The sequence below is a fragment of the Pseudoxanthomonas sp. 3HH-4 genome, assembly GCF_006716465.1.
Taxonomy (GTDB): domain Bacteria; phylum Pseudomonadota; class Gammaproteobacteria; order Xanthomonadales; family Xanthomonadaceae; genus Pseudoxanthomonas_A.
In genome coordinates, this window is record NZ_VFPB01000005.1 from 53,751 (window position 1) to 165,975 (window position 112,225).

Here is a 112,225-nt window from a genome sequence, read left to right on the forward strand (position 1 = left end):
AACGGTTTGTCCACCACCACGTGCTTGCCCAGGCCCAGCGCCGTGATGGCCAGCGGCGCGTGCGAGTCGTTCGGCGAGGCGATGACCACCAGGTCCACGGCGGGATCCGCGAAGGCAGCGTGTGCATCGGCAGTGACATGCGTGCGGGGCCAGTCGCCGTGCACCTTGCCGGCGTCGCGCGAAACCACCGTATGCAGTGCGAGGCCGGGCGTGGCCTGGATCAGGGGCGCGTGGAACACCTTGCCCACGAAGCCATAGCCGACCAGTGCGACGTTGAGTGTGTCAGTCATGCAGGTAGTTCCAGGAGCCAATGGACATGGTAGGTGCAACGCGCGCGTTGATCACGCGTCCACCTGCATGAACGTCACTCAACGCTTAACTGAACGGCACGGATTCTCTTCACGTGCGCTGTACCTCCACGCCCCGACACTCCGAACGCACTACGAAAGGAGAAAGAACCATGAACCCTGTACGCACACGTTCGATGTTGACCGCCGCTCTGTCGACGGCCCTGTTGTTCTCCAGCGCCCACGTGCTGGCCGACAATCCCCCCAACGAGCCCGAGGAGAACACGCAGAACGACTCCTCGCAGCCCGTCAACGACACCTGGATCACCACCAAGGTGAAAGCCGACTTGCTGGCCACGGAAAACGTGTCCGGCCTCGACATCAAGGTCGAGACCGTCAATGGCGTGGTGACGCTCACTGGCGCCGTTTCCAACCAGGCGCAGAAGGACAAGGCCATCGCGGTGGCCAAGCAGATCAAGGGCGTTTCCAAGGTCGACGCCAGTGGCCTGACACTCGCCGCGAAGTAAGCCGCGGTTCCGAGGTGTGGCACGGAGCGGATGTACTCCAGCGTAGGGTGCATCCGCTCCTCTGTTTCTGGCGTAAGCCTTGCACTTTTCTCATCCATCCAGGGAGTGACCGATGAACCGCCGATACCTGGGCCCGATCGCCGTTGCGGCGCTGCTGGCGTGCAGCATGTTCTCCGTACAGGCCGCCGCGCCCGTCACCTCGGTGCCACAGCTGGACATCTCGCGCTATGCCGGCCAATGGCATGAGATCGCGCACCTGCCGATGACGTTCCAGAAGCAGTGCGTGGGCGACATCACCGCGCGCTATTCGCTGGATGCGCCGGGGAAGATCGGTGTGCTCAATGCGTGCAGGACGAAGGACGGCAGCATCGACCAGGCCCAGGGCGTGGCGCGTCCGGTGGAAGGTCATCCGGGTCGGCTGGAGGTCCGCTTCGCCCCCGAATGGCTGTCATGGCTGCCCTGGGTATGGGCGGACTACTGGGTGATCGCGCTCGACCCGGAGTACCAGTGGGCGATGGTGGGCGAACCCGGCCGCGACTACCTGTGGATCCTGTCGCGCGAACCATCGATGGAGCGTACCCAATTCGAGGCGCTGAAGGCGAAGGCCGAGGCGATGGGTTATGACTTGGCGCCGTTGATCATGGCGGCGCCGCTGAAATAGAGAATGCATGTTGCCGTTGTAGGAGCGACGTAAGTCGCAACCGCACGGTGTGATGGTCCTTGCAGCGCCAGTATCCGCCGCGCTTGCAGCGGGTTCCCTGGAGACTCAGTTCTCGCGGTCGCGATTCACGTCGCTCCTACGGAAGCCGAAACGTCAACGCCGGTGCGTATAGCGGAACTGCAGGAAGTTCTCGCCCGGGTTCGGCTTCTCGATGCGTGCGTTGGAGAAATGCTGGAAGCGCAGCGACCATTCGTGCTGGCGATCCGCGCCGAAGGCCTTGCCCACGGCGATGTGGTCGCCGAAGTTGAAGGTGGTGCCGAACTCTTTCTTCCGCGTGTTGTACTTGGGGAAGATCACGTTCACGCCGATGCCGCCTTCGACGAACCAGCCTTCGCTCCAGCCATTCGGGCGCCAGCGCAGGGCGGGCGTGAAGCCGACCTGCGTGCTGTTGTCGCTGTCGCTGTGCCAGCGGCCGACCTCGCCCTGCCACTGGCCGGTGACATGGCCGTAGCGGTACTGCTTTTCCCAGCGCCAGTCGCGGCTCGCGCCGACGGTCAGCGCGTGCGCGTCTTCGGCGACGCCGCCCTGCACGAACCAGGCCGCGCGCGGCTCGGCGGCGGTGGCCGTACCGGTGGCAAGCGCCAGCAGGCCGGCCAGGGACCAGCGGCTCAGCAAGGGAAGGGAGGAAGGGCGACGGGTGCGGGGTGGGGTGACGGCAAGGTTCTGGTTGGACACGGACACACTCGATCAAGGGGAACAAGCCGCGCCCGTGGGCGCGGCGGTACAGTTTCCGGATTGGGTCAGGGCGAGCGAGGGCGACGCGGCAGGCTCAGGGCTGCGCCGCCAACGCGGGGGCAACGTCCTGTTCGCCCCAGCCGCCCAGCGATTTGTAGATCGCCACCACCCCGACATTCACGCCTGCCTCTGCCTGTGCCAGCGCGTCATCGGCGGCCAGCTGGGTACGCTGCGCGTCAAGCAGGGTGAGGAAGTCGGACGAGCCGGCACGATACCGGACTTCGGCCAGTTCTGCTGCACGGCGTGCGGCAACTGATTGTTCCAGCCGGAATTTCAGCTGTGCCTGTTGCTTGGCATAGGACAGCAGTGCGTTTTCCGTTTCCTCCAGGGCACCCAGCACGGTCTTTTCGTACTGCGCCGCCACGCCATCGGCCTGGGCTTCGCTGGCACGCAGGCGAGCGCGCACGCTGCCCATGTCGAACGCGGCCCAGCTGATCGAGGGCGTGACCTGCCAGGCCCGGTTGTCGCCGCTCACCAGGTTGCCCCAGCCGCCGGACAGGAAGCCGATGAAGCCACGCAGGCTGACCCGCGGGAACAGGTCGGCCGTTGCCACGCCGACGCGTGCCGTGGCCGCCGCCAGGCGACGTTCGGCCGCGCGCACGTCGGGGCGCTGGCGCAGCAATTCGGTGGTGTCGCCGATCGGCAGGGCCTTGGCGAACGCCGGCGCCTCGCGTGGGGCGAGCAATGCGTCCAGTTCACCGGGGCGCTTGCCCACCAGCACGGCGAGGCGATGCCGCGATTGGCCTTCGCTCGCTTCCAGTGCGGGCACGTCGGCTTCCACCGCACGCACGCGCGCGAGGCTGCTTTGTACTTCCAGCTGGCTGCCGGCGCCCAGGTCGAAGCGCGATTCGGTCAGGCGCTGGGTGTCGCCCAGCGTCTGCAGGATCCGGCGCGCCACCTCCAGCCGCTTCTGCGTGCCGCGCAGTTCGAAGTAGTTGCGCGCCACCTCCGCAGCCACGCTCACCTGCGCGGCCTGCAGGTCATTGCGCTGCGCCTGCAGGTCCGCGTGCGCGGCTTCGGTATTGCGACGCACGCGACCGAACAGGTCCAGCTCCCACGCGGCGTCGAAGCCGGCGGAGTAGCTATCGGTCTCCACGCGGCCCTGTCCTTCCACAGGCTGCTTGGTGCGCGTGCCTTCCACGCCGGCAGTGACATGCGGAGCCAGGTCCAGGCGGCGTTCGGAGAATACCGCGCGCGCTTCGTTGACGCGCGATATCGCGATGCGTACGTCGGGATTGGCCAGCAGCGAATCGCGCACCAGCTGGTCCAGCACCGGGTCGTCGAACTGGCCCCACCACGTGGCGACCGGATGGTCCGCCACGTAGCCGGCCGATGCCGCATGCTGCAGTGCCGCCGGTGCGGTCTGCGGTGCGGTGTAGTCGGGCCCCACGGTGACGCAGCCGGCGAGCAGCGCGGCTGCTAAGCCGAGCGTGAGGGAACGGATCACCATGGCAGCACCTGGTCGAAGTAGTAATAGCCGCCGGTCGGGCCGTCGTTGCCGATCAGGGCCAGCTGCACGCTGGTGCGCGCGCCTTCCGGCACGGACAGCTCACCGTTCTGCTGGTCGCCCGACTTGTTCATGTCGGTCTGCACGTAGCCCGGGTGGATGGTGTTGACCTTGATGCCGGTGTCCTTCAGCTCGTGCGCCAGGTGGATGGTCCACGCGTTGACCGCGCTCTTGGACACGTTGTACGCCGGGATGCCCTTGAACCCGTAGATGAAGGACTCCGGGTTCTGGTGCTCGGACAGCGAGCCCAGCAGGCTGGACACGTTGACGATGCGGCCGGCGTCGGACTTGCGCAGCAGCGGCAGGAAGGCCTGGGTGGTTTCGATCAGACCGAACACGTTGGTGTCGAACGTGGTGCGCCAAGTGTCGAGCGACTGGCCGGACACGCCCTTGGTCATGTCGTCGATCATGATGCCGGCGTTGTTGACCAGGATGTCGAGCTTGCCGTGGCGCTGTTCGATTTCCTTCACGGCCGCGGCGATGCTGGCCGCGTCGGTGACGTCCAGCGCGATGGCTTCCACCGGCAGACCCTGGGCCTGCAGGTCGAGCGTGGCTTCGACGGCCTTGTCGCGGTTGCGGCCGGCGAGGATGGTATGCACGCCGGCTTCGGCCAGCTGGCGGACGGTTTCACGGCCGATGCCGCGGGTGGCGCCGGTGACCAGCGCGATCTTGGATGACGTGTTCATGGCTTTGCCTCGTGATGGGGGGAAGGATCAGGAATGGGCATGTGCATCGGCGTTGGCCGGCGCATGGGAAACGAGCGGACGGTTGGCCAGCTTGCGCAGGGCGACGTAGAACACCGGCGTCAGGAACAGGCCGAACAGGGTGACGCCCAGCATGCCGGCGAACACCGTGATGCCGGTGATCGAGCGGACTTCGGCGCCGGCACCGCTGGACAGCACCAGCGGCACGGTGCCGGCGATGAAGGCCACCGACGTCATGATGATCGGACGCAGGCGCAGGCGACAGGATTCCAGTGCTGATTCCACGATGCCCTTGCCCTGCAGCTCCAGCTCGCGGGCGAACTCGACGATCAGGATGGCGTTCTTGCACGCCAGGCCCATCAGCACCACCAGGCCCACCTGCACGAACACGTTGTTGTCGCCACCGGCCAGCCACACGCCGAACAGGGCGGACAGCAATGTCATGGGCACGATCAGGATCACCGCCAGCGGCAGCGTCCAGCTTTCGTACAGCGCGGCCAGCACCAGGAACGCCAGCAGCACGGCCAGCGGGAACACCACCAGCGCCGCGCCGCCCTGCGTCATCTGCTGGTAGCTCAGATCGCTCCAGCCGATGCCCATGCCGGTCGGCAGCACCTGCTGCGCCAGCTCGGTGACCTTGGCCATGGCTTCGCCGGAGGACAGCACGCGCGGATCGGCGTCGCCCAGCAGGTCCGCGGCGGGATACCCGTTGAAGCGGATCACCGGGTCCGGGCCGTAGGTCTGCTTGACGCTGACCATGCTGCCGATCGGCACCATCTCGCCGTTGCCGTTGCGGGTACGCAGGTTGGCGATGTCCTCGACGTTGTCGCGGAACGGACCGTCGGCCTGGGCGATCACCTGCCAGGTACGGCCGAACATGTTGAAGTCGTTGACGTACGCCGAACCGAGATAGGTCTGCAGCGTGTCGAACAGCTCGGTCAGCGGCACGCCCTGCGCCTTCGCCTTCACCCGGTCGACCTCGGCATCCAGCTGCGGCACGTTGGCCTGATAGCTGCTGATCGGGAAGCCCAGGCCCGGCGTCTGCGACGCCGCACCCTGGAAGGCCTGCACGGCGTTCTGCAATTCGCCATAGCCCAGCCGCGTGCGGTCCTCGATGAAGAGCGACCAGCCGGAGCCATTGCCCAGGCCCTGGATGGGCGGCGGCATGAAGGCGAAAGTGAAGCCTTCCTCGATGGTGGAGAACTTCTGGTTGAGTTCGGCGGTGATCTCCTCAGCCGAACGCGAGCGCTCACCGAAGGGGTCGAGGGTGAAGAAGATCACACCGTTGTTGGGTGTGTTGGTGAACTGCAGCGGGTTGAGGCCCGGGAACGCGATCTCGCTGGCGACGCCGTCGACTTCGTTGGCGAGTGCCGCCATCTTCTTGAGCACGGTGTCGGTACGTTCGATCGAGGCGCCTTCCGGCATCTTCACGCCGGCGATCACGTACAGCTTGTCCTGCACGGGAATGAAGCCCGCCGGCACCGCCTTGAACATGAGGCCCGCGCCGAGCAGCAGCACCATGTAGACCGCGAACACCGCACCGCGCTTGCCGAGCGCGCGCGACACCGCGCCTTCGTAGCCCTGCGAGCTGCGGTTGAAGAAGCGGTTGAACGGACGGAACAGCCAGCCGAACAGGCGGTCGATCAGCCGCGACGGCCCGTCCTTCGGCGCATGGTGCGATTTCAGCAGCTTGGCGGCCAGCGCCGGCGACAGGGTCAGCGAGTTGATCGCCGAGATGACCGTGGAGATGGCGATGGTGACGGCGAACTGCTTGTAGAACTGGCCGGTCACGCCGGTCAGGAAGGCCATCGGCACGAACACCGCACAGAGCACCAGCGCGATGGCGATGATCGGGCCGGAGACTTCCTTCATCGCCAGGTGGGCCGCTTCCAGCGGCGTGGCGCCGAGTTCGATGTGGCGCTCGACGTTCTCCACCACCACGATGGCGTCGTCCACCACGATGCCGATGGCCAGCACCAGACCGAACAGGGTCAAGGTATTGATCGAGTAGCCCAGCAGGTACAGCACGGCGAACGTACCGACCACCGAGACCGGCACCGCCAGCAACGGGATGATGGAGGCGCGCCAGGTCTGCAGGAACAGGATCACCACCAGCACCACCAGCAGGGTGGCCTCCAGCAGGGTCATGACGACGGACTTGATGGAGTCGCGGACGAAGATGGTGGTGTCGTAGATCGACTGGATCTCCACGCCCGGCGGCAGCGTGGGGCGGATCTCGTCCATCTTGGCGACCACCGCGTCGCGGATCTCCAGCGCGTTGGCGCCGGGGGCCTGGAAGATGCCGATTGCCGAGGCGTTCTTGCCGTCTAGACGGGCGCGCAGGGTGTAGTCGCCGGCCGCCAGTTCGATGCGGGCCACGTCGGCCAGCCGGACGATCTCGCCGTCGGTGCCGCTCTTCAGCACGATGTTGCCGAATTCCTCGGTGGTCTCCAGCCGGCCCTTGGCATTGATCGGCAGCAGGAAGTCGCTGCCGTTCGGCATCGGCTCGGCACCGAGCTGGCCGGCCGAGACCTGCACGTTCTGTTCGCGCACGGCGCGCAGTACGTCGCCGGCGGTCATGCCGCGGGCGGCCACCTTGTCGGGGTCGAGCCACAGGCGCATCGCGTAGTCGCCGCCGCCGAACTGCTGCGCATCGCCGACGCCCTGGATGCGTGCCAGCTCATCCTTGACGTGCAGGCGCATGTAGTTGCGCAGGTACAGCGAATCGTACTTGCCGTCCTTCGAGGTCAGGTGCACGACCATCAGGAACACGGGCGACTGCTTCTGGGTGGTGACGCCCTGCCGGCGCACGTCCTCGGGCAGGCGCGCCTGCGCCTGCGCCACGCGGTTCTGCACGCGTACGGCGGCTTCGTCGGGATCGGTGCCCGGCTTGAAGGTCACCGTCAGCGACAGCACGCCATCGGAGCCGGCGACGGACTTGACGTACATCATGTCCTCGACGCCGTTGATGGCTTCTTCCAGCGGTGTGGCGACGGTTTCGGCGATCACCTTGGGGTTGGCGCCCGGATACACGGTGCGGACAACGACCGACGGCGGTACCACTTCGGGGTATTCGCCGATCGGCAGCAATGGGATCGAAATCAGGCCGGCGGCGAAGATCACGATCGACAACACAGCGGCAAAGATTGGCCGGTCGATGAAGAATCTTGAGAAGTCCATGGGTGGATTTCCTGGAAAGAAGAAAGAGCGTCCCCGTCGCCTGCCAGGGGAGTGGCAGGCGTGGGGTCAATCAGGGCGGTGCGCGGAACGTCAGTTCTTGGCGACGGCCTGGGTCGGCGGCGCTTCGGCCGCGCCCATCACCACGGCCTTGGCCTGCACCGGCATGCCGGGGAAGAACACCTTCTGCACGCCGCTGACGATCACGCGGTCGCCGGCCGACAGGCCCTTCTCTACGATGCGCAGACCATCGGCCATGCGGCCGACCTGCACGTCGCGGCGCTGGGCCTTGCCTTCCTTGTCCACCACGTAGACGTACTTGCGGTCCTGATCGGTCAGTACCGCCTTGTCGTCCACCAGCGCGGCCTTGAATTCACCGCTGCCCAGCAGGCGTACGCGGGCATACAGGCCGGGGGTGAAGACGCGATCGGCGTTGTCCAGCAGCGCGCGGGCGCGGATGGTGCCGGTGCTGCGGTCGACCTGGTTGTCGAGGAAGTCGACCACGCCCGCATGCGGGAAGTCGGTTTCGTCGGCCAGCGCCACCTGCACCGGCACCTTGCCGTCGCGTTCGCTCGGGCGTTCGCCCTTGCGCGCCATCTCGGCGTAGCGCAGGAAGGCGCGTTCGTCGGCATCGAAGTGCACGTGCACCTTGTCCAGCGAGACGACGGTCGTCAGTACGCTGGCGGCATCGCCGGCGCTGACCAGGTTGCCCGCGGTGACCAGCGCACGACCGGCGCGACCATTGATGGGTGCGCGCACCTGGGTCCATTCCAGGTTCAGGCGCGCGCTTTCCAGCGCGGCCTGCGCGGCGGCGACATTCGCCTGTGCCTGGTCGGCGTTGGCGCGGCGCTGCTCGTACTCCTCGGTGGATAGCGCCTGCAGGTCGGACAGGCGCTTGGCGCGCGAAGCCTCGCTGCGGCCGAGTTCGGCCAGCGTGCGTGCACGTGCCAGCTCAGCCTGCGCGCGCGCCAGCTCAGCACGGTAGCTGCGCGCGTCGATGGTGAAGAGGACGTCGCCCTTCTTCACTTCCTGGCCTTCGGTGTAGTTGACGCGATCGATGTAGCCCGACACGCGCGGACGCAGGTCGACATGCTCGATGGCCTCGACGCGGCCACTGAATTCGTCCCATTGGCTGACCGACTTCACGGGTACGGCTGCGACGCTGACCTGCGGCGGAGGCGGTGCGCCGTGCTCGGCGGCCTGCCCGCTGCAACCGGCCAGCACGGCGAGGGCGAGCGCACTGAGCGCGCCCAGCGCCAACAGGCGACGGGGGCGCGGGGAAGTGGAGAGATTCGTGTTCATGGGTGGTGGTCTCTTGGGGGAGAGGAGGAAACGGGGGCCAAGACTGCTACCTGAAGTCAGGTTGAGGTCAAGCGGCGGATCGGGTCGATGCAGGTGGAGACGGGGCGATGCGGTGTGGCGTGACAGTCAGGCGGAAGCGCGGCCATTGCGTCGGGCACCGGCGACGGCCCACAACGCATCCTCGAAGTCGCAGGCCACGGTCTGCTCCGGCGGCTTGGCGTCGCGTGCGGACCAGGTGACGATGGATTGCGAAGAGCGGCCAGTACGCGTCAGCAGCGACACTGCGCTGCGTCCCACGGCCAGCGCATCGGGCCATTCCGCGCAGGCGTTGATCGCGTTCTCCGGCGTACATACCGGCTTGTCCACGGAAAGCAGTTGTACGCGCACGCCGAGTGCATGTGCTTCTTCGTGCAGCACTTGCGCCAGCATGCGTATCGCCGCGCCGGTGACCGAGGCATGGCCATAGCCCGACCAGCCGCGCTCCGCATACGGCCCGCCGATAAGCACGTAGTTGGCAGCGGTCTGGCTTTCGGCCAGCACCGGCAGCAGGTGGCGGGCGGCGGCAAGGTGCGGGATCAGGTCGGCTTCCAGCTTTTCCAGCAGGAACGACGCCGGGCGATCCAGCAGGCGTCCGCTCTGCAGCGGCGTGCCCATGCTGGCGAACACCGCACGCAGCGGGCGACCACGTTCGCGTACCTGCTCGGCCAAGCGTGCGGCATCGCGGTCGTCGTGGATGCAGGGGGAATGGATCAGCTCCAGCCCGGGTTCGTCCTCGAAGTGCTCCGCCAGCGCGCTCATGCGCGGGCCGTCACGACCGACCGCCAGCACCGGGCTGCCGGCTTCCAGCAGCGCACCGACCACGCCGAATCCAACGTTGCCGCCTGCGCCCAGCACCAGTGCGCCCGGGGTGAGGCTGTCCTTCATCGTGTTCACTGCTTGCTCCGCAGCGAAAGCGGCGCGATGCGCGCGCTGGCACCGGCCGCTTTCACCCGCAGGCGCAGACGGCCGCCATCCGCCAGATGGCGGGGCAGCGTGAACTCGCGGAAGCCGGTGGCCTTGCTTGCGAACGGCAGGCGCACGGCGGACCGACCCGTCGCGGGGGAGGATGACGACGGGCCGGTCGGCCTGCGGAAGCGTTCGGCCAGCGCGCGCGCAACGGCACGGAGCCAGCGCGCGGCGGCACTCGGTAGGGAAAAGGGCATGGGCGACAGTCTGGCGACCGGTGCGGTGATCGCGATATCCGGATCCTGTTGCGCGATTGCCTGATCCTGCACGCCCTCGATGGCGGTGGCCACGAAGGCCTTGCAGGTGCCAAGGCGCAGGGCGGGCGCGCTGCGGCCATCGGCATTGGCGGCGATGCCGTTTGTCGGAAGGCAACGGGCAAGTGTCCCGCTCATGGGATGAATCCTCCCGCGACTGGGATAATCCCACTCAGCATGCCAAGCCCACCCATGCGCCGACCACCGCCCAGGACGCCCCCGCGCTGCGAACGTGGCGCGGCGACGTGACCGGAGAGGTCTTGTAACAGTAAGCTTTTGCCGCGACGGAAAGCGCGTGGTGCCGCGGCTTCCTGTGGTTCCTGGGGGTGTTCCAGGGATTGGAAAAGGCGGGTGAACAGCATGGGGGCGGTACCCGGTGGAGGACGATGGACGCCACGTTACGCCCCCAATGAGGACTTGATTAGTCCTGATTTAGGGGAATAATCATCCCGTCAGCGGGCCAATGCGCCCTTCGTTCCCCTGGAGTCATACGATGAGCCACGATCTCAACGACACCCTGATCTTCGTGAAAGTGGTGGAGCAGGGCAGCTTCATCGCCGCCGCCAACCTACTGCGCCTGCCCAAGACCACGGTCAGCCGCAAGGTGCAGGAGCTGGAGACGCGCCTCGGCGCGCAACTGTTGCACCGGACCACGCGCAAGCTGGGCCTCACCGAAGCCGGCAACGTCTACTACGAACATTGCCAGCGCATCGCGCGCGAGTTGAACGAAGCGGCGAGCGCGGTCAGCCAGTTGCATGCCGGCCCGCGCGGCTGGCTGCGTTTCACCGCGCCGTACTCGATCGGCATCGACAAGATCTCGCCGCTGCTCGGCGAGTTCCATGCGCAGTACCCCGAGATCCGGGTGGAGATGCTGCTGGCCAACGACACGCTCGACCTGATTTCCGGCGAGATCGACGTGGCGCTGCGCATCGGCAGCCTGCCGGATTCCAACCTCGTGGCGCGCCGGCTCAGCACCCTGCGCACGCAGGTGTATGCCAGCCCGAAGTACCTGGCGCGGTATGGCGAGCCCCTGCATCCGGATGACCTGCAGCACCATCGCGTGCTGGCCATGCAGAAGCACCGCCGCGGTAACGGGTGGGCGATGACGCTCAGTGATGCGAGCGGCGAGCGCGACTACCCGATCAATCCCATCCTGGTCGCGAACGACCCGGCCGCGCTCAAGGGCGCATTGCTGTGCGGGGAAGGATTGATGCTGGGCGCCGATGTCATGGTGAAGTCGTACCTGGAGCAGGGCCACCTGCAGCGTGTCCTGGCCGGCTGGACCGGGCAGGAGTACGAGTTCAACGCGGTCTTCCCGCGCGGCCACGTGCAGTCGCCGAAGGTGCGCGCGTTCGTCGATTTCCTGGTCGAGCGGATGAAGTTCGACGTGGACTACATGATGGAACACTGCCCGGTCTACCTGAAGCAGCAGGCCGAAGCGCGCGCCGCCGCCGGGACGGCGCCCGAGGCCGAAGCCGCGGCAGCGGTGGGACGCAAGGTGTTGGCCGACGTGTTGAGTTGACGACGGTCGATGCGGCCGGGCGCCGGCTAACGATTCCCGAACGCAAGCCGGCGTGCGGCTGGCTAGGATGGAGGCGCATCGCCGGAGCTGGGTTGTCGCGCCATGGATGGACCACCGCACCGCGTCTGTCACCCGACCAGGAATCCGAACGATGAAGAAGCTGATGACAGCATCGATGATGCTGTGCCTTGCGGCCTGCGCGCCCTCCGCGCCCGAGGCGGATAACAAGGCCATTCCTGCAGCGCCCGCGCAGGCGGCGGTGGTCAAGACGGCGACACCTACCCCTGAGGTTGCGGACGATCCCGCAGCAGTCAACCAGGCGATCGACGAAGTGCTGGGCGACCACGCGCGCTATGAAGCCGTAATCCGCCAATTGCAGCAGGCGGTCGCGGCGAACGATGCGGTCGCCGTTGCCGCGCTGGTTGACTATCCATTCTCCACCGTGCGGGAAGGGCAGCCGCTGGAAGTGGCCGATGCCGACGCGTTCGTGCGCGACTACGACCGGATCATGCTGCCGGCCATTGCCGAGGCCATCACGCGGCAGAAGTACTCGCAGTTGATGGTCAACTACAAGGGCGTGATGTTCGGCAACGGCGAAGCCTGGGTGAACGGCATCTGCAAGGATGACGCGTGCAAGGATGTCGACGTGCGCGTGGTGGCGCTGCAGCCGACGTCCTGATCTTCCTGCTGTAGGAGCGACGTGAGTCGCGACCGCACGGCGTGCATGCTCGGAAGCGTCGTGCGAATGGAGAGCGTCGGGTGGGCCTCTTTCTGCTTGTCTCTGGAAATCCCCTTTCAGTAAACGGATAGCATGCGGTCGCGACTCACGTCGCTCCTACAACAAGCAAAGAAAAGGGCGGCCCATGGCCGCCCTTTTCGCAGTGCATCCCGCAGGACTGACTACTCCACCATCACATCCACGCGCCGCGCCTGGTCCGCATCGCCGCTGCCGATGGTCTGCACGGGCTTGTCCAGCGAAATGCGCTCCACCGCCACGCCGTTGACCACCAGCCATTGCTGGATGGCCTCGGCACGCTGCTTCGCCAGCGCTTCATTCGCGGCGGCATCGCCGCTGGCATCGTGGAAGCCGGAGACGCGGACGCGCTTGCCCTGATCGGCGCCCAGCGTGCCCAGCACGCCGGACAGGCGCGCGCTGGTGTCGGCCGGCACCACGGCCGAGCCGCTGTCGAACAGGATGCGTGCCTGGCGTCCATCCACTACGTCGCCGGCCGCCATCGGGGCGACGTGCGCGGCGGCCTCGACCGATGTCGCACTGCCCAGCCAGCCGTTCACCGGCAGCACCGGTACCAGCAGCAGCGCGACGATGTTGATGATCTTGATCAGCGGGTTGATCGCCGGGCCGGCAGTGTCCTTGTAGGGATCGCCGACGGTGTCGCCGGTCACCGCGGCCTTGTGCGCCTCGCTGCCCTTGCCGCCGTGGTGGCCGTCCTCGATGTACTTCTTGGCGTTGTCCCACGCGCCGCCGCCGGTGGTCATCGAGATGGCCACGAACAGGCCGGTGACGATGGTACCTATCAGCAAGCCACCCAGCGCCTGCGGGCCAAGCAGCAGCCCGACGATGATCGGCACGACCACCGGCAGCAGCGAAGGCACGATCATTTCCTTGATCGCCGACTTGGTCAGCATGTCGACAGCGCGGCTGTAATCCGGCTTGGCGGTGCCCGCCATGATCCCGGGGATCTCACGGAACTGCCGGCGCACTTCCTCCACCACGCTGCCCGCGGCGCGGCCGACGGCTTCCATCGCCATCGCGCCGAACAGGTAGGGAATCAGGCCGCCGATCAGCAGGCCGACGATCACCAGATGGTTGGACAGGTCGAAGGTGAACACCGTGTCCGGATGCGCGGTCTGCAGGTTGTGGGTGTAGTCAGCGAACAGCACCAGCGCGGCCAACGCGGCCGAACCGATGGCGTAGCCCTTGGTCACCGCCTTGGTGGTGTTGCCCACCGCGTCCAGCGGGTCGGTGATGTTGCGGATCTCCGGCGGCAGTTCCGCCATTTCCGCGATACCGCCGGCGTTGTCGGTGATCGGACCGTAGGCGTCGAGCGCCACGATCATGCCGGCCATCGACAGCATGGCCGTGGCGGCGATGGCGATGCCGTACAGGCCGCCCAGCGCGTAGGCACCGAGGATCGCGATGCATACCGCGACGACGGGCCATGCGGTGGAGCGCATCGACACGCCCAGACCGGCGATGATGTTGGTGCCGTGGCCGGTCGTCGATGCAGCCGCGACGTGCTTGACTGGTGCGTACTGGGTGCCGGTGTAGTACTCGGTGATCCACACGATCACGCCGGTCAGCACCAGGCCGACCAGCGCGCAGAAGTACAGGTTAAGCGCACCATACGACGAGTCCGCCATCAGCTGCGTGGTGATCGGATAGAACGCGATCGCCGCCAGCACCGCCGACACGATCACGCCCTTGTACAGCGCGCCCATGATGGAGCCGCCCGCCTTTACCTTGACGAACATCGCACCGATGATCGACGCGATGATCGACACGCCGCCGAGCACCAGCGGGTACAGCACCGCGTGCTCGCCCGCCTGCGCGACCATCAGGCTGCCCAGCAGCATGGTCGCGATGATGGTGACCGCATAGGTTTCGAACAGGTCGGCTGCCATGCCGGCGCAGTCGCCGACGTTGTCGCCCACGTTGTCGGCGATGACCGCCGGATTGCGCGGATCATCCTCGGGAATGCCAGCTTCGACCTTGCCCACCAGGTCAGCGCCGACGTCGGCGCCCTTGGTGAAGATGCCGCCGCCCAGGCGCGCGAAGATCGAGATCAACGAAGAGCCGAACGCTAGGCCGACCAGCGCGTGCAGCGCGTCGGCTTCGGTATAGCCCATGTGCAGGTGGAGCACGGCGAAGTAGCCGGCCACGCCCAGCAGACCCAGGCCGACGACCAGCATGCCGGTGATGGCGCCACCCTTGAAGGCCACGTCCATCGCCGCGCTCATCCCTTTGCTGGCGGCTTCGGCGGTGCGCACGTTGGCGCGCACCGAGACGTTCATGCCGATGTAGCCGGCGGCGCCCGACAGCACCGCGCCGATCAGGAAACCGATGGCGCTGGCCCACGAAACGAAGAAGCCGATCAGCACGAGCAGCACGATGCCGGCAATGCCGATGGTGGTGTATTGGCGGTTGAGATAGGCGCTGGCGCCTTCCTGCACGGCCGCCGCGATTTCCTGCATGCGGGCATTGCCCGCGGGCTGTTTCATGATCCAGCGCGCAGCCACCACGCCGTAGATGATCGCCACGCCGGCGCAGATCAGCGCCAGCGTCAAACCGTATTGTTCCAGCATGACCCCTCCCAAGGTTGATGGATGTCGTCCAGCGAAACGCATGAACACGCAACCCAATCCTGATGGAGCCTGTTGAACGATTGAGCGCACTCGACCGCTGCGATGGACTGCAGCACGAAACCCTTGTTCAGACATCCCTGGAGCTGGCCCGAGTATGACCGGATGCGAACCATGCCGCCAGCGGTGACGGGCCGGTTCAGGCATTCCATGCCAGCCTTTCGCCCCCGATCCTGTTTTCGCATCCGTTTCAAGGAGTTGCCATGCGCCAGACCGTCGCACTACCGCTGTTTGCCGCATGCCTGGTGATGGCGTTGCCCGCGTGGGCGGCCGATCCGGCGCCCGAGATCCAACGGCCCGCAGGTGCACCGCAGGCTGTCGGCGCGGTGCACAGCCTGCGCCAGATCCCCGAGGCCTGCGCTCGGCTGGAAGGCGCCTTCACCGGCGACGCGGCGCAGCCTTATCGCTATGCCCCGGTGCGTACCAGCCCGCAGTGTCAGCCGCGCGCACGTTTCGTGGATTTCGACAAGGCAAAGCCATCCGTCGCGGCCGGCTGGAAACTCAACGACGTGATCCGCGTGCCGAACGCGACGTGTCCTTCGCAACAGGCGGTCGTGCGCGTGTGGCGCAAGCCCGGCAGCGCCACGCCGCCCCCGCTGGACGGCCAGGGCCAGTCACGCATCTACCTGCAGGACGCGAAGCAGCAGGCCGCGGGAGCCGCGCAAGCACCATCGCTGACCCTGTTCGCGGCGAAACTCGATATCGAAGGCAAAGCCTGCGAATGAAGGCAGCGACGGCTTCGCTCCGGAAGTCGCCGCCGCCAAGCCTGTTTGCCCGGGCTTACTTCTTCGCGGGTTTGAGTTCTTTCGCCATGCCGTTGAAGGCGGCCTCGTCGGAAGGCGACAGGTTCGGGCGTCCTGCCATGAAACCCATCGTGATCGAGCCGAGCACGTAGTACGTCTCGCCCGCTTCTACTTCGAGCGTCAGCACATCCTTGGCTTCGGAGTGCACGGTGTACTGATGCGTGCCCGGCGTGACGGAGGCGACGAAGTACGTGCCGCTGCTGAGTTTGCCGAGTTCGGTTTCGCCTTCGCGGACCTTGTACTTAACGGCGGCGCCGGCGAATTTCTTCTCGCGGAAGAACACGATCTGGCCCATGCCTTCGGACGGTGTGCCGATCAGGCTGTCGCCCGCTCCCGGTGCAGGCGCGGTCGCTGCCTCGAGTGCTTCCGTGGCGGCAGGCGCAGCGGCCTCCTGGGACTGGGCATGGCCGGTCGCCATCGGCAGCAGCAGGGCGAGGCAGAGCAGCGAACGGTTCAGTGAATGACGCATGGGTTACTCCTGTGTGTCGGGTGGTTTCGGGGTGGATGGGATGTCGGGCGTAGAGAACGTTGGAGCCTCCGCGTCTGGCGCGATGCCGCTCGTGGTGGCTTCCGTGGAAAAGGAGCCGGCCAGCTTGGCTGTCGCGGTCGTCAGCGCGGGTATTTCGATTTCCTTGCCGTGGATGAAGTGCGCGAAGGGTCCGATGCCAAGCGACGCGCCCAGTGCGGCGCCGCTGGTGTCGCGTCCGGCACCTCCCAGCTTGAAGCCGCGCAGCCGGATGGTTTGGTCGCCGATCTGGAGGCGACGCGCCGCGAGGATGAGTTCGCCGGGTTTGCCTCCACCGCGCGAGGGCTCGGCGTGCACGATCTCGCCGGTGCCTTCGATGCCGGCGGGGAGCACGATCGCATCGTCCACGACCACCGGTTCCTTCAGGCGCAGACGGAAGGCGTCGCCGCGGTGGGCGTGCGCGGAACTGATGGGGTCGAGTATCTCGATGACGAGAAGCATGCCATCGGGCAGTACGCAGCACGCAGGCTGCCCAGGCGGGGCTGTTTCACCGCTAACGGGAGCAGGCGGCACCAGCGCGTCCTGCGCGCCGCACGGCAAGGCGCACAGTACCGCGAGCAGGCCCGCGCCCACGCATGTCCATTGTCTTTGCATGTTCCCCCCTGGTGGCAACGCTAGCGCAACAGAAGGGGGGCGCCAAGCGGGGGAAGCGGCCATTCCGTGGCCGGGGCCCGGTGCCGGAGGCGTCCGCTACGAAGCGGCAGGGGTACCCTGGTGATAGGACAGCTGCCAGCCGAGCGCGGTACGTCGCCACACCGACATGCGCAGCGCGGCACTGTGCCGTGTGCCGTCGCCAGCGATTCCGTGCGAGGCGAAGTGCAACAACGCCACACCATCCGCGAGCCGCTCGATGCGGTGATCGTAGGCGACGACGCGGGGCGGAGACGGGTGATCGGCGAGAAAGTCGATGACGGTCTGCCGCGTGTAGCGCGTGCCCGAACGGCCGACCTCATGGAAGTCGGCGTGCAACAGGCGCTCCAGCCGTTCGCGCGTGCAGGTCACGCCGGGATGATGGAGTTCGGATTCGAGGGCCGACAGTTCGGCGAGCAGATCATCCATCGGGCCATGCTAGCGCGAGAGGACGGCGGTCAGGACGTTGCGCGCTGGGTGGAGCTTGCCGCGTCCTTGTGCGCGAGGTATTGCCCGAAACGGTAGCCGGCGCCTGCTACAGCGAGCCCGATGGCGACGGCAAGCAGTCCGAAGAGCACTTTGCGGAACATGGGAGCATCCGGTGGCTTGGCGATGAGCCCACGCTAGCACCGCCGCGCATGCCGCGACGGTGCCTGAAGTCATCCTGCCTTGATGATGGCGCCGCGTTCGGCCAGCAGCGCGCGCAGCACCGACCGGTGGCAGTGTGCTTCGTCCTCGCAGTAGCAGCCGACCGAGAAGTCGCTGCCGTGCGACAGCGCAGCGAGCAGGTCCAGCGTGCGGGCATTGTCGGGCGCGGCCATCTCGGCGCGATACTTCCTGGCGAAGGCAGCCCAGTCCTTGGGTGTCGTCGCCTCCTGCGCTTGCTTCACCAGCTCCGTGCTGGGCGCGAGATTGGGATACCAGACGTCGTACCAGTCCTGCGCCGCGAACTCCGCCTTCGGCACGCCACGTGGCGGCCTGCGCACCGTGCCGATGCGCAGGCCTTCGTCCTTCGCGCGCGGACTGCCGAGCCGGACGATGCGGAGCGTCACGCGCGCGTCAGCCTTCCCAGGCCGGCAGTTTCTTCTTCACCGCCACGTTCTTCAGTGCGACGTACTTGGGCAGGCCGTCGGTGCCATAGGGCGGATAGGCTTCGCCGCGGATCAGCGGCTGCAGGTACTTCCGCGCGGCCGGGGTGATGCCGTAGCCATCCTTGCGGATGAAACCGGGCGGAAATTTCTTCTCGTGGTTGGCCACCTTCGACAGCGGTGCGGCCTCGATCTTCCAGCGGAATGGCGCATCGGAGGTGCGCACGATCACCGGCATCACCGCGTTCTGTCCCTTCAGCGCGAACTGCACGGCCGCCTTGCCGACGGCCTGCGCCTGCTCCCAGTCGGTCTTAGAGGCGATGTGGCGCGCGGAGCGCTGCAGGTAGTCGGGCAGGGTCCAGTGCACTTTCAGGCCCAGCTGGTCCTTCACCCGGCCGGCCAGATACGAGGCCACGCCACCCAGCTGGGTGTGGCCGAACGAGTCCTTGCCGCCGCCGGCATCGGCGACGAAGCGGCCATCGGCATGCTGGATGCCTTCGCTGGCCACCACCACGCACCAGCCCACGCGGTCGACGACCTTCTTCACCTGCGCGAGGAACTGCGTCTCGTCGTAGGCGCGCTCAGGGAACAGGATGATGTGCGGCGCCTCGTCGGGCGTCTGCCCGGCCATGCCCGCCGCCGCGGCCAGCCAGCCGGCGTGCCGGCCCATGGCCTCGTAGACGAAGACCTTGGTGGAGGTTTCCGCCATGGCCGCCACGTCCAGCGCGGCTTCGCGCACGGAGACCGCCGTGTACTTGGCCGCCGAGCCGAAGCCGGGGCAGGTGTCGGTGACGGCCAGGTCGTTGTCGACCGTCTTCGGCACGCCGATGCAGGTCAGCGGGTAGTCGAAGGCCTGCGCCAGTTGCGAGACCTTCCACGCGGTGTCGGCCGAATCGTTGCCGCCGTTGTAGAGGAAGTAACGCACGTCGTGCGCCTTCAGCACCGCCAGCAGGCGCTCGTACTTCGCGCGGTCGGCCTCCAGCGATTTCAGTTTCACGCGGCAGCTGCCGAAGGCGCCGCCCGGGGTGTGGGCCAGGGCGCGGATGGCGGCTGCCGACTCCTTGCTGGTGTCGATCAGGTCTTCGCGAAGCGCGCCGAGGATGCCGTTGCGCGCCGCCAAGACCTTGATTTTCCGGACCCGCGCTTCGGTGATGACCGCCGATGCGGAGGCGTTGATGACGGCGGTGACACCGCCGGACTGCGCATAAAGTAGGGTGCCAGATGCCATGTGGGGTTCGTTCCGGGTTGCCGGGATGCGGTAAGCTTCACACAGATGACGCGGTGCAGCGCGGCGCCCGGCGCCCGGCGCGATCCACCGCCCGCAGTATTCCAGTTTGGGAGTTACAGCATGCGATTGGTTCTACTGGGCCCACCCGGGTCGGGCAAGGGCACTCAGGCAGCGCGCCTGAAGGACTACCTGCAGGTACCGCACATCTCCACCGGCGACCTGCTGCGCGCCGAAGTGGCCGCCGGCAGCCCGCTGGGCCTGCAGGCCAAGGAAATCATGGCGCGCGGCGACTTCGTCAGCGACGACATCCTGCTCGGCATGCTGGAAGACCGCTTCGCCCGCCCCGACACCGCCAACGGTTTCATCCTGGACGGCTATCCGCGCAACCAGGCCCAGGCCGATGCACTGGGCACGTTGCTGGCCCGGCTTGGCCAGCCCATGGACTATGCGGTGCAACTGGAAGTGCCGGCCGACCTGCTGGTCGAGCGCATCGCCGGCCGTGCCGCCGCGGAAGGCCGCGACGATGACACGCCCGAGGTGGTACGCAACCGACTGGACAAGTACACCACCCAGACCGCTCCGGTGATCGATTACTACCGCCAGCACGGCCAGCTGACCGTGGTGGACGGCGTGGGTTCGCTGGACGAGGTGTTCACCCGCATCACCGAGGCGCTGGCGCCGGCCAAGGAAGTGGGCTGACGTCCCTGCGCCTCAGCGCATGACGCCGCGAAGCCCCGCCCAGTGCGGGGCTTCCTCGTTGAGGGCCGTAATGGCGGGCATCGCGGGCTGTGGGGGCCGGCTGTTATGGTCCGGGTCCCGAGGGGTCGCCCGGAGTCGTCGATGAAGCGCATCGCCAGCCTGCTGCTTGCCAGCCTGCTCGCCGTATCCGCCGCCGAAGCCAGGGACTTCCTGCGCACGCAGGGCACGCAGATCGTCGACGAAGCGGGCAAGCCGGTGATCCTGCGCGGCATGGGCTTGGGCGGCTGGATGCTGCAGGAAGGCTACATGCTCGACATCGACGGCGTAGGCACCCAACGCAGCATCCACGCGCGCATCGCCGAGCTGATCGGGCCGGAGAAGGCGGATGCCTTCTATCAGGCCTGGCGCGACAACCACACCACCAAGGCCGACATCGACGCGATGGCGCGCTGGGGTTTCAACTCCGTGCGCCTGCCGATGCACTACGCCCTGTACACGCTGCCGGTGGAGCAGGAGCCGGTCGCCAGCCGGCAGACCTGGGTGGAAGAAGGCTTCCGCCGTACCGACGAACTGCTGGCCTGGGCCAAGGCCAATGATCTGTACCTGATCCTCGACCTGCACGCCGCGCCAGGCGGGCAGGGCAACGACAACAACATCGCCGACCGCGATCCCTCGCAGCCCTCGCTTTGGGACGACCCGCGCCACCAAGACAAGATGGTGGCGCTGTGGAAGAAGCTGGCGCAGCGCTACAGGGACGAGCCGTACATCGCCGCGTACGACATCATCAACGAGCCCAACTGGGGCTTCGCCGACAAGGCCGACAGCAACGGCTGCAAGGAAGACGGCAACGCGCCGTTGAAGGACCTGCTGGTGCGTACGACGCGCGCGATCCGCGAAGTGGACACACGGCACATCATCGTCATCGAGGGCAACTGCTGGGGCAACAACTACCGCGGCGTGCTCGACGACGGTCCGTGGGACGACAATCTGGTGATCAGCTTCCACAAGTACTGGAACGTCACCACGCGCGACAGCATCGCCGACCTGCTGGCGCTGCGCGACAGGCACCGCATGCCGCTGTGGCTGGGCGAGACCGGCGAGAACTCCAACGACTGGTTCGCCCGCACCGTGGCCCTTGTCGAAGGCGAGGGCATTGGCTGGGCGTGGTGGCCGCTGAAGAAGATCCGCTACAACAACCCGCTGCAGGTGGTGCCGAACGACGGTTATCGCCGGGTGCTTGCGTACTGGAAGGGCGAGGGTCCGCGTCCGTCCTCGGAAGAGGCAGAAGCGGCGCTGATGCGCCTCGCCCGCGAGGACGTGCGCTACGAAAACAACGTGCAGCATCCGGACGTGATCGATGCGTTGTTCCGCGCGCCGCATTCGGACCAGTCGGTGCCGTTCAAGGCGCACGCGATCGGTGCGCAGGGCGGCATCATCGCGGCGGTCGATTTCGACATGGGCCGCAACGGCGTGGCCTACCACGATCTCACGCCGGCCAATCACCATATCTCCGACGGTGGCGAGCGCGTGGTGTGGAACCCGGCCATGACCTACCGCAACGACGGTGTCGACCTGGGCAAGGGCGACGACGGTGCACTCCGTGTCGCGGGCATGCGACGCGGCGAGTGGCTCAAGTACACCCTCGATGCCGGTGCCGGCGGCCGTTATCGGCTGGCGCTGGACGGGCGCGGCACGGGGCGTGTCTCGCTGGTGCTCAACGGGGTACCGGTGAAGGCCGCCGAACGCGCCCGCGGATTCCGTGCGCTGCGACTCGCGCCCGGGCGCAACACGCTGGTAGTGAAGGCCGAGAGCGACGGTCTGGATCTGCAGGCCCTGCATTTTTCCCGCTGAACCCTCGTCACGCCCACGCCTTGCAGGACGTGCCGAACCCGGCGCGCTCGGCTAAAGTTCGCGGACTCATCCCGGAACTGCAGTCTTGAAGATCCACATCCTCGGCATCGCCGGCACCTTCATGGGCGGCGTGGCCGCCCTGGCCCGCGAACTCGGCCACACCGTCGAAGGCAGCGACCAGGCCATCTACCCGCCCATGTCGACCCAGCTCGAGCAGCTCGGCATCGCGCTGGCGCAGGGCTACCAGCCGCAGAACATCGCGCCGGACTGCGACGAGATCGTGATCGGCAACGCGCTGTCGCGCGGGAATCCCGCGGTCGAGGCGGTGCTGGACCAGGGCCGGCGCTACATCTCCGGCGCGCAATGGCTGTCCGAACGCGTGCTGCCCGGCCGCGACACGCTGGCCGTCGCCGGCACGCATGGCAAGACCACCACGACGACCATCCTGACCTACCTGCTGGACGCGGCCGGGCGTTCGCCGGGCTTCCTGATCGGCGGCGTGGCCGAGGACTTCGGCGTGTCGGCGCGCATCGGCGGCGGCCGCGAGTTCGTGGTCGAGGCCGACGAGTACGACACCGCCTTCTTCGACAAGCGCAGCAAGTTCGTCCACTACCGCCCGCTGGTCGCCATCCTCAACAACCTGGAATACGACCACGCCGACATCTTCCCGGACGTGGCCGCGATCCAGCGCCAGTTCCACCATCTCGTGCGCACGGTGCCGCGCCGCGGCCGCCTGATCGTCAACGGCGAGGATGCGCGCCTGGCGGAAGTGCTGGCGATGGGCTGCTGGACACCGGTCGAGCGCTTCGGCTTCGACGCCTCGCTGGAGTGGAGCGCGCGCCTGATCCGCGAGGACGGCAGCGCGTTCGCGGTGCGCCACAACGGCGCGGAGATCGGCGAGGTGCACTGGCCGATGCTCGGCCGCCACAACGTGCTCAATGGCCTGGCCGCACTGGCCGCGTGCCATGCGGTGGGCGTCGACATCGCCACCGTGCTGCCGGCGCTGGCGGCGTTCCGCAGCGTGAAGCGGCGGCTGGAAGTGATCGGCCAGCATGACGGCATCACCGTCTACGACGATTTCGCGCACCATCCGACTGCCATCCACACCACCCTGGAAGGTCTGCGTGCGCGTGTCGGCGATGCGCGCATCCTGGTGGCGATGGAGCCGCGCAGCAATTCGATGCGGTCCGGTGCGCATGCCGGGGCGCTCGCGCCGTCGCTCGACATCGCTGATGCGGTCGTCTTCCTGCACCGGCCGGAACTCGCATGGGACGCCGGCAAGATCGTCGCTGCCATCCGTGGCGACGCGCGCACCGTGCCTGACGCCGATACGCTGATCGCGGCGTTGAAGACGCAGGTTCGGTCCGGCGACCACGTGGTGTTCATGTCCAACGGCGGTTTCGACGGTGCGCCGCGACGCTTCCTGGCGTCACTGCAAGGCTGAGGTGGCCGGCATGGCGCACGAGTCGCTGCCGCTGTTTCCGCTGCACAAGGTGCTGCTGCCCGGTGCTGCAATGGATCTGCGCATCTTCGAGCGGCGCTACCTGGATCTGGTCCGTGACTGCGGGCGTTCCGGTGGCGGATTCGGGGTCTGCCTGATCCTGGAGGGCAGCGAAGCGGGGGCGCCTGCGACGCCGGCGGCCTACGGCGTCGAAGCGCGCATCGAGAACTTCGACATGGGCGAGGACGGACTGCTGTCGCTGCGTGTGCGCGGGCACCGGCGCTTCCACGCGGTCCGCACGCGTGTTCGCGACAACGGGCTGGTGATGGCGGATGTGGAATGGCTGTGCGCCGACGAGGACTGGGAGATCCGTCCCGAGCACGCACTGCTCGGCACCTTGCTGCAGACCATGATGGAAAAGGTGGGTACCGATCTGAACGGCTTGCCGCCGCGCATCTTCGAGCACGCCGCCTGGGTGGGATGGCGATTGGCGCAGGTGCTGCCGATCACGCCGGAGCAGCGCGTGTCGATCCTGCAGGAAGACGACGTGCACGCGCGCCTGCAGCGCCTGCTGGAGTGGATCGACTGACACCGGCCCGGTAGGAGGGGCTTCGGCCCCGATCGCGCGTTTCAAGTTCCGGGATGCCCGAGGGGAGGGCATCGGGGCTGGCTTTCAACAGCCGCACGGCGGGTCAGCCCCTCCTGCAGGAACCTTTCCGGTGAGTCAGGGCGAGACCGCTTCGTCATCGGTGCGCAGGCGCAGTACCGGCAGCCCGGAGTCCGGATGCGGTGCGATCACGTGAGCGAGATCCGGCGTGGCCTGTGTCACCGCGTCGAGCGCCGTGCGCGCTTCGCGCAGTGGCCGCCACAGGCGCACCAGATTGAAGGCGCGCTGCTGCTGCAGCACCTGCGCACTGCCGATCCATAGTGGTACGTCGCTGGGCTGCAGCCGCGTGTCCGCCGGCCACAGGCGCAGTACGAACACTTCGCCAGGCTGGTCGCCCTTGCGCAGCATCAGCAGGCTTTCAGCACGCGTGTCGAGCGTGGCGGGGAGCACGGGTTGCTCGTCGTCGGGCAGGTCGCTGTCGAGCAGATTCAGCGCTTCCTCCCATCCGGCCTGCGGCTGTTCGCGCCAACCGGCGGCTGTCAGGCTGGCCTTCAGCGGCGCGAGCGGACCGGCGACCTGCACGTCCAGCGGCCAGCGCTGTTCGTCGTCGAACTCGTTGCGGCGCGCCGGCAATGCCTGCCAGTCGCGCTGCCACCAGTCCTGCAGCGCGACCGTCCGTTCGATCACCGGTGTCTGGAACTGCGCCAGCATGTGCTCCACGTTGCGCGGCGCATGCCACAGTCCGGCCAGCACGAAGCTGCCGTAGAACAGCCACGCGATCGGCTTGATCCAGAACGAGCGCACCATGCGGCGGCGATAGGCGATGCCCAGCACCAGCAGCCAGACCAGGCCGAACAACATGCCGCCGATGATGTCGCTGAGCCAGTGCGCACCCAGGTAGATGCGCGCGAAGCCGATGAGCGCCACCACGATGCCCGACACCAGGTAGGGCCACACGCGCGTGCGGCCCGGCAGTTCGCGTGCGATCAGCACGGCGAAGAAGCCGAAGGTGATCGTCGACATCGTCACCGCGATGGACGGGAAGCCGAACCCGCTGCTGACGCTGGGTGGCTTGGGGATGTCCACCGATGCACCGAGCCATGCCGTCAAGGCGAGGCCGAAGGCGATGGCGGCCAGCCAGTGTGCGGCCGCCATCCAACGCTTGCGCCAGCACAGGTAGCCAAGGACCAGCAGCGATGCCGGGGCCAGCACCTGCTCGTCGCCGAGCGAGGCGATCGCGGCGAGGGGATGGTCCGCCAGCGGGTTGCGCAGCGCACGCATCAGTTCGTACACCCACAGGTCCGCCGCCAGCGGTTCGCCGTGGCCGATCACGATGACGAGGAAGGCGAACCAGACCCATACGATCGCCAGCAACAGGATGGCCAGCAGGGCCAGGGGCACGGATTCGCGCCGCGCAGGCTCGAAGACCGCCGCGGTGTAGCGCCCCAGTACCGGATGCGCGTGCGACCACGCCAGTGCACGCGCCAGCAGGGCATCGGCGTGGGCGGCAAACCAACGATAGGTGTACAGCACCATGGCCCATGCCAGCGCGATCACCAGCACCAGCAGTCCCAGGACCAGCGCCAGTCGGCCGGCCACGGCGGCCACGGCATCGTACGCGTGGCCCAGCACCCAGCCGGGCAGCAGGAATGCGGCCGCCCATGCGATGCACGCCGCCCCGCTGGCCACGGCGTAGCGCCGCAGCGGCATGCGCGAGATGCCGGCGACCGCCGGCACGAACGGCCGGATGGGACCGACGAAGCGCGCGATGAAGAGGCTCTTCCACGCGTTGCGGCGGAACAGCAGTTCGCCGCGGTCGAGCAACTGCGGATACTTGCGGAACGGCCACACCGTGCGCAGCTGCTGACCCCAGCGATGACCGACCCAGTAACTCGTCGCGTCGCCCAGAAGCGCGCCCAGCGTGGCGCAGAGGACGGCGTACGGACCCGAGATTTCGCCCAGGCCGATCAGCACGCCGACCGCGAACAGCAACGGCAGGGCCGGCACGATGGCGCCCATGATGATCACCGCATCGCAGAAGGCGATGGCGAAGATCACCAGCCCCGCGGCCATGGGATGCGCGCTGATCCAGGCCAGCAGGTTGTCGAACCAGGAGGACTCCATCGCCGGATTATAGGCGGCGGCACATGACCGGCGTCTGCGACCTATGGACGATAGAATGACGTCGTGGACTTGCGCTCGCCCTCCGAAATCGCTGCACTCAAGGCCGACAGCTTCGGCCGCATCTCGTTGATGCGGGGCGGCGGCGGGGCATTCGTACGCCGTGACCTTGCACACGTCCCGCTGTGGCTGCGGTTGCCGGCCTGGTGGCTGGCGCGGCGCGAGGCGCTTGCATTGCGCAAGGTCGCCGGCATGGCCGATGTCCCCCAGCTGCTCGACTGGACCGGTCGCCGGCTCGACCGCAGCTACATGGAGGGCGCAGCGATGTACCAGCGGCCGCCGCGTGGCGACCTGGCCTACTTCCGCGCCGCGCGCCGGTTGCTGCAGCAATTGCACCGCCGGGGCATCGCCCACAACGATCTCGCCAAGGAGGCGAACTGGCTGGTGCTGGAAGACGGCCGCCCGGCGATCATCGATTTCCAGCTCGCCACCCGAGGCGATCCGCGCTCGCGCTGGATGCGCCTGCTGGCGCGGCAGGACCTGCGGCATCTGCTCAAGCACAAGCGCATGTACTGCGGCGCCTCGCTGACGCCGGTCGAGAAACGCGTGCTCAAGCGCACGTCGTGGCTGCGCGATCTGTGGTTCCGCACCGGCAAGCCGGTCTATCGTTTCATCACGCGTCGGCTGTTGAAGTGGGAAGACAACGAAGGGCAGGGGCCGAAGCCGTGATGCCCGGAGTTGCAGCTTCCGGACCTGCAGGAGCGCCCCACGGGCGCTCCTGCAATGACGGTTTTTAGAGACCAGGAAACGACATGAACCTCGCAGGCAAAACCCTGTTCATCACCGGCGCCTCGCGCGGCATCGGCCTGGCCATCGCCCTGCGTGCGGCGCGCGATGGCGCCAACGTGGCGATCGCGGCCAAATCATCGGTGCCCAATCCGAAACTGCCCGGCACCATCCACACGGCCGCGCAGGCGGTCAACGACGCCGGGGGGCGCGGACTGGCGCTGAAGTGCGACATCCGCGAAGAGGACGACGTGAAGGCCGCGATGGCGGCCACCGCCGATACCTTTGGCGGCATCGACATCCTGGTCAACAATGCCAGCGCCATCTGGCTGGCCGGTGTGCTGGACACGCCGATGAAGCGCTTCGACCTGATGCAGCAGGTCAATGCGCGTGGCAGCTTCCTGTGCGCGCAGGCCGCGCTTCCCTACCTGAAGCAGGCCGCCAATCCGCACATCCTGACGCTCGCGCCGCCACCCACGCTGGACCCGAAGTGGTGGGCGCCACACACCGGTTACACGTTGGCGAAGATGGGCATGAGCTTCGTGACCCTGGGGTTGGCCGGCGAGTTCGGTCCGCAGGGCATCGCAGTGAATGCCCTGTGGCCGCGCACCATCATCGCCACCGATGCGTTGAACATGATTCCCGGCGTGGAGATCCCGCGCTGCCGCACGCCCCAGATCGTGGCGGACGCCGCGCACGCCGTGCTCGCCCGCGATGCGCGCGGTTTCCACGGCCAGTTCCTGATCGATGAGGATGTGCTGCGCGAAGCGGGCGTCACGGATTTCGCGCCGTATGCCGTTGATCCGTCGCAATCGCCGTTGCCGGATCTGTTCCTGTAGTAGCAGGCAGGTGCGGCCCCGCGTGCCGCGCAACCTGCCTTCGATGCCAGTCATGAAGAGGAGCCACGACGATGTCGCCATCTGAAACCGCGGGACGCCAGGCGCTGGCGTTCATCCGCATGGCCCTGGCCACGCTGCTTTTCGTCCATGGCATCGCGCGCGTGCTGGCCGATGGCGTGACTCCCTTCGGTGTATTCCTGGAGTCGCGCGGATTTCCGTTCGGACTGGGGATCGCATGGTTCGTGACGGTGTTCGAACTGGTCGCGGCACCGGTGTTCGCGGTGGGCCGATGGATCACGCCGATCGCGCTGGTGTTCAGCGCCATCTATGCCTGCGGCATCTGGCTGGTGCACGCGCCGGCGGGCTGGTTCGTGGTGGGGCTTGGCCGCAATGGCGCCGAGTACAGCGTGCTGATCATCGCCTGCCTGCTGGCCCATGCGTGGGCGCACTGTCCCCGTTCTTCCGTTCCTGCATGAGGCTGTCATGAAATACCTGCACGCGATGATCCGCGTCCACGATCTCGAGGCCACCGGCCGCTTCCTCACCGAAGGCCTGGGCCTGGTGGAAACCCGGCGCATGGAGAGCCCGCAGGGGCGTTTCACCCTGGTCTATTTCGGCGCGCCGGCCAATCCGGAGGCGGAGATCGAACTGACCTACAACTGGCCGCCGGAAGACGGATCGCCCGCCGAGGACTATGGCAGCGCGCGCAACTTCGGCCATCTCGCATTCGAGGTCGATGACATCCATGCGACCTGCGCGCACTTGCAGTCGCTGGGCGTCACCATCAACCGCCCGCCGCGCGATGGCCGCATGGCATTCGTCCGGACGCCGGACCTGATCTCGATCGAATTGTTGCAGAAGGGTGCCGCGCTGCCGCCGCAGGAGCCTTGGCTTTCGATGCCGAATACGGGAAGCTGGTGACGCATCCGCAAGAAGGAGCCCGACAGATGAACCTTGCCCTGGTCGTGATCGATGTGCAGCGTGGCCTGTTCGAGCCGGAGCCGTCGCCGGTCGATGCCGATGGCGTGATCGAGCGCATCAATGCGCTGTCGGCGAAAGCCCGCGATGCCGGCATGCCCGTGGTTTTCGTGCAGCATGAACGCACGGGTGACCTGGAGCCCCAATCCACGGGCTGGGCGCTGCATCCCGCGTTGTCGGTGGCCGAGGGTGACCATCGCATCCGCAAGAGCACGCCGGACTCGTTCCTGCGCACCGGACTGGACGAGGTGCTGTCGTTCTGCGGGGTGGAAGGCGTGGTGCTGTGCGGCTACGCGACGGAGTTCTGCGTGGACACCACCACGCGCAGTGCGGCGGCGCACGGGTACCACGTGGTGCTGGCCGCCGACGCGCACACCACCCACGACAAGGCGCACGCGACGGCCGACCAGATCCGCACGCACCACAATGCCACGCTGCCGGCGATCCGCAGCTTCGGCGTTGGCATCCGTGCATTGCCGGCGGCGGAGATCGCGTTCGCGGGCTGAGCCGCGACCGCCATCGTCAGTTCATCGGCTCCGGCAGCCGGCAGCCGCAGCCCCGGCAATGCAGGGCGCCCGCATCGTGGCCTTCCAGTCCGCACTCCGGGCAACCGCGGCGGTCCAGCGGCCCCCGGTCATGCGAGGCGTCGCGCAGGCTGGTGGCCAGTTCCGCCGTGTAGATGCCGGTGGGCACGGCGATGATGCTGTAGCCGATCAGGATGAGCACCGAGGTGATGGCACGGCCCAGCGGGGTCTGCGGCGCGATGTCCCCGAAGCCCACGGTCGCCATGGTGACGATGGCCCAGTACATGCTGGTGGGAATGCTGGCGAAGCCGTGCTCGGGACCTTCGACGACGTACATCAGCGCACCGAAGATGACGACCAGCGTCATGACGCTGCTGAAGAACAGCAGGATCTTGCGACGGCTGCGCCACAGGGCACCCAGCAGGATGCCGCTCTCTTCCACGTAGCGGGTCAGCTTGAGGATGCGGAACAGCCGCAGGATGCGCAGGATGCGCACCACGAGCAGGCTCTGGCTGCCGGGCACCAGCAGTGAAAGATAGGTCGGCAGGATCGACAGCAGGTCGATCATCCCCCAGATGCTCAGCGCGTAGCGCAGTGGCCGCCGCACGGTGGCCAGGCGCAGCAGGTACTCCAGCGTGAACAGTACGGTGAAACCCCATTCCAGCGCGTACAGCGTGCGGGCGTGGCGCGCATGGAAGGCCGCCACGCTGTCCAGCATGATCACGCCCACGCTGGCGAGGATGGCGACCACCAGCACCAGATCGAAGTTGCGCGCGGGTGGGGTGTCGTGCCGATAAATGATGTCGAACCAGCGCCGCCGCCAGCCGTGTTCCGCCGCCGGGTTGAGTTGAGGATCGGAGAACAGGCGCATCGTGGATCCCGTAGCCCCTCGCCACGGCCGGCAGCGCGAGGGGCGTGAGCGTCGTTGCCGCGGTGCGGGCTGTCCTGCCGCCGCACATGCGCCACAATAACCGACTGTACCGTCGTTCCGGATCACGCCCATGAGCAGCACGCCCACCGCCGACCTGCTGGCCAATGGCCAGCGTTACTACGTCCCGGTCTATCGCCCGCGCGAACTCGTGCTGGAGCGCGGCCAGGGCGCGCGCGTCTGGGACAGCGAGGGGCGCGAATTCATCGACCTGTCCGCCGGCATCGCCGTCTGCGGGCTGGGCCACAACGATCCCGACCTGGTCGCGGCCCTGACCGAGCAGGCGGGCAGGCTGTGGCATACCAGTAATGTCTTCTACAGCGAGCCACCGCTGCGCCTGGCCGAGGAACTGGTCACCGCGTCGCGTTTCGCCGAGCGCGTGTTCCTGTGCAACTCCGGCGCGGAAGCCAATGAAGCGGCGATCAAGCTGGTGCGCAAGTGGGCCGCCTCGCAGGGCCGCGCGCCGGACCAGCGTGTGATCGTGACGTTCCGTGGCAGCTTCCATGGCCGCACGCTGGCTGCCGTGACGGCGACGGCGCAACCGAAATACCAGGAGGGCTACGAGCCACTGCCCGCTGGTTTCCGCTACGTCGATTTCAACGACCTGACCCAACTGGAAATCGCCATGTCCTGCGGCGACGTAGCTGCCGTGATGCTGGAGCCGGTACAGGGTGAGGGTGGCGTGATGCCGGCCGCGCCCGGCTTCCTGGCTGGCGTGCGCGCGCTGTGCGATCACCATGGTGCGCTGCTCGTGCTGGACGAAATCCAGGCGGGCATGGGGCGCACGGGCACGCTGTTCGCACACTGGCAGGACGGCGTGGTGCCGGACATCGTGACGCTGGCCAAGGCGCTGGGCGGAGGCTTCCCGATCGGCGCGATGCTGGCCGGCCCCAAGGTGGCCGAGGTGATGCAGTTCGGTGCGCACGGCACCACCTTCGGCGGCAATCCGCTGGCGGCCGCGGTGGCGCGCGTGGCGCTGCGCAAGCTGGCTTCGCCGCAGATCGCCAACAATGTCGCCCGTCAGGCGGCCGCGTTGCGCAAGGGACTGGACGCGATGAATGCGGAACTCGGCCTGTTCTCGCAGGTGCGCGGTCGTGGCCTGATGCTGGGCGCGGTGCTCAATGCGAAGTACGCGGGGCGCGCCGGTGAGGTGCTCGACCTGGCCGCCGCGCAGGGCCTGCTGATGCTGCAGGCCGGCCCCGACGTGCTGCGTTTCGTGCCTTCGCTCAACATCACCGATGCGGAAGTGGCCGATGGCCTGCAGCGCCTGCATGCCGCGCTGCGCGCGTTCGCGGGCCGAAGAGTGGCGTGATCAGCCCGCAGGCAGTATGAGCCGCGCGATCGTCTGGCCCGCTCTGCTATCGATCCGCAGCACGATGCCGTGGCGCTCGCAGAGCCGCTGCACGATCGACAGTCCAAGGCCGAAGCCGCTGCTGTCGTGGCCTTTCACGAACGGTTCGAAGTCGACATCGCGCACGTCGCCACCGGGATTGGCGATGCGCAACGCGCTGTCTTGCATGTCGATGACGATGTGACCGGCGCGGGTGTGCGCGAAGGCGTTGCCGACGAGATTCGACAGCAGGATGTTCAGCACGGTCGCCGGCAGTGTCGTGAAGACGTGGGTTGCGACATCGACCTGCACCTCGACCGGCTTGTGCTCCAGCAGCGGAGACTGCTCGACGATGACGCGTTCCAGCAGCGGCAGCACCGGCGTCCTGATCTCCGATTCGGGCGATGCCTGCTCCCGCGCCAGCGAAAGCAGCAGCGCGACGGTCTGTTCGAGCTGGCGCGATGATTGCGCGATGTGGTCCAGATGGCGTCGTGCCGCGTCGGACAAACCGGCTTCCAGGTCCAACCGTTCAGTCGCGGTCCGGATCACCGTCAACGGCGTGCGCAATTCGTGGCTGGCGTCACGGGTGAACTCCCGTTCGCGCTCGACGAAGTCCCGGACGCGCGCGATCAGGTCGTCCAGCCGGCGGGCGACCACGCCCACTTCATCGTCCGGGAAACCGGCGGCGAAACCGGGCGGCAGCCGTTCCGGTGTCGCATCGCCCACGGCATCCGCCAGTCGCGATAGCGGTGCAGTGATGCGCCCCGCCAGCCAGCCGCCCAGCAGCAGGGCGAGCGCCACCATGGCGACCCCGGACCACACCAGCAATCGCACGATCTGCGCACGCATCGGCCGCACGACAAGCAGGGAGCTGACTTCGGCGACCAGCCACGCGGCGGGTTCGCCCGCATCGCGTGATGGCAGCGTGCGCAGGTGGTAGTGGCGGCCCTCCGCGCCGGCGAATTCGCGTCGTCGCGGCTCCTCGCGCAATACGTCGGCGATGCCGTCGGGCAGGGCCGACGCCGTTGTCGCGATCGACATGAAGCCGTCGCGTGGCGTGGTCCAGTCCCCATGTTCCTCGTGGTGTGCCTGCTGCGCGGCAGCCTCGCGGTCCAGCATCGTCTCGAAGAGCTGGTCTTCCACCGCATACACGAACAGCACGACGTACAGCGCGAACACGGCAGCGACCAGCGCGGTGAAGCCGGCGAATGCCAGCATCAGGCGGTTGCGCAGGCGTCGGCGCGGCGGGCTGTAAGGCATCATGCGTCGGCCTCCAGCCGGAAACCGACACCATGCACGGTCTTCAGCATCGGCGTGGCGAACGGTTTGTCCAGCGCCTGCCGCAGCAGGTAAAGATGCGTGCGGAGGGGATCGGACTCGGGCGGAGCGTCATCCCACAGTCGCTGGACCAGGTCGCTGCGCGTCAGCGTGCGCGGCCAAGCCTCGGCCAGCGCCAGCAGGATCTGGTAGCTGGTGGCGTGGAGGTCCAACTCGCGGCCCTCGCGGCGCGCATGGCCGTGGCGGCGGTCGACCTCCAGTGTGCCGATCCGCAGCACGTGTGTCTTCCCGGTGCGATGGCGTTGCGACAGGGCGATGCAGCGCGCCAGCAGTTCCGCGCCTGCGAACGGCTTCACAAGGTAGTCGTCGGCGCCGGCGCGGAAGCCGTGCAGCTTGTCCTCCAGCGCATCGCGCGCGGTCAGCATCAGCACGGGGACATGCCGGTCGGCCTCCGCCCGCAGGCGCTCGCAGAGACGGACGCCATCAAGCCCGGGCAGACCCAGGTCCAGTACCAGCACGTCCGGCGGCGAAGCCAGCGCCATCTGCAGTCCGCTCAGTCCGTCGCCGGCGAATTCGGCATGGATGCCTTCCGCCGTGAACAGGCCATCGAGTTGCGCGCGCAGCAACGGGTTGTCCTCGATCACCAGGATGCGGAGCGCGGTGGCCTTCATCGGTTCAACCGTCGATGCGTTGCAGGAGGGCCCTAGCTTCTTCCATGTCGGGCTTGCCTTCCAGCACACGCTGCACCAGTGCCCTGGCTTGCGCATGTTCGCCCAGCCGCAGGTGCGCTTCGGCGGCACCGAGTTTCAGCTCCGGTTGCGCCATGTACGGCATCGCCAGCTGCATCAGCTGCAGCGCGTGGCGGATGTCGTCATCGCGGGAGGCGGCCTGCGCCTGGTAGTAGCCGAGCAGGCCGAGCAGGTCGACGTGGTAGCGCGCGGTCTCGGCGGCCAGGGCGGCCGCAGCGCTCTTGGTGTCGCCTTCGCGTGCCTGTGCTGCAAGTGCCATCGTCAGTTCGTCGCGCCACGCCGTGCGCGCGACCGGCGTACGGCCCGTGGCGCGTACGATGGCCTCGGCGACACCTGGGGTTGAGTAGGGGTTCTGCCCCGTGACGAGACGGCCATCGACGACGACCTTCGGCATCATCAGCGGCGCCTCTTCCCAGCGTGCGCCGCGCTCGCGCAGCCTGTCTTCCAGCAACCAGGGAAACTCCTTCGCCCAGCGCTTGCCGAACAGGGCTTCCTCCTCGTTGGTGAAGCCGGTCAGGGTCTTGCCGTCCACGAGCGACGCGCCATTGCGCAGGCGGACGTCGACGAGCGCGGCCGGTCCGTGGCAGACCGCGCCGATCACGGCGCCGTGTTCGTACGCATCTGCCAGCAGCGATGCCAGCGCAGCATCGCGCGGCAGGTCGAACATCGCGCCCTTGCCGCCGACCACGTAGATGGCGGCGTAATCACTCGCCTTCACGTCCCGGGTTTTCCGTGTGTCGGCGAGCACGCGTGTGGCATCCGCATCGGCGAGCAGGGCCGCATTGAACGACTCCTGCGGGTTGTACTTGTCGGCTTCCACGGCACCCCCTTGCGGACTGGCGACCTCGATGGCGAAGCCGTTCGCCTTGAAGATCAGCCACGCCTGCGACAGCTCGTCGAACTCGTAGCCCGGGCGGGTCTTGCCCTGGTCACGGCCTTCGCCGCTGACGACGATCAGGATCCTGCCTGCATCCGTCGCGTGCAGCGGTGCGGCGAGGGTGGCCAGCAGGAGTGCGCAGGCCAAGTGGAACGTAAGGGGAATGAAGCGCATGAGGACGATTCTCCGGTGGGTGGGCACCAGTGTCCTGTCGCCGGATCAATCAAGGTTCAAACCAGGCCGGTCACCAGCCGGTCTGGGGGCCGAAGGCGTAGCGTTTCAGCGCCTTGCCGAGCGTGCGCCCGTCGGTCACGGTCTCCGCGTGCAGGCCGGCTTCGCGCGCGCCCTGCACGTTGGTGAACTTGTCGTCGACGAACAGTGTGCTGGTGGCGTCCCAGCCGAGCAGCTCCAGCGCATGCGTGAAGGTGGCAGGTGCCGGCTTGCGGCGCTGCAGGCCACCACTGGTCAGTACGCGGCCCTCGATCCGCGCCGCCAGCGGCGCGACGATACGCGGGATGGCCTGCGTCATCATCGCGCCGTTGTTGGTCAGCACGCCCATCGCCACGTCCGCGTGCAGCGCAGTGACACGGGTCAGCACGTCGTCCATGGCCGTGCTGCCGGCCAGCCGCGACGCGATCCATGCGTCCTCGTCAACGGCAGCGCCGATCCCTTCGCCGAGCCGCTGCAGGTAAGTGTCCGTGTCGACACTGCCGCTGTCGTACTCGGTTTCCAGCCCCGATACGAACAGCACCTCGCGCACGCGCTCGTGTTCGCAGCCGGCATGCGCGGCGAGGTGAGCGATCCGGACTTCGTGGCGGTAGTGCGCCAGGACGCCGTCGAAATCGAACAGCACCTGATGGATGCGCGGCTTCATCCAGCCGCGACTACCTTGAAGGCCTCGCGCGCGGCGACGAGCGTCGCCTCGATCACCTCGGGCGTGTGCGCGCTGGACATGAAGCCGGCCTCGAACGCCGACGGCGCCAGGTACACGCCGCGCTCCAGCATGGCGTGGAAGAAGCGGTTGAACGCCGCGGTGTCGCAGGCCACGGCCTGTGCGTAGGTATCCACCTGCTGATCCGTGAAGAACAGGCCGAACATCGCGCCGACGCGGGTCGTCGTGAGCGGCACGCCGGCAGCACGCGCGGCGGCTTCCATCCCTTCGCACAGCGCTACCGTCGCGGCAGCAAGCCCGTCGTGGAAACCCGGGGCCTGGATCAGCTCCAGCATCGCCAGACCCGCGGCCATCGCTACCGGATTGCCGCTCAGCGTGCCGGCCTGGTAGATCGGGCCGGCCGGCGCGATCTGCTGCATCAGGTCGCGCCGGCCACCGTAGGCCCCCACCGGCATGCCGCCGCCGATGATCTTGCCGAACGTGGTGAGGTCGGGCGTGATGCCGTAATGCGCCTGCGCGCCGCCGAGGGCCACGCGGAAGCCGGTCATCACTTCGTCGAAGATCAGCAGCGCGCCGTGCTGCGTGCACAACGCGCGCAGGTGCTGCAGGTAGCCTTCGCGCGGCGGCAGGCAGTTGGCGTTGCCGACCACGGGTTCGATGATCAGGCAGGCGATCTCGCCGCCGTACTGCTCGAACATGGCGGTGGCGCCTTCGAAATCGTTGTAGCTCAGCGTCAGCGTAAGCTCGCTCAGTCCCGCCGGCACGCCCGGCGAGGTCGGCACGCCCAGCGTCAGCATGCCGCTGCCGGCTTTCACCAGGAACGAGTCGCCGTGGCCGTGGTAGCAGCCTTCGAACTTGACGATGCGGTTGCGCCCGGTGGCGCCGCGCGCCAGCCGGATCGCCGACAGCGTGGCCTCGGTGCCGGAGTTGACCATGCGCACCATCTCGCACGACGGCACCAGGCGGGTGATGGTCTCCGCCATCGTCACTTCGGCCGGGCAGGGCGCGCCGTACGACAGGCCGTTCTGGATGGCCGCCTGCACCGCCTCGCGAACGGCCGGATGGTTGTGGCCGACGATCATCGGGCCCCAGGAGCCGACGTAGTCGATGTAGCGGTTGCCATCCACGTCATGCAACCAGGCGCCGTCCGCACGCTGCACGAAGAACGGTTCACCGCCCACGGACTTGAACGCGCGCACTGGCGAATTGACGCCACCGGGAAGAAGTTCCTGGGCGCGGGCGAACAGGGCGTGGGAGGTGTCGTGGTTCATGGAATGGTCCGGAAGAGAGGAAGTCGTCTGTGGGAGCGACGTCAGTCGCGATGGAATGGCCATGACGCCTCATCGCGACTGACGTCGCTCCCACAGGAGCATCAGGCGCCGCCAAAACCCTTCCGGTAAGCCCGCGCGGCGGCAACGGGATCGGCGGCCTCGAACACGCCGCCGATGACGGCGACCAGATCCGCACCGGCCGCCACCAGCGGCCCCATATTGTCCGGGGTAATGCCGCCTATCGCCACCCGCGGGACGCCCAGCGCTGCGGCGCCGGCCAGCAAGGCCGGCGTGGCGCGTCGCGTTGTCACTTTGCTGGCGGTGGGAAAGAAGGCCCCGAACGCGACGTAGCTGGCGCCCGCGGCCACCGCGCGCTTGGCCAGCGCGGCATCGTCGTAGCACGAGGCGCCGACGATGGCGTGCACGCCCAGGCGGCTGCGTGCGGCGGCGAGATCGCCGTCGTCTTCCCCCAGATGGACGCCGGCGGCGCCAACGGCCTCCGCCAGCGCGACGTCATCGTTGATGATCAGCGGCACGTTCGCCTGCGTGCAAAGCGCTTGCAGGGCCACGGCGTGCATGTGGCGAAGGCCGGCATCGGCGCCCTTCTGCCGGTATTGCAGCCACGTGGCATAGGGAAGTACCGCAGCCACGCGCGCCAGCAGGCGCGCAGTGTCGGGTTCTTCCGGCGTGATCAGGTACAGCCCGCGGGCAGTGCGGACGGGCGGCGGCGGGGCTGTCATGGGTGAACTTCCGGTGCACGGGCGGCAGTGGGACAATGGCCGCTCCTTCCAGTGTGCATTATCCGATGACCGACGCCACCGCCACCATCTTCCGCACTTGGATGTGCGTGGTCTGCGGCTTCATCTATGCCGAGGCCGACGGCCTGCCGGAAGAAGGCATCGCCCCGGGCACGCGCTGGGAAGACATCCCGGACGACTGGACCTGTCCCGACTGCGGCGTGGGCAAGGACGATTTCGAGATGGTGGAATTGGACTGACGTGCTGCCTGCACCCCTTGTAGGAGCGACGTGAGTCGCGACCGGAGGCGTCGGATGTCCGTAATGCGACCCCGGCAGGGGATGGTTGTTTACGGCGAAACAGCGTGAGGCAACGCGCGCGAAGCCGAGACGATGGAGTTCAAATTGTGCGGTCGCGACTCACGTCGCTCCTACAGGGGACGCAGGAAGTGGCCTGCTCCTGACGCTCAATGCATCCGCGACGAACGCACCGCGTTTAGCTCCACCAGCTGCTCGCGGATCGCGGACGTGTCGTTCGCCTCCGGCGCCAGCTGCAGGTAGCGCGTCAGGTCGCGCTGGGCGCCATGGCGGTGGTCCATCTTGAGGTACGCCAGGCCGCGGTCGCGCAGGGCATCGGGCTGGTCGGGCGTCAGTTTGAGCACGCGATCGACGCTGCGCGCGGCGCGGTCCCACTCCTCGCGCTCGGCGTACACGCCGTGCAGGTTGCGCAGCGTGCGCACCAGGATCGCGCGCGGTGAGGCAGGGTTGAGGATGTGCAGCAGCGCCGCATCATCGGGGACATCGCCGCCGAGGTGCGGCTTGGCGCGTTCGCGCAGTTCGTCCACGCCCAGCGGGCGGCCACCGTTGAAGGGGTCCATCACCAGCAGGCCGTCGTCCACCGGCAGGCGCACCAGGAAATGGCCGGGGAAGGACACGCCGTCCAGCGGCACGCCCAGCCGGTGGGCCACTTCGATCTGCACCATCGCCAGCGATACCGGGTTGCCCAGCCGGCGCTCGAAGACCTGGTTGAGGTAGCTGTTGCGCGGGTCGTAGTACTCGTCGTGGTTGCCGGTATAGCCCAGTTCGTCGAACAGGTGCCGGTTGATGGCGGCCATCTTCAGCGGCCACGGTTCGATGGTGTCGATCTCGTGGCGCAGGTGCTCGGCGTGGCTCTGGACAAGCGTGTCGTACAGATCGGCATCCAGGTCGGGGTACTCGTCGCGCGCGATCAGCAGCGCGGTTTCCAGCAGCGGCACGGTTTCATCCGCCTGGCTGGCCAACGCATTCCATTCCGGCAATGTCAGTCGATCCCCCATGGGCACAGATTGGGGCCGTTCGCGCCGACAATCAAGCCTCAGCGGACGGGTGGAATGCCATCGCCGAGGCCCAGTTCCGCGCCGTCCTGGAGCTTCAGCCGCTCCGCTTCGCCTGCATTGAGTTCAAGCACGTAACGGGCCGGCCGGGCGCTGGGGTAGGACGGGCAGGCATTGCCGCCGGAACAGGGCGGCACGTTGCGCTGCTGCGACACCAGCTTGCGGCCGTTGTCGAAGTAGAGGATATCCAGTGCGATGCGGGTGTTCTTCATCCAGTACGCCTGCGGCTCTTCGGCGTCGTGGATGAAGAGCATGCCGGTGCCGGTGGCCAGTTCGTCGCGGAACATCAACCCGCGCGCACGCTCGGCATCGTCATCGGCGATCTCCACCGTGAAGCGCTCGCCGCCCACTTCGACCCATGGCCCGCCGTTGGCGCAGCCGCTGAGGAAAAGGGCAAAAGCGAGCACGGTCAGCTGGGGAAGGCGCATGTCGAAGTCCGCTGTTCGAGGAGGGCCGTAGTGTAGCGCCGTGCCCGGAGCCTGTCGGTCTGCGGTGATGCGCGCGCGCCGCAGCGGGTTCAGTCCGTGCGCAGCTTCGCGGCGATCTTCTCCGCCGCGAGCCGGTTGTCGCGATAGTAGGCGGCGTTCTCCGCCAGCGCGTGCCAGCGCTGCTGGTCTTCCACGTGATGGCGCAGCTGGCGGACGACGCTGGGCATCAGCTGGCGATGGCTTGCGCTGTCCGCACGCTGCGCGACCTGCAGCAGGTCGAGCAGCAGCAGGATGCCGTCATGGTTGCGTTCGGCCTGCCTGCGTGCCGCAAGGAACAGCCTGTCGAGCCCCGCCGGCGGCAGCCTGGCGAGGCCCGGGTCTGCCAGGCTGTGTCCAGGATCGGCCTGCAGCACGTGCAATGCGTCATCCAGCGGAATGTGGGACGGCGCGGACATCGCCATATCACACGTATCAGTGGCGGGCGCTTCGGGCCCATTGGCGTCCATCAGTGGCATCGACATCTCCTTGTGTCTGTGGGAGTGCTCGCGATGGCCCGGCTTTCCGTTGGCAGGAACGTCGCCACGCGATCGGGATCGACTTTATGAACTCGATAAGTTCACGTCAATTAACTTAACTGGTTAATAAGTGTGATTCGCCGCCGCTAACGTTCCCCGCATGGGCAACGAGCGGGAAAAATTCTCACAGCGACTGGCGCATGCCATGCAGCAGGCCGGCTATGAGCCACGCCCAACGGTTTTGTTCCATCTGTTCAACACCCGCTATCGCGGCCGCTCTGTCACTTTCCAGACCACATCGCGCTGGCTCGGTGGCCGCGCGATTCCCGCGCAGGACAAGCTGCAGGTGCTGGCGGACCTGCTGGGAGCGGATCCGCATACTCTGCGCTTCGGCACGAGCCCTCGTTCACGCGTGGCCGAAACGCGGGCCACGTGGCCTGTGGGTGCCGGCAGCCGCGAACGCCAGGTGATCGATGCCTTCCTGCGGTTGCCTCCCAAGAAGCGCGAACTCGTGGGCGAACTGGTGAAGGCGCTGGCGGACGAGGCGTAGAAGCGCTCGGCCGCCCCGTGTCCGTCGCCTAGCGCAGCACGACCGGCGGTTCGCCGCCGACGATGACGATATCCGCAGGACGGCGGGCGAACAGGCCCACGCTGACCACCCCGGGGATCTGGTTGATCTCGCGCTCCATCGCCACCGGGTCGGTGATCGACAGGTTGTGGATGTCCAGCACCACGTTGCCGTTGTCGGTGGTCACGCCGTCGCGCCACACCGGCTGGCCGCCGGTCAGGGCGAGGATCTCGCGCGCCACCAGGCTGCGCGCCATCGGAATCACCTCCACCGGCAGCGGGAACCTGCCCAGCACCGGCACCTGCTTGCTGGGGTCGACGATGCAGACGAACTGCTTGCTGGCCTCGGCGATGATCTTCTCGCGCGTCAGCGCCGCGCCGCCACCCTTGATCAGGCGCTTGTGCGGATCGCATTCATCGGCGCCGTCCACGTACAGCGACAGCGTGCCGGTGTGGTTGAGGTCGAGCACTTCGATGCCGTGCTGCCTCAGCCGCGCGGTGCTCTGCTCGGAGCTGGACACCGCGCCCTTGATGCGGTCCTTGATGCCGCCTAGTGCGTCGATGAAGAAAGCGACGGTGGAACCGGTGCCCACGCCGACGATCATGCCGTCCTCGACGAATTCGATGGCCTTCTCGCCGGCCAGGCGCTTTGCTTCGCTCATGGGTTCAACACTCGTGTAAAGGAGGAGGGGCGTTGTAGGAGCGACGTCAGTCGCGACCGGGAAGCTGGAGCATCGGGGAAACCCGGTGCGACAGGGAGGAGAAGTTCACCGTGCTGCGGCTTTCCGGTCTTCCAAGGCACACGGTCGCGACTGACGTCGCTCCTACAGGGACTGCGGTTATTCCAGCGCCAGCAGGTATTTCCACTGTGCGGCCGTCACCGGCGATACGGAAAGGCGGCTGCCGCGCTGGGTCAGCGCGAAGCCTTCCCCCAGCGCATCGGCATGCTGCTTGACCTCGTCCAGCGTGATGGTGCGCGTAAGCTTGCGTTCGAACGTCACGTCCACCAGCGACCAGCGCGGATCTTCGCGCGTGCTTTTGGGGTCGTGGTAGTCGGACTTCGGATCGAATTGCGTTTCGTCCGGATACGCGGTGCTGGACACGGTGGCGGTGCCGACGATGCCCGGCTCCTTGCAGTTGGAGTGGTAGAACAGCACGCCATCGCCTACCTGCATGCTGCGCATGAAGTTGCGCGCCTGGTAGTTGCGCACGCCGTTCCACGGCTCGGTGCCGACCTTTTTCAGGTCATCGATGGAGAAAGCATCCGGTTCCGACTTCATCAGCCAGTAGCGCTTGCGGGCGGTCATGGTGGGGCGTCCGGCAAAGAGGAGGAAGGAAGCAGCGTGTCGCGCTCGGTGCAGATGGCATCCAGCGGTACGTCCCAGGCCTGCGCACCGACCGTGTCGATGCGCTGCGCCTCGAAGCCGACCCCGACCAGCCACGGCGGCGCGGGGCGTTGCAGGCGTGGCGCCAGCGTGCGGTCGTACCAGCCACCCCCCATGCCGAGACGGTGGCCCGCGGCGTCGAACCCAACCAGCGGCACGACGATCAAGGCCATCTCGGTGGCGGTCAGGCCGGTGCGTGGATCGACATCCGGTTCGGGAATGCCGTAGCGGTTGGTCACCAGCTCATCGCCGGGTCGCCAAGGGGCGAAGCGCAGCGTCTCGTCATCGGCCAATACGGGCAGGCAATAGACCAGGCCGGGCGGCAGGCGCAGCTGCCAGCTGTGCAGGCCGATTTCGCCGTCCATCGCCCAATAGCCGGCGACATAACCGGTGGCAGGGAAAAAGGGCAGGGCGAACAGGCGCGTGGCGAGTGCATCGGCGCCGGCAATGCGCTCGGCGGCGGGCAGGGCGCGGCGGCGCACGCGAAGCTCACGGCGCAGCGCATTGCGCTCGGCGGCCATGGCGAAAGACGGGGAGTCGGGCATGCGCGAATTTTACGGCATGCGCACCGGCGTTGCCGGTGGATCCGCGGGAGCGGCGTCAGTCACGGCCCTGGGCGTCGGATCCCTAGTGCAATCGGCTTCGTTTCGAAGTCATCCCGCTCAAGGGCGGGTGCAACAGGACCGGCCGGGTCGCGGCTGATGCCGCTGCCGCGGGAAAAATACGTCCTCCGCCATGCACGATGTTCGCGAAACGACCTTGAACCCGGGGTTCAAGTGGGAAGGTTGGGCAACCATCGGGCTTTCCGCTGCGAGGCAGACCTGCACTCCCGGTAACCGTCACCATCCCGTGGTCGTAATTAAGGGACAAGGCGAATGTTTGCGCTCACTGTCGAGTACAGCAGAGGACGCTTGGCCAGTATAGCGATTGAAGACTTTTTGCCTAGCCCGTTCGTCGGCCGATTCAGTGCGCGGTCGGCGACATGCACACGCTGTTACGGCGTACCCAGCACGCCGTCGAGCTTGCGGTGCAGGTCCTGCAGCGTGCGTTCGACATCGCGGTTGCGTGCGTGCTGTTCATCGCGCAACTGTTGCAATTCGTGTGCCAGGTTCAGCGCGGCCAGCACGGCGATGCGGTCGACCGCGGCCATGCGGTTGCTGCCGCGCACTTCGCGCATGCGGCTGTCGAGCAGCTTGGCGGCGGCCATCAGGCTGGAGCGTTCGTCAGGCGCGACGCCGACGGTGTACTCGCGGTCCAGGAGGTGGACGCTGACCGGTTCGTTGGCGCTCACGTGTGCTGCTCCAGGGATTTCAGGCGGCTGATCATCGCTTCCACCCGTGAACGCGCCTGTTCGTTCTTGGCCAGCAGCTGCGAGCGTTCGCCGACGAGCTGTTCCTGCTGCTGGCGCAGGCTGCGGTTCTCGTCCGCCAGGCGATGGCAGCGGTCCGCCAGGTCCTGGATGCGCGTGCTGAGTGCGCGAAGCTGGTCGAGCAGGTCGGCGTTGTCCATGGCGGGCACATTAGGCATGCGCTTGGCGGGCGGTCAAGGGCGACCGGGGTTGTGGGAGCGAGGTCAGTCTCGACACCCGACCCCTGATCGCCACTGGCGCCGCCCCCAAAAGGGAACTCAGGAGGCGACGCGCATGCCCGAGCCGGGGTAGTAGTCGCGGATGAAGCGCAGGCACTGGTCCGGGCTCAGCGCCTGCGAGACCCAGTGGCCCTGGACTTCGTCGCAGCCGTGGTTGCGCAGGAACTCGTACTGGTCCCACGTTTCCACGCCCTCGGCCACCACCTTCAGCGCCAGCGACTGGCCCATGGTGATGATGGTGCTGGTGATCGCTTCGTCGTCGGTATCGTGGGTGAGGTCGCTGATGAACTCGCGGTCGATCTTCAGCGTCGTCAATGGCAGGCGCTTCAGGTACGCCAGCGACGAGTAGCCGGTGCCGAAATCATCGATCGCCAGCGAAATGCCCAGCCGGCGGCAGGCGCGCAGCGTGTCCGCGTTCTGTTCGGGGCTGGCCATCACCACGCTTTCGGTCAGTTCGAGCTCCAGCCTGCTGGCGGGAACGCCCGTCTCCTGGAGCGTGCGCGCCACCACCGCCTGCAGGTCGCCGCGCTGGAGCTGGGTGGCGGACACGTTCACCGCCATCGAAAGTTCTTCCATGCCTTCGTCGTGCCAGTTGCGCAGGGTCAGGCACGCTTCGCGCAACGCCCAGGCGCCGATCTCCAGGATCATCCCGGATTCTTCGGCCAGGGGAATGAACTGTGCCGGCGAGACCATGCCGAATTCCTTGCTGTCCCAGCGCAGCAGCGCCTCCACGCCGGTGATGCGCTGGCGCGAGATCGACAGGCGCGGCTGGAACACCAGCGACAACTCGTTGCGGTCGATCGCGCGGCGCAGTGCGCTGGCGAGGATCGCGCGGTGCCGGTTCTTCTCGTCCATCGACTCGGAGTACATCTCGTACGTATGCCGGCCCATCGCCTTGGCCTGGTACATGGCGGTATCGGCATGCTTCAGCAGCTCGGTCGGCACCTGCGCATGTTCGGGATACAGGCTGATGCCAATCGACGGCGACACCGCCAGCTCCAGCCGCTCGCCGAAATTCAGCGGGGCACGGAACGCCTGGATGATGCGCTGTGCCACGGCCTCCGCGTCGGGCATGCCGTTGATGTCTTCCAGCACCACGGTGAACTCGTCGCCGCTCAGGCGCGCCACCGTGTGCTGGGTGCCCACCGTCTGCTGCACGCGCGCGGCGGCGGCGCGCAGGATGCGGTCGCCGGTGGCGTGGCCCAGCGAGTCGTTGATGTCCTTGAACCGGTCCAGGTCGATGAACAGCACCGCCACGTGCCCGTGCTCGCGACGCGCCCGCACGATGGCACGCGACAGGCGCTCGGACAGCAGCGAACGGTTCGGCAGGCTGGTCAGGGTGTCGTAGTTGGCCAGGTAGCGCAGTTCCTGCTCGGCCCGCTTCTGTTCGGTGATATCGGTGAGCACCTGCACGTACAGCGGGCGTTCGCCGCTGGCATCGGGCACCACGTTGGTCTCGATGCGGCAGAGGATCTCCTCGCCGTCCTTGCGCACCTTCCAGATCTCACCGGACCAGCGCCCGGTGAGCCGCAGCTCGCGGTTCATCCGTTCGAAGAACGCGTCCTCGTGCTGGTCGCTGTCCAGCATGGTCATCGGCTGGCCGATGATTTCTTCTTCGGCGTAGCCGGTGATGCGGGTGAACGCCGGGTTGATGGTGATGAACTGGTGCGCCCAGTCCAGCACCGCGACGGCCTCGTTCATGCTGCGCATCACCTCGCCGGCGATGCGGTGCTCGTATTCGGCATTCCGGCTGGCGGTGATGTCGCGCGCGGTGCCGGCGATGCGGATCGGCTGGCCCTCGGTGTCGCGATCGACCACCCGGCCGCGTGCGCGCACCCACACCCACGTCCCGTTGCCATGCATGTCCATGCGGTGTTCGGACGTGAAGATCGGCGCCTTGCCCTGCAGGTGCAGGCGCAGGCGCTCCATCACCAAGGGCAGGTCTTCCTCGTGGATGGTCGGCACCTCGCCCTGCCGCGTGAGCACGGTGATGTCGCCCGTCTGCACGGCGGTCTCGTCGGCGCGCATCCGGTACAGCCTGCGCTGCACCAGGTCGTAGTCCCAGAACTGTTCGCCGGACGCCCATAGCGCCAGCTTCAGGCGCTCGTCGCGGTTGCGCAGGGATTCGCTGCGCAAGGGTTCCTGCGGCAATCGCCGGGCTGCCAGCCAGGCCTGCCACCAGCGGCGCGTGCCGATCGCCACCACGCCCGCCAGCACCACGCCGGCAAGCAGCATGACCGGCACCCGGGACGACAGCGGGGACGCCGTTGCGAGGAGTGCGACGACAGAGGGGGCGTGCATGCGGGTGGACGAACCGTGCCGAGCCTGAGCGATGCTGGAGTGTAGGCATGCGTACACACGCACAACAAGCCGGTGCGCGGGTTTTCGTTGCTACACTTGCGAGGTTGTCCGAAACCCTTGGCGGATTGCGTTCCTCTATGCCCGACCTTCCCGATATCGCCGACGTGACTGCCGCTTCCCGCCAGTTGGGACTGGCCATGGAGGCGCCGGAACTGCATGGCGCACTGTGCGGCTGGCTGGCCGGTGGCGGTGCCGCCGATGGCACCTGGCTGGCCCGCGCGCTGGCCGACGATCAACTGCCTGCCCCGGCCGCTGGCAGTGCCCTGGACCAGCTGCGCGAGACCGCCGTGGCGCAGCTCGAAGACCGCAGCTTCGCCTTCGACCTGCTGTTGCCGGCCGCCGACCGTCCGCTGGACGAGCGTGCCGAAGCGCTGTTCTCGTGGTGCCAGGGTTTCCTGGGCGCGTTCGGGCTGGCGACGGGCGCCTCGCCGCCCCTCTCCGAAGAAGGACAGGAAGCGCTGCAGGACCTCGCGCGGCTGGCCCAGGCGTCGGCCGAAAGCAGTGACGATGATGAAGATGAAGATGCCCTGGCCGAACTGGAAGAGTTCGTCCGCGTCGCCGTCCTGTTGCTGCATGGCGATTGCGTGCTCGGGCCCCGGCATCGCCGGAGCCTGAACTGATGAAGGCACTGGCCGGGATCAGCGCGGCCGAGTTCGCCCGCCGCCGCAGGCAGTTGATGCGGCTGGCCGGCAACGACGCCATCCTCGTCCTGCCCGCCGCGCCGGAGCGCGTCCGCAGCCACGACACGCACTATCCGTACCGGCAGGATTCGGACTTCTGGTACCTGTGCGGGTTTCCCGAGCCGGATGCCGTGCTGGTGCTGGTGCCGGGCCGCAAGCACGGCGAGACCATCCTGTTCTGCCGCGAACGCGACCCCGAGCGCGAAGGCTGGGATGGCCCGCGCGCCGGCCAGGAGGGCGCGGTCAACGACTACGGCATGGACGATGCCTATCCCATCGACGACCTGGACGAGATCCTGCCCGGCCTGCTGGAAGGGCGCTCGCGCGTCTACTACCACTTCGGCCGCGATGCCGATTTCGACCTCAAGCTGATCGGCTGGGTGCGCCACGTGCGCGCGCACGTCAAGCAGGGCGCGCAGCCGCCGCACGAATTCCTCGAGCTCGGCCACTTGCTGCACGACCTGCGGCTGTTCAAGTCCAAGGAAGAAATCAAGCTGATGCAGCGCGCCGCCGACGTCAGCGTGCTGGCGCACCAGGCCGCCTATCGCGCCGCGAAACCCGGCATCCGCGAGTACGAACTGCAGGCCGACGTGGAGCGCGTGTTCCGTGCCCACGACGCCTGGCCGGCCTACAACAGCATCGTGGGCGCCGGCCGCAATGCGTGCGTGCTGCATTACCGCGCCAATACCGCACAGGCGCGCGACGGCGAGCTGGTGCTGATCGATGCCGGCGCCGAATACCGTGGCTATGCCGCCGACATCACCCGCACGTTTCCGGTCAACGGCCGCTTCACCGCCGCGCAACGCGCGCTGCACGACCTGGTCGGCGATGCCCAGCGCGCCGCGTTGTCGTGCGCACGCGTTGGCGTGCCCTACGAGGCCGGGCACGTCGCGGCCGTGGAAACCCTCACTGAAGGCCTGCTCAGGCTGGGCCTGCTGAAAGGCAAACTGGAAAAGAACCTCGCCGAAGGGACCTATCGCCGCTTCTACCGCCACAAGACCGGCCACTGGCTGGGCCTGGACGTGCACGACGTGGGCGACTACCGCATCGAGGGCGAATCGCGCCTGCTGGAGCCGGGCATGGTGTTCACCATCGAGCCCGGCCTGTACGTCGGCCATGACGACGAGACCGTCGACCCGAAGTGGCGCGGCATCGGCATCCGCACCGAGGACGACGTGCTGGTCACCGACGGCGAGCCCGTCGTGCTGACCGACGCGCTGGCACGCAGTGCCGATGAGATCGAGGCGGCGATGGCGGGGTGAGGGGCACGGGGTGGCCAAGGACATTTGGCCTCGCTGCCGAGCCGTTGAACCTCGCGCCCGCACCTCAATGGTTCAAGGCCAAGGCAAAGAGCAACTTGCCCGAACCGGAACGGGGCGACGGTAAGGCGAATTGCCTCGCCGCCTCACCTGAAAGCATCTCGATGCCGAGGCAAATTTCCTTGTCATCCCACCTTCGAGGTTCGCGGCCGAGGAAAAAAGCCTCGTCATCGAGGCTCCATGCTCTGCGTGCGTGCCATTTTGGGTCGAATTCTCACTGTGCTGCGCTCACCCCGGCCTATGGTTCTGGGGATGACTTGCCCGGCAGGCACCTGCACGCTAGCGTTGCCATCTTCAGGGAGGACTCGCATGCGCATCCGGAAGGGAATCGTTGTCTTCGCGGCCTTTATGTGGGCTGCCTTGGCGCAGGCCACTCCGTTGCCGCCCTCGCCGGCCAGCATCGAGCCAGAAGTCGTGGAAGCCCTGCTCGACCGCGATGCCCCGCCTGCGACACGCGACCGCGCCATGCAGCAACTCGTCGCCAGCGCGCAGGCGGGCGACGGGTATGCGGCGTTCTACCTGGGCGCGCTGTACCGGCACGGCATGGACCATCCCGCGAGGCGCGTCGAGCGCGACGTGGAGACCGCGCGATTCTGGCTGGAAAAGTGCGTGGCCTCTCCCCGCTGTCCACTGGTGGCGCTGGCCTCGCTGGCGGAACTGGAACTCGCCGCCGGCAATGCCAAACCCGCCATGCAGTGGGGACAGGCATGGGTGGTGCTTGACCGGGAGTTGGAAAAGCGCACGCGCGGTCCGCGGCCGCACGACAACACCATCGACATTCCGTTCCGCCATACCGCGTACCACGCCTATCTGCTCGACCGCTGCTACAAGGCGATGGCGCCGGCGCGCGATGCCGAATCGCTGGGCCGCACCTGGTTCGACGAACTGGCGCGCACGCACGGGCCGCAACTCGACCGCATGCTGTTCACCGCGCTGGACGAACAATCACCCGGCGGCAGCGAGGGCGAGGGCCGTCCGCACTTGCAGATAGCGACCGAGGCGCAGCGAACGAAGACCATGGGCGGCGACGTGCGGATTCCCATAGGCCCGTCGCTGGGCTACTTCCTCTACCGCGGCAGTCCAGCCGGCGGCCGAGCCGAAGGCGTATGGATGATCGAGGCGCTGCCCAATCCCGCTGGCGCGCGTGGGTTGGAAGCGCAAGCGCGCGGAGTGCGGACGCGGCCTTATATCCCCGACGCGGAGGGCCGACGCGCGTATGCTTATCTTCCGCTGACATTCAACGATGGCGCCTACTCGCTGACGCCACAGCGTTAGACCCGTATGCACGACTGCCGGACCGTGAGCGCGACGCTGCCGAGCGGACAGGCTTGCTGGACTCAGCCCAGCAACCGGACATCGCCGACCCATAGCTGACGCCAGCGGGCCGTCTTTTCATCCGCAGACAGGGTCTGCGGTGATGCGGGAACGGATGCGGCGAACGCGTCGCGTGCGTCCAGGCAGGCGGTGTTCACAGCCGCATATCCGCGTTCACCGTCCTCATGCAGCACGCCCACCAGCACGCCGCACTCGCCACACAGCAGGAACTGCGCAGCCAGGGAGCCCTGCCGGTACCGGCGAAGGCGATCGGCCTGCGCGCGAATGACCAGCTGCCCGGCGGGATCGGATATCCATGCGGCGCCGTGTGCGCGGCAGAAGCCGCAGTCGCACGCGCGCGGCGATGTCGTCTCCGGTGTCAGGGCGGTGGAGAAGGCGAGAGTGATCGCGCCGCAATGACAGCCGCCTTCAAGCGTGGGATGTCCCGCGATCATGGGCGTGGATCAGCCTTCGTCCGGACGCCAGGCCGGGGGCGTCTCGTTGGTCACATCCTGCGCGCGGGCACGTACGGCCTCCAGCGGCCGGATCTCCAGCGTCAGGCCGTAGACGAGGCAGGGATTTTCCGCCGCGATCCTTGCGGCGTGGTCCAGAGAATCGGCGACGATGAACCAGTAGCCGCCCACGAGTTCTTTCGCCTCAGCGAACGGTCCGTCGGTGACTCCATCGCGCGATACCAGTTTGCCGCGGTTTTCCAACCGGCTGCCGGGCTTGAGCACGCCCTCCGCCACGCCACGCTCATACCACGCGTAGAAACGGTCGATGGCGTCCTGCACGTCTTCTTTCGATGCGGTTTCGTCCCACTGGCCGCGGGAGATGAGGAGGTAGTCGGACTGGGGCATGGTCGATGAACTCTGTCGGGTGCGAGATGGAGTGGAATGCGTGGCATACGCCGGGAGAAGACGGTGCGGCAACACGGACCTAGTCGCTTGGATGCATGTCCCTCAGCAGCGCCACTTTCTGCTTGCGGACGTCCGGACCCTTTTCGTCGAAAACATCGCGTCAGCGATCATGGACGTTGAGCGACATGCTTTGCCTGTCCTGTAGCGAAGGCAGCGCGGGGGCGGGTTGATGGCAGAGCCACCAGGCGAAGAACGGTCCGACCAGCGGAACGACGGCCAGCACCGTGAGCGCCGTCTTCTCGAACCCGGGGAGCCGAGTACGCGAGATCCTCACCAACAGGACCACGGCGACCCGTTCCGAGATGACGATCAACCAGGTGGTGCCTGTCATGTCATCCCGCCTCCCGATAGATCCACACACCCAACGCGATCATCGCGACCCAGAACAGCAGGCCGGTCAGCGCCGCTGCGGCCTCGCCAGGCGCATGTCTTGGGCGAAGCATGCGCAGGATCAGCGCCCCGGTGCCGCGCAGCAGCCATTCGACCACGATTTCGAACACGATCCGTGCGATGAGGCGGAACACGCCGCCCAACGCCTCGCCTGCGATATCCCCCAACGGCATGAACGAACTCCTCTCCGGTAGCGGAATCAGGCGTGTTGCCGCGCTGCCTGCAGCACGAACGCCCACAGGCCAAGTACGGCGAGAAAGTTCAACGTGAACACGACGCCGCGCAGGCGGACGTTCGCTGTCAGTATCTGCACGCCACTGTGCAGCAGGCGGCCACCGACGAAGAGCCAGGCCAGCGCGACAGCGGTGCGGCTGGTGCCGAGCAGCATCAGCAGCACGCACGCCACGTGGAAGAACTGCGACCACTCGAACTGGTTGGAGAGGTTGGCGCTGATGCGGGGTTCCATCGTCGCGAAGGGATTGCCGCCGTCGGCGCGCCGGCCGATGCCCCAGATCGCGGGTGCACGCGCGACCGTCAGCAGCCCGTACAGCAACGCCGCGAGCGTGACGTGCGCCGTCATCGGCAGCAGCAGGGTCGTGTCCATGGCCATGGTCCCTTACACCGGCATGGTGGACAGGTACGCCGCGCCGAGGGCGGCGCACAGTCCCAGCAGGATGATGAAGCCGAAGCGCAGCCGGAACGGGATGGATGGCTTCCCATACCGTTGTTCGGCTTGCCGCCGGTCCAATCGCCAGCCGTGGTTGCACGCCGGACAAGCGAGCTGGTAGCGCCTGCCATAGACGAAGCCGAACAGCAGGTCGAACTGGCCGTACTTGTACGCGAGCTGCGGCTCGAAATCGCGCATCTCATCGCAGTGGGGACAGTGCTGCGGTTCCGGCTCGCCCACCGACACGGTGCGCTCACCCTGGCCGATCATGAACATCATGCGTGCGGTTCCCTTGCGGCATGCCCATTCCCCATGGACAGCGCGATTCTGTGACCGCGCCGTAGCGCCGTCAAACAGCTGCCTGTCCGCAGGCTCAGCCCGCCTCCGCGAACGCCGGCCGGGTCAGGTTGTCGGCGTCGCCCCCGGTGCACAGCACTTCGTCCTCGATGCGGATGCCGCCATAGGGGCGGAAGGCATCCACGCGCGCCCAGTCCACGCTGCGGGCATGGCCGTTCTTCTTCACCTCGTCCAGCAGCAGGTCGATGAAGTAGAGGCCCGGTTCGATGGTCACCACCATGCCCGGCTCCAGTACGCGGGTCATGCGCAGGTAGGGATGGCCGGCGGGGCGTTCGATGCGGCCACCGCGGTCGCTGGCGGCGAAGCCGGCCACGTCGTGCACCTGCAGGCCGATGGGATGGCCCAGGCCGTGCGGGAAGAACGCCGCGCTCACGCCGGTGGCCACGGCGGCTTCCGGTGACACGGTGATCACGCCGAAGTCCTTCAGGATGCCCATCAGGGTGAGGTGCGCATCCACGTGCAGGTGTTTGTAGTCCACGCCGCTGCGCACGCCGGCGCACATCGCCTGCTGCGCGGCGTCCACCGCATCGATCATCGCCTGGAACTCGATGCCGGTGTCGTAGGCGTAGGTGCGGGTGATGTCGCTGGCATAGCCGTGGAAACTTGCGCCGGCATCGATCAGGAAGCTGCGCAACGGGTCGGGCGCGACGCGCTGCAGTTCGGTGTAGTGCAGCACGGCCGCATGTTCGTTCAGGCCGATGATGTTGCCGTAGGGCAGGTCGTTCGCGTCCTGGCCCACTGCGGTGCAGTAGGCCATATGGATGCCGAACTCGCTCTGGCCCGCGCGGAACGCCGCCTCGGCGGCGCGATGGCCGCGCACGGCCAGGCGCTGCGCCTGGCGCATCAGGGTGATCTCGTACGGCGTCTTGTAGGAGCGCTGGTACTCCAGGTACTGGATGACCGGCTCGGGATTGTTCGGTGCGTAATGCGGGCCAGGCGCTGCGCCCAGCGCGCTCTGCGGCTCGCCAAGGATCGCGCTGCGCGCGGCGGGCGGCAGCAGGGCGAGCGCTTCGTCCGGCTTGCGGATGATGTGGATGTTGAAGTGGTCTACCCACCAGCCGCTAGGTGCGTCCGGTACCACATGCCAGTAGTCGAACGGCTGGTAGAAGATCACCTTCGGGCGTTCACCCGGCGTGTACACCAGCCAGCTGTAAGGCAGGCGCGTCAACGGCAGCCAGGCCTTGAACTGCGGGTTGACCGCGTACGGATAGTCGCGGTCGTCGAAGACCTGCCAGTGCTGCGTGCCGCTGGGCACGACCAAGTGGTCGAAGCCGCCCCGCGCCAGCGCCTCGTCGGCACGCCGCTTCATCGTCGCCAGGTGGTCGGCGTACAGCGGGACGAGGTCGGTGTCGAAGGAGGCGGGGGCGTTCATGGCGGCGGCTCGTACGGAAGAGCCGCCATTTTGCCGTATCCGGCCCGCGCAGGCCGTGGCGTGGGTCCTTACTCGGCCTCGGGCCCGGCATTGACCCAGTGGCGCAGGCGCTCCAATGGCTCGCGGTCGATGGTCAGGAAGCGCAGGCCGGCGAAGGCCTGCCCGGGCGTATTGGCCTGCGCGGACCACAGCAGGTGTGCGCCCACGTCGATCGGCACGTCCTGGCCACGTTCATCGCGCAGGTGGAAGCGCAACTGGTACAGCGCATCGTCCACCACCGGTTCGGTGGCGACCAGCAGCATGCCCGACTCGGAGAGGTTGCCCAGGCGGCCGATGACCTGTTCGGTCATCAGGTCGAACACGGGAACGGACTTGGGCACGCTGCGTCGGCGGGCACGGCGGAACTCGCGCATCATGCGGCGTCTCCTGCGGCTTCGGTTTCGCCGCGGCGGCCAGTGAGGCTGCGCAGCGCGCTGAGGGTGGCGTTCCATGCACGGTCGATCAGGCGGCCGCGGTCTTCGGTGACCACCTGCGCCTGGCCCTTGGCCATCAGGTGCGCGAGCGTGTCCAGCGAGTGCTCGCCCACGCGCTGGCCACGCTGGTTGACGAACAGCGCATTGCCGGTGACCGGGCTGAACCACGACAGGCGCTGCCGCTGCAGGTCGCCCTGCTGGTTGCGGGTGAACTCGAACCACGTGCCGAACGGCAGCGTGCGCAGGTAGTCGTAGCACTCCTGTTCCTGCGGCGTGCGCGGCTGCGCCGGCTTCTTCTTGACCTCGCCCTGGCCACCCAGCCGCGCACGTGCCTTGAGGCGCGCGGTCAGCTCGGTGCGCGACGTGGTTTCATCCTCCTCGGCACTCGACAGGCGGCGCGCGATCGCGGCCGCTTCGTCTTCGTGGTAGCCCACCTGCACCAGCGATTTCTCGATCTTGTCGGCCAGCGCGGGGCTCGGTTCCTGCGAGGTGGTGGTGGCGGCGACGATCTCCAGCGTGGTCTGCAGCTGGTCGGTCCACTCGGTGGACGATTCGCCGTTGCGCAGCTGCGTGAGCGTGAGCACGTCGGCCCAGGCCTGGCTGAGCAGAGCCTGCACGAACTTCTGTGGCTTGGCCTCGGCCATCGCGGATTCGATGGTCTCCGCGGCACGCTGCTTGGCGACTTCCAGCCGGTCCTTGCCGCGTGCGGCCTCGATCTGCCGGCGCTCGGCCAGTTCGGCCTTGCGCGCGGCGGCCTGCAGGTGCTGCTGGACATCGCGGTTGGCGTCCTCGAAGACGGCTTCGTCGCCTTCGTAGGTCTCGACCACCGCCTCGACCGCGCGATGCAGTTTCTGCACCAACTGCGGATCCACGTCCTCGTCGCCCAGCCAAGTGGCGCCGGATTCGGCCACCGTGTTGAGCAGGTCGCGCGCCGGGTGCTGTGCGCGCAGGAAGAAGTTGCGGTCGCGCAAGGCGGCCTGCACGACCGGAACCTGCAGCCGTACCAGCATGTCGGCGGCGGGTGCATCGTGCTGCACCTCGCGCTCGATCTCGTTGTAGAGCAGGTCCAGCAGCTCGAAGGTGTCCGAATCCGCGCTGGCCAGGGTGGCGTTGGGGCCGTGCTTGGCACGCACTTCGGCCAGCATGGCCTGCTGCAGGTCGGCCACGGTGCGGCGCGGCTGGTCGGGCGTACGCGGTGGAAGCGGTGCCGTCTGTAGAGCCTGCAACGTGCTCAACACATCGGGCGTGGGCAGCAGCCGGTGGGTCGGTGTGGTCGCGCCGGTAGCATCGCCCGTCGGGGCGCTGCCCTGGCCGCCGCCCTGGTCACTGCCTTCTCCGGTGCCAGTGCCCCCTCCCGGGCCAGCCTGTCCTTCGTGGCCACCCAGGCCGCCGAGGCCACCACCGCTTCCGTATCCGCCGGAGGTGGCGAGGGCATGGGCATCGGCCTGCAGGCCGCCGCGCCGGATGGCGAGCAGCTTCTGCAGCACTTCGAACGAACCTGCGGTGTTGTCCGCCGCCGGTGTTTCCGCTGCGGCCGGTGTTGCGGCGGCGCTCGACGGTGCCGGCGGCGATGACCCGCCGTGGCCCGGTTCGGGAGCTTTGCCGTCGGTCATGGCACCGGCGACAGCCTGCAGCTGGTCCGGCGTCAACGTGGCCCAGTGCGAAGCACCGGCCTGGCTCTGCCAGGCGGTCATCGGGCGTGGTTCAGCGCTGCCCTCGTCGAGCGGGTGCCGCCGGATCGTGTCCTGCACGCGGCCCCGGCGCGGCATGTAGACCAGCCCCGGCAGGATGCCCTCGCGCGACAGGAACTGGTTCACCGTGCCGGCCCACTCGCTGTAGTTCAGCATCACCTTGTTGTCGAAGGTGCGGTAAAGCACCAGCTGCGCATCCAGCGACAGCTCCAGGCACGTCGCGGCGTCCTTCAGCACGTGGCAGAGGCGGTTCGGCCCGAGCGGCAGAGTGTCCGCTTCGTAGGCGGGAGAGCGGGCGAGGACGCCGAAACGCTGGCCCAGCATCAGGATCTGCGCGTTGCCACGCTGCTCATGCCGCCGCGCGACTTCGCGCAGCACGATCTCCTGGTCCATCACCGCATCTTCCACCAGCGTCAGTGTCTGGTAGTCAAGGCGGGGCGCCGTCGACGCATTCGCTTCGGCGCGCGGCGCGCGGAGGCCCGCCAGTTCGCCTTCCAGGCCGAACATGTAATGCGGGACCAGTTCGGTGCGGTGCTTCTGCAGGGCGCGCAGGTCGACGAAGATCTGTGTCTGCAGGTGGTTGCTGCGGGCATGCTCCGCCTGCTTGAACAGCTGCTGCTCGAACTCCACCAGCATTGCATTCAACGCGGTGATGAAGTCCGGCGAAATATGGTCGAACAGGTTCTGCAGCACGCGGCGCACGCGCGGCGGCAGCGCGGCCGATGCGATGGTGGTCGGCGCGGCGGCAGGCGAAGGAGATCGTGGCGCGGTCATCGGTGCAGTGGACTCCCCTGTAGCCCCATCATTATCACACCCGGCGTTGCCTGCGCATCCATCCGTCGCCACGCGGAGAGGACGTGGGCTTCAGGCGTCGAGGAACAGTTCGATCACGTCGTTGGTGAACCGGCGGCCCAGGGCCGTGGGCCGCACGTGGGTGTCGGACAGGTCGAGCCAGCCATTCCGCCGGGCCTGTTCCAGCGCCGCCTCGATCGTTGCCACGGGCAGTCCGGTGGTGGCGGTGAAATCCGCCAGCGCAAAGCCTTCCTGCAGTCGCAGCGCATTGAGCATGAACTCGAACGGGCGGCGCTCCGGCGTGATGTCGTCATCGCCGCCGATGGCCTGCGGCGTGCCAGCGGTCCCCAGGTAGCTCGTGGGGTGCTTCACCTTCCAGCGGCGCAGGATCTGCGCGGTGGCGCCCACGGTGATCTTGCCGTGTGCGCCGGCGCCGACGCCGATGTAATCGCCGTAACGCCAGTAATTCATGTTGTGCGCGCAACGGCGGCCGGGCTGCGCGTAGGCGCTGACTTCGTAGTGGCCATAGCCGGCAGCGGCAAGCAGTGCCTGGCAGTGTTCCTGCATGTCCCAGGCGTCGTCGTCGTCGGGTATGCCCTGGGGCGGCCGCGAGAAGAACACCGTGTTCGGCTCCAGCGTCAGCTGGTAGTGGGAGATGTGCGCGGGTCGCAGCGCGAAGGCGCGTTGCAGGTCATGTTCGGCCATGGCCAGGGTCTGGCCGGGCAGGGCGTACATCAGGTCGAGGTTGATATTGTCGAAGCCGGCATCCTGCGCCAGCTTCACGGCCTGCTCGGCCTCGCGGCTGTCGTGGATGCGGCCGAGCTTCTCCAGGCTCCCGTCGTCGAAGCTCTGGATGCCGAAGCTGATGCGGTTCACGCCGGCCGCGCGGTAGCTCTCGAAACGGCCATGCTCGGCGGTGCCCGGATTGGTCTCCAGCGTCACTTCCAGCCCCGGTGCGAAGCGCAACCGGCTGCTGGCGGCCTGCAGGAAGCGGTCGATGGCCTCCGGCGGGAACAGGCTGGGCGTGCCGCCACCGAAAAAGACGCTGTGCACCGTGCGCCCCCAGACCAGCGGCAGGTCGTGGTCCAGATCGCGCAGCAGTGCGTCGACATAGGCGTCGAACGGCAGCTCGCCCTTGCCCTGGTGCGAGTTGAAATCGCAGTAAGGGCACTTGCGCACGCACCACGGCATGTGGACGTACAGCGACAGGGGAGGCGGGATCAGCATGGGTCTATTGTAGGAGCGGGCTTCATGCCCCGCATGGGGTACATGCCCGAGACGTTTCGTGCATGGACGCAGGGGAGCACATCGCGCCCATTTGCCCCGATGGCGCATGAATACGCCGATGGGGCAAAAAGGGTGCGCCTACAGGATCGTCCGCAGCCGCTGCTTCAATCCGGCCAGCGCCTTGCCGCGATGGCTGATGTGATTCTTCTCGTCCAGCGGCATTTCGGCTGCCGACTGGCCGAAATGGGGGTCGAAGAACACCGGGTCATAGCCATGTCCGCCGGTGCCGCGGCGCTCATGCAGGATGCGGCCCTGCCACTCGCCTTCGACGATCAGCGGTTGCGGATCGTGCGCATGGCGCAGCAGCACCAGGACGCAATAGAAGTGCGCGCCACGCTGTTCGCCGGGCGTGTCCTTCAATGCGTCCAGCAACTTGTCGATGTTGCGGTCGGCATGGCCGTGCTCGCCGGCGTAGCGTGCCGAATACAGGCCGGGCGCACCGTTCAGCGCGTCCACGCAGATGCCGGAATCATCGGCCAGTGCGGGCAGCCCGGTCTGCAGGCTGGCATGGCGCGCCTTGATCAGTGCGTTCTCGATGAACGTGGCGCCGGTTTCGTCGGCATCCTCCACGCCCAGGTCGGACTGTGCGATCAGTTCGATGCCGGTGTCGGCCAGCAGGCTGCGCAGTTCTTCCAGCTTGCCGTGGTTGGAGGAGGCGAGAACGAGCTTCATGTCGGATCAGTCCTTGGGTTGCAGCAGGTCCCAGCGGTTGCCGTACGCATCGCGGAACACGGCGACGGTGGCGTAACTTTCCTCGCGCGGGGTTTCGAGGAACTCGATGCCGGCGGCCACCATGCGCGTGTGATCGCGCCAGAAGTCGTCGGTCTGCAGGAAGAAACCCACGCGCCCGCCGGTCTGGTCGCCGATGCGCGCGCGCTGTTCGTCGGTGCTGGCCAACGCCAGCAGCAGGCCGGTTTCGGTGCTGCCCGGCGGGGCGACATGCACCCAGCGCTTGCGGCCCTGATCCGTGTCCTCACGCAGTTCGAAGCCCAGCGCGCCACAGTAGTGCGCGATGGCACGGTCGTAGTCGTCGACCAGCAGGGTGATCAGGCTGAGGATCTGTGGCATATCGGCATTCGAGTGAGGCGGTTGTGGGAGCGACGCAAGTCGCGATTGGCCTACCGGTAAAGCTTCATCGCGACTGACGTCGCTCCCACAGCGGACCTCAGCCCGCCAGCGCCGCCCGCTGCGCGGCGAACAGCTCGCCGATGCCCTTCTCGCCCAAGGCGAGCAGCGCATCCAATTCATCGCGACGGAACGCATGGCCTTCGGCCGTGCCCTGCAGCTCGATGAAGCCGCCGCCGTCGTTCATCACCAGGTTCATGTCGGTGTCGCAGTCGCTGTCCTCGGCATAATCCAGGTCCAGCACCGGCACGCCGCGGTAGATGCCCACCGAAACCGCGGCGACCGCGCCATGGATCGGGTCGCGCGCGCCTTTGATCTCATTGCGCGCCTTCAGCCAGTTCACCGCGTCCACCAATGCCACGTACGCGCCGGTGATGGCGGCGGTGCGGGTGCCGCCGTCGGCTTGCAGGACGTCGCAATCCAGGGTGATGGTGCGTTCACCCAATGCGCCACGGTCAACGCAGGCGCGCAGGGTGCGGCCGATCAGGCGCTGGATTTCCAGCGTGCGCCCGCCCTGCTTGCCGCGCGAGGCCTCGCGGTCGCTGCGGGTGTGGGTGGAGCGCGGCAGCATGCCGTATTCGGCGGTCACCCAGCCTTCGCCCTTGCCGCGCAGGAAGCCCGGCACCTTGTTTTCCACCGTCGCGGTGCACAGCACGCGGGTGTGGCCGAAGCTGACCAGTACCGAACCTTCCGCATGACGGGTGTAGTTGCGCAGGATGCTGACGTCACGCATCTGGTCGGGGAGGCGGGTGCTGGGACGGGAGAAGGACATGGGGGCATCCGCGATGAGGGGGGCGAAGTCTAGCAGTCCGTGCCATTCGGGCAGGTTGGACCCGCCGCGCCCGGTCCGCGCCACGCGGGCTGCTAAGATGCGCCGCTCACTGGTCCGATGGGCACCTGCATGATCCGCAGCATGACGGCGTTCGCCACTGCCGAGCGCGCCACCGAGGGCGGCTCGCTCGCCGCCGAACTGCGCGCGGTCAACCACCGTTTCCTGGAACTGGGTGTCCGCCTGCCGGACGAACTGCGCGTGCTCGAACCGGCGCTGCGCGAACGGGTGGCCTCGCGCGTCTCGCGCGGCAAGCTGGACCTGACGCTGCGCCTGCGGGCGCCGGAGGGCGGGGGTGCCCTGCAGATCAATCCCGGCGTCATCGCACAGCTGTCAGAGCTCGCGCTGGAACTGTCCTCGCGCCTGCCCAACCTGCGCACCGATCTGACCGACCTGCTGCAGTTCCCCGGCGTGCTGCAGAGCAAGGGCGTGGACATGGACGTGCTGCAGGCCGAGGCCCTGACCTTGCTGGACGCCGTGCTGGACCAGTTCGTCGCGGCGCGCGAACGCGAGGGCGGCAAGCTGGTGGCGGCGATCCTGGAGCGCGTGGATGGCATTGCCGCGCTGGCGGCCGAGGTACGGACCCTGATCCCGCAGATCCGCGCCGGCCAGCGGCAGAAGCTGGAACTGCGCCTGGCCGACGTGGCTCAGAACATGGAGCAGGGCCGGCTGGAGCAGGAACTTGTGCTGTGGTTGCAGAAGCTCGACGTGGACGAGGAACTCGACCGCCTCGACAGCCACATCAAGGAGATCCGCCGCGTCTTCACCCAGAAGGAACCGCAGGGGCGGCGGCTGGACTTCCTGTTGCAGGAATTCAACCGTGAAGCGAACACCCTCGGCTCCAAGTCGGTCGACGTCCGCACCACCAACATCGCCGTGGAGTTGAAGGTGCTGATCGACCAGATCCGCGAACAGGCGCAGAACATCGAATGAAGCGCGGAACCCTCTACATCGTCGCGGCCCCCTCCGGGGCGGGCAAGAGCAGCATCGTCAACGCCGTGCTGGCGCGGGACGAGGATATCGCGCTGTCGATCTCGTTCACTTCGCGTGGCGCGCGTCCAGGCGAACGGCATGCGCAGCACTACCACTTCATCAGCGCCGACGAGTTCAAGGCGATGATCCGCGCAGGCGACTTCTTCGAGTACGCCGAGGTGCATGGCGACTGGAAGGGCACCGCGCGCCAGTCGGTGGAGCCGCAGCTCGCGGCAGGCAAGGACGTGCTGCTGGAAATCGACTGGCAGGGCGCCCGCCAGGTGCGCGAGAAGGTGCCGGACGCGGTCAGTGTGTTCATCCTGCCGCCATCGCGCGACGCGCTGGAACAGCGCATGCGTGCGCGCGGACAGGACAGCGAGGAGGTCATCCGGCGCCGGCTGGCTGCCGCCCGCGAGGAGATGTCGCACTACGCGGAATTCGACTACGTGATCGTCAATGATGTGTTCGAGACCGCCGTCGAGCAGATGCACGCCATCTTCACCGCCAGCCGGCTGCGCCGGGAGGCCCAGGATGTTCGGCACGCCGGCCTGATTGCCACCCTTCTGGCCGAATAGCGGTCCAGCTGCAGGAGGGGCTTCAGCCCCGACTGCAAGGCAATGGTGTTCGTTGGCCGCTGGTCCGAGCGGAAGTCCTTGTACAGGGGTTGGCTTCTAACTAGCTGATTTTCAAGGAAAGGCTTGCATTGCCAGGGCCGCCCGCCTACAATCGCCGCCCTTTCCCCATTCACTGGGCGGCCAACAGGCTGCCGGGAGCCCGCATGGCCCGCATCACCGTTGAAGATTGCCTGGAAGTCGTCGATAACCGTTTCGACCTGGTCACGATGGCGGCCAAGCGCGCCCGCCAGTTGGCGAACGGTGTCGAGCCGACCATCGACAACAGCGAACACCAGGACAAACCGACCGTGCTGGCGCTGCGTGAGATCGCCGCCCGCAGGATCGACAACGACCTGATCGACCGCGTCGAGAAGGCAGAGCGCGAGCGCGCCGAGCGCGAAGCGCTGGAATGGGCCGCCGCCGAAGTGGTCGCCGACGACGACCTGTCCAAGGGCGACGACTGAGATCGATCCCGCCCCGGATTTCCATCGAAACCGGCGATGACCAGAAAGCCCGCGCAAGCGGGCTTTCTGCGTTCCTGGCAGGCGTGCATCAGGCAGGCGCGTGCGTTGCCGTTGCGACGTGACTGGCATAGGCTGGCGGCATGAGTTCAGGTCGCATCGCCAAGGCAGTCCGTAACCCCGCTTCGCCGCGCGACGAAACGGTGCCGGAGTACGTCACGCAGTTCGAGAAGACCGCGCATTACCTGCCCAAGGACCAGCTGCCGTTGCTGCGACGCGCATGGGAAGTCGGCGCCGCCGCGCATGTCGGGCAGACCCGCAAGTCGGGCGAGCCCTACATCACCCATCCGGTGGCGGTGGCAGGCGTGCTGGCCGAACTGGGCATGGACGCGGAAACGCTGATCGCGGCCATCCTGCACGACACCATCGAGGACACGCCGCTGACCGGTGCGGAGATCGCGGCCGAGTTCGGCGAGTCGGTCGCCGAGCTGGTGGAAGGCGTCACCAAGCTGGACAAGCTGAAGTTCCGCGACCGTCAGGAAGCGGCGGCCGAGAGCTTCCGCAAGATGCTGCTGGCCATGTCGCGCGACCTTCGCGTGATCATGATCAAGCTGGCCGACCGCCTGCACAACATGCGGACCCTCGGCGCGCAGAGTGCCGAGGCGCGTGGCCGCATCGCGCGCGAGACCCTGGAGATCTACGCGCCCATCGCCCAGCGGCTGGGCATGAACCTGGTCAAGTCCGAACTGCAGGACCTCGGGTTCCGCGCGCTGCATCCGTGGCGGCACGCCGTGATCGAGAAGCACATCCGCAGCCAGCCGGTGATGCGCCGCGAATCGATGGCCCAGATCGAGGCGCATCTGTCGCAGCGGCTGGCGAAGGAAGGCCTCGAGCATCGTCTTGTCAGCCGGGTCAAGACGCCTTGGAGCATCTACAACAAGATGCAGGGCGAAGGAAAAAGCTTCGACCAGGTGATGGACGTGTTCGGGTTCCGCGTCGTGGTCGATTCGGTGCCGTCGTGCTATCACGCGCTTGGCGCGGTGCATGCGCAGTACAAGCCGTTGGATGGACGCTTCCGCGACTTCATCGCCATCCCCAAGGCCAACGGATACCAGTCGCTGCACACGGTGCTGTTCGGACCCTACGGCTCGCCGATCGAAGTGCAGATCCGCACCACCGAGATGGACCTGATCGCCGAGCGCGGCATCGCGGCGCACTGGACCTACAAGTTCGGCACCGACACGCCCAACAGCGCGCAGAACCGCGCGCATGCGTGGATCGTCGAGCTGATCGACAACCAGCATGCGGCCGGCTCGTCACTGGAGTTCCTGGAGAACGTCAAGGTCGACCTGTTCCCGGACGAGGTCTACCTGTTCACGCCGAAGGGCAAGATCCTGTCGCTGCCGCGCAATTCCACCGCGCTGGATTTCGCCTATGCCGTGCACACGGACGTGGGCAACCAGGCCGTGGCCTCGCGCGTGGACAAGAAGCTGGTGCCGCTGCGCACCAAGCTTGCCAGCGGGCAGAGCGTGGAGATCATCACCGCCAAGTCCGCCGCACCCAAGCCGCAGTGGCTGGAGTTCGTGGTCACCAGCAAGGCGCGGACCGCAATCCGGCATCAGCTCAAGCAACTGGAGCACGAGGATGCCGTGCAACTGGGCCACCGCATGCTGGACCGTGCGCTGGAGGACCTGGACAGTTCGCTCGAGCGGCTGCCGCAGCAGCGTCTTGAAGCCTTCCTCACCGAGCACAAGTATCCGCGCCTGGAAGCCTTCCTGGCGGACGTGGCACTCGGCAACTGGATGCCGGCGCAGGCGGCGCAGGCGCTGACCGCGTTCGCCGAGCTGCGCGCCGGCGGCCACTCCAAGCACTCGCAGGAAAAGATACTGATCACCGGCGGCGAGCGCGGCGTGGTCAGCTTCGCGCAGTGCTGCCAACCCATCCCGGGCGACGAGATCATGGGGTACCACACGGCCGGCAAGGGCATCGTGGTGCACCGGCTGGATTGCCCCAATGTCACCGAGTTCCGCAAGTCGCCGGAACGCTGGGTGCCGATCGCCTGGGATGCGCGCGTCACCGGCGACTACGACGCCGCCCTGCTGATCGACGTGGAGAATCGTCCCGGCGTGCTGGCGCAGGTCGCCGCGGCGGTCGCCAAGAGCCAGTCGAACATCGAGCGCGTGGAATACCTGGAGCGCGACATCAACGTCGCCGTGCTGCGCTTCTCGATCCAGGTCCGCGACCGCAACCACCTCGCGGAAGTGATGCGGCGGCTGCGGCGCCTCAACGTCGTGCACGGCGTGCGCCGGCAGTGATGTAGGGCGGGCCCAGGCCCGCCGTCGTGACGCCCATGTTCGCAATGGCGGCGATCTGCTTGGGTTGTCTGTTTCCATCAATGCGAAGGTGATCGGGTCGCGCGCGATGGCGGGCCTGGGCCCGCCCTACGTAGAATCGGCTATCCACTGAGGAGTCGCCCATGACCAAACAGATCATCCACACCGATCACGCCCCCGCTGCCATCGGTCCGTATTCGCAGGCCGTGCGCGCGGGCAGTACCGTGTACTTCTCCGGGCAGATTCCGCTGGATCCGGCCACCGGCAACCTGGTGGAAGGCGACATCGGCGCGCAGGCCCGCCGTGCTTTCGACAACCTCAAGGCGGTCGCCGAAGCGGCGGGCGGCTCGCTGGACCGCATCGTGCGGCTTGGCCTGTACCTGACCGACCTGTCGCAGTTCGCGGCGGTCAATGCGGCAATGCAGGAGTATTTCGCCGCGCCTTACCCCGCGCGCTCGACGATCGAAGTCTCCGGCCTGCCGAAGGGCGCCGCTTTCGAAGTCGATGCGGTGATGGTGCTGGAGTGAGCGTGGAGACCCCGTAGCGCCGCGCTTGCCCGGCACCGGATGCCATCTGACAGGGGGTAGCGCGAGAGCGAAAGGCGGCGGAGCAAGCCCCCCTCTATGTGGGGCGTCGTCGCGTGTCGCTGGGTGTGTGCCCGGTCCAGCGCTTGAACGCGCGGCGGAACTCCCGCACGTCGTTGAATCCTATCTGGCTGCCGACGGTGGCGATGGTCGTTTCTTCGTCATGCAGCAGCTCCAGCGCGCGTTCCGTGCGCACGCGGTCGTGCACCGCGCTGAAGCTGGTGCCTTCCTCGGCGAGCTGGCGGCGCAGCGTGCGTTCGCTCAGGTGCAGCGCAGTGGCCACGTCGGTCATCTGCGGGTTCTCGCGCAGGCGCGGGCGCAACTGCCGCTCCACCGCCGCCGTGGTCTCGCCACGCAACGACATCGCCGTCAGCTGTGCCTGGCACAACGCGAGCGCCTGTCGTGACGTCACCGGGTTGTAGCTGGCGAACGGCAGTTCCAGCCAGCGACGGTCCACCACCATGGCGTGCCGCGGCTGGTTGAAACGGACTTCGCAGCCGAACAGGTCGTCGTAGCGGGCAGCGTAGCGCGGTGCCGGATAGCCCAGTTCCAACCGCAGCGGACGGAATTCCGGGCCCGCCAGCTCGCGTGCCAGCATCAGCGTGCTGGCGAACATTTCCTCGCAAAGGAACGGCAGCAGATCGGTGGCCTCCTCCGGCGCCGTCGCGATCACGGCCAATGCACCTTCATCGCGATCTTCCAGTTCCAGGTCCATCAGCGGCCCCAGGTTGCGCTGGTACTCGAGGCCGATCTGTACCGCATCGCCGAACGTGGGCGCGGTCTTCATCGCCAGCCCGAGCAGGCCGAAGTTGCCGCCGTTCTGCTTTCCACCCATGGCCAGGCCGACTCCATCGATGGGCAAGGTGGGCAAGGCGCGGCGGATGATCTCGCTGGCCTGGCGGTAGGACACGCGCGCCTGCGGGTCGTGGATCTCCTGCACGTTCAAGCGCATGCCGGCGAACCAACTCTCGGCATTCACGCCGAATTCGCCGGCCAGCAGCACCAGCCCGCAAAGCATGTTGGTGGGCAGATTGGCGATCGACAGGGGATTGCCCAGTCCGGTTTTCCAGCGCATCGAAGCCCCTCCAGCTTGTCCGCTTTCCCCCCCTTAGTATGCCGCTCCCGCCCTCCGTGTCACACATGTTCGCCCACCAGACTGGCCTGCACTACGCAGGCGTATGGGAGGGGAGACTCATGCAACGCAACATTTCCTTGGCGATGGCCGGCGCATTGGCGTTGCTGGCCGTGGGCTGCCAGCCCCCGACATCCGGGACCGACACGGTCGCGGCCGCCGATGCAGGTTTCGCCTCCACCCTGCAGGAGCGCCTGCTGGATGCCAAGCCGGGCGATGTCATCGAGATTCCGGCCGGCCGCCACAGCTTCGACCGCAGCCTCAGCCTGCGTGCCGATGGTGTGACGATCCGGGGCGCCGGCATGGACAAGAGCGTGCTGAGCTTCAAGGGGCAGAAGGCGGGCGCGGAAGGCCTGCTGGTGAACGGCAACGACTTCACCATAGAGAACCTCACCATCGAGGATTCCAAAGGCGACGGCTTGAAGATCAGCGAGTCCGCGAACATCACCATCCGGGGCGTTAAAGTGCAGTGGACCGGTGGGCCGAGCACCAAGAACGGCGCCTACGGCATCTACCCGGTGCTGACGAAGAACGTGCTGATCGAGGACACGGTGTCCATCGGCGCGTCCGATGCGGGGATCTACGTGGGCCAGTCCGACGGAGTGATCGTACGCAGAAGCCGCGCCGAACAGAACGTCGCCGGCATCGAGGTCGAGAACACGATCAACGCGGACGTCTACGAGAACGTGGCCACTGGCAACACCGGCGGCATCCTGGTGTTCAACATGCCGGGCCTGTCCCAGCAGGGCGGCAACATCCGCGTGTACAACAACAAGGTTATCGCCAACAACCACGAGAACTTCGGCGCCAAGGGCACGCCGGTCGCCAGCGTGCCGGCGGGCTCGGGCATCGTCATCAACTCCAACGACGACATCGAAGTCTTCGCCAACGAGATCCGCGACAACGCGACGGCCAACATCATCGTGTCCAGCGTGTATTCCACCGGATACAAGGACAGCAGCGCCTCGCCGAACTTCGATCCTTATCCCGAGCGCATCTTCATCCATGGCAACACGCTGTCCGGCGGCGGGGATTCGCCCGACGGCTTCGACCTCAAGGCGCTGAAGGTGGCGGTCTACGGCCTGCGCGGCAGCTTTCCCGACGTACTCTGGGACGGCTACTTCAACAAGGATCGCCTGGTGGACGGCAAGAAGATCGGTCCGCAGATCTGCCTGCGCGATGTCAGCGGCGTGGTGAATGCCGACGGGCCCGGTGGTTACAAGAGCCCCGGCAAGGACATGAAGGCGCACGATTGCGAACTGCCGCGGCTGCCGGCGGTCGATCTGAAGCGCGGTTGAGGACGACGCATGCGGCATTGGTGCACGGCGTTCCTCCTGCTGCTGGCAGTGAGCCTGGTGCTGGTGGCCTGCCAGCCTGCATCCCGTGTGCATTTCATTGCCGAAGGGCAGCCGGCAACCCTGGCGGAGTGGGGCGTATTGCGGGTGGAAGACGGTTGGTTGCGGCTCAATGAGGGCGTGGTGCCCTATGACCTCAACACGCCGTTGTTCAGCGACTACGCGCACAAGCTGCGCACCGTCTGGATGCCGGTAGGCACGGTGGCCACCTATCAGCCGGACCGGAGTTTCGACTTTCCGGTGGGCACGATCCTCAGCAAGACCTTCTACTACCCGCTGCCCGCGGGCAAGGCATGGGATGGGAAATCAGTTGCGCGTACGCCGCCGTCATCGTCTTTGCTCGAAGGCGAAGCGCTGGACCTGGCGAAGGTCCGCCTGATCGAAACGCGCCTGCTGGTGCACCGTGCGGAAGGCTGGGTCGCGCTCCCCTACGTGTGGAACGACGCCCAGACCGAGGCCACGCTGAAGCGCACAGGCGAACTGGTCACGCTTGACCTGGTCGATGCACAGGGCGCCCGCGAAGCCGCGAACTACCAGGTGCCCGACCAGAACCAGTGCGGCGGCTGCCACATCACCGACAACAAGTCGCGCAAACTGCTGCCGATCGGGCTGAAGGCGCGCCACCTCAATCGCGACTTCGAGTATGCGGCCGGTCGCGACAACCAGTTGGCGCACCTCGCGCGCGTCGGCTATCTGAGTGGCGTGCCCGCGCAACCGCCGCGGCTGGCGGATGCGGCCGATGCCCGTGCTTCCCTCGACGCGCGTGCACGCGCCTATCTCGACATCAACTGCGGGCATTGCCACAGCGCCACCGGTCCGGCCATCACTTCCGGCCTGTGGCTGGATGCGGGCACGCAGGACCGCCTGAAGCTGGGCTTCTGCAAGCAGCCCATCGCCGCGGGCAAGGGCACCGGCGACCGGATGCACGACATCGTGCCGGGTCGCGCGGAAGCGTCCATCTTCGATTTCCGCATGGACAGCAAGGATCCCGCGATCATGATGCCGGAGCTGGGCCGGTCGGTCGTCCATCGCGAGGGTGTCGAACTGATCCGCGCGTGGATCAATGCGCAGCCGGGAAGCTGCGATGCAGCGAATGAAACAGACATACAACCGCCGCCGGCCGTCTGAAGCCGGTATCCGCACAACGCTTCTCGGGAGGGAGTGATGAAAGTGATGCAACGGAATCTGGTCGTGGGGCTGCGTCGCGCGCTGTTCGGCGGTTGCGTGGTGCTGGGTACGGGCGGCACGGCCTGGGCGCAGGCCACGCCCCAGGGTGAGCAGCAGGCGACCGACCTGGACACCATCACCGTGACCGCGCAGAGCCGTTCGCAGGAGCTCCAGGACGTGCCGATCGCACTGCAGGTAGTGGATCAGCAACTGCTCGACGACGTGGCGGCCGAGAACCTCGGCGACATCGATGCGTTCGTGCCTGGCCTGGTGGTGGATGCCGTGCAGCCCACTCAACCATCGTTCCGCCTGCGTGGCGTGGAGACCAGCGACTTCGGCATCGGGACCGATCCGGCGGTCGGGATATTCGTGGATGGCGTGTACGGCGGCCGCGGCGGTGGCGTGCTGCTGCCGTTCCTCGATGTCGAGCGCATCGAGGTATTGAAAGGCCCGCAAGGCACGCTGTTCGGCCGCAACACGGCGGCGGGTGCGATTTCGCTGGTGACGCGCCGGCCGCAGGACGAAACCGAGGCGCGCCTGCGGTTGCGGTTGGGGAACTACGGCAAGCAGTACGCCGATGCGATGTGGAACATCCCCACCAGCGAGACCTCCGCGCTGCGCGTCAACGCGTTGTTCAACCATAGCGATGGCTGGTTCCAGGACGGCGCCACCGGTAAGGACCTCGGGGGAGAGAATGTGTGGGCGGCGCGCGCAGCCTGGCAGGTCCGCATGGGCGAGAACACCACCGCGCTGGTCAGCTGGGACCACGAGAGCCTGGACCAGAACGGCCGGGTGACCACCGGGATCGTGCCGTTGCCGGCCTACCCGCAGCGCCCCCCGGTACCCGTGGATCCGGACGACTACCTCGATCCGCGCGAGGTTCCGACCTACAGCGATGCGGAGAACGCCGAGTGGCGCACGTTCGACGGCGTCACCCTGATCGTCGACCACGCGTTCACCTGGGGCAACCTGACCTCGACCTCGTCTTGGCGGCAGTACGATTCGCTGAACCAGACCGAGGAGGACGGCACCAACCGGGCCGACCTGTACATCGATTCGGTCAACACCGAAAGCAACGAGACGTTCTACCAGGAGTTCAAGTTCGCCGGCAGCAACGCGCGCCTGGATTGGGTGGCCGGTGCCAGCTTCTTCAAGGAGGATGCCGACCAGACCAGCGAGGTCAATACGAATACCGAGGCGGTGGACAATATCGTGCGAAACCTTGGCATCGCGCCGACGCCGGATGGCAGCCTGTTCGGATTCACCTCGTTCCTGGCGCAGAGCGTGGGTATCCCGGTCTCGCTGGTGGGCGACCGCTGGAACGAGCGTTTCACCAATACGTTGTCGACCACCGCATACGCGGCCTTCGGTGACGTGATCTGGCGCGCCTCCGACAAGCTCAACCTGACTTTCGGCCTGCGCTACACGCGCGACGAGAAGGACTTCACCTGGCTCAACACGCCGCGCAATGCACCCGAGCTGGAAGGCAAGCTGGATCTGCTGGAGTCGCTCGGGTTCTTCGCTGCGCTGGAGCAGATGGGAATTCCGATCACGCGTGAACTGCTGACCTTCGACATGGCTTTCATCGATCCGCCGGCCATGGTGAACAAGGGCGTGCTGGTGCGCGACAAGCGCAGCTGGAGCGATGTCAGTCCGCGCTTCGTCGTGGACTACCACGTCAATGACAGGACGATGGTGTTCGGTTCGCTGGCCAAGGGCTACAAGGCCGGCGGCTTCAATGCGCTGCAGATCGGTCCTGCGTTCGAGAACGAGGATGTATGGAACCTGGAGGCCGGCATCAAGCAGTCCTTCGGCCGCTTTTCGTACAACGCATCGCTGTTCCATTATCGCTACGACAACCGCCAGTCGATCCGGTTGATCGATCCCGATCCGAACAACCCGGTCGACATCCCGCGCTTCGTGTTCGATACGGGCGACCTCGAGGCGACCGGCATCGACTTCGACATGCGCTGGAAGGTAACGGATGCATTCTCGCTGGATGCGCAGGCCGAATGGATCGATTCCAAGTACAAGGACTACGTGACGCCCGAAGGCATCGACCTGGATGGCGAACCGACCGGTGAGCCGCGGTTTACTGCCTCGATCGGCGCGGCGTACCGCGTGGAACTTGCCGGACACGGCGATCTGCGCTTCTCCGCACGCCATGCCTACCGCGGGCGCAGCCGCTGCAATGCCGGGTCGGACCTGCAGGGCGACTGCGGCGTCAATGCGCTGCTCGACATCGGCGAGGCGCGCGACCGCACCGACATGCGGATCGGCTGGACGGCTCCGAACGGCCATTGGAGCTGGGCGATCTATGGCAACAACGTGTTCGACAACCAGTACGTGAAAGGCTTGAACACCTACGGGCGCGGACCGCTGGGCGTGGTGGGTGCCACCATCAGCGAACCGCGCACCTACGGCATGGAAGTGGTCGTGAAGTTCTGAGCCGCGCGGAGACGCGCTGGACGTGGGCCCCGGCATCGCGAGGTGCCGGGGTTTTTGTTTCGGGCCGTTCCCGGCATCCTTGTGCGATGCCTGCACGTCGCGACACGCCGCCCATCGAACTTTCCGCCGAACCGCTGAGTCGCCTGCCAGGCGTAGGTCCGCGCGTGGCGGAGAAGCTCGCCGCCCGCGGCCTGCTGACCATGCAGGACCTGTGGCTGCACCTGCCGCTGCGCTACGAAGACCGCACCGCGCTCACGCCGATCAGGCAACTGCAGCCTGGCGTGCCTGCACAGGTCGAAGGGCGGGTCGAGGCCGTCGAGCGCGGTTTCCGGTACCGGCCCGTGCTGCGCGTGGCCGTGGGCGATGAATCGCATGGCACGCTGGTGTTGCGTTTCTTCCATTTCCGCGCCGCCCAGGTCGCACAGTTCACCGTGGGTACGCGCATCCGCTGCTACGGCACGCCGAAGCCGGGGCAGCATGGGCTGGAGATCGTCCATCCCAGTTACCGCATGTTGGGCGACGATGATGAAGCGGCCCTGGGCGAGGCGCTGGATCCGGTCTATCCCGCGATCGAGGGGCTGGGGCCTGCGAGCATCCGCAAGCTGGTCGGCCAGGCGCTGGAGCGGCTACCGGAAGATGACCGCCTGGAACTGCTGCCGGCCTCCCTGCTGGACGGGTTGGGCCTGCCTTCGCTGCGGCAGGCTCTGCTGACCATGCATCGTCCGCCCCGCGATGCGGATGTCGCTGCACTCGCACTGGGCACGCACCCCGCGCAGCGCCGGCTGGCGATCGAAGAACTGCTGGCCCACCACCTGAGCCTGCGTCGGCAACGACTCGCGTTGCAGCAGCACCGCGCGCCCGCGCTGAAGGGGAAGGGGGCCCTGGTGAAGGCGCTGGTCAAGGCGTTGCCGTTCACGTTGACAGGGGCGCAGCAACGCGTGTTCGCGCAGATCCGCGAGGACATCGCCAAGCCGTCGCCGATGCTGCGGCTGGTGCAGGGTGATGTCGGCAGCGGCAAGACGGTGGTGGCCGCGCTGGCGGGCATGCTCGCAGTCGAAGCCGGCAAGCAGGTGGCGCTGGCGGCCCCGACCGAGTTGTTGGCCGAGCAGCACCTCGTCAACCTGCGCGCGTGGCTCGAGCCCCTGGGCGTGCGCGTGGCGTGGCTGGCCGGCAAGGTCACCGGCAAGGCGCGCGCGACCGTACTGGCACAGGTGGCGTCGGGCGAAGCGCAGGTGGTGGTCGGTACCCACGCGCTGATGCAGGAGGCGGTGACGTTCCACGATCTCGGCCTTGCCATCGTCGACGAGCAACATCGTTTCGGTGTGCACCAGCGATTGGCACTGCGCGACAAGGGGGCGGGGAGCGAACGCGTGCCGCACCAGTTGGTCATGACCGCCACGCCGATTCCACGCACGCTGGCGATGGCGGCCTATGCGGACCTGGACGTGTCGGCCATCGACGAGCTGCCGCCGGGTCGCACGCCCGTGCAGACGGTCGCGCTGAGCGCGGAGCGCCGGCCGGATCTGGTCGAACGCATCCGCACCGCCTGTGCGGAAGGGCGGCAGGCGTACTGGGTCTGCACCTTGATCGACGACAGCGACGAGGTGGTCGCGCAGGCGGCGCAGACGACGTTCGAAGCCCTCTCCGCATCATTGTCGGAAGCCCGTGTGGCACTGGTGCACGGGCGCATGAAGGCGGCCGACAAGCAGGGCACGATGCGCCGCTTCAAACAGGGTGAGGTCGACCTGCTGGTGGCGACCACGGTGATCGAAGTCGGTGTGGACGTGCCCAATGCCTCGCTGATGATCATCGAGAACGCGGAGCGGTTGGGGCTGGCCCAGTTGCACCAGCTGCGTGGGCGGGTCGGCCGTGGCGCCACCGCGTCGACCTGCGTGCTGATGTACCAGCCTCCGCTGTCGATGATGGCCAAGCATCGGCTGGCGACGATGCGGGAAACCAATGATGGCTTCGTCATCGCCGAGAAGGATCTGGAGCTGCGTGGCCCGGGCGAACTGCTCGGTACGCGACAGACGGGACTGGCGGCCTTCCGAGTCGCCGACCTGGCGCGGGATGCGGCCCTGCTGCCACAGGTACATGCGCTGGCTGAGCGATTGCTCGCGGACGATCCTGTGGCCGCGGATTGCGTGATCCAGCGCTGGGTCGGCGGCGCGGCGCGGTACGCGTCCGCGTAGGTCGTCTCTTGTAGGAGGGGCTTCAGCCCCGATGCCTTTCGATCAGGCTTCAATTGGCTGACCGAAGAACCTCGGGCTGAAGCCCCTCCTACATGACACGCATGCTTCCATGGCACCGCCTGCGGTGCGAGACTCGGCGGCCGAGAAGACGAAGAGAAGAAGATGACGGACAGGATTCCCTTGTTGATCGACACCGATCCCGGCGTCGACGATGCGTTGGCATTGCTGATGGCGTTCAACGATGCGCGCCACGACATCGTCGGCTTGACCATCGCGGCCGGCAACGTGGGCCTGCAGCACACCGTGCGCAATGCGCTGAAGCTGTGCGAAGTCGCGGGTCGCGATGACATTCCCGTGTTCGCCGGCGCGCCCGCGCCGCTGCTGCATCCATCGCCGGATGCGGGCTATGTGCACGGGCAGGATGGCTTCGGCGATGTCGGCTACCCGTCGGCCGCGCGCCAGGCGGAAGCCGAACACGCGGCGCTGGCGATCCTGCGCCTGTCGCACGAGCACGCCGGCCGGCTGGTGCTGGTCGCACTGGGGCCGCTGACCAACATCGCGCTCGCGCTCAAGCTGGACCCGACGCTGCCCCGGCGGATCGCACGCTTCGTGGTGATGGGGGGCGCGGTGACCTGCCACGGCAACATCACGCCGGCTGCCGAGTTCAATTTCTACTTCGATCCGGAGGCGGCGCACTTGGTGCTCGAGGCGTTCGAGCGCTACGACCTGGCCGACTGGGAGGCGACCATCGCCCACGGTCTCCATCATGAGCGGGTGGCGGACTGGCTGCGGGCCGATGCCGACCGCGCCCGCTTCTACGACCGCATCTCCGAGAAGACCCGCCTGTGGTCCGCCGATCGCCGTGGCGACCACTGGTACGCGGCCGACGCCCTGGCCATGGCCTTTGTGCTCGCGCCCGAAGGTGCGCTGGAACTGGCCGAACGACCGCTGGCCATCGAGCTGACGGGTGCCCACGCCCGTGGCGCATCCATCGTGGACTGGCGCCGGGAAGGCGGCCGGCCGGACAGCGCCAACATCCTGCTGCGCTACGACCAGGATCGGTTCGAGGCGTTGATCCAGGCCGCGCTGGCGGCGGCCTGACGCGCGGGTTGCGCCGGACCGGGAGGGCGGTCTACAATGCCGCTCTTCCATTCCCGCTACACGGTGTGCCCGCCATGAAGGCCGACATCCATCCCAATTACCGCGAAGTCGTCTTCCACGACGTGACCTCCGATTTCAAGTTCCTGACCCGCTCCACGCTGGGCAGCAAGGAAACGACGAAGTGGGAAGACGGCAACGACTACCCGCTGATCAAGGTCGAAATCTCCTCGGCTTCGCACCCGTTCTACACGGGCAAGCACAAGGTCATCGACACCAGCGGCCGCATCGACAAGTTCCAGAAGCGCTACGCGCGCTGATCGAATCGTTGTTCGCCTGATCCGCCTGCGGCCGCGCCTAGTGCGCGGCCGTTCGCGTTTGCGCGCCACCAGTGTGGGCCTCGCCGGAACAATGGGTTGCGCTCGCGACCTTATTCTTTGGTCTGACTTTGGTGCGCTATCGAGCGACGGCTCCAAATGCACTGTGCGATAATTCAGCTCATCCAAGGTTCATTCCCTGGACTCCCGTCACGCGCCGACCGGACCTCCGGCGGCGTTACCCCACGAAGGAGCGCACACTGTGTCCGAACTTGACCAGGTCACGCTGAATGCCGGCGACAAATCCGTCGTCCTGCCAGTCCTGAAGCCCACGCTTGGCAACGACTGCGTCGATGTGTCCAAGCTGACCAAGGAAACGGGTCTTTTCACCTACGACTCCGGTTTCACCGCCACCGCCAGTTGCAAGTCGGCCATCACCTACATCGATGGCGACAATGGCGTGCTGCTGTACCGCGGCTACCCCATCGAGCAACTGGCGCAGCATTCCAGCTTCCTGGAAGTGTCGTACCTGCTGATGAACGGTGAACTGCCGACCAAGGAAGAGTTCGCCGGTTTCGAGCACGAAGTCACGCATCACACGATGATGCATGAGTCGCTGAAGAACTTCCTGCACGGTTTCCACTACGACGCGCACCCGATGGCCATGCTGGCCGGCACGGTCGCCTCGCTGTCGGCGTTCTACCACGACACCCTGGACCTGGAAGATCCCGAGCAGCGCCGCCTTGCCGCCATCCGCCTGCTGGCGAAGATGCCGACCCTGGCCGCCGCGGCCTACCGCTATTCGATCGGCTGGCCGATCCGCTATCCGCGCAACAACCTCGAGTACGTCGACCGCTTCCTGCACATGATGTTCGAAGTGCCGAGCGAGCCGCTGGAACTCAATCCGGTGGTCGCCAAGGCGCTGGACCTGTTGTTCATCCTGCACGCGGACCACGAGCAGAATGCATCGACCTCGACCGTGCGCCTGGTCGGTTCGACCGGTGCGAATCCGTACGCCTCGGTTGCCGCCGGCATCACGGCGTTGTGGGGCCCCGCGCATGGCGGCGCCAACGAGGCCGTGCTGAAGATGCTGGAGGAGATCGGCGATGCGAAGAACGTCGCTTCCGCCGTCGCCAAGGCCAAGGACAAGGAATCGGGTTTCCGCCTGATGGGCTTCGGCCACCGGGTGTACAAGAACTTCGATCCGCGCGCCAAGATCATTCGCGAGATGACCCACAAGGTGCTGGGCGAACTGGGCGTGGACGATCCGCTGCTGGAAGTGGCGATGAGGCTGGAAGAGGCGGCGCTGAAGGACGAGTACTTCATCCAGCGCAAGCTGTACCCCAACGTCGATTTCTACAGCGGCATCATCTACAAGGCGCTGAAGATCCCGACCGAGATGTTCACCGTCATGTTCGCCATCGGCCGCACCGCTGGCTGGGTGTCGCACTGGCTGGAACAGCAGGTCGATCCGGAAGCCAAGATCGGCCGTCCGCGCCAGATCTACACCGGCTACGCGCCGCGCGACTACGTGTCGCCCGACAAGCGCTGAGGGCCTGCAAGTCGAATGACAAGAAAAAGAATCCCCGCCACTGCGGGGATTCTTCTATCCGCCATATTCAGTACGGGCGATGGCGCTCAGGTGCCCACGTCCTCTGAGTAGGTACGTTCTGCATACTGAATCTCGATACCCGGCTTCAACGCACAGGTGAAATTCGGATTGCGCATCCTTCCGCCTGCAGTTGTCGAGTTCCAACTGAATGACTGAAAGCCGCCCGGCTGGATGGTCAGGGTCAGGGGCATGGAAAGCTGGTTGTTTGTTGCGCCGTAGGCGTAGCCGGGGCGCGCAGTGCAGCTTACGGATTGCGGTGCCGTCGCGGTGTTGCGAACCTTCAGGCTGATGTAGCTGGCGCCCCCGTTTTCACTGTCCGCATACCAAGTGCCGGCCAACGAGCAGATTGCGTACACGGTGCTGGTACCTGCATTGCGCATGCCTGTGGCCGAGTAGCGTATTTCATTGGTTGGAACGAACGGTTGGCAGAGGCCCGCGGCCATCTGTACTTCGCCCCGAGTGGAAGTGGCGGCTGTTGCGTTCAACGCGAGAAGAAGAGGACTGCAGAACGTCAGAGCGATGGTCGTGCGGAGGAAGAAACGCATCTTCATGATCATTTTTCCCTTGTGGTTGCTGTGCATTGCGATGGTTGAGTGACAGTCGGTGCAGCTGCGCTCAAGCAACAAGCTTTCAGCGGCCCGAATCGAACCGCCGGCTGTCCATGTGCGTGGAGTGTCCCGTCCACATTCCGCTTCTACGCAGATTTTGAAGGCGGCCGGACAGTCTTCGAGGAAATCCTCTGCATGGGAAACGAAGGAGGCCTTTTTTTGGGGGCCTGGATCCGTCTCACCCAAATAACAGCGCCATCAGTGACGAGATGAAGATATGGTGGACTCACTGAGCAGGTTTTCGGAGCCCTTACGCGTCCCGTAAAGAATCAATTCCGTTCGTCCGTCATGCCGCGTGAACGTTATGCTGCGCACCATGGTCACCGCGTCCGCCATTCCCAAGACGTAGATTTCCGACCAGTCATTTGCCTGCGCGACGTCGTTGAATGCCATCTGTACTTTGCACAATCGGCGTACGCACCGTGCGTTGAACTCCGAGGGAACTCCAAAAGCCACCAGCGGCTCCTCCGTCGCGGCCTCGACCAGTGAACGCTCGGCGGGTTCTGCCCATGACAGGTCTACGCGTGTCTCGGCCAGGAAGAGAGATTCGTAGTTGCTGAATTCCCGGGCCTGTGTATCGTGGCCGTTGGCTTCAGAGGCGGAGGCGCGCGGAACGGGTTCACTCACCGGCGTCGTCCTCGGCGGCGTGAGGAAGGCGGATGGGGGAGGGGCGCTCGCGCGTTGTGCTGGAGGTGTCGCAGTCGCTGCGTTCGCCGACGTCGAATCCGCTCTACGTTTCATCACAAGTGCGGTAGTAGCCATCCCCAATCCGAAAGCCAGACCGGTCACGACTGCAAGCGGCCAGAGCAGAGACCGAGGCGGGCGGGAATGAGTCGACATACGACTGGCCTTTTGGATGGGGTCCTTATCCCGATACGCACAAGGCAAGGAAGAAAGGACAGGCATGGCCAGCCAGAAGCTATGAAAGGGCAGTCGCAATCGGGGGTACCGGTTGCCTTAGTAGCGCGGTCGCTTGCTCAGGGGGCATAAATCTCTGTCTGGTTCGACGGATACTTGACTGGACAGTGCATGGATGGCGAATCGGTCGTTGCTCTCATCGGGCGTGGCGCAGCAGTCCGGCAAAACGTTCATCCAGTAGGATTCGGCCTCTTCTGACAGGGCGCTAAAGACCACGCAGTTCTGCGTCGTCGTCCCGATGATCCGAAAGCGGGTGGCACCGAGACCTGCCAGCAAGTGGGAGAGTTTGGTCTGGTGAAAGCTGTCCGCCTGGTGTTTCACTATGACGGCCGCACCGGCGGCGGCCAGGATGCGGATATCAATACCGGTATTGTCCGTGCCCCATTTGAACAGGCGGTTGTCTGTGGGGTGGCGACATGCTGGACCAGGGCCACGGGTTCGTGGCGTGAGCGGGTTTGGTAGATGGCGTCGAGGGTGGTCTTGGCAATCCAGAGCGGGAAATCCGCCCTTGGCAAAGTGGTTGTTCTGGACGTCGGTGATGAGCAGGGCGGTGGTCATGCGTTACCTTGGAAGGGAGGGTCGGCGCCAGCCAATTGACGGGCCGCGCCTGCAGTAATTGCGACCCGCAAGAAGCCGCGTCGCTCTCCTTAGGATCGAAAGACATTTCCCTTGATAGATGGATCGGACCATACCCACGGCCCTGGCGCACGATGGGCGTATGACCTGGCAGGCCGTGGGTCGTCAAGGGCACCTGATGGACAGACGGTCGCGACGCCCGTGCAGCAAATGGTGGATGAGGGCGTAATCCGGGGTTCAAGGTGCTGCGCGGCGACCTGCGGCGCTACTTTCATCACCGTGGTCAGGGACACGCCGCAGTTCGACGCGCTCGAGGCGTTCCTGCAGTCGCATGCGGACGTGGATAGCGTCAGGAAGATCACCAGCGAAGCTGCTGCCACGTGATCCTGTCCCTCGGGCGACGCGCGGACCTAGATGCGTGCATGCAGGCGCTGCTGCGCTATGGCTGCCACGAGGTCGCCAGCGAGATGCGGAGGGTGAAGCCGTAAGCGCCCGCCTCAGCGGCTCGCGGCTTCCAGTTCGTAGCTCGCGATCTCGTCATCCGCCAGCAACTGCCGCAACTGCGTAGCGGAGGCCCGCTTCATCGGCTTCTCGTCCACGCTGGAGAGGGGCGCCTGGCGCAATGCATCGTGCGGTAGCACGGTGAGGTCGAAGCTCAGCTCCTCGGCGCTGAAAATCCACACCGGCAGGTCCGCCACGCGCTCGCGGTCGATGCGCAGACGGCGTTCGCGCGGTTCCGCTGGAATGCGATGCTCTTCGAGGAAGCGGGTGACTGCATCCGGGTCGTCGCTATGCACGTGCAGGTGGACGGGCGTGTTCGCATCGGCCGTGCCTTCCAGCACCGGGCCCACCAGGCGTGGCGAGAAGCCCGACAGGAACTCCATCGCGCGCAGCGCGGCTTCGCGCCGCTGCCTCAGGCCCACCGCATGCGCCTCGCCGACGAACAGGCGCTGGTACTCGCGTAGCGCGTCCTCGATCTCGCGGTTGCGGGGCAACGACGCGTCATCGTGGATGCCGAGCCGGTTGGCTGCCTTGAGCTTGGCCTGGTGGAAGTCACGAATGCCGCCTTCGGCCATCAGCCGGGCGGCCTCGTGGGCGAGCCGCTGGCGGCGTTCGCGGGTGCGTGTTTCGGCGTGCTGACGAGCGTGGTGCATGGAGTGCCTCCGCGTCGAAACTGACCGCGAATGTACACCATGCACCCGACGTGTCCATGACGGCGCCGATGCGCCGTCATGCCGTCTTCATCGACCCGGCGGGCCGTCAGAAGATGTCGAACGCTTCCTCGTCCGGCACCGCGTCTTCGGGGCCGTACAGGTCGTAGTCCTGGATGCGATCCATGTCTTCGACCTTCACCCATTCGGTCACGCCGTTCAGCGTGGCCTGCACCATGCCGTCGGGCGGATCGTTGAGCGCGACCGGCTTGTCCTTCAATGCCGCGCGCATGTAGTCGATCCAGATCGGCAGGGCGGCCTTGCCGCCGTATTCGCGGTAGCCCAGCGACTGGAAGTTGTCGCGCCCCACCCAGACCACGGTGGCGTAGGTGCCGCCGAACCCGCCGAACCATGCGTCCCGGTGGTCATTGGTGGACCCGGTCTTTCCGCCCACGTCCTCGCGTCCCAGTACCTTTGCTGCAGTGCCGGTGCCGCGCTGGACCACATCGCGCATCATCGATACCAACTGGTACGCGGTGCGCTCGTCGATGGCGCGCGGCGCGGTGACGGCATTCGGGTCGGCCGGCTTTGCTTCTTCCCTGGGCTTCTGCGCGCTGGCGGCAGCGACAGGCTTGGCGGCATCGGCAGGACCGAAGTTGAAGCCATCCACCACCTGGCTGGCCGGCGTACTGCCGCCGTGCTGACCCTGGCCGCAACTGCGGCAGGCGACGGCGGGGTTCTCCTTGAACACCACGTTGCCTTCGCGGTCCTTCACTTCATCGATGAACCACGGTGTCACCCGCGAACCGCCATTGGCGAACACGGCGTACCCGCGAGCTACGGAGAGCGGGGTCAGCGAGGCGGTACCCAGCGACATCGACAGGTTAGGCGGCAGTTCGGCTTCCTCGAAGCCGAACTGGCTGATATAGCTGCGCGCGAACGGCACTCCCATGCCGTCCAGCAGGCGCACCGACACCAGGTTGCGCGACTGCACGAGCGCTTCGCGCAGCCGCATCGGGCCACGGAAGCCGCCGCCGTCGTTCTGCGGGCGCCACATGTGGCCGCGGCGGTCGCGGAACACGACCGGTGCGTCCAGCACGATGGACGCGGGATTGAAGCCCTTCTCGAACGCTGCCGCATACACGAACGGCTTGAAGCTGGAGCCCGGCTGGCGCCGCGCCTGGGTGGCACGGTTGAACTTGTTGCCAGCGAAGCTGTAGCCACCGACGAGCGCGCGCAGGGCGCCGTTGTTCGCGTCCAGCGATACCAGCGCGGCCTGCGCGCGCGGGATCTGGTCGACCACATACGCGCCTTCTTCCTTGCCGGCCTTGATGCGGGCCATGTCGCCGCGTTTGAACAGTTTGGCGGGCGTGCGACCGGTCCACTTGCTGGCGGCGGCAGGCAGGATGAGTTCCTTGCCATCGGCCATCACCACCGTCGCACTGCCGTCAGCGGCGGTACCCGCCACCACCACGGGGATCATGCCGTTCTGCGCGGGCACGCCCCGCAGGTGCGCGGCCAGCGCGGTCGCATCCGCGTCGGCGCCCACGTCGAAATGCTGTTCAATTCCGTTCCAGCCATGGCGGTGGTCGTACAGGCCCAGGCCGTCCCGTACCGCGTCGTTGGCGGCGGTCTGCAGTGCGGCGTCCAGCGTGGTGGTCACGTGGTAGCCCTTGGTCAGCGCCTCGGGCCCGAAGCGCGCAATCATCTCCTGGCGCACCATCTCGGTCACATAGGGCGCATGCACCTCGATCGGGCGCTCATGCGGTTTGGCGTGCATGGGCTCGGCCTTGGCCTGGGCGGCATCGGCTGCAGTGACGTAACCATCCTCGCGCATGCGCTCTACGACATAGGCGCTGCGCTGCTGATTGCGGCCGGGATTGCTGATGGGATTGCCGCTGGAAGGGAATTTCAGCGCACTGACCAGGGTAGCGGTCTCGGCCAGGGTCAGCTGGTCCAGCGTCTTGCCGTAGTAATACTCGGCGGCGGCCGCCACGCCATAGGAGCGGTTCCCGAAGAAGCTCTTGTTGAGGTACAGCTCCAGGATCTCGTCCTTGGTCAGCATCTTCTCGATGCGGATGGCCAGCATCATCTCCACCAGCTTGCGGGTGTAGCTGTACTCGGAGCTGAGGAACCACTGCCGGGCCACCTGCTGGGTGATGGTGCTGCCGCCGGCCACGCGGCCTTCCTTGCGGCTGACGATCTGCCAGACGGCTCGGGCGATACCCGTGGGGTCGATGCCGTTGTGTTCGTAGAACTTGCTGTCCTCGGCCGCGACGAAGGCCTGCTTGACCCGGGCCGGGACCTTCTCGATCTGGACGGGATAGCGCCGGATCTCGCCGTAGAGCCCCATCAGCCGGCCGTCGCTGGCGTAGATATAGAGGGGTTCCTGTAGTTCCACGCTCCGCAGGGACTGGACGTCCGGGACTTTGGACGAAACCGTGTAGTACAGCACCCCCAAGCCGACCAGGCCGGCGAGGGCAAGTATCAGGAACGTGATGAGGGTCCAACGGAGAAGACGACGGAAACGGGACATCCAGTGCTTTCCGATTGCAGAATTCGTAACGGCAGAGTATAGATGACCGCCGGGATCACCACAGGTGATCCCAAGGGGAACAGGGACTTGGGGAACAACCCTCGTGAAACGTGACAAGCCGCACAGCCACGTCAACGTCGGTTGCCAAGAGTAAAAACTTGGTTATTAATGTCGGCGCGTGTCGTGCGCCCAGTGCCCGTCGGAAGGGGAAAGACCGTGGGGCTAATCCCAAAAAGCCAGTCGTCGCTGATCGGCGTCGATATCAGTTCGACTGCGGTGAAGCTGCTGCAGCTCTCGCGTGTGGGCAACCGTTACCGGGTTGAGCACTACGCCGTCGAGCCGCTGCCGCCCAATGCCGTGGTCGAGAAGAACATCGTCGAGGTGGAAGCCGTCGGCGAGGCCATCCGTCGCGCGGTGAACCGTGCCGGCAGCAAGGCCAAGCACGCCGCCGCCGCGGTGGCCGGATCGGCGGTGATCACCAAGATCATCCCGATGCCTGCCGACCTGGACGAGAACGATCTGGAGGCCCAGGTCGAGCTAGAGGCCGTCAATTACATCCCGTATCCCATCGAGGAAGTGAACATCGACTTCGAGGTGCTGGGCCCGATGCCCAACAACCCGGAGATGGTGCAGGTGCTCCTGGCTGCCTCGCGCTCGGAGAACGTGGAACTGCGGCAGTCCGCACTCGAGCTCGGCGGCCTGACCGCCAAGGTCATGGACGTGGAAGCCTTTGCCGTGGAGAACGCCTTCGCGCTGATGGCCAACGATCTGCCCGTCCCGCAGGACGGCGTGGTGGCGCTGGTCGATATCGGCGCCACGATGACCACGCTGAACGTCCTGCGCCGTGGCCGCAGCCTCTACAGCCGCGAACAGGTGTTCGGCGGCAAGCAGCTGACCGACGAAGTGATGCGGCGGTACGGACTGACTTATGAAGAGGCCGGTCTGGCCAAGCGTCAGGGCGGCTTGCCGGAAAGCTACGAAGTCGAAGTGCTGGAGCCTTTCAAAGAGGCGACGGTCCAGCAGATCAGCCGCCTGCTGCAGTTCTTCTACGCGGGCAGTGAATTCAACCGCGTCGACCAGATCGTCCTGGCGGGCGGATGCGCCGCGCTGGCCGGCTTGCCGGAAATGGTGGAAGAGCAGCTGGGCGTGCCCACCGTGGTCGCCAACCCGCTGGCGCAGATGACCCTCGGCCCGCGCGTGCAGGCGCATGCGCTGGCACAGGACGCTCCCGCGCTGATGATCGCCACCGGCCTGGCTTTGAGGAGCTTCGACTGATGGCAAGAATCAACCTACTCCCGTGGCGTGCCGAGCGCCGCGTCCAGCGACAGCGCGAGTTCTACGTGATGCTGGGTGCAGCGGCGATCGCGGGTCTGCTGCTGTCCTTCCTGCTGTGGTTCCACTATGACGGCCAGGTGTCCGGCCAGACCGAGCGCAACGACTTCCTCAAGGATGAAATCGCCAAGGTCCAGGCGCAGAACAAGGAAATCGAGCGCCTCGACGAGCAGAAGCGCCGCTTGCTGGCCCGCAAGGACGTGATCGAGAAACTGCAAGCCAACCGTTCGCAAATGGTGCACCTGTTCGACTCGCTGGTGCGGACCATTCCGGACGGCGTGATGCTGGCCAACATCAAGCAGGAAGGCGAAGTGCTGACGCTGCAGGGGCGCGCGCAATCCAACGCCCGTGTCAGTACCTACATGCGCAACCTGGAAACGTCCGGGTGGATGACCAAGCCAGAGCTGTCGATCATCGAAGCCAAGCCGGAAGAGGTCAAAACGCTGACCAACACCGGTGCAGGCAGCGCGCTGCCCTACGTGTTCACGCTCCAGGTACGGCTGGCGAATCCCACCGCGGAACAGGAAGCGGAAACGGCCGCTGCAGGCGCCACGCCCGCCGATCCGAACGCCCCGGCCACCACGCCTGTCCCGGCAGCGCCGCTGGAAGGGCAGCCTTCGGCACCCGCACCCGCACCCGCCACACCTGCGCCCACCACCCCGACACCGACGGCGCCCGCAGGCAGTTCGCCCCAGGCTTCCGGGAGCAACACATGAGCCAGAAGACGTCGCTCAAGAACCTGGACATCAACAACATCGGCGCGTGGCCGCAGAACGCCAAGATCGGATTCTGCGCCGTGCTCGCCGTGTTCATTCTGGTCCTGTCCTACTTCCTCTTCGTCAAGGGGAAGGTGGAGACACTGGATTCGCTCGAGCAGGAAGAGGTGCGCCTGCGCCAGGACTTCGAGAAGGAACAGGCCAAGGCCGCCAACCTCGAACCCCTGAAGCAGCAGCTCGCCCAGATGGAGCAGGTGCTCCAGCAGATGCTGCGCCAGTTGCCTAGCAAGACGGAAATGCCCGACCTGATCATCGACATCTCGCAGACCGCGTTGTCCAGCGGCCTGACCAACGAGTTGTTCCAGCCGGAGCCCGAAACGCTGAAGGAGTTCTACGCCGAGAAGCCGATCCAGCTGCGCATGGTGGGCAACTACCACCAGTTCGGTGCTTTCGTCAGTGGCGTTGCATCCCTGCCGCGGGTGGTGATCCTGACCATGCACGACATCTCGCTGCAGCCGAAGGAAGGCAAGGGCGGCATCAACCGCGGCGCCCTGGAGCTCTCAGGCACGGTCAAGACGTATCGCTACCTGGACGAGACCGAGGTTGCGGAGCAGGAGGCCGCGGCGGCTGAAGCTGCCAAGGCGAGCGGCAAGGGCAAGGCGCCCGCGTCGGGAGGGAAGCAATGATGCGCAGCAATTGGCACCTTATGATCCTGGCGGCGGCCGTGCTGACGTCCGGTTGCGCCCGCGGCATCACCAGCACGCCCGGGGATGCGCCGAACCTGCGCGCCTGGGTGGAAGACGTGCGTGCGCGCCCAGCGCCACCACTCGAACCGCTGCCGGTGATGCAGCAGTTCGAAACGTTCGAATATGCGGCACAGACGCTCCGGGATCCGTTCAGCAACGCCTGGAGCAATACCGACGGGGGCGGGCTGCGGCCGGATCCTGACCGGCGCAAGGAAACACTGGAGCAGTACCCGCTGGACAGCCTGGACATGGTCGGCACGCTCGGCAAGGGGGCAGGTCTGGTGGCACTGGTGATGGGACCCGACAAGGTCACCTACCGGGTACGTCCGGGGAACTACCTGGGGCAGAGCGATGGCCGTGTCACCTCGGTCCGCGAAGATGGCTTGGAACTTGTCGAACTAGTGCCGGATGGCGCAGGCGGATGGCTGGAACGGCCGGCGTCGATTGCGCTTGAAGATCAATGATTGGGGGATACACGATGACCGCTACGAATGCCCACCGCCCGCGGCCGTCCCGGCGCCTGGCTACTTTCCGGGTCTGCTCTCTTGGGCTGGCCATCGGCCTGCTTGCGGCGGCCAATGCCGCAGGCGCCGCCTCGCCAACGCCACCGGCCTCGTCCCCCGTAACCGTCGCGACGCCTGCGTCCGCGGTCTCGGTGTCGAACATCGACTTCCGTCGCGGTGAGGATGGTTCGGGACGGCTGATCGTCAAGTTCGACGGGCAGGGCGCTGCTCCGGACCTGCGCAACCAGGGCGACAGCGTGGTGGTGAGTGTCGGCAATGCGACGTTGCCCGCCTCGCTGCAGCGTCCGCTCAATGTGGTCGATTTCGCCACGCCCGTGCAGCGTGTCGAGGCACAGAGCAAGGGCGGCGGAACCCAGCTGGTGCTCAGCACCCGTGGCGATTTCGAATCGCTGGCATACCAGTCGGGCAACGAATACGTGGTGGAGATCGTGCCGCGCGCCGGACAGAAGGCGATGGGCGGAGCAAATGCCACCTCCGGTACCAGTGCCTCCGCCGTGGTGGCGGCAGCGCAGAAGGTGGCCACCGAGGCCCGCCGCTACAGTGGCCGCCCGGTGACCTTCAACTTCCAGGACGTGCCGGTACGCACGGTGCTGCAGCTGATCGCGGAAGAGTCGAATCTCAACATCGTCGCGTCGGATACGGTGCAGGGCAACGTCACGTTGCGTCTGGTCAACGTGCCGTGGGACCAGGCGCTCGACATCGTCCTGCGCGCCAAGGGCCTGGACAAACGCCGCGATGGCGCGGTGGTCTGGGTCGCCCCGCAGCCCGAACTGGCCAAGTTCGAGCAGGACAAGGAAGACGCGCGCATCGCGATCGAGAACCGCGAGGACATGGTCACCGACTACGTCCAGATCAACTATCACAGCGCCGCCGCTATCTTCAAGGCACTGACCGAGGCCAAGGGCATCGGCAACCAGAACAGTGGCGGTGGTGGTGGTGGTGGCAGGGAGCAGGAGAACGGATTCCTCTCCCCGCGCGGACGCTTGGTTGCGGACGAGCGCACCAACATGCTGATGATCAGCGACATCCCGAAGAAGGTCGCGCAGATGCGCGAACTGATCTCGATGATCGACCGGCCCGTCGACCAGGTGCTGATCGAAGGCCGCATCGTGATCGCCAGCGATACCTTCGCGCGCGACCTGGGTGCCCGTTTCGGCATCCAGGGGCGTCGTATCGGGGACCGTAGCCAGGGCATCGGCGGTTCGCTGGGCGGCAACGCCGGCAACATCAGCAACCCGACCCAGCCGATCACCCCGGGTGGCCTGAATGTCAACCTGCCTGCAGACGGGTTCACTGACGCAGCGGCGGGCGCTCTTGCCTATACGCTGCTGGGCCGCAATTTCGCCATCGACCTCGAACTTTCCGCCATGCAGGAAGAAGGTCGTGGCGAAGTGATCTCGAATCCGCGCATCGTCACCGCCAACCAGCGTGAAGGCGTCATCCGTCAGGGCAAGGAAGTCGGTTACGTCACCATTACTGCAGGCCAGGGCGGTGTTGCGACGCCCAACGTGCAGTTCAAGGAAGCCCTGCTGGAACTGAAGGTGATGCCCACAATCACCAATGACAACCGGGTGTTCCTGAACCTGAATGTCAAGAAGGACGAAGTGGCGGAGTTCATCACGCTGGAAGGCTATGGCAGCGTGCCGACCATCGACAAGCGTGAAATCAATACCGCGGTGCTGGTCGATGACGGTCAGACCGTCGTGATCGGCGGCGTGTACGAGTTCGCCGATCGCAGCAGTGTGGCCAAGGTGCCTTTCCTCGGCGACATCCCCTTCCTGGGCAACCTGTTCAAGAAGAAGGGACGCAGCAAGGAAAAGGCCGAACTGCTGATCTTCATCACGCCGAAGGTGCTGTCGGTCTCCAAGCGCTGAGGTGTAGCGCTCAGCGCATCATCGAACGGGCCGCGATAGCGGCCCGTTTCGTTTCTTTCGCCTGGGGCTGAATCCGGCTCCGATTCGTCGTTCCCTGCGGGAACCGCCATGGCAAACTGCGGTCACAGGCACGCCACGCCTTCCGGAGCGCCCATGGATTCCACGCCACTGAACACACGAACGCTGTTTGACCGCTTCAGTGCGCTGCGTGACGACCTTTCCCGGACCATCGTCGGCCAGTCCGCGCTGGTCGAAAGGCTGCTGATCGCATTGCTTGCCGATGGCCATCTTCTGGTGGAAGGCGCGCCCGGGCTGGCGAAGACCACGGCGATCCGTGCGCTGGCGTCGCGGCTGCAGGCGGAGTTCGCACGCGTGCAGTTCACGCCGGACCTGCTGCCTGCCGACCTTACCGGCACCGAGGTCTGGCGGCCACAGGATGGCCGGTTCGAATTTCAGCCCGGGCCGGTGTTCCATCCGTTGTTGCTGGCCGATGAAATCAATCGGGCGCCGGCCAAGGTGCAATCGGCGTTGCTGGAAGCGATGGGCGAACGCCAGGTGACGGTGGGCCGGCATACGTATCCATTGCCGGCCTTGTTCCTGGTGATGGCCACGCAGAATCCGATCGAACAGGAAGGCACCTTCCCGTTGCCGGAGGCGCAGTTGGACCGGTTCCTCATGCACGTGAAGATCGGATACCCCGAGGCAGCCGCGGAAGCCAACATCCTGCGGCTGGCGCGTGATCGTGCCCGCGAACAGATGCAGTCCGTCCCGGCGGCGGTCGAGCGCATGCCATTGGAGGATGTCTTCAGTGCGCGCACACAGGTGCTGGACCTGCATCTCGCGCCGGCGCTGGAACGCTATCTGATCGAGCTGGTCCTCGCTTCGCGCGACGCTGCACGCTACGACGCGACGCTGGCGCGGCGGATCGCCTGGGGCGCGAGCCCACGCGGTTCCATTGCCCTGGAGCGCTGCGCACGTGCGCGCGCCTGGCTGGCAGGTCGCGACTATGTGACGCCCGACGACATCCGCGCCATCGCCCCCGACGTGTTGCGCCACCGCGTGCTGCCCAGCTACGAGGCCACGGCCGAGGGCTGGGATGGCGATCGTCTGGTGAAAGCGTTGCTCGACGTGGTCCCGCTGCCCTGAGCGCCTGCGCGAACGTCCGCACGGCATGCCCATGAGCGAAGGCATCGTACCCACCCTCACCGAGCTGATCGCCTTGCGGGCGAGCGCCCAGCGGCGCCCACCCGCGCGACGCGGCCGGCATTCCGTCACGGGGCCGTCCTCCTCGCCCTTGCGAGGGCGCGGCATGGAATATGCGGAATCCCGCGAGTACGTGGCGGGCGACGATGTCCGCCACATCGACTGGCGACTGACGGCGCGCAGCGGGCGCACGCATACCAAGCTGTTCCAGGCCGAGCGTGAACGGCTGACGTTGCTGGTCGCCGACACGTCGCCATTGCTGTACTTCGGTACGCGCGTGAGGTTCAAGTCGGTGCAGGCCGCGCGTGCCGGCGCGGTGGCGGCTTGGCAGGCCGTGCGTGAAGGCGATCGCCTGGCGATCCTGCGTGGCAGCATGACGGAAGCGCCTGTTCCGCCCGCATCGGGTACCCGCGGGGTACTGCGTGTTCTCGATGCGCTGGTGCGCTGGTATACGGCGCCACCACCGGAGGATCTGGGGTTGGCGTTCGCGCTCGATCACGCAGCACGCCTGCTGCGCCCCGGGTCGCGTCTGCTGGTGCTGGCCGATCCCCACAGCCTGGCCACCATTCCGGAGACGCGGTGGCCGGCACTCGCCGCGCATCATGATGTGGTCGTGCTCTTGCTGACGGATCCGCTGGAGACGGATCCTCCAACGCAGCGACTTCCCTTCTCCGTTGGAAGCCAGCGCGTGGAACTTGATCTCGCCAGCCCCGCGCAACGCGAGGCGTGGCGTGCCGAGTTCCAGCAACCCCTGGATCGCGCGCTTGATCGGCTGCCTGCACGCGGCGTGGAAGTCCGCACCTTGTCCACGGATGCGGACAGCGACGCGTGGCTCGTCGCGCTGGGCCGCGCGCAGCCGCAGGTGGCCTGAGCATGACCATGGCGACGCTGGTGCTGCGCGACGTGCATGTTCCGCCATCGCCATCCTGGTGGCCGCTGGCGCCGGGCTGGTGGTTGTTGATCGCCGCCATCGTCCTGGTCATTGTCGGCGTGACCGCATGGCGACTGCATCGCCATCGGCGCCGCCAGGCATGGCAACGCTGGTTCGATGCGACGAGCGAAGAAAACACACCGGCCGCGCGGGTGGCCGCGATGTCGGAACTGCTGCGCCGTGCTGCGCGACAGCGGGATGCCTCCGCCGACCGGCTGGAAGGCGAAGCGTGGCTGCGATTCCTCGATGGTGGGAAAGGCCATGCGTTCACGCAAGGGCCCGGCCGACTGCTGTTGGATGGCGGATATCGTCGCGAGGTGGATGCAGTCGAGTTGGCCGCAGCGCGCGTCGTCGCGCGCGCGCGCTTCCTCGAACTGATGGCGGGTTCGCGATGAGTGGGTCACTGCCCATGCTGCAGCTGCTGCAGGATGGCTATGCCGGCTTCGCATGGCCATGGTTCTGGCTGGCGTTTCCCTTGCCTTGGCTGGTGCGCTGGCTACTGCCCGCGCGCCGTACCCAAGCCGATGCGCTGAGGGTGCCCTACGGTCGTTCGGTGCAATCCATCGCGCAGCGCGGTGGGCGCGGCATGCCGGGGCGGGGCGCCGCGCTGGCGTGGCTCGTGTGGTTCCTGCTCTGCGCCGCCGCCGCGCGTCCGCAACAGTTTGGCGATGCCGTCACGCCGCCGGTGAGCGGGCGCGACCTGATGCTCGCGGTCGACCTGTCCGGCAGCATGACCGAGCCCGATATGGAGCTGGGCGGTGCCGTCGTCGATCGCCTGACCGCAGCGAAAGCCGTGCTCGCCGACTTCCTCGACCGCCGCGACGGTGATCGCGTCGGCCTGCTGGTATTCGGTCAGCGCGCCTATGCGATGACGCCACTGACGCGCGACCTGCAGACCGTACGCGAGCAGTTGCGCGATGCCGTGGCCGGGCTCGCCGGCCGCGAAACCGCGATCGGTGATGCCATCGCGCTCGCGGTGCGTCGGCTGCGCACGCAGGAGGAGGGCCAGCGCGTCCTGATCCTGCTGACCGATGGCGTGAACTCTGCCGGTGTACTGACGCCGCAGAAGGCAGCGGAACTGGCGAAGGAGGAGCGCGTGCGCATCCATACCATCGCCTTCGGCAGCGATGGGGGGATGAGCTTGTTCGGCATTCCGTTGCCGATGCCGGCCAGTTCGCCGGAAGACATCGACGAGGCGACCCTGCGCGATGTCGCCGCGCAGACCGGCGGACGGTTCTACCGCGCGCGCGATACCAACGAACTGGCCGGCATCTACGCCGAGCTGGATCGCCTCGAACCGGTGCAGCAGGCGGGCAAGGCCGTGCGCCCGCGCATCGAGCGCTATCACTGGCCCTTGGCCGCGGCGCTGGGCTTCGCGCTGTTGAGTTTCGTGTGGCCGCGGAGGCGCGCATGAGTGCCTTCTGGAGCGCACTGCATTTCCTGCGCCCGCACTGGTTGTGGGCCTTGCTGGTGCTGCCGCTGCTGGCGTGGTGGTGGCGCGTGCAGCGGCACCGCCTGAATGCCTGGCAGGGCCATGTGGACGCGCATCTGCTGCGGCATCTGCTGGTGCGGGGCGGTGGCGCGGCGCGCGCGGGCATGATCGTGGCCGCGTTGGCGTACGCGCTCGCGGTGCTCGCGCTCGCAGGGCCGAGCTGGCGGCAGGGCGACCAGCCGTTGTGGCAAGCCCAGCGTCCGCTGGTGGTGGTGCTGGATCTTTCCAGCCGTATCATGACGACTGACCTGCCGCCTTCGCGACTGCTGCAGGCGCGGGCGAAGCTGGCGCGCCTGCTCGACGCACGCGCCGGCAGTCCGGTCGCGTTGGTCGCCTTCGCGGACGACGCGTTCACGGTCGCGCCGATGACCGACGACACGGCCAACATCCGGTTGTACCTCGATGAGCTGGCGCCGGAGATCATGCCGGTGGACGGGCAGCGCACCGATCGCGGTATCGCTTGGGCGGCGCGTCTATTGGCTCAGGCGGATTTCCGTAACGGCGACATCCTGGTGCTCACGGATCACGCAGGCGGTGGCGCAGCGAAAGCCGCCGCCGACGCGCGCGCGCAAGGCTACCTGGTCTCGGTGCTCGGTCTGGGCACAGCCGCAGGTGCGGCGTATCGCGGCAACGACGGGACGATCGGCCATGCGGCGCTGGACGCTTCATCGCTGCGCGCATTGGCCACAGCCGGCGGCGGACGTTACGAGTCGGCCACGGCCGACAACGGCGATCTTGCAGCGCTCGGCGTGGCTTCGTCGGGACTGGAGACCGTGGGCACGTCGACGATGCCCGGCGGCGGCAAAGCGTGGCGTGACGAAGGCTATTGGTTGTTGATTCCGATTCTGCTGCTGGCATTGCTGTGGTTCCGCCGTGGGGCGGCGCTGGTACTGGCGGGGGCGCTCTGGTTCCCGCTCGCGCAGCCCGCGCATGCGGCTGGCATCGAGTGGTGGCAGCGCCCGGACCAAGCCGAACACGCGCGCATCGCCGAAGGCGCCGATGCGTACCGGCAGGGCGACTTCGCTGCCGCCGAGCAGGCGTTCACCGGCATCGATACCGCCGAGGGCTGGTACAACCTCGGCAACGCGCTGGCGAAGCAGCAACGTTATGACGATGCCATCGCGGCGTACGACCGCGCGCTGCGCGCACAGCCGGGCATGGCCGATGCACTGGCGAACCGCGCGGCCGTGGATGCGGCACGCAAGCGCCCGCCGTCGCCGGGAGAGGGGCAAGGCAAGCCAGGACAGCAGGGCGACGGCAGCAATGCATCCGGAGCGTCGCAGGACCAGTCCAAGCCCGATCCAGGGGCACAGAAGAGTGCATCGCCATCGACTGCTGACCAGCCTTCCGCCTCATCGGCATCGCGCGATGCGCGCAAGCCGTCGCCCGATGCGGATCCATCGCGCACCGGCGCGCCACCATCATCCACGCCGGATGCCGCCGCGCAGGCAGCTGCCGATGCGGCACAGCGTGAACGCATGCGCGCGGCGATGGCACGCGAATCCGGAGATGGGAAGGATGCAGCCGGGAACACGCCTGCTGTCCAGGCCGAAACCGCGGAGCAGCGCGAACGGCGCCAGGCGGTCGATGCGTGGCTGAAGCGCGTGCCGGACGAGCCCGGTTCGCTGCTAAAGGCAAAGTTCCGGCTCGAACACGAACGCCGGCAGAGGGAAGGGCGATGAAACATCGGGTGTTGATCCTGTTGTGCCTGCTGGTGGCATGGCCGGTCTCGTTGATGGCCGCCACCCGCGCGTGGCTGGAACAACCCACCGTCGCGCTCGGACAGGCAGTCACGCTGAATGTGGAAACCGATGCGGTGTCCGCCACGCCCGACCTCACCCCGCTGATGCGCGATTTCGAGGTGGAAGGGCAGTCCGACAGCCGCAGCGTCGGACTGGTGAACGGGCGCGTGCGCAGCAGCACGACGTTCGCGCTGACGCTGCGTCCGCGACGCGCAGGCACGCTGGCGATCCCGGCGTTGCAGGTCGGCGGCGAACGCACCGCCCCGCTGATGCTCGAGGTGACCGCGACCCCGACCGCCAGCGCGGCATCGAACGGTCTCGTATTCGTGGAAACCGAGATCGACGACCCAAGCCCTTACGTGCAGCAGTCGGTAGGCGTCACCGTACGGCTCTATTACGCCACGCCGCTGGTCTCCGGCCAGCTCGACCTGGATCCGCCGGATGGCGCGCTGCTGCAGCGCGTCGGCGACATAGTGCAGTCCAGCCGCGAGATCGACGGACGGCGTTACAGCACGGCCGAGCGCCGCTTCCTGCTGGTGCCGGAGCGCAGCGGCGCATTGACGTTGCCTGGCCCCCGTTTCAGCGGCCGTGGTGCAGGTGGCTGGATGGACGACCTGCTCGGCGGCAACAGTCGCGAAGTGAACATCACCGGCGCGCCGCGCACGCTGCAGGTGCGCGCGCAGCCGGCGAACGCACCCCAGCCCTGGTTGCCGGTACGCGACCTTCGCCTGCGCTATACCGCAGTGCCAGACCAGCTGCGTACGGGTGAAGCGGCCACGCTTGCCATCGAGACCACCGTCATCGGCGCCACGCAGGCACAGCTGCCCGAACTGCCCGTGCCCTCGATACCGGGCGCGCAGGTGTTCGCGGAACCACCGCAATACGATGAGACGTTCAATGGCGGCACGCCGCAGGTGAAGTTGACGCGTCGCTACTCCGTCGTACCCTCGCAGCCGGGCTCGCTGGCGGTGCCCGGCGTGGCGATGGCGTGGTGGGACGTGCGTACCGGCACGGCGAAGCGCGCGACGCTGCAGGACCTGGCCATCCCGGTCGTGCAGGGGAATGGGCAGGCGGCGCATCCGCCGGCACGGGATGCCGCAGTGCCGATGGCGCCGGCCGCCACGGACGATGGCGTCATGGCGCTGTCCGGCGACCGACGCCTGCCGGCCCACCTGTGGCCGTGGCTGGCCGCCGGTTTTGCGTTGTTGTGGTTGGCCACGCTGGTGTGGGGGTTGTCGCGTCGGCCGGGTGGCGCGAACGTGGCCCGGATCCGCGGACATGCGACGGAGCCCACCCACCCGACGATATCCTCCGCGACCCATACGGCGGCCGACCTGAAACGCGTGCTCGATGCTGGCGATCTCGACGATATGGAAGCCGTGCTCTGCGGTATGGCGCGCCCCGCGGTCATCGACCTGGACGACCTGCAGCGTCGCCTCGTCATGCCGGCGCAGCGTGCCGCAGTGGACCTGCTGCGCCGCGCCCGCTGGGCAGGCGGCGATCCGGCACAGGCCCGCCTTGCGCTGCGCGAAGCCTTCCGTGGAGGGCCGCAGTGGCAGGCAGGAGACGTCGGCGTGGCGGACGAACCGCTGCCGCCGTTGTATCCCCGGTAGGGGAAACCGGACCGATGTTCGTCATCCCTCTGCCGTAAGTGATGCCCTTCTGGCGGCACCCACGCGCTCAGCCATGCGTGGACGGGCCACCATGCCGGGTTTGCTAAGCTCCCGACTTTGTCGCTGCAGGACCCGCCGATGACCGACGCCACGCCCGCCAACCGCGCCAAGCTCCCGTTGCACTGGAAGATGGCCATCGGCTTCGGCATCGGTCTGGTCATCGGGCTCATCGTGCATGCCTCCGGTCAGGGCGATGCAGGCTGGGTGCAGGACGTCACCAAGTACGTCACCACACCTTTCAGCAAGATCTTCCTCAACCTGATTTTCATGCTGATCGTGCCGCTGCTGTTTTCGGCGCTGGTCTGCGGCATTGCCGAGATGGGCGACATCCGCGCGCTCGGCCGCATCGGCTGGAAGACGCTGGCCTACACCGTGCTGCTGTCGGCGGTGGCGGTGCTTCTGGGTCTGGTGCTGGTCAACCTGTTCAAGCCTGGCGTGGGCGTGGAGCCCGCGCTGGCGCAGCAGCTGATCGCGGAGAATGCCGAGCGCACGAAGGAAATCGTCGCCAGTGTCGGCAGCCAGCCGACCGGCATGGACATGCTGCTGTCCATCGTGCCGGACAACGTGATCGGTGCGGCGTCGAGCAATGCCGCCATCCTGTCGCTGATGTTCTTCGCAGTGATGTTCGGCGTCGGCCTGGTGCTGACGCCGTCGGAGAACACCGGCATCCTCAAGCGCGGGATCGAAGGCGTGTTCGAGATCTCGATGACGCTGATCGGCCTGGTGATCCGCCTGGCGCCGTACGCGGTGGCCTGCTTCATGTTCAACCTGGCCGCGATCTTCGGTTTCGACCTGCTCGTGCGTCTCGGCGCCTACGTGGGCGTGGTGGTGCTGGCGCTCGCGCTGCACCTGCTGGTCAGCTACTCGGTGGCGTTGAAGCTGGCCGGGTACTCGCCCCTGACGTTCTTCCGCGGCGCGCAGGAAGCGATGGTGATGGCGTTCTCCACCGCGTCCAGCAACGCGACCCTGCCCACCGCACTGCGCGTGGCCGACGAAAAGCTGGGCCTGCCGCGCACGGTGTCGCGCTTCGTGCTGACGGTGGGCGCCACCGCCAACCAGAACGGCACCGCGCTGTTCGAGGGCGTGACGGTGATCTTTCTGGCCCAGTTCTTCGGCGTGGACCTGTCGCTGGGCCAGCAGTTCATGGTGATGCTGGTCTGTATCCTGGGCGGCATCGGCACGGCCGGCGTACCATCCGGCTCGCTGCCGGTGGTGGCGCTGATCTGCGCCATGGTCGGTGTGAACCCCATCGGCATCGGCCTGATCCTGGGCGTGAACCACTTCCTCGACATGTGCCGCACCACCCTCAACGTCACCGGTGACCTGACCCTCGCGTCGCTGGTGGCCAAGGGTGAACGCGTCGACGTGAAGCTGCCGGGCCAGCCGGGCTAACACCCCGCGCAGGCCCTCGCAACCGCGACAGGGCGGGCGGGGGGTGGGACAATGGGCGGCCCGCAGCCCGCCGGGCGCCGCCCCCTCCGTACCGACCCCATGACGACGCCCACCCGCCGCCAGCTCGCCAACGCCATCCGTTTCCTCGCCGCCGACGCGGTGCAGGCCGCCAATTCCGGCCATCCCGGCATGCCCATGGGCATGGCCGACATCGCCGAAGTGCTGTGGAACGACTACTACCGTCACAGCCCGTCGAACCCGCACTGGTTCAACCGCGACCGTTTCATCCTCTCCAACGGCCATGGCTCGATGCTGCAGTACGCGCTGCTGCACCTGGCCGGCTACGACCTGCCACTGCAGGAGCTGAAGAACTTCCGCCAGCTGCACAGCAAGACCGCCGGCCACCCGGAGCGCCATGAGACGCCGGGCGTGGAAACGACCACCGGTCCGCTCGGCCAGGGTTTCGCCAACGCGGTCGGCTTCGCGCTGGCCGAGAAGTTGCTGGCACAGCGCTTCAACCGCGAAGGCCACGCCATCGTCGACCATCGCACCTTCGTGTTCATGGGCGACGGCTGCCTGATGGAAGGCGTGTCGCACGAAGCCGCCTCGCTCGCCGGCACCTGGGGCCTGGGCAAGCTGGTCTGCTTCTGGGACGACAACAAGATATCCATCGATGGCAACACCGACGGCTGGTTCACCGACGACACGCCGGCGCGCTTCGAAGCCTACGGCTGGCAGGTGGTGCGCAACGTCAACGGCCATGACCCGGTCGAGATCAAGACCGCCATCGACACCGCGTTGAAGGCCGCCGACAAGCCCACGTTGATCTGCTGCCGCACCACGATCGGCTTCGGTTCCCCGAACAAGGCCGGCAAGGAATCCAGCCACGGCGCGCCGCTGGGCAAGGACGAGCTGGAGGCCACGCGTGCTGCGCTGGAATGGCCGTACGGTCCGTTCGAGATTCCCGCCGACATCTACGCCGGTTGGAACAAGGTCGAGACCGGCAAGGCGCTGGAAGCCGACTGGAATGCGCTGTTCGACGCCTATGCCACGCAGTACCCGGAACAGGCCGCCGAGCTGAAGCGCCGCGCGTCCGGTGAACTGCCCGCCGACTTCGTCGCGCAGGCCGATGCGTACATCGCCAAGGTGCAGGCCGAAGGCCCGGTCATCGCCTCGCGCAAAGCCTCGCAGAACACCATCGAGGCCTTCGCGCCGCTGCTGCCGGAGCTGGTGGGCGGCTCGGCCGACCTGGCGCACTCCAATCTCACGCTGTGGAAGGCCAGCAAGTCGGTGTCCACCACCGACCCGAATGCCAACTACGTGTACTACGGCGTGCGCGAGTTCGGCATGACCGCGATTGCGAACGGCCTGGCGCTGCACGGCGGCTTCGTGCCGTTCGACGCCACCTTCCTGGTATTCAGCGACTACGCGCGCAACGGCGTACGCATGAGCGCGCTGATCCCGGCGCATGCGATCCACGTGTACACGCACGACTCCATCGGCCTGGGCGAAGACGGTCCCACGCACCAGCCGGTCGAGCATCTGGCATCGCTGCGCTACATCCCCAACAACGACGTATGGCGCCCCTGCGACGCGGTGGAATCGGCGGTGGCGTGGAAGCAGGCCATCGTCCGCCAGGACGGCCCGAGCTGCCTCGTGTTCTCGCGCCAGAACCTGCCGCACCAGCCGCGCAGCGATGCGCAGGTGAGCGACATCGCGCGCGGCGGCTACGTGCTGGCCGATGCCGACGGCACGCCGAACGTCATCCTGATCGCCACCGGTTCGGAAGTGGGCCTGGCCACGCAAGCCAAGGCGACGCTGGAGGCGCAGGGCATCAAGACGCGCGTGGTATCGATGCCGTCGACCGATGTGTTCGACCGCCAGGATGCGGCTTACCGCGAGACTGTGCTGCCGAAGGCCGTGCGCAAGCGCGTGGCGGTAGAAGCGGCCATCAGCGATTTCTGGCGCAAGTACGTGGGCCTGGACGGGGCGGTGATCGGCATGACCACGTTCGGTGCCTCCGCGCCGGCGGACGCGCTGTACAAGCACTTCGGCATCACCGTTGACGCGGTGGTCGAGGCTGCGAAGTCGCTCTGAGCGGGCCGTAACGCGGAAGCGAGAAAAGCCGGGCGACGCCCGGCTTTTTTCTTGTCAACGGTCAGCGCGTCTCGCGCAGTCCGTGTGCCAACAGCTTCGCTTCGATGCGTTCGCCGAATGTCGCCGGCTGCGACAACGCCATGCGCGCCATCGCAGCTTCGTCGTCCGGCCGCGCCGCCAGTGATTTCGCTACCGTCGCGATCTTCTTCCAAGGCGTGGCGGTATTCGCTTTCAGCCAGCTGAGCGCCTTGACGATCCGCTGTTCGACTTCGGTGAAATCACTGCCCAGCGGGTAGTCCGGCAGCGTGCCGTCATGGCGGAAGGCGCGCAGGCGCGCCGACAGGTGCACCGGCGTGTTGTCGATCCAGTGCGCAGGCGGGTGGAAGCCACCGCGCAACTTGCCCGCGCGCTGCGCCTGTTCCATCAGTCCCCGCTGGAAACGCGTGTCGGTGATGCCGCCCATGGCGATGATGCAGTCCTCGTCGTTCTTTCCGCGCAGGTCGGCGATGCCGTACTCGTTGACGTACAGGTCGCGCAGGTGGCGCGGGATGGTCGTGTGGCCGTAGTTCCAGCGCACGTTCGATCCGGCGCTGCCGGCATCCTCGCGTACCGCGCGGAACATCAGCACGCTGCGCGCGCCGTCCAGGGCGTTCGACATGTCGACGAAGTTGTATTGCCCGCCCACGCCGGACACCACCCGTCCGTCGTCGAGGCCGTCGGAGACGGCCGCGCCCAGTACCGTCGCCATCATGCAGGAATTGAAGAAGCGCGCATCGCGGCGCTGCAGGCGTGCGAGGGTTTCCTGCCCGTGCTGCAGTTCGTTGATCATACTTATCCGGCGCATGCCGATGGCGCGTCGCTGGTCGTCCGGCAGTTCGCGCAGCCAGTCGTAGAATGCGGGCGAGCCAAGGTAGAAGGCGCCGTGCAGGTATTCGCCATCGCGCTCCAGTCGCGCATGGTCGCCCAGGTTAGCGCTGCCGTCGGCGATGCGCTGCATCAGTGCCTCGTCGTCCGCGACCTTGCGCCGGATCACGCCGGTTTCCACCAGCCGCTTGAAGCCTTCGTTGACCATCTCGCTGCAGCCATACAGGCCGATGGCGAACGGGTCGAGCCCGCCGCTGGCGAGGACGGCGGGATGCCGCTCCAGTTCCGGATCCAGGGCCGCCAGCACACGCCGGTACGTGGCGTTGTCGGTATGGCGCAGCACCAGGGCATGGCTCAGTGCGTCGGCCAGCGCACCGATGCCGATCTGCAGCGTGCCGCCGTCGCGCACCAGCGTGCTGGCATACAGCCCGATGGCGTAATCCACATCCGACACCGGCTGGCGCGGCAGGCCGAACAGCATCGGATAGGGCCCCGGTGGCGTGACCACGATGTCGAAGTACGCTTCGTCCACCGCCGCCGTTCCGCCGATCCAGGGCAGCTGCGGATCGATTTCGGCCACCAGCAAGGGGCGGGGCAGGCCGCGGGCCATGACAGCGTCCACGGTGTCCTGGGTCAGGTCGTTGTTGCACGACATCGAAAGTCGCGTGCCACCGGGTTCGCGCGCGACCTTCTGCACGATCACGTTGAGCGCGCGGTCGGCCAGTGCCCGCGCGACGTGGGTGTAGTTGAGGCTGGCGTAATGGCGTTGCGCGGTGCTCGAACGCAGCAGGGCGCCGCCCTGCATGTAGAACTCTTCCACCTCGATGTTCGGCGGCAGCGCGTCGCGTTTCATCGCCTGCACGTAGTCCAGGCGCGGGAAGTCCCCGCCGAAGTGGCGCGCGGCGAACGGCGCCACGAAGCGGCCCTCCAGGCCCTTGCCGCCGGCGGGCGGGTCCAGCGACAGCGCGGTGTAGAGCGACCACGAGCGTGCCGGATCGCGTGCGATGCGCGCGTACAGGGCATTCAACAGGCGATGCGGCTTGCCGATGCCCAGCGGGGCGCCCATGCGCAACGGGCTCGGCGTCCGGGACAGGATCAGGTCGACGGCTTCGTCGAGCGTAGTGAGGTGCTGTGTCATGGTGCCAGCGTAACGAGCCGCGCGTTGATCGGCCATGGCCTCATTGCTCCAGCATGTCCGGACGGAACAGGCGCCGCCGCGATACCTCGCGGCCCGACACCGTGAAACGGCCGTCGCCGCGGTAGTGCAGGGTGCGGGGGATGCGCGGCGAGGCGGCGACGCGCGCATGCATCACGCGCCACACGAACAACGGGTAGTCGGCGGTGATGCGGGTCTCGTGCAATCGGCATTCGAACTGCGCGTGGCATTCGGCGATCCGCGGCGCATCCACCTCGCGCGAGGGCAGGGCGGTGAGGCCGAAGCGGTCGAACTTGTCCTGCTCGGCGCTGCTGCAGTTGCCGATGCGCACGACGGTGTCCAGCAGGTCTTCGGTCGGCAGGTTGATCACGCACTCGCGGCTGGCGCGTGCCAGCGCGTGGCTGCGGTTGGCGTCCCAGATGTAGGTGCCCACCAGGTCGTAGCCCAGCATCATGTGCCAGCCCAGCGTCATGATGGCGCGTTCGCTCTTGTGTGCCGTGCTGAGCAGCACGACGGGACCGGGTTCCAGGTAGCGTCGTACCTGGTCCACCGGCAACTCCTTCCAGCGCTTCTGCCTGGTCATGGTGCCGCTCCAGTATCGTGGCGGCAGGATACGCGCCGCTCAGTCGAGAACGTGTACAGAATCGGCGACGCGCCGCACTTCGTCCGGATGGTGGCTGACGTAGACGATGGGCAGGCGGATCTCGTCGCGCACGCGCTGCAGGTAGGGGATCAGTTCCTCGCGCCGGGCCTGGTCCAGTGCGGACAGCGGCTCGTCGAACAGCAGCAGCGACGGTTGCGAGAGCAGGGCACGGCCAATCGCCACCCGCTGCGCTTCGCCGCCCGACAGGTTGCGCGTACGGCGGGCGAGCAGGGGTGCGATGCCGAGCAGGTCCACGACGGTGTCGAAACCGAACTGCGGCGCGCCCTGTCCGCCGTGACGGCCGTATTGCAGGTTCCGGCGCACATCGAGATGGGGGAACAGGCGCGCATCCTGGAAAACGTAGCCCACGCGACGGCGATGCACGGGCACGTCGACGTGGCGCGCGCTGTCGAACAGGCAATGGCCATCCACGTCGATGCGGCCGGCCACCGGCGTCAGCAGTCCCGCGATGGCGTTGAGCACCGAGGTCTTGCCCGCGCCCGACGGGCCGACCAGCGCGATCACGCGAGCATCGTCGTCGATATGGATGCGACGTTGGAAATTGCCGCGACGCAGTTCGATGTCCAGCCTCAGCATCAGCTGTCCTCTCCCTGCCGTGTGTGGTGGCGCCGCACCAGCCATTCGGAGAACAGCAGCGCAGCCAGCGAGATCACCACGGCCACGGCCGCCAAGCGCCAGATGCCGGCTTCGCCGCCGGGTACCTGCATCAGGCCGTAGATCGCCGACGACAGCGTCTGTGTTTCGCCGGGAATGTTCGACACGAAGGTGATGGTGGCGCCGAACTCCCCCAGCGCCTTGGCGAAGGCCAGCACGCTGCCGGCGACCAGCCCGGGCCAGGCCAGCGGGAGGGTAATGGTGAAGAACACGCGCCACGGGCCGGCGCCGAGTGTGGAGGCTGCCTGCTCCAGCCGGCGGTCGGTGGCTTCCAGCGAGAGCCGGATCGAACGCACCATCAATGGAAATCCCATCACGGCGCACGCCAGTGCCGCGCCGGTCCACCGGAACGCGAACACGACGCCGAGCTGTTCCTGCAGAAAGCGGCCGAGAGTTCCCTGCGTGCCCAGCGTCACCAGCAACGCGTAACCCATCACCACCGGCGGCAACACCAGCGGCAGGTGCACGACGGCGTCCAGGAGTGCCTTGCCGGGAAAGCGCGTGCGCGCCAGCAGCCAGCCGACGAGGACGCCGAAGGGCAGGCTCGCGAGTGATGCCACCAGCGCCACCTTCAGGCTGAGCTGGATCGCGGTGAGTTCTTCCGGACTGAAGGCGTCGAACACGTCGGCGTCAGTCCTTCACCGTGAAGCCATGCCGCGCGAAGATGGTGTCGGCAGCGGGTGACGCCAGCCAGTGCACGAATGGCGTCGCCCGTGCCGTGCGCGGCCCCCGCAGCGCAGCCACGGGATACACGATGCGGGGATGCGAATCCGCCGGAAATGTCGCGAGCACGCGCACGGCCGGCTCGGCCTTCGCATCGGAGGCATACACGATGCCGAGCGGTGTCTCGCCGCGCGCCACCAGCATCAATGCCGCGCGCACGCTTTCCGATTCGGCCAGGCGCGCCTTGACGCCGTTCCACAGTGACAGCGACTCCAGTGATGCGCGGGCGTATTTGCCTGCCGGGACCGTCGCGGTCTGCCCCACGGCGAGGCGGCCCTGGCCCAGTGCGGCCAGCAGTGTCACCGGTCGTTTCAGGTCCACGCTTGCCTGGCGGGCTCTCGGTGCGACCAGCACCAGCTGGTTGCCCAGCAGGTCCCGTCGCGTCGCGACCTGCAGCTTGCCGCGCTGCTGCAGATAGTCCATCCATTCCAGATCGGCGGAGAGGAACACGTCTGCCGGCGCACCCTGTTCGATCTGGCGCGCGAGCGCGGAACTGGCAGCGTAGGACACGCGGACCGATACCCCCGTCTGCCTCTGGTAAGCCGCTGCGGCTTCGTCCAGCGATTCCTTCAGGCTGGCGGCGGCGAAGACAGTGAGCGGCGCGTCGTCGTCCGCCGGCGCGGCAGGGGCGGCGAAGGAGACCGCGAGCATGGCCAGTGCGGTGAACACTCGACGGAGCGGCGTGGGCAGGTTCATGCGAACGACTCCTGGTGGAACGGGCGATTCGATGATCTTTGGCGCGGAGCGGGAATGCGGGTACCGGCAGGTCAGTGGCGATCAAGCGCCTCGTTCAATACGGCCGCCAATGCCGCGCCCCCCGCCCTGAGCTGGCGCTCGGCCACCGGCAGGTGCCTGTCGACGTAGCGCTGCTCGAGCTTCGCGCGACGTGGATAGAAGTCCGGCTGGGTGGCCACGCGACACGATTGCTCGGCCCAGGCGGACGAGGGAGGGGGCAGCGTGATGGCGCCGACGGAGGGCTTCGGCAACGCGCGAAGATGGCGCAGGTAGTCGGCTTCGCTGCGACCCGTAGACACCAGCATGCGACTGTCCCAGAGGGTGTGCAGGTTGGTGCCGCGTCCGTTCCAGTTCACCTGCACATCGTTGCCGCCCTTGTCATGTGCATAGCCGGCATGCAGCGGCTGGTGCACGTCGCCCACGAAATGCACCACGAACTTCAGCGCCTGGACGCGTTCGGCGCGCGTGCGCCGGGTGTCGGCGAGGATCGCAGTCTGCGCCCTGATGGCGTCCACCACGCAGTTGCCGCCCGGGCAGTCGCGCGACTGCACGTAGACGCAGTCGTGTTCGCCGAGGTTGACGAAGTGCCAGCGTGCGGTTTTGCGGCCGAGGACAGGATCGTTCTCGCGCAGGTCGTCGGCCCAGCTGGCGACGCCGGCCAGCGTCGGGTCCGGTTCGCCCTGCAGAAGGGCTTCGACCTGGCGTCGCGTATCCGGCGCCAGTTCATCCCATGCCAGCAGCGCCACCAGCCGATGGCCTAGGGGCCCCCACGCATGCGCAGGCATGGGAAGCAGCGCGAGAGCAAAGGAGAGGGCGAGGGAGACGACAAGAAAGAGAGGACGGACCATGCCGGTACTTTAACCGACACGGGCCGTCCCCATTTGACCTCGTCAGGCGATGCGGCTATCTGCTCAGAACTTCACGACATACGCCACGCCGTAGACCAGCGGGTCGATGTTGGCGGTGCCGAGCTTGGCGCCATCGACCTTGACGTCGGTGTCGATGTCGATCCAGCGCGCATCCACGCGCACGGCGCCGCGCTCGCTGACCTTGATGTCGATGCCCGCATGCGCGGCCAGGCCCCAGGAGTCGTCCAGCTTCAGGTCGGTGCCTGCCAGCGCGCCCTTGGTGTCCTCGCTGAAGAACGTGGTGTAGTTCAGGCCGGCGCCGAGGAACGGCGAGACCTTGCCCTTGCTGTTGAAGTGGTACTGCAGCGAAACGGTCGGCGGCAGATGCTTGGTGCTGCCCACCGTGCCGACGCCGTCGACGGCGATGTCGTGCTTGAACGGCAGCGCGGCCAGCACTTCCAGGCCCAGGTTGTCGCGCAGGAAGTATTCGAAGGTGATGGTCGGCTTGACGTCACTGTCGATGTCCAGCGGCAGCGTGCCGCCGGCCAGCGAGCCATTGTCGGACTTGGGGTTTACCTGGTGCGCGCCCACGCCCAGCGTCCACTCGCCCTTGGACTGGGCAAAGGCGGGAGCAGCGGCGCCCAGTGCGAGGGCGATGGCAATCGGGATCAGGGTCTTCTTCATGATGGTGACGCTCGTTGGAATGTGGTGCCAGTCTCCGCCCGCGTATCCGGCACCGCCTTGATCCTGATCAATGCCCGTGAGGCGGCGTCACGGGGGCGGCCTGTTAGAATGGCGGCCCCCGTCAACCCCGCCGCGCCGCGCGCGTGGCCGCAGGAGTCCTGAGCAATGTCGATCAAGGTGGGTATCAACGGCTTCGGCCGCATCGGGCGCAACGTGCTGCGTTCCGCCGTGCAGAACTTCGGCAACGACATCGAGATCGTCGCCATCAACGATCTGCTGGAGCCGGACTACCTGGCGTACATGCTGCAGTACGACTCCGTGCATGGCCGCTTCGACGGCGACGTGAAGGTCGAGGGCAACACGCTGGTGATCAACGGCAAGCCGATCCGCCTGACCCAGGAACGCGACCCCGCCAACCTGAAATGGGACGAAGTGGGTGCCGAGGTCGTCATCGAATCCACCGGCCTCTTCCTCGACAAGGCCACCGCGCAGAAGCACCTGGATGCCGGCGCGAAGAAGGTGATCCTGTCGGCACCGTCGAAGGACGACACGCCGATGTTCGTCTACGGTGTGAACGACAAGACCTACAACGGCGAGGCGATCATCTCCAACGCCTCGTGCACGACCAACTGCCTGGCGCCGATCGCCAAGGTGCTGCACGACAAGTGGGGCATCAAGCGCGGCCTGATGACCACCGTGCACGCGGCGACCGCCACCCAGAAGACCGTCGACGGCCCGAGCAACAAGGACTGGCGCGGCGGCCGCGGCATCCTGGAGAACATCATTCCGTCGTCCACCGGCGCGGCGAAGGCCGTCGGCGTGGTGATCCCCTCGCTCAACAAGAAGCTGACCGGCATGTCGTTCCGCGTGCCGACCAGCGACGTGTCCGTGGTCGACCTGACCGCCGAACTCGAGAACCCGGCCACGTACGAAGAGATCAAGGCCGAGATGAAGGCGCAGAGTCAGGGCGCGTTGAAGGGCATCCTGGGCTACACCGAGGACAAGGTGGTCGCCACCGACTTCCGCGGCGATACCCGCACCTCGATCTTCGACGCCGAAGCCGGCATCGCGCTGGACCCGACCTTCGTCAAGATCGTCAGCTGGTACGACAACGAGTGGGGCTACTCCAACAAGTGCCTGGAAATGGTCCGCGTGGTCGCCGGCAAGTAAGCCGCGCCGCTTCTGCTGTACCGCACGGGCGTCCCACGGGGCGCCCGTGTCGTTTCCAGGTATCGCGAAGTGATACGGGGCGGCCGGGATCACGCCACCTGCGCATCGAATCTTGCAAATCCTGCCGCCTTGCCCGAGGCTGCCCCGAGGCTGAATGGACGGCCGGGGAACGGACCAGTCCGTTCCTGCACCGAATACGCAAAGGCGGGTTGGGCGATGGATGATCTGGCGGGAGTGTTGGTGTTGCTCGGCCTGGCGGTGCTGGCCGTGCCGGTGTTGCTGATCGTGGCGCTGGTCGCGATCAGCGGACTGAAGCGCCGGGTGGGCGAGCTGGAGCGGCAGGTGGGCCAGTTGCGCAGCCCGCAAGCGGCGCCTGCGGCATCCGCGACGCCGCGGGCGCAGGCCGATGCCCCTGCATCCAAGCCGGCCGATGCCGAGCGCACGCTGGCGGAACTCGTGCGATCGCCGCCGTCCCGCGTCGAGACACCGCCGCCTGAGCATGCGGCCATGCCGCCGCCTATCCCCCCGCCGCGTGTTGCGCCGACGCCCGCGCAGCTGGAGCCCGCGCCCGCGCTGCCGCCGCGTCCGCCGCGCCCCGAAACACCGTCGCGACCCGTTACGCCCGATGTCTTCACCGTTGCAGTCCGCGCGGTGCAACGCTGGTTCACGGTCGGCAACGTGCCGGTCAAGATCGGCGTACTGGTGCTGTTCGCCGGCGTCGCGGCGCTGTTGAAGTACGGTGCCGACCAGGGCTGGTTCTCGCTGCCACCGGAACTGCGCTTGGCCGGTATCGCGGCGGCGGCGCTGGGTGCACTTGTGTTCGCGTGGCGCAAGCGCGAAAGCAACCGCACTTTCGCGCTGAGCCTGCAAGGGGGTGCCATCGGCATATTGCTGCTGGTGGTGTTCGCCGCGTTCAAGGTCTTCACCGTGATGCCGGCCGGTGCGGCCTTCGCGCTGAGCATCGCGCTGGTCGCTGGTGCGGGCATGCTCGCGGTCCTGCAGGACGCGAAGTCGCTCGCCGTCTTCGCGCTGCTGGCGGGCTTCCTCGCGCCGATCTGGCTTTCGACCGGCAGTGGCAACCACGTCGCGCTGTTCTCGTATTACGCGGTGCTCAATGCCGCCATCGTCGGCATCGCCTGGTACAAGTCGTGGCGCGTGCTGAACCTGCTCGGGTTCGTCTTCACCTTCGGCATTGGCACCGCATGGGGACTGTTCGACTACGCGCCGGAGAAGTATGCGACCACGCAGCCGTTCCTGGTGCTGTTCTTCGCCTTCTACCTGCTGATCCCGCTGTTGTTCGCGCGTCGCCAGCCGGCCAGCCGCCGCGACTTCATCGATGGCTGCCTCGTGTTCGGCATGCCGCTGGTGGCGTTCTCGCTGCAGGCGGGCCTGATGCAGGGCGGAACGTTCGAAGACAGCCGCCTGCCGCTGGCCTTCTGCGCGCTGGGACTCGGCGTCCTTTATGCCGCGCTGTCGTGGACCTTGCGCCGCCGTACGAACTACGACGCGCTCGCGCAATCGTACGCGCTGCTCGCGGTCGGCTTCGCCACGCTGTCAGTGCCGCTGGCGCTGTCGGCGCAGGCCACGGCCTGCGTGTTCGCGCTGGAAGGTGCGGCGCTGGCCTGGCTGGGCCTGCGGCAGTCGCGGCTTCTGCCGCAGCTGACGGGCGCAGGCCTGCAACTCGCGGCAGCAGCTGCATTCTTCATCTCGCGCGCCGATGCAGCGTCGTGGCATGGAACGACGGCGGTCGTGCCGATGTTCGCCAATGCGGCGTTCATGAGTGCATTGCTGATCGCCGTCGCTGGCTTCGCCAGTGCCTGGGCTTATCGAATGAGCGGTCGTGGCGTGGCGCTGGTGTACTACCTGTGGGCGCTCGCCTGGTGGCTCGGCAACGGCATGGTCGAGATCGATGCCTACCTTGGCCGACGCGATGAACCCGACGCGATGCTGGCCTTTGCCGCGCTGACCGGCTGGCTGGCGGCGGAGGTCCATCGCCGGCGTCCGGCTACTGCGCTGGCGTGGACCACGCTGGTCGCCCTGGCCTCGGCCGTCCCCCTGGCGCTGTGGCAAACCGATGCGCACCAGCAGCCGTTCGCCGGTCATGGCGCATGGGCGTGGCTCGCCTATGCGGTACTGGGCGTCCGCAGCCTGATGTGCCTGCGCGACAGCGAGCATCGACTCGCCGGTGCGGCCCAGTTCGTGTGGTGGCTGGTGTGGCCGCTGGTCGCCAGCCTGCTGCTGGCGTGGCTGCCGGGCCATGTCGAAGGCATGGGCGACGGCTGGCAAGCGGGTCTCATCGCGTTGCCGTGGCTTGTCGTCGTGGCGTTGGCGCTGTTCCACTGGCGTTGGCTGGCGGCACCGCTCGGCGAGCGCTTCGATGGCTGGCGCACGCCCCTTCTGGGCGTCCTGTTTACCGCGCTGGGTCTGTGGTGGCTCGTTTCGTTGTTCCTGGCAGGTCATGCCAGGCCGCTGCCCTGGCTCCCCGTGCTGAACCCGCTGGAATTGGCGCAGCTCGCCACGCTGGTCCTGCTGCTTCGCTGGTGGATGCCGGATACGCGCGTGCTGCCACCGGCGCGCATCGTGCTGCTTTCGTCGCTGGCCTTCGTGTGGATCACCTCCGTCGTGCTGCACGCCGTGCATCATTGGGGTGGCGTGCCGTGGAACGACAGTCTGCTGTCCGGCAGCCTGGCGCAGACCAGCCTGACCATCACCTGGAGCGTACTGGGCGTGCTCGGCTGGGTGATCGGGTCGCGCCGTGGCCAGCGCATGCTGTGGCTGGGGGGCGCGGTGCTGATGGGCGTGGTGCTGGCCAAGCTGGTGTTCGTCGATCGCCAGCACCTGGGCAACCTGCTCGGCATCGGCTCGTTCATCGGCTACGGCCTGCTGTGCACCGTGGTGGGCTATCTGGCGCCGGCACCACCGCGTCGCATCGAAAACGAGGAGGCACCCGCATGAAGAAGTGGCTGATGGTCCTGTGCCTGCTGCCCGCGCTTGCCGGCGCGCAGGCGCCCGCACCGTATGCGAAGCGCTGGCCGCTGGTGTTGTCGGCCGAACAGGCGGGCGCGTACCGCGTGGTGCTCGATCGCGAGATCTACACCACCACGGCGTGGCCCGACCTGCGCGACATCGACGTGCTGGATGCGCACGGCAAGCCGGTGGCCGCCGCGCTGTTCGGCCCGGAGCAGCCGACGGCCCTGCCGGCGCGGCGCATCGTGGTGCCGTGGTTCCCGCTGCCCACCCAGCAGCCCGATGCAGCGGGTCCGTCGCGCGTGTCGGCGCAGTTCGGTGAGAACGGTCGCATCGTCCGCATCGAGGCGGATGGGGGCAGCGCGGGTGCATCGGGCCCTGCGCGTGCCTTCCTGGTCGACCTGAGCCGCATCCGTGACAACGCCGAAGCGCTGGAATTCACTTGGGACACCGGCACGCCGCGAGAATCGCGCTACCGGGTCGACGGCAGTCTCGACCTGGAGCACTGGGAGGTGGTGCAGGATCGCGTGACGTTGGTGGAATTGCAGCGCGGATCGCAGCGCCTGTTGCGCGACGAGGCGCCGATCCGCGGAGGGCTTCGTTACATCCGCTTCGTGCCTCTCGATGCCTCGCCGGCATTGCCGATCCGAGAAGTGCGCGTGCGCCTGGATGCCGTGCACCAGCGGCAGGAAGTGCAGTGGTCGGAACTGCAGGGACGTCGCATTTCTGCACAGGGCGTGGACAGCTATACCTACGAAAGCGATGGACGCTATCCCGTGGCATTGGCCGACCTGGCGATGGACGACTACGCCGTCGGTGAGTGGACACTCGAGAGTCGCGACAGCACGGACGCACCGTGGCGGCTCCGTGCCGGGCCGTGGGTGGCGTATCGCGTGGCCGGCGAACAGGCCAGCGCCTCACCGGCGCAACCGTTGTCGAGCGGACCGGCGCGCGACCGCTACTGGCGGTTGAGCAACCGGGGGGCCTTGCCGGACCAGGCGCCGACGCTGCGACTCGGATACCGGCCGGAGGTGGTGGTGTTTCTTGCGCAGGGCACGCCGCCTTACGCCTTGGTCGCGGGCAGCGCGAGCGCGCGCCGCGCGGCCGTACCGATGCCGGCGCTGGTCGATGCGCTGCGCCGCGACCGTGGCGAGGAATGGCAGCCCGCGCCCGCCTACCTGTCCGCGTCCGCGGTATTGGCCGGCGACGCGGCGCTGGTCGCGCCGCCCACGCCGCGCGACTGGAAGACCTGGCTGCTTTGGGGGTTGCTGATCGCCGGCGCCGCGCTGGTGGCGGCCTTCGCCTTCAGCCTGTTGCGTAGCCGGCCTCCGGCATAGGCCACTGTCGTTTGCGGCATGTGGGGGCAGGCGGGACAATAGGCGTCTTTCCCGCTGCCCAGGACCTCCCATGCCCATCGTCCGCATGACCGACCTCGACCTCGCCGGCAAGCGCGTACTGATCCGCCAGGATCTGAACGTGCCGATCGACGGTGGCCGCATCACCTCCGAGCAGCGCATCACCGCGTCCCTGCCGACGCTGAAGCTGGCGCTGCAGAAGGGCGCGGCGGTCATGGTGACCTCGCACCTCGGCCGTCCGAAGGAAGGCGTCTGGAGCGAGGCCGATTCGCTGGCGCCTGTCGCCGCCCGCCTGTCGGAACTGCTCGGCGTCGACGTGCCGCTGGTGAAGGATTGGGTCGACGGTGTCGACGTGGCGCCCGGCCAGATCGTCCTGCTCGAGAACTGCCGCATGAACGTGGGCGAGGGCAAGGATGACGAAGCGCTGTCGAAGCAGTACGCGTCGCTGTGCGACGTGTTCGTCATGGACGCCTTCGGCACCGCACACCGCGCGCAGGCGTCCACGCATGGCGTGATCCGCTTCGCGCCGGTCGCCGCAGGCGGTCCGCTGCTGATGGCCGAGCTGGATGCGCTTGACAAGGCGCTGGCCAACCCGGCGCGTCCGCTGCTGGCCATCGTCGCCGGCAGCAAGGTCTCCACCAAACTGGAACTGCTGACCAGCCTGGTCGGCAAGGTCGACCAGCTGATCGTCGGTGGCGGTATCGCCAACACGTTCATCGCAGCGGAAGGCCATGCCGTGGGCAAGTCGCTGTACGAAGCGGACCTCATCAACACGGCGAAGAAGATCGACGCCGATGCGAAGGCACGCGGTGCCGAGATCCCGCTGCCGACCGACGTCGTGGTCGCCACCGCGTTCGCCGCCGACGCACCGGCGATGGTGAAGGCCGTCGATGCGGTCGCTGCCGACGAGTTGATCCTCGACATCGGTCCGCAGACCGCGCAGCGCTATGCCGAACTGATCAGGTCGGCCGGCACGGTGGTGTGGAACGGACCAGTGGGTGTGTTCGAGTTCGACGCCTTCGGCAAGGGCACCGAAACGCTGGCGCATGCCATCGCGCAGTCGAAGGCGTTCTCCATCGCGGGTGGCGGCGACACGCTGGCGGCGGTGGACAAGTACGGCATCGCCGACGAGGTCAGCTATATCTCCACCGGCGGCGGCGCGTTCCTGGAATTCCTGGAAGGCAAGACGCTGCCGGCCGTGGCGGCGCTGGAAGCCCGCGGCCAGTGAGCCGCGCCACGCTGTTCTTCGATCTCGACGGCACGCTGATCGATTCGGCCGTCGGGATCACGCGCTGCATCACGCATGCCCTGGCGCAGCTGGACCATCCGGTACCGACGGACGCCGAACTGCGCGGCTGGATCGGCCCGTCGCTGCGGACCAGTTTCATGCCGCTGCTGGGTGACTCGGCGAAGGTCGAAGCGGCGGTCGAGCTGTACCTCGAGCGTTTCGAGTCGCACGGGTGGCTGGAGCACCAGGTGTACGCCGGCATCGGCGAGGCCATCGAAGTGCTCCACGCGGCCGGGCACCGGCTTGCCGTCGTCACCGCCAAGAACGAACCGCATGCGCGGAAGATCCTCGCCCACCTGCCGTTCGGTCATCGCTTCGAGGACATCATCGGCGCCACCGCGGATGGCCGGTTGAGCCACAAGAAGGACCTGATTGGCGAAGCGCTCCAGCGCCTGTCGTTGGCGCCGGAGGCATGCGTCATGATCGGCGACCGGCACATGGACATCGACGGCGCGCGCCACCATGGCATGCGCAGCGTGGGCGTACTGTGGGGGTTCGGCGACGAGCAGGAGCTGCGCGATGCAGGCGCGCACCATCTCGCGGGCACGCCCGACCAGTTGCGGCCACTGTTCGCCTGAGGTCAAGCGCGCGATCAAACGCGCGTTTCATCGCCTTTTTTTGCGCACTCGGGTGTGCGTGCGCAGCATGCTGCCTGTGCGCAGAGACCAAAAAAATACCAGTCGCACGAATGCGTGGAGCATCAGGAAAGTGCTTTGAAACAGCGCTTTCCCCGCGACACGCCCTGTGCGCGGAGGGCTGTCCCGGGACAGCGGCATGACGCGGGGAATGTCAGTCGTTCCGAAGAAGTTTCGCTGTGGTAGCGTTTGCGCGATCACAGGGAATCCGCACCATGACCGAACGCCAGCGCCGCACCAAGATCCTCGCCACCCTCGGACCGGCGACGGACCCGCCCGGCGTGCTCGAAGAATTGTTCCGTGCCGGCGTCAACGTGGTGCGCCTGAACTTCTCCCACGGTGATCCGTCGGGTCAGGCCAAGCGCGCCGCGGCGGTGCGTCTGGCGGCGCAGCGCGTGGGCGCGGAGGTCGGCATCCTCGCCGACCTGCCAGGGCCGAAGATCCGCGTCGAGCGGTTTGCCGAAGGCAAGGTGGTGCTGAAGACCGGCGACCGCTTCGACCTGGTGGCCCGTGTCGACGCGCCCCCGGGCGATGCCTCGCAGGTGGGCGTCAGCTATCTCGGTCTGCCGGGCGACGTGGAAGCCGGTGATGTCCTCCTGCTGGACGACGGCCTGATGCAGTTGCAGGTGGTGAAGGTCGACGGCGAGCGCATCGTCTGCACCGTGCTCAACGACGGCGTGTTGTCCGACCGCAAGGGTCTGAACAAGCAGGGTGGCGGCCTCTCGCTGGGCGCGTTGACCGAGCGCGACCGCGAGCTGATCGCTTACGTGGCCGAGAACATCGGCGTGGACTTCATCGCCGTGTCGTTCTGCCGCAATGCCGACGACATGAACGAAGCGCGCCGCATCGCGCGCGAACACGGCTGCGACGCAGCGCTGGTCTCCAAGATCGAACGCACCGAGGCCATCGAGAACCTGGCCGAGATCGTCGATGCCAGCGACGTGGTGATGGTGGCGCGCGGCGACCTGGGCGTGGAGATCGGCGATGCCGAACTGCCTGGCCTGCAGAAGAAGATCATCCGGGAGTCGCTGGCGCGCAACAAGGTGGTGATCACCGCCACCCAGATGCTGCAGTCTATGGTGGACAGCCCGATCCCGACACGTGCCGAAGTGCTGGACGTGGCGAACGCCGTCATCGATGGCACCGACGCGGTGATGCTGTCGGCAGAAACCGCCGCGGGCAGCTATCCCGTGCGCGCGGTCGAGGCGATGGCACGCATCTGCTTGGGCGCCGAGAAGCAGTTCGAGATGGATACTGATTTCGAGAAGGCGCCGCGCAATCTCGAGCGCGCCGACCAGGCCATCGCGATGGCGACGATGTTCCTGTCAGAGCACATCGGCGTGCGCGCGATCGTGGCGATGACCGAATCCGGCGGCACGGCGCGCTTCCTGTCGCGCTTCCGTTCCAATGCGCCGATCTACGCGTTCTCGCGCCACGACGGCGCGCGCCGCAAGATGGCGATGATCCGCGATGTGTTCCCCATCGCCTTCGACAGCCGTGGACTTGCGCCGCGCGAAGCCGCGCGCGATGCGATGCGCGTGCTGCATGACCGCGAATTGCTGGCCGAGGGCGATCGCGTGATCTTCACCAGCGGCGACCACATGGAAAAGCACGGCGCCACCAATACCTTGCGCCTGCTGCAGATGGGCGAGCGCGGCAAGGCCGAGGGGCTGGGCGAGCTGTAAACACCGGGAGGTTGACGCGTGACAAGGACGAACGCCTACACGCTGCTGTGCATCGCGATCCGCGCCGTCATCGTGTGGGTCGCGGCGAACTCCCTGGTCGGCGTTCCTTCGCTCCTGTTCGCGATCCGGCGCGGCGAGATGCCACTGGGCAGCGCAGGCACGTCGCTGGCGATCATGGCGACCGTGCTCGGCCTCCTGGCGCTGGCGTGGCTCTTCGCCGACAAACTGGCGCGACTTGCCTTGTCGAGCCCGAAGGAGCAGGTGT

The 112,225-nt window shown here is 67.0% G+C and carries 110 protein-coding genes, 1 other RNA gene and 1 pseudogene (2 of these 112 only partly in view); 52 read left to right on the plus strand and 60 right to left on the minus strand.

Annotated elements, in window-relative coordinates; genetic code table 11:
* On the minus strand, positions 1-290 hold the start of the coding sequence (locus FB548_RS14680; protein WP_142125550.1) for an oxidoreductase. Its footprint begins 751 nt before the window's first position; the window shows 290 of its 1,041 coding nt (coding positions 1-290); the start codon lies at positions 288-290; its stop codon lies off the left edge, out of view.
* A 170-nt stretch (positions 291-460) separates the two neighbouring features.
* Here FB548_RS14680 and FB548_RS14685 point away from each other — a divergent pair, with 170 nt between their 5' ends.
* Both FB548_RS14685 and FB548_RS14690 read left to right on the plus strand, forming a co-directional pair.
* Positions 461-814, plus strand: coding sequence for a BON domain-containing protein (locus FB548_RS14685; RefSeq protein WP_142125551.1), 354 nt, complete (start codon positions 461-463; stop codon positions 812-814).
* A gap of 112 nt (positions 815-926) precedes the next feature.
* Positions 927-1,475 carry a lipocalin family protein gene (locus tag FB548_RS14690; RefSeq protein ID WP_142125552.1) on the plus strand — a complete coding sequence of 183 codons (549 nt, stop codon included), beginning with the start codon at positions 927-929 and terminating at the stop codon, positions 1,473-1,475.
* A 153-nt stretch (positions 1,476-1,628) separates the two neighbouring features.
* Here FB548_RS14690 and FB548_RS14695 read toward each other — a convergent pair whose 3' ends face one another.
* The 7 genes from FB548_RS14695 to FB548_RS14725 all read right to left on the minus strand — a co-directional run bounded on the left by FB548_RS14695 (position 1,629) and on the right by FB548_RS14725 (position 10,357).
* A complete protein-coding gene (locus FB548_RS14695; protein WP_185742128.1) occupies positions 1,629-2,210 on the minus strand; it encodes an acyloxyacyl hydrolase in 582 nt (193 codons plus the stop codon).
* A 94-nt stretch (positions 2,211-2,304) separates the two neighbouring features.
* Positions 2,305-3,720 carry an efflux transporter outer membrane subunit gene (locus FB548_RS14700; protein ID WP_142125554.1) on the minus strand — a complete coding sequence of 472 codons (1,416 nt, stop codon included), beginning with the start codon at positions 3,718-3,720 and terminating at the stop codon, positions 2,305-2,307.
* Positions 3,714-4,463 (minus strand): SDR family oxidoreductase, encoded by a 750-nt coding sequence (locus FB548_RS14705; RefSeq protein WP_142125555.1) that lies wholly within the window; start codon positions 4,461-4,463, stop codon positions 3,714-3,716. Before FB548_RS14705 ends, FB548_RS14700 begins: the two co-directional genes overlap by 7 nt.
* Before the next feature lie 27 nt (positions 4,464-4,490).
* Positions 4,491-7,661, minus strand: a complete 3,171-nt coding sequence (locus FB548_RS14710) for a multidrug efflux RND transporter permease subunit (RefSeq protein ID WP_142125556.1) — start codon at positions 7,659-7,661, stop codon at positions 4,491-4,493.
* Between the two features lie 90 nt (positions 7,662-7,751).
* Positions 7,752-8,960 (minus strand): efflux RND transporter periplasmic adaptor subunit, encoded by a 1,209-nt coding sequence (locus FB548_RS14715; protein WP_142125557.1) that lies wholly within the window; start codon positions 8,958-8,960, stop codon positions 7,752-7,754.
* A gap of 126 nt (positions 8,961-9,086) precedes the next feature.
* On the minus strand, positions 9,087-9,884 hold the full coding sequence (locus tag FB548_RS14720; protein ID WP_142125901.1) for an SDR family NAD(P)-dependent oxidoreductase: 798 nt from the start codon (positions 9,882-9,884) through the stop codon (positions 9,087-9,089).
* A gap of 5 nt (positions 9,885-9,889) precedes the next feature.
* On the minus strand, positions 9,890-10,357 hold the full coding sequence (locus FB548_RS14725) for a hypothetical protein (protein ID WP_142125558.1): 468 nt from the start codon (positions 10,355-10,357) through the stop codon (positions 9,890-9,892).
* A 355-nt stretch (positions 10,358-10,712) separates the two neighbouring features.
* On the opposite strand from FB548_RS14725, the gene FB548_RS14730 reads away from it, so the two are divergent.
* Positions 10,713-11,741, plus strand: a complete 1,029-nt coding sequence (locus tag FB548_RS14730; RefSeq protein ID WP_142125559.1) for a LysR family transcriptional regulator — start codon at positions 10,713-10,715, stop codon at positions 11,739-11,741.
* 151 nt (positions 11,742-11,892) lie between these two features.
* A complete protein-coding gene (locus FB548_RS14735; protein WP_142125560.1) occupies positions 11,893-12,420 on the plus strand; it encodes a hypothetical protein in 528 nt (175 codons plus the stop codon).
* Positions 12,421-12,641: 221 nt separating this feature from the next.
* Here FB548_RS14735 and FB548_RS19030 read toward each other — a convergent pair whose 3' ends face one another.
* Both FB548_RS19030 and FB548_RS14740 read right to left on the minus strand, forming a co-directional pair.
* Complete coding sequence (locus tag FB548_RS19030) at positions 12,642-12,977, minus strand: OmpA family protein (RefSeq protein ID WP_255470596.1); 336 nt, start codon at positions 12,975-12,977, stop codon at positions 12,642-12,644.
* Between the two features lie 60 nt (positions 12,978-13,037).
* Positions 13,038-15,065: pseudogene (locus FB548_RS14740) on the minus strand (sodium-translocating pyrophosphatase); the annotation flags it as partial.
* A gap of 260 nt (positions 15,066-15,325) precedes the next feature.
* Between FB548_RS14740 and FB548_RS14745 the strand changes: the two are divergent.
* Positions 15,326-15,847 carry a hypothetical protein gene (locus FB548_RS14745; RefSeq protein ID WP_142125562.1) on the plus strand — a complete coding sequence of 174 codons (522 nt, stop codon included), beginning with the start codon at positions 15,326-15,328 and terminating at the stop codon, positions 15,845-15,847.
* A gap of 55 nt (positions 15,848-15,902) precedes the next feature.
* Here the strand turns inward: FB548_RS14745 and FB548_RS14750 are convergent, their stop codons facing one another.
* The 6 genes from FB548_RS14750 to FB548_RS14770 all read right to left on the minus strand — a co-directional run bounded on the left by FB548_RS14750 (position 15,903) and on the right by FB548_RS14770 (position 19,397).
* Positions 15,903-16,394 carry a DUF2846 domain-containing protein gene (locus FB548_RS14750; protein ID WP_142125563.1) on the minus strand — a complete coding sequence of 164 codons (492 nt, stop codon included), beginning with the start codon at positions 16,392-16,394 and terminating at the stop codon, positions 15,903-15,905.
* Positions 16,395-16,397: 3 nt separating this feature from the next.
* Positions 16,398-17,024, minus strand: coding sequence for a hypothetical protein (locus tag FB548_RS14755; protein WP_142125564.1), 627 nt, complete (start codon positions 17,022-17,024; stop codon positions 16,398-16,400).
* A gap of 117 nt (positions 17,025-17,141) precedes the next feature.
* On the minus strand, positions 17,142-17,510 hold the full coding sequence (locus FB548_RS14760) for a DUF4440 domain-containing protein (protein WP_142125565.1): 369 nt from the start codon (positions 17,508-17,510) through the stop codon (positions 17,142-17,144).
* Positions 17,511-17,539: 29 nt separating this feature from the next.
* Positions 17,540-17,671 (minus strand): hypothetical protein, encoded by a 132-nt coding sequence (locus tag FB548_RS19035; RefSeq protein WP_255470577.1) that lies wholly within the window; start codon positions 17,669-17,671, stop codon positions 17,540-17,542.
* A 69-nt stretch (positions 17,672-17,740) separates the two neighbouring features.
* Positions 17,741-18,133 (minus strand): DUF488 family protein, encoded by a 393-nt coding sequence (locus tag FB548_RS14765; RefSeq protein ID WP_142125566.1) that lies wholly within the window; start codon positions 18,131-18,133, stop codon positions 17,741-17,743.
* 7 nt (positions 18,134-18,140) lie between these two features.
* Positions 18,141-19,397, minus strand: a complete 1,257-nt coding sequence (locus tag FB548_RS14770) for a 6-phosphofructokinase (RefSeq protein ID WP_142125567.1) — start codon at positions 19,395-19,397, stop codon at positions 18,141-18,143.
* A 120-nt stretch (positions 19,398-19,517) separates the two neighbouring features.
* Here FB548_RS14770 and FB548_RS14775 point away from each other — a divergent pair, with 120 nt between their 5' ends.
* The 4 genes from FB548_RS14775 (at position 19,518) to FB548_RS14790 (ending at position 23,977) form a co-directional block, all read left to right on the plus strand.
* The gene (locus FB548_RS14775) at positions 19,518-20,096 is read left to right on the plus strand and encodes an adenylate kinase (RefSeq protein WP_142125568.1); all 579 of its coding nucleotides are present in this window, start codon (positions 19,518-19,520) and stop codon (positions 20,094-20,096) included.
* A gap of 141 nt (positions 20,097-20,237) precedes the next feature.
* Entirely contained in the window at positions 20,238-21,947 is a 1,710-nt protein-coding gene (locus tag FB548_RS14780; RefSeq protein ID WP_142125569.1) for a cellulase family glycosylhydrolase, read from the plus strand.
* An 85-nt stretch (positions 21,948-22,032) separates the two neighbouring features.
* Positions 22,033-23,391: a UDP-N-acetylmuramate:L-alanyl-gamma-D-glutamyl-meso-diaminopimelate ligase gene (mpl, locus tag FB548_RS14785; RefSeq protein ID WP_255470578.1), complete on the plus strand. Its 1,359-nt coding sequence runs from the start codon at positions 22,033-22,035 to the stop codon at positions 23,389-23,391.
* Between the two features lie 10 nt (positions 23,392-23,401).
* Positions 23,402-23,977, plus strand: a complete 576-nt coding sequence (locus tag FB548_RS14790) for an LON peptidase substrate-binding domain-containing protein (protein ID WP_142125570.1) — start codon at positions 23,402-23,404, stop codon at positions 23,975-23,977.
* Positions 23,978-24,112: 135 nt separating this feature from the next.
* Here the strand turns inward: FB548_RS14790 and FB548_RS14795 are convergent, their stop codons facing one another.
* Positions 24,113-26,119 (minus strand): bifunctional DedA family/phosphatase PAP2 family protein, encoded by a 2,007-nt coding sequence (locus tag FB548_RS14795; RefSeq protein ID WP_142125571.1) that lies wholly within the window; start codon positions 26,117-26,119, stop codon positions 24,113-24,115.
* A gap of 129 nt (positions 26,120-26,248) precedes the next feature.
* Between FB548_RS14795 and FB548_RS14800 the strand changes: the two genes are divergently transcribed.
* The 5 genes from FB548_RS14800 to FB548_RS14820 all read left to right on the plus strand — a co-directional run bounded on the left by FB548_RS14800 (position 26,249) and on the right by FB548_RS14820 (position 29,225).
* On the plus strand, positions 26,249-26,845 hold the full coding sequence (locus tag FB548_RS14800; protein WP_255470597.1) for a phosphotransferase: 597 nt from the start codon (positions 26,249-26,251) through the stop codon (positions 26,843-26,845).
* Between the two features lie 83 nt (positions 26,846-26,928).
* Positions 26,929-27,741: an NAD(P)-dependent oxidoreductase gene (locus FB548_RS14805; protein WP_142125572.1), complete on the plus strand. Its 813-nt coding sequence runs from the start codon at positions 26,929-26,931 to the stop codon at positions 27,739-27,741.
* 71 nt (positions 27,742-27,812) lie between these two features.
* On the plus strand, positions 27,813-28,217 hold the full coding sequence (locus FB548_RS14810) for a DoxX family protein (protein WP_142125573.1): 405 nt from the start codon (positions 27,813-27,815) through the stop codon (positions 28,215-28,217).
* A gap of 7 nt (positions 28,218-28,224) precedes the next feature.
* Positions 28,225-28,662: a VOC family protein gene (locus tag FB548_RS14815; RefSeq protein WP_142125574.1), complete on the plus strand. Its 438-nt coding sequence runs from the start codon at positions 28,225-28,227 to the stop codon at positions 28,660-28,662.
* A gap of 26 nt (positions 28,663-28,688) precedes the next feature.
* Positions 28,689-29,225: a cysteine hydrolase family protein gene (locus FB548_RS14820; protein ID WP_142125575.1), complete on the plus strand. Its 537-nt coding sequence runs from the start codon at positions 28,689-28,691 to the stop codon at positions 29,223-29,225.
* Positions 29,226-29,241: 16 nt separating this feature from the next.
* Here FB548_RS14820 and FB548_RS14825 read toward each other — a convergent pair whose 3' ends face one another.
* Positions 29,242-30,114 carry an ion transporter gene (locus FB548_RS14825; RefSeq protein WP_142125576.1) on the minus strand — a complete coding sequence of 291 codons (873 nt, stop codon included), beginning with the start codon at positions 30,112-30,114 and terminating at the stop codon, positions 29,242-29,244.
* Positions 30,115-30,244: 130 nt separating this feature from the next.
* Between FB548_RS14825 and FB548_RS14830 the strand changes: the two genes are divergently transcribed.
* Positions 30,245-31,483, plus strand: coding sequence for an acetylornithine transaminase (locus tag FB548_RS14830; protein WP_142125577.1), 1,239 nt, complete (start codon positions 30,245-30,247; stop codon positions 31,481-31,483).
* On the opposite strand, the gene FB548_RS14835 is transcribed toward FB548_RS14830, so the two are convergent.
* From FB548_RS14835 to thiE, 6 genes are all read right to left on the minus strand, one after another.
* Entirely contained in the window at positions 31,484-32,764 is a 1,281-nt protein-coding gene (locus FB548_RS14835) for a HAMP domain-containing sensor histidine kinase (RefSeq protein WP_142125578.1), read from the minus strand.
* Positions 32,761-33,450, minus strand: coding sequence for a response regulator transcription factor (locus tag FB548_RS14840; protein WP_142125579.1), 690 nt, complete (start codon positions 33,448-33,450; stop codon positions 32,761-32,763). The genes FB548_RS14835 and FB548_RS14840 overlap by 4 nt, the downstream gene beginning before the upstream one ends.
* A 4-nt stretch (positions 33,451-33,454) precedes the next feature.
* Complete coding sequence (locus FB548_RS14845; protein ID WP_142125580.1) at positions 33,455-34,579, minus strand: DJ-1/PfpI family protein; 1,125 nt, start codon at positions 34,577-34,579, stop codon at positions 33,455-33,457.
* A gap of 70 nt (positions 34,580-34,649) precedes the next feature.
* A complete protein-coding gene (locus tag FB548_RS14850) occupies positions 34,650-35,279 on the minus strand; it encodes an HAD-IA family hydrolase (protein ID WP_142125581.1) in 630 nt (209 codons plus the stop codon).
* On the minus strand, positions 35,276-36,568 hold the full coding sequence (gene hemL / locus FB548_RS14855) for a glutamate-1-semialdehyde 2,1-aminomutase (protein ID WP_142125582.1): 1,293 nt from the start codon (positions 36,566-36,568) through the stop codon (positions 35,276-35,278). Before hemL ends, FB548_RS14850 begins: the two co-directional genes overlap by 4 nt.
* 101 nt (positions 36,569-36,669) lie before the next feature.
* Entirely contained in the window at positions 36,670-37,308 is a 639-nt protein-coding gene (gene thiE / locus FB548_RS14860) for a thiamine phosphate synthase (RefSeq protein WP_142125583.1), read from the minus strand.
* Positions 37,309-37,343: 35 nt separating this feature from the next.
* Here thiE and FB548_RS14865 point away from each other — a divergent pair, with 35 nt between their 5' ends.
* Positions 37,344-37,565 carry a rubredoxin gene (locus tag FB548_RS14865; protein WP_185742129.1) on the plus strand — a complete coding sequence of 74 codons (222 nt, stop codon included), beginning with the start codon at positions 37,344-37,346 and terminating at the stop codon, positions 37,563-37,565.
* Between the two features lie 206 nt (positions 37,566-37,771).
* On the opposite strand, the gene FB548_RS14870 is transcribed toward FB548_RS14865, so the two are convergent.
* The 3 genes from FB548_RS14870 to FB548_RS14880 all read right to left on the minus strand — a co-directional run bounded on the left by FB548_RS14870 (position 37,772) and on the right by FB548_RS14880 (position 39,560).
* The gene (locus FB548_RS14870) at positions 37,772-38,620 is read right to left on the minus strand and encodes a SirB1 family protein (protein WP_142125585.1); all 849 of its coding nucleotides are present in this window, start codon (positions 38,618-38,620) and stop codon (positions 37,772-37,774) included.
* Between the two features lie 38 nt (positions 38,621-38,658).
* A complete protein-coding gene (locus FB548_RS14875) occupies positions 38,659-39,105 on the minus strand; it encodes a DUF192 domain-containing protein (protein ID WP_142125586.1) in 447 nt (148 codons plus the stop codon).
* Between the two features lie 89 nt (positions 39,106-39,194).
* The gene (locus tag FB548_RS14880) at positions 39,195-39,560 is read right to left on the minus strand and encodes a hypothetical protein (RefSeq protein WP_142125587.1); all 366 of its coding nucleotides are present in this window, start codon (positions 39,558-39,560) and stop codon (positions 39,195-39,197) included.
* A gap of 220 nt (positions 39,561-39,780) precedes the next feature.
* On the opposite strand from FB548_RS14880, the gene FB548_RS14885 reads away from it, so the two are divergent.
* A complete protein-coding gene (locus FB548_RS14885; RefSeq protein ID WP_142125588.1) occupies positions 39,781-40,170 on the plus strand; it encodes a transcriptional regulator in 390 nt (129 codons plus the stop codon).
* A 28-nt stretch (positions 40,171-40,198) separates the two neighbouring features.
* Here FB548_RS14885 and rpiA read toward each other — a convergent pair whose 3' ends face one another.
* The 7 genes from rpiA to FB548_RS14920 form a co-directional block, all read right to left on the minus strand.
* Positions 40,199-40,849: a ribose-5-phosphate isomerase RpiA gene (gene rpiA, locus FB548_RS14890; RefSeq protein ID WP_142125589.1), complete on the minus strand. Its 651-nt coding sequence runs from the start codon at positions 40,847-40,849 to the stop codon at positions 40,199-40,201.
* 177 nt (positions 40,850-41,026) lie between these two features.
* Complete coding sequence (locus FB548_RS14895; RefSeq protein ID WP_142125590.1) at positions 41,027-41,494, minus strand: EVE domain-containing protein; 468 nt, start codon at positions 41,492-41,494, stop codon at positions 41,027-41,029.
* Positions 41,491-42,093, minus strand: a complete 603-nt coding sequence (locus tag FB548_RS14900; RefSeq protein WP_142125904.1) for a 5-formyltetrahydrofolate cyclo-ligase — start codon at positions 42,091-42,093, stop codon at positions 41,491-41,493. Before FB548_RS14900 ends, FB548_RS14895 begins: the two co-directional genes overlap by 4 nt.
* A gap of 202 nt (positions 42,094-42,295) precedes the next feature.
* A non-coding RNA gene (ssrS, locus tag FB548_RS14905) (6S RNA) lies at positions 42,296-42,482 on the minus strand.
* Positions 42,483-42,566: 84 nt separating this feature from the next.
* A complete protein-coding gene (locus tag FB548_RS14910) occupies positions 42,567-42,863 on the minus strand; it encodes a cell division protein ZapA (RefSeq protein WP_142125591.1) in 297 nt (98 codons plus the stop codon).
* Positions 42,860-43,081, minus strand: coding sequence for a TIGR02449 family protein (locus FB548_RS14915; protein ID WP_142125592.1), 222 nt, complete (start codon positions 43,079-43,081; stop codon positions 42,860-42,862). The genes FB548_RS14910 and FB548_RS14915 overlap by 4 nt, the downstream gene beginning before the upstream one ends.
* Before the next feature lie 117 nt (positions 43,082-43,198).
* Positions 43,199-45,460 carry a GGDEF domain-containing phosphodiesterase gene (locus FB548_RS14920; RefSeq protein WP_185742130.1) on the minus strand — a complete coding sequence of 754 codons (2,262 nt, stop codon included), beginning with the start codon at positions 45,458-45,460 and terminating at the stop codon, positions 43,199-43,201.
* 137 nt (positions 45,461-45,597) lie between these two features.
* Between FB548_RS14920 and FB548_RS14925 the strand changes: the two genes are divergently transcribed.
* From FB548_RS14925 to FB548_RS14935, 3 genes are all read left to right on the plus strand, one after another.
* Entirely contained in the window at positions 45,598-46,140 is a 543-nt protein-coding gene (locus FB548_RS14925; protein ID WP_142125594.1) for a UPF0149 family protein, read from the plus strand.
* The gene (locus tag FB548_RS14930) at positions 46,140-47,462 is read left to right on the plus strand and encodes an aminopeptidase P N-terminal domain-containing protein (RefSeq protein WP_142125595.1); all 1,323 of its coding nucleotides are present in this window, start codon (positions 46,140-46,142) and stop codon (positions 47,460-47,462) included. Before FB548_RS14925 ends, FB548_RS14930 begins: the two co-directional genes overlap by 1 nt.
* 366 nt (positions 47,463-47,828) lie before the next feature.
* Entirely contained in the window at positions 47,829-48,794 is a 966-nt protein-coding gene (locus FB548_RS14935; RefSeq protein WP_142125596.1) for a hypothetical protein, read from the plus strand.
* A 62-nt stretch (positions 48,795-48,856) separates the two neighbouring features.
* Here the strand turns inward: FB548_RS14935 and FB548_RS14940 are convergent, their stop codons facing one another.
* The 13 genes from FB548_RS14940 to rph all read right to left on the minus strand — a co-directional run bounded on the left by FB548_RS14940 (position 48,857) and on the right by rph (position 58,679).
* On the minus strand, positions 48,857-49,288 hold the full coding sequence (locus FB548_RS14940; RefSeq protein WP_142125597.1) for an aldehyde-activating protein: 432 nt from the start codon (positions 49,286-49,288) through the stop codon (positions 48,857-48,859).
* 9 nt (positions 49,289-49,297) lie between these two features.
* On the minus strand, positions 49,298-49,693 hold the full coding sequence (locus tag FB548_RS14945) for a YciI family protein (protein WP_142125598.1): 396 nt from the start codon (positions 49,691-49,693) through the stop codon (positions 49,298-49,300).
* A gap of 160 nt (positions 49,694-49,853) precedes the next feature.
* Positions 49,854-50,084 (minus strand): hypothetical protein, encoded by a 231-nt coding sequence (locus tag FB548_RS14950; RefSeq protein WP_142125599.1) that lies wholly within the window; start codon positions 50,082-50,084, stop codon positions 49,854-49,856.
* Between the two features lies 1 nt (position 50,085).
* Positions 50,086-50,316 carry a hypothetical protein gene (locus FB548_RS14955; RefSeq protein WP_142125600.1) on the minus strand — a complete coding sequence of 77 codons (231 nt, stop codon included), beginning with the start codon at positions 50,314-50,316 and terminating at the stop codon, positions 50,086-50,088.
* A 26-nt stretch (positions 50,317-50,342) separates the two neighbouring features.
* On the minus strand, positions 50,343-50,747 hold the full coding sequence (locus tag FB548_RS14960) for an MAPEG family protein (protein WP_142125601.1): 405 nt from the start codon (positions 50,745-50,747) through the stop codon (positions 50,343-50,345).
* A gap of 12 nt (positions 50,748-50,759) precedes the next feature.
* Entirely contained in the window at positions 50,760-51,089 is a 330-nt protein-coding gene (locus FB548_RS14965) for a hypothetical protein (protein ID WP_255470579.1), read from the minus strand.
* Between the two features lie 94 nt (positions 51,090-51,183).
* Positions 51,184-52,539, minus strand: coding sequence for a Xaa-Pro dipeptidase (gene pepQ / locus FB548_RS14970; RefSeq protein ID WP_142125602.1), 1,356 nt, complete (start codon positions 52,537-52,539; stop codon positions 51,184-51,186).
* Between the two features lie 68 nt (positions 52,540-52,607).
* Positions 52,608-52,955: a PilZ domain-containing protein gene (locus FB548_RS14975; RefSeq protein ID WP_142125603.1), complete on the minus strand. Its 348-nt coding sequence runs from the start codon at positions 52,953-52,955 to the stop codon at positions 52,608-52,610.
* Positions 52,952-55,477: a DUF1631 domain-containing protein gene (locus tag FB548_RS14980; RefSeq protein WP_142125604.1), complete on the minus strand. Its 2,526-nt coding sequence runs from the start codon at positions 55,475-55,477 to the stop codon at positions 52,952-52,954. The genes FB548_RS14975 and FB548_RS14980 overlap by 4 nt, the downstream gene beginning before the upstream one ends.
* A gap of 90 nt (positions 55,478-55,567) precedes the next feature.
* Positions 55,568-56,722 carry a radical SAM family heme chaperone HemW gene (hemW, locus tag FB548_RS14985; RefSeq protein WP_142125605.1) on the minus strand — a complete coding sequence of 385 codons (1,155 nt, stop codon included), beginning with the start codon at positions 56,720-56,722 and terminating at the stop codon, positions 55,568-55,570.
* 138 nt (positions 56,723-56,860) lie between these two features.
* Positions 56,861-57,454, minus strand: a complete 594-nt coding sequence (gene rdgB, locus FB548_RS14990; protein WP_142125606.1) for an RdgB/HAM1 family non-canonical purine NTP pyrophosphatase — start codon at positions 57,452-57,454, stop codon at positions 56,861-56,863.
* A 6-nt stretch (positions 57,455-57,460) separates the two neighbouring features.
* On the minus strand, positions 57,461-57,850 hold the full coding sequence (locus FB548_RS14995) for a VOC family protein (protein WP_142125607.1): 390 nt from the start codon (positions 57,848-57,850) through the stop codon (positions 57,461-57,463).
* 97 nt (positions 57,851-57,947) lie between these two features.
* Positions 57,948-58,679 carry a ribonuclease PH gene (gene rph, locus FB548_RS15000; protein ID WP_142125608.1) on the minus strand — a complete coding sequence of 244 codons (732 nt, stop codon included), beginning with the start codon at positions 58,677-58,679 and terminating at the stop codon, positions 57,948-57,950.
* Positions 58,680-58,808: 129 nt separating this feature from the next.
* On the opposite strand from rph, the gene FB548_RS15005 reads away from it, so the two are divergent.
* The 5 genes from FB548_RS15005 to FB548_RS15025 all read left to right on the plus strand — a co-directional run bounded on the left by FB548_RS15005 (position 58,809) and on the right by FB548_RS15025 (position 63,643).
* Entirely contained in the window at positions 58,809-59,669 is an 861-nt protein-coding gene (locus FB548_RS15005) for a YicC/YloC family endoribonuclease (protein ID WP_142125609.1), read from the plus strand.
* Complete coding sequence (gmk, locus tag FB548_RS15010; protein WP_142125610.1) at positions 59,666-60,283, plus strand: guanylate kinase; 618 nt, start codon at positions 59,666-59,668, stop codon at positions 60,281-60,283. The genes FB548_RS15005 and gmk overlap by 4 nt, the downstream gene beginning before the upstream one ends.
* A 203-nt stretch (positions 60,284-60,486) precedes the next feature.
* On the plus strand, positions 60,487-60,786 hold the full coding sequence (rpoZ, locus tag FB548_RS15015) for a DNA-directed RNA polymerase subunit omega (protein WP_142125611.1): 300 nt from the start codon (positions 60,487-60,489) through the stop codon (positions 60,784-60,786).
* Positions 60,787-60,926: 140 nt separating this feature from the next.
* Complete coding sequence (locus FB548_RS15020; protein ID WP_142125612.1) at positions 60,927-63,098, plus strand: bifunctional (p)ppGpp synthetase/guanosine-3',5'-bis(diphosphate) 3'-pyrophosphohydrolase; 2,172 nt, start codon at positions 60,927-60,929, stop codon at positions 63,096-63,098.
* 161 nt (positions 63,099-63,259) lie between these two features.
* The gene (locus FB548_RS15025) at positions 63,260-63,643 is read left to right on the plus strand and encodes a RidA family protein (protein ID WP_142125613.1); all 384 of its coding nucleotides are present in this window, start codon (positions 63,260-63,262) and stop codon (positions 63,641-63,643) included.
* Positions 63,644-63,737: 94 nt separating this feature from the next.
* On the opposite strand, the gene FB548_RS15030 is transcribed toward FB548_RS15025, so the two are convergent.
* Positions 63,738-64,775, minus strand: a complete 1,038-nt coding sequence (locus FB548_RS15030; protein WP_221625978.1) for an AraC family transcriptional regulator — start codon at positions 64,773-64,775, stop codon at positions 63,738-63,740.
* Positions 64,776-64,894: 119 nt separating this feature from the next.
* On the opposite strand from FB548_RS15030, the gene FB548_RS15035 reads away from it, so the two are divergent.
* From FB548_RS15035 to FB548_RS15065, 7 genes are all read left to right on the plus strand, one after another.
* Entirely contained in the window at positions 64,895-66,130 is a 1,236-nt protein-coding gene (locus FB548_RS15035) for a parallel beta-helix domain-containing protein (RefSeq protein ID WP_255470580.1), read from the plus strand.
* A 9-nt stretch (positions 66,131-66,139) separates the two neighbouring features.
* Positions 66,140-67,315: an SO2930 family diheme c-type cytochrome gene (locus FB548_RS15040; protein WP_142125614.1), complete on the plus strand. Its 1,176-nt coding sequence runs from the start codon at positions 66,140-66,142 to the stop codon at positions 67,313-67,315.
* A gap of 36 nt (positions 67,316-67,351) precedes the next feature.
* Complete coding sequence (locus FB548_RS15045; protein ID WP_142125615.1) at positions 67,352-69,802, plus strand: TonB-dependent receptor; 2,451 nt, start codon at positions 67,352-67,354, stop codon at positions 69,800-69,802.
* A gap of 86 nt (positions 69,803-69,888) precedes the next feature.
* Positions 69,889-71,994, plus strand: a complete 2,106-nt coding sequence (gene recG, locus FB548_RS15050; RefSeq protein ID WP_142125616.1) for an ATP-dependent DNA helicase RecG — start codon at positions 69,889-69,891, stop codon at positions 71,992-71,994.
* 162 nt (positions 71,995-72,156) lie between these two features.
* Positions 72,157-73,095, plus strand: a complete 939-nt coding sequence (locus FB548_RS15055) for a nucleoside hydrolase (protein WP_142125617.1) — start codon at positions 72,157-72,159, stop codon at positions 73,093-73,095.
* A 74-nt stretch (positions 73,096-73,169) separates the two neighbouring features.
* On the plus strand, positions 73,170-73,412 hold the full coding sequence (locus tag FB548_RS15060) for a type B 50S ribosomal protein L31 (RefSeq protein ID WP_055940095.1): 243 nt from the start codon (positions 73,170-73,172) through the stop codon (positions 73,410-73,412).
* A 259-nt stretch (positions 73,413-73,671) separates the two neighbouring features.
* On the plus strand, positions 73,672-74,961 hold the full coding sequence (locus FB548_RS15065; RefSeq protein ID WP_142125618.1) for a citrate synthase: 1,290 nt from the start codon (positions 73,672-73,674) through the stop codon (positions 74,959-74,961).
* Between the two features lie 86 nt (positions 74,962-75,047).
* Here FB548_RS15065 and FB548_RS15070 read toward each other — a convergent pair whose 3' ends face one another.
* The 5 genes from FB548_RS15070 to FB548_RS15090 all read right to left on the minus strand — a co-directional run bounded on the left by FB548_RS15070 (position 75,048) and on the right by FB548_RS15090 (position 80,810).
* Entirely contained in the window at positions 75,048-75,572 is a 525-nt protein-coding gene (locus FB548_RS15070) for a hypothetical protein (RefSeq protein ID WP_142125619.1), read from the minus strand.
* Between the two features lie 255 nt (positions 75,573-75,827).
* Complete coding sequence (locus tag FB548_RS15075; protein ID WP_142125620.1) at positions 75,828-76,256, minus strand: hypothetical protein; 429 nt, start codon at positions 76,254-76,256, stop codon at positions 75,828-75,830.
* Between the two features lie 330 nt (positions 76,257-76,586).
* On the minus strand, positions 76,587-77,105 hold the full coding sequence (locus FB548_RS15080) for an isochorismatase family protein (protein WP_142125621.1): 519 nt from the start codon (positions 77,103-77,105) through the stop codon (positions 76,587-76,589).
* A gap of 515 nt (positions 77,106-77,620) precedes the next feature.
* Positions 77,621-78,277, minus strand: coding sequence for a hypothetical protein (locus FB548_RS15085; protein ID WP_142125622.1), 657 nt, complete (start codon positions 78,275-78,277; stop codon positions 77,621-77,623).
* Between the two features lie 106 nt (positions 78,278-78,383).
* Entirely contained in the window at positions 78,384-80,810 is a 2,427-nt protein-coding gene (locus FB548_RS15090) for a penicillin-binding protein 1A (protein ID WP_142125623.1), read from the minus strand.
* A 216-nt stretch (positions 80,811-81,026) separates the two neighbouring features.
* On the opposite strand from FB548_RS15090, the gene FB548_RS15095 reads away from it, so the two are divergent.
* The 13 genes from FB548_RS15095 (at position 81,027) to tkt (ending at position 96,532) form a co-directional block, all read left to right on the plus strand.
* Positions 81,027-82,085, plus strand: coding sequence for a pilus assembly protein PilM (locus tag FB548_RS15095; RefSeq protein ID WP_142125624.1), 1,059 nt, complete (start codon positions 81,027-81,029; stop codon positions 82,083-82,085).
* Entirely contained in the window at positions 82,085-82,858 is a 774-nt protein-coding gene (locus FB548_RS15100; RefSeq protein ID WP_142125625.1) for a PilN domain-containing protein, read from the plus strand. Before FB548_RS15095 ends, FB548_RS15100 begins: the two co-directional genes overlap by 1 nt.
* Positions 82,855-83,544, plus strand: coding sequence for a type 4a pilus biogenesis protein PilO (gene pilO / locus FB548_RS15105; RefSeq protein ID WP_142125626.1), 690 nt, complete (start codon positions 82,855-82,857; stop codon positions 83,542-83,544). The genes FB548_RS15100 and pilO overlap by 4 nt, the downstream gene beginning before the upstream one ends.
* Positions 83,544-84,068 (plus strand): pilus assembly protein PilP, encoded by a 525-nt coding sequence (locus FB548_RS15110; RefSeq protein ID WP_255470598.1) that lies wholly within the window; start codon positions 83,544-83,546, stop codon positions 84,066-84,068. The genes pilO and FB548_RS15110 overlap by 1 nt, the downstream gene beginning before the upstream one ends.
* 14 nt (positions 84,069-84,082) lie before the next feature.
* A complete protein-coding gene (locus FB548_RS15115) occupies positions 84,083-86,002 on the plus strand; it encodes a type IV pilus secretin PilQ family protein (protein ID WP_142125628.1) in 1,920 nt (639 codons plus the stop codon).
* Positions 86,003-86,155: 153 nt separating this feature from the next.
* Positions 86,156-87,148: a MoxR family ATPase gene (locus FB548_RS15120; RefSeq protein ID WP_142125629.1), complete on the plus strand. Its 993-nt coding sequence runs from the start codon at positions 86,156-86,158 to the stop codon at positions 87,146-87,148.
* A gap of 31 nt (positions 87,149-87,179) precedes the next feature.
* Positions 87,180-88,076: a DUF58 domain-containing protein gene (locus tag FB548_RS15125; protein WP_255470582.1), complete on the plus strand. Its 897-nt coding sequence runs from the start codon at positions 87,180-87,182 to the stop codon at positions 88,074-88,076.
* Between the two features lie 2 nt (positions 88,077-88,078).
* A complete protein-coding gene (locus tag FB548_RS19040; RefSeq protein ID WP_142125631.1) occupies positions 88,079-88,531 on the plus strand; it encodes a DUF4381 domain-containing protein in 453 nt (150 codons plus the stop codon).
* A gap of 14 nt (positions 88,532-88,545) precedes the next feature.
* On the plus strand, positions 88,546-89,550 hold the full coding sequence (locus FB548_RS15135) for a VWA domain-containing protein (protein ID WP_255470583.1): 1,005 nt from the start codon (positions 88,546-88,548) through the stop codon (positions 89,548-89,550).
* The gene (locus FB548_RS15140; protein ID WP_142125633.1) at positions 89,547-91,310 is read left to right on the plus strand and encodes a VWA domain-containing protein; all 1,764 of its coding nucleotides are present in this window, start codon (positions 89,547-89,549) and stop codon (positions 91,308-91,310) included. The genes FB548_RS15135 and FB548_RS15140 overlap by 4 nt, the downstream gene beginning before the upstream one ends.
* Positions 91,307-92,983, plus strand: coding sequence for a BatD family protein (locus FB548_RS15145; protein ID WP_142125634.1), 1,677 nt, complete (start codon positions 91,307-91,309; stop codon positions 92,981-92,983). Before FB548_RS15140 ends, FB548_RS15145 begins: the two co-directional genes overlap by 4 nt.
* A 138-nt stretch (positions 92,984-93,121) precedes the next feature.
* The gene (locus FB548_RS15150; protein ID WP_185742132.1) at positions 93,122-94,435 is read left to right on the plus strand and encodes a dicarboxylate/amino acid:cation symporter; all 1,314 of its coding nucleotides are present in this window, start codon (positions 93,122-93,124) and stop codon (positions 94,433-94,435) included.
* Positions 94,436-94,534: 99 nt separating this feature from the next.
* The gene (tkt, locus tag FB548_RS15155) at positions 94,535-96,532 is read left to right on the plus strand and encodes a transketolase (protein WP_142125636.1); all 1,998 of its coding nucleotides are present in this window, start codon (positions 94,535-94,537) and stop codon (positions 96,530-96,532) included.
* 61 nt (positions 96,533-96,593) lie between these two features.
* On the opposite strand, the gene FB548_RS15160 is transcribed toward tkt, so the two are convergent.
* From FB548_RS15160 to FB548_RS15190, 7 genes are all read right to left on the minus strand, one after another.
* A complete protein-coding gene (locus FB548_RS15160; RefSeq protein WP_142125637.1) occupies positions 96,594-98,534 on the minus strand; it encodes an acetyl-CoA hydrolase/transferase C-terminal domain-containing protein in 1,941 nt (646 codons plus the stop codon).
* Positions 98,535-98,574: 40 nt separating this feature from the next.
* The gene (locus tag FB548_RS15165) at positions 98,575-99,135 is read right to left on the minus strand and encodes a flavin reductase family protein (RefSeq protein WP_142125638.1); all 561 of its coding nucleotides are present in this window, start codon (positions 99,133-99,135) and stop codon (positions 98,575-98,577) included.
* A 39-nt stretch (positions 99,136-99,174) separates the two neighbouring features.
* Entirely contained in the window at positions 99,175-99,792 is a 618-nt protein-coding gene (gene modC, locus FB548_RS15170; RefSeq protein ID WP_142125639.1) for a molybdenum ABC transporter ATP-binding protein, read from the minus strand.
* Positions 99,792-100,493 (minus strand): molybdate ABC transporter permease subunit, encoded by a 702-nt coding sequence (gene modB / locus FB548_RS15175; protein ID WP_142125640.1) that lies wholly within the window; start codon positions 100,491-100,493, stop codon positions 99,792-99,794. The genes modC and modB overlap by 1 nt, the downstream gene beginning before the upstream one ends.
* 7 nt (positions 100,494-100,500) lie before the next feature.
* Entirely contained in the window at positions 100,501-101,244 is a 744-nt protein-coding gene (gene modA / locus FB548_RS15180; protein ID WP_255470599.1) for a molybdate ABC transporter substrate-binding protein, read from the minus strand.
* A 116-nt stretch (positions 101,245-101,360) separates the two neighbouring features.
* Positions 101,361-102,176 (minus strand): S1/P1 nuclease, encoded by an 816-nt coding sequence (locus tag FB548_RS15185; protein ID WP_142125642.1) that lies wholly within the window; start codon positions 102,174-102,176, stop codon positions 101,361-101,363.
* A gap of 63 nt (positions 102,177-102,239) precedes the next feature.
* Positions 102,240-102,860 carry an OmpW family outer membrane protein gene (locus FB548_RS15190; RefSeq protein ID WP_142125643.1) on the minus strand — a complete coding sequence of 207 codons (621 nt, stop codon included), beginning with the start codon at positions 102,858-102,860 and terminating at the stop codon, positions 102,240-102,242.
* Positions 102,861-103,025: 165 nt separating this feature from the next.
* Here FB548_RS15190 and gap point away from each other — a divergent pair, with 165 nt between their 5' ends.
* The 7 genes from gap to FB548_RS15225 form a co-directional block, all read left to right on the plus strand.
* Positions 103,026-104,030, plus strand: coding sequence for a type I glyceraldehyde-3-phosphate dehydrogenase (gene gap / locus FB548_RS15195; RefSeq protein WP_142125644.1), 1,005 nt, complete (start codon positions 103,026-103,028; stop codon positions 104,028-104,030).
* A 225-nt stretch (positions 104,031-104,255) separates the two neighbouring features.
* The gene (locus FB548_RS15200; RefSeq protein WP_142125908.1) at positions 104,256-106,985 is read left to right on the plus strand and encodes a DUF2339 domain-containing protein; all 2,730 of its coding nucleotides are present in this window, start codon (positions 104,256-104,258) and stop codon (positions 106,983-106,985) included.
* Positions 106,982-108,334, plus strand: a complete 1,353-nt coding sequence (locus FB548_RS15205; RefSeq protein ID WP_142125645.1) for a DUF3999 family protein — start codon at positions 106,982-106,984, stop codon at positions 108,332-108,334. The genes FB548_RS15200 and FB548_RS15205 overlap by 4 nt, the downstream gene beginning before the upstream one ends.
* A gap of 70 nt (positions 108,335-108,404) precedes the next feature.
* Complete coding sequence (locus FB548_RS15210) at positions 108,405-109,580, plus strand: phosphoglycerate kinase (protein ID WP_142125646.1); 1,176 nt, start codon at positions 108,405-108,407, stop codon at positions 109,578-109,580.
* Positions 109,577-110,218, plus strand: coding sequence for an HAD hydrolase-like protein (locus FB548_RS15215; RefSeq protein ID WP_142125647.1), 642 nt, complete (start codon positions 109,577-109,579; stop codon positions 110,216-110,218). Before FB548_RS15210 ends, FB548_RS15215 begins: the two co-directional genes overlap by 4 nt.
* 272 nt (positions 110,219-110,490) lie before the next feature.
* Complete coding sequence (pyk, locus tag FB548_RS15220) at positions 110,491-111,960, plus strand: pyruvate kinase (RefSeq protein WP_142125648.1); 1,470 nt, start codon at positions 110,491-110,493, stop codon at positions 111,958-111,960.
* Between the two features lie 18 nt (positions 111,961-111,978).
* Positions 111,979-112,225 carry the 5' portion of a hypothetical protein gene (locus tag FB548_RS15225; RefSeq protein WP_142125649.1) on the plus strand. It continues 305 nt past the right edge of the window, so only the first 247 of its 552 coding nucleotides appear in the window; the start codon lies at positions 111,979-111,981; the stop codon falls past the right edge of the window.

Coding starts and splice junctions, on each gene's coding strand:
- recG (WP_142125616.1), top strand. CDS start 69,889: ATGCCTGCACGTCGCGACACGCCGCCCATCGAACTTTCCGCCGAACCG.
- FB548_RS14875 (WP_142125586.1), bottom strand. CDS start 39,105: ATGCGCCTTCCCCAGCTGACCGTGCTCGCTTTTGCCCTTTTCCTCAGC.
- FB548_RS14925 (WP_142125594.1), top strand. CDS start 45,598: ATGCCCGACCTTCCCGATATCGCCGACGTGACTGCCGCTTCCCGCCAG.
- FB548_RS14795 (WP_142125571.1), bottom strand. CDS start 26,119: ATGGAGTCCTCCTGGTTCGACAACCTGCTGGCCTGGATCAGCGCGCAT.
- FB548_RS14930 (WP_142125595.1), top strand. CDS start 46,140: ATGAAGGCACTGGCCGGGATCAGCGCGGCCGAGTTCGCCCGCCGCCGC.
- FB548_RS14980 (WP_142125604.1), bottom strand. CDS start 55,477: ATGACCGCGCCACGATCTCCTTCGCCTGCCGCCGCGCCGACCACCATC.
- FB548_RS15120 (WP_142125629.1), top strand. CDS start 86,156: ATGGATTCCACGCCACTGAACACACGAACGCTGTTTGACCGCTTCAGT.
- tkt (WP_142125636.1), top strand. CDS start 94,535: ATGACGACGCCCACCCGCCGCCAGCTCGCCAACGCCATCCGTTTCCTC.
- FB548_RS15030 (WP_221625978.1), bottom strand. CDS start 64,775: ATGCGCTGGAAAACCGGACTGGGCAATCCCCTGTCGATCGCCAATCTG.
- FB548_RS14700 (WP_142125554.1), bottom strand. CDS start 3,720: ATGGTGATCCGTTCCCTCACGCTCGGCTTAGCAGCCGCGCTGCTCGCC.
- FB548_RS15060 (WP_055940095.1), top strand. CDS start 73,170: ATGAAGGCCGACATCCATCCCAATTACCGCGAAGTCGTCTTCCACGAC.
- FB548_RS15040 (WP_142125614.1), top strand. CDS start 66,140: ATGCGGCATTGGTGCACGGCGTTCCTCCTGCTGCTGGCAGTGAGCCTG.
- FB548_RS15150 (WP_185742132.1), top strand. CDS start 93,122: ATGACCGACGCCACGCCCGCCAACCGCGCCAAGCTCCCGTTGCACTGG.
- FB548_RS14935 (WP_142125596.1), top strand. CDS start 47,829: ATGCGCATCCGGAAGGGAATCGTTGTCTTCGCGGCCTTTATGTGGGCT.
- FB548_RS14895 (WP_142125590.1), bottom strand. CDS start 41,494: ATGACCGCCCGCAAGCGCTACTGGCTGATGAAGTCGGAACCGGATGCT.
- FB548_RS15035 (WP_255470580.1), top strand. CDS start 64,895: ATGCAACGCAACATTTCCTTGGCGATGGCCGGCGCATTGGCGTTGCTG.
- FB548_RS14705 (WP_142125555.1), bottom strand. CDS start 4,463: ATGAACACGTCATCCAAGATCGCGCTGGTCACCGGCGCCACCCGCGGC.
- FB548_RS14885 (WP_142125588.1), top strand. CDS start 39,781: ATGGGCAACGAGCGGGAAAAATTCTCACAGCGACTGGCGCATGCCATG.
- FB548_RS14745 (WP_142125562.1), top strand. CDS start 15,326: ATGCGCCAGACCGTCGCACTACCGCTGTTTGCCGCATGCCTGGTGATG.
- hemW (WP_142125605.1), bottom strand. CDS start 56,722: ATGCTGATCCCGCCTCCCCTGTCGCTGTACGTCCACATGCCGTGGTGC.
- FB548_RS14730 (WP_142125559.1), top strand. CDS start 10,713: ATGAGCCACGATCTCAACGACACCCTGATCTTCGTGAAAGTGGTGGAG.
- FB548_RS19035 (WP_255470577.1), bottom strand. CDS start 17,671: ATGTTCCGCAAAGTGCTCTTCGGACTGCTTGCCGTCGCCATCGGGCTC.
- FB548_RS15085 (WP_142125622.1), bottom strand. CDS start 78,277: ATGCACCACGCTCGTCAGCACGCCGAAACACGCACCCGCGAACGCCGC.
- pilO (WP_142125626.1), top strand. CDS start 82,855: ATGAGCCAGAAGACGTCGCTCAAGAACCTGGACATCAACAACATCGGC.
- FB548_RS14825 (WP_142125576.1), bottom strand. CDS start 30,114: ATGCGCCTGTTCTCCGATCCTCAACTCAACCCGGCGGCGGAACACGGC.
- gmk (WP_142125610.1), top strand. CDS start 59,666: ATGAAGCGCGGAACCCTCTACATCGTCGCGGCCCCCTCCGGGGCGGGC.
- FB548_RS14945 (WP_142125598.1), bottom strand. CDS start 49,693: ATGCCCCAGTCCGACTACCTCCTCATCTCCCGCGGCCAGTGGGACGAA.
- FB548_RS14950 (WP_142125599.1), bottom strand. CDS start 50,084: ATGACAGGCACCACCTGGTTGATCGTCATCTCGGAACGGGTCGCCGTG.
- FB548_RS14850 (WP_142125581.1), bottom strand. CDS start 35,279: ATGAAGCCGCGCATCCATCAGGTGCTGTTCGATTTCGACGGCGTCCTG.
- FB548_RS15140 (WP_142125633.1), top strand. CDS start 89,547: ATGAGTGCCTTCTGGAGCGCACTGCATTTCCTGCGCCCGCACTGGTTG.
- FB548_RS14685 (WP_142125551.1), top strand. CDS start 461: ATGAACCCTGTACGCACACGTTCGATGTTGACCGCCGCTCTGTCGACG.
- hemL (WP_142125582.1), bottom strand. CDS start 36,568: ATGAACCACGACACCTCCCACGCCCTGTTCGCCCGCGCCCAGGAACTT.
- FB548_RS14725 (WP_142125558.1), bottom strand. CDS start 10,357: ATGAGCGGGACACTTGCCCGTTGCCTTCCGACAAACGGCATCGCCGCC.
- FB548_RS14960 (WP_142125601.1), bottom strand. CDS start 50,747: ATGGACACGACCCTGCTGCTGCCGATGACGGCGCACGTCACGCTCGCG.
- FB548_RS14720 (WP_142125901.1), bottom strand. CDS start 9,884: ATGAAGGACAGCCTCACCCCGGGCGCACTGGTGCTGGGCGCAGGCGGC.
- FB548_RS14865 (WP_185742129.1), top strand. CDS start 37,344: ATGGCCGCTCCTTCCAGTGTGCATTATCCGATGACCGACGCCACCGCC.
- FB548_RS14800 (WP_255470597.1), top strand. CDS start 26,249: ATGCGGGGCGGCGGCGGGGCATTCGTACGCCGTGACCTTGCACACGTC.
- FB548_RS15025 (WP_142125613.1), top strand. CDS start 63,260: ATGACCAAACAGATCATCCACACCGATCACGCCCCCGCTGCCATCGGT.
- FB548_RS14815 (WP_142125574.1), top strand. CDS start 28,225: ATGAAATACCTGCACGCGATGATCCGCGTCCACGATCTCGAGGCCACC.
- FB548_RS14965 (WP_255470579.1), bottom strand. CDS start 51,089: ATGATGTTCATGATCGGCCAGGGTGAGCGCACCGTGTCGGTGGGCGAG.
- FB548_RS15205 (WP_142125645.1), top strand. CDS start 106,982: ATGAAGAAGTGGCTGATGGTCCTGTGCCTGCTGCCCGCGCTTGCCGGC.
- rph (WP_142125608.1), bottom strand. CDS start 58,679: ATGTCCTTCTCCCGTCCCAGCACCCGCCTCCCCGACCAGATGCGTGAC.
- FB548_RS14805 (WP_142125572.1), top strand. CDS start 26,929: ATGAACCTCGCAGGCAAAACCCTGTTCATCACCGGCGCCTCGCGCGGC.
- FB548_RS15210 (WP_142125646.1), top strand. CDS start 108,405: ATGCCCATCGTCCGCATGACCGACCTCGACCTCGCCGGCAAGCGCGTA.
- rpoZ (WP_142125611.1), top strand. CDS start 60,487: ATGGCCCGCATCACCGTTGAAGATTGCCTGGAAGTCGTCGATAACCGT.
- FB548_RS14715 (WP_142125557.1), bottom strand. CDS start 8,960: ATGAACACGAATCTCTCCACTTCCCCGCGCCCCCGTCGCCTGTTGGCG.
- FB548_RS14920 (WP_185742130.1), bottom strand. CDS start 45,460: ATGCACGCCCCCTCTGTCGTCGCACTCCTCGCAACGGCGTCCCCGCTG.
- rdgB (WP_142125606.1), bottom strand. CDS start 57,454: ATGAAGCTCGTTCTCGCCTCCTCCAACCACGGCAAGCTGGAAGAACTG.
- FB548_RS14955 (WP_142125600.1), bottom strand. CDS start 50,316: ATGCCGTTGGGGGATATCGCAGGCGAGGCGTTGGGCGGCGTGTTCCGC.
- FB548_RS14770 (WP_142125567.1), bottom strand. CDS start 19,397: ATGGCATCTGGCACCCTACTTTATGCGCAGTCCGGCGGTGTCACCGCC.
- FB548_RS15125 (WP_255470582.1), top strand. CDS start 87,180: ATGAGCGAAGGCATCGTACCCACCCTCACCGAGCTGATCGCCTTGCGG.
- FB548_RS15115 (WP_142125628.1), top strand. CDS start 84,083: ATGACCGCTACGAATGCCCACCGCCCGCGGCCGTCCCGGCGCCTGGCT.
- FB548_RS15020 (WP_142125612.1), top strand. CDS start 60,927: ATGAGTTCAGGTCGCATCGCCAAGGCAGTCCGTAACCCCGCTTCGCCG.
- FB548_RS15055 (WP_142125617.1), top strand. CDS start 72,157: ATGACGGACAGGATTCCCTTGTTGATCGACACCGATCCCGGCGTCGAC.
- FB548_RS14735 (WP_142125560.1), top strand. CDS start 11,893: ATGAAGAAGCTGATGACAGCATCGATGATGCTGTGCCTTGCGGCCTGC.
- FB548_RS14975 (WP_142125603.1), bottom strand. CDS start 52,955: ATGATGCGCGAGTTCCGCCGTGCCCGCCGACGCAGCGTGCCCAAGTCC.
- FB548_RS14940 (WP_142125597.1), bottom strand. CDS start 49,288: ATGATCGCGGGACATCCCACGCTTGAAGGCGGCTGTCATTGCGGCGCG.
- FB548_RS14775 (WP_142125568.1), top strand. CDS start 19,518: ATGCGATTGGTTCTACTGGGCCCACCCGGGTCGGGCAAGGGCACTCAG.
- FB548_RS14845 (WP_142125580.1), bottom strand. CDS start 34,579: ATGCGCTTCATTCCCCTTACGTTCCACTTGGCCTGCGCACTCCTGCTG.
- FB548_RS14710 (WP_142125556.1), bottom strand. CDS start 7,661: ATGGACTTCTCAAGATTCTTCATCGACCGGCCAATCTTTGCCGCTGTG.
- FB548_RS19030 (WP_255470596.1), bottom strand. CDS start 12,977: ATGGCGGCCGGCGACGTAGTGGATGGACGCCAGGCACGCATCCTGTTC.
- FB548_RS14880 (WP_142125587.1), bottom strand. CDS start 39,560: ATGTCCGCGCCGTCCCACATTCCGCTGGATGACGCATTGCACGTGCTG.
- FB548_RS14915 (WP_142125592.1), bottom strand. CDS start 43,081: ATGGACAACGCCGACCTGCTCGACCAGCTTCGCGCACTCAGCACGCGC.
- FB548_RS14840 (WP_142125579.1), bottom strand. CDS start 33,450: ATGAAGGCCACCGCGCTCCGCATCCTGGTGATCGAGGACAACCCGTTG.
- FB548_RS14780 (WP_142125569.1), top strand. CDS start 20,238: ATGAAGCGCATCGCCAGCCTGCTGCTTGCCAGCCTGCTCGCCGTATCC.
- gap (WP_142125644.1), top strand. CDS start 103,026: ATGTCGATCAAGGTGGGTATCAACGGCTTCGGCCGCATCGGGCGCAAC.
- FB548_RS19040 (WP_142125631.1), top strand. CDS start 88,079: ATGACCATGGCGACGCTGGTGCTGCGCGACGTGCATGTTCCGCCATCG.
- FB548_RS15145 (WP_142125634.1), top strand. CDS start 91,307: ATGAAACATCGGGTGTTGATCCTGTTGTGCCTGCTGGTGGCATGGCCG.
- pepQ (WP_142125602.1), bottom strand. CDS start 52,539: ATGAACGCCCCCGCCTCCTTCGACACCGACCTCGTCCCGCTGTACGCC.
- FB548_RS14760 (WP_142125565.1), bottom strand. CDS start 17,510: ATGGATGATCTGCTCGCCGAACTGTCGGCCCTCGAATCCGAACTCCAT.
- thiE (WP_142125583.1), bottom strand. CDS start 37,308: ATGACAGCCCCGCCGCCGCCCGTCCGCACTGCCCGCGGGCTGTACCTG.
- FB548_RS15165 (WP_142125638.1), bottom strand. CDS start 99,135: ATGACCAGGCAGAAGCGCTGGAAGGAGTTGCCGGTGGACCAGGTACGA.
- FB548_RS15190 (WP_142125643.1), bottom strand. CDS start 102,860: ATGAAGAAGACCCTGATCCCGATTGCCATCGCCCTCGCACTGGGCGCC.
- FB548_RS15185 (WP_142125642.1), bottom strand. CDS start 102,176: ATGGTCCGTCCTCTCTTTCTTGTCGTCTCCCTCGCCCTCTCCTTTGCT.
- FB548_RS14810 (WP_142125573.1), top strand. CDS start 27,813: ATGTCGCCATCTGAAACCGCGGGACGCCAGGCGCTGGCGTTCATCCGC.
- FB548_RS15090 (WP_142125623.1), bottom strand. CDS start 80,810: ATGTCCCGTTTCCGTCGTCTTCTCCGTTGGACCCTCATCACGTTCCTG.
- FB548_RS14690 (WP_142125552.1), top strand. CDS start 927: ATGAACCGCCGATACCTGGGCCCGATCGCCGTTGCGGCGCTGCTGGCG.
- FB548_RS15045 (WP_142125615.1), top strand. CDS start 67,352: ATGAAAGTGATGCAACGGAATCTGGTCGTGGGGCTGCGTCGCGCGCTG.
- FB548_RS15160 (WP_142125637.1), bottom strand. CDS start 98,534: ATGACACAGCACCTCACTACGCTCGACGAAGCCGTCGACCTGATCCTG.
- modA (WP_255470599.1), bottom strand. CDS start 101,244: ATGCTCGCGGTCTCCTTCGCCGCCCCTGCCGCGCCGGCGGACGACGAC.
- FB548_RS15100 (WP_142125625.1), top strand. CDS start 82,085: ATGGCAAGAATCAACCTACTCCCGTGGCGTGCCGAGCGCCGCGTCCAG.
- FB548_RS14900 (WP_142125904.1), bottom strand. CDS start 42,093: ATGGCCGCCGAGCGCAATGCGCTGCGCCGTGAGCTTCGCGTGCGCCGC.
- FB548_RS14870 (WP_142125585.1), bottom strand. CDS start 38,620: ATGGGGGATCGACTGACATTGCCGGAATGGAATGCGTTGGCCAGCCAG.
- FB548_RS14995 (WP_142125607.1), bottom strand. CDS start 57,850: ATGCCACAGATCCTCAGCCTGATCACCCTGCTGGTCGACGACTACGAC.
- FB548_RS15080 (WP_142125621.1), bottom strand. CDS start 77,105: ATGACCACCGCCCTGCTCATCACCGACGTCCAGAACAACCACTTTGCC.
- FB548_RS14750 (WP_142125563.1), bottom strand. CDS start 16,394: ATGCGTCATTCACTGAACCGTTCGCTGCTCTGCCTCGCCCTGCTGCTG.
- FB548_RS14790 (WP_142125570.1), top strand. CDS start 23,402: ATGGCGCACGAGTCGCTGCCGCTGTTTCCGCTGCACAAGGTGCTGCTG.
- pyk (WP_142125648.1), top strand. CDS start 110,491: ATGACCGAACGCCAGCGCCGCACCAAGATCCTCGCCACCCTCGGACCG.
- FB548_RS14820 (WP_142125575.1), top strand. CDS start 28,689: ATGAACCTTGCCCTGGTCGTGATCGATGTGCAGCGTGGCCTGTTCGAG.
- FB548_RS15070 (WP_142125619.1), bottom strand. CDS start 75,572: ATGAAGATGCGTTTCTTCCTCCGCACGACCATCGCTCTGACGTTCTGC.
- modC (WP_142125639.1), bottom strand. CDS start 99,792: ATGCTGAGGCTGGACATCGAACTGCGTCGCGGCAATTTCCAACGTCGC.
- FB548_RS15110 (WP_255470598.1), top strand. CDS start 83,544: ATGCGCAGCAATTGGCACCTTATGATCCTGGCGGCGGCCGTGCTGACG.
- FB548_RS14835 (WP_142125578.1), bottom strand. CDS start 32,764: ATGATGCCTTACAGCCCGCCGCGCCGACGCCTGCGCAACCGCCTGATG.
- rpiA (WP_142125589.1), bottom strand. CDS start 40,849: ATGAGCGAAGCAAAGCGCCTGGCCGGCGAGAAGGCCATCGAATTCGTC.
- FB548_RS15135 (WP_255470583.1), top strand. CDS start 88,546: ATGCTGCAGCTGCTGCAGGATGGCTATGCCGGCTTCGCATGGCCATGG.
- FB548_RS15005 (WP_142125609.1), top strand. CDS start 58,809: ATGATCCGCAGCATGACGGCGTTCGCCACTGCCGAGCGCGCCACCGAG.
- FB548_RS14830 (WP_142125577.1), top strand. CDS start 30,245: ATGAGCAGCACGCCCACCGCCGACCTGCTGGCCAATGGCCAGCGTTAC.